Genomic DNA, 98,216 nt, shown 5'->3' with positions numbered 1-98,216 from the left:
CCCCCAGCCCGGACAGCCGACGCCGGCACAGCACGACACGCCCGGCATCCCGCAGCAGGCCCCGGCGGCCGCGCCCCAGGGTGGCTACGGCTTCCCGCAGCCCGGACAGCCGACGCAGCCGGCCCCCGTACAGACGGATACACCCGGCATCCCGCAGCAGCCCCCGGCGGCCGCGCCGCAGGGCGGCTACGGCTTCCCCCAGCCCGGACAGCCGACGCCGAACCCCGCGCCCGTCGCGCAACAGCCCGCCGCACCGGCCCCTGCCGTGCAGCAGCCCCCGGCCCCAGCGCCCCAAGGCGGCTACGGCTTCCCCCAGCCCGGCCAGCCCCCGCAGCCGACGCCGAACCCGGCACCCGCGCAGCAGCCCCCGGCCCCGGCGCCCACTCCCCAGGGTGGCTACGGCTTCCCGCAGCCCGGGCAGCCCGCGCCCAGCAGCCCGCAGGACGGCTACGGCCTCCCTCAGCCGGGCCAGCCGACGCCGAACCCCGCCTCCGCCGCGCAGCAGCCCCCGGCCCCGGCGCCCACCCCGCAGGGCAGCTACGGCTTCCCCCAGCCCGCCCCCAACTCCCCCGCACAGCCCGCACAGCCCGGACAGCCCGCCCCCAACTCCCCTGCACAGCCCGGCGGTTACGGCTTCCCGCAGGGGCAGCCGCAGTCCCCGGCCCCCGCGGCGCAGGACGGTGCTCAAGCCCCCCACATCCCGCAGGCGCCCAACCAGCCTCAGCACCTCCAGCAGCAGCCTCCGCAGCCTCAGGCGCCCCAGCCCCCCATCGACCCCCGCGCCGGGGCCGCCTGGCCTCAGCCCATTCAGCATGATCAGCGGCAGCCGACCAACCCGGGGGCCGCGCCTCTGGGTTACACCGCTGCCGTGGAGCTGTCGTCGGATCGGCTGCTCAACAACAAGAAGCAGAAGGCGAAGAGCGGGCGGCCGGCTGCCGCGCCCTCGCGGTTCAAGATCGGCGGCAAGAAGGAGGAGGCCGAGCGGCAGCGGAAGCTGGAGCTGATCCGCACGCCCGTGCTGTCCTGCTACCGGATCGCGGTCATCAGCCTCAAGGGCGGGGTCGGCAAGACCACGACCACCACGGCCCTCGGCTCGACCCTCGCCACCGAGCGGCAGGACAAGATCCTCGCCATCGACGCCAACCCGGACGCCGGCACGCTGGGCCGCCGGGTGCGCCGCGAGACCGGGGCCACGATCCGTGACCTCGTCCAGGCGATCCCGTACCTCAACTCCTACATGGACATCCGCCGGTTCACGTCCCAGGCGCCCTCCGGTCTGGAGATCATCGCCAACGACGTCGACCCGGCCGTGTCCACGACCTTCAACGACGAGGACTACCGGCGCGCGATCGACGTGCTGGGCAGGCAGTACCCGATCATCCTCACCGACTCCGGTACGGGTCTGCTCTACAGCGCCATGCGCGGCGTACTGGACCTCGCCGACCAGCTCATCATCATCTCGACGCCGTCGGTCGACGGTGCGAGCAGCGCCAGCACGACGCTGGACTGGCTGTCCGCGCACGGGTACGCCGACCTGGTCTCCCGTTCCATCACCGTCATCTCCGGAGTGCGCGAGACCGGCAAGATGATCAAGGTGGAGGACATCGTCAGCCACTTCGAGACGCGGTGCCGGGGCGTTGTCGTCGTGCCGTTCGACGAGCATCTGTCGGCCGGCGCCGAGGTCGACCTCGACATGATGCGCCCGAAGGTGCGGGAGGCGTACTTCCACCTCGCGGCGATGGTCGCCGAGGACTTCGTACGTCACCAGCAGTCCCACGGTCTGTGGACGAGCGACGGCAACCCGCCGCCGGTAGCGGCCCCGCCGATGCCGGGCCAGCCCGTCCCGGGAGGACAGCCCTACCCGGGCCAGCCCATGCCGGGGCAGTACCACCAGGCCCCGCAGGCCCCCCAAGCCCCCCAGCCCGGTCAGCCGTACCCCCAGCCCTACCCCCAGCAGGGCCAGCAGGTCCATCCCGGCCAGCCCCCCGCCCACCCCTACCCGCCCCAGGGCTACCCGCAGGACGGCCAGACCCCGCCTCCGCCGCCCCAGCAGTAGGACGTAAGGCATGACAGAAGGGCGGCCGGTGCCCACAGGCACCGGCCGCCCTTCTACGTCCCATACATACGGCTACCGAGCCGTCGCCTCCGCCGCCTCCAGCAGCTCGCGGCAGCGCTTGACGTCCTCGGCCATCTGCTCCAGCAGCGCCTCGATGGAGTCGAACTTGGCCTGGCCGCGGACGAAGGCCAGGAAGTCGACGGCGACGTGCAGGCCGTAGAGGTCCAGGCCCACCCGGTCGATGGCGTACGCCTCCACCGTGCGCTCGGTGCCGTCGAACGTCGGGTTCGTGCCGACCGAGATCGCGGCCGGCATGATCTCGCCCTGGGCGTGCAGCCAGCCGGCGTAGACGCCGTCGGCGGGGGTCGCGGTGTGCGGGAGGGTCTCGACGTTGGCCGTCGGGAAGCCCAGCTCGCGGCCGCGCTGGGCGCCGCGGACGACCACGCCCTCCACCTGGTGCGGGCGGCCCAGGATCTCGGCGGCGCCCTCGACGTCGCCCTCGCCGACCAGGCGCCGGGTCAGGGTCGAGGAGAAGGGCAGGCCGCCGCCCGCCTCGCCGGACAGGCACAGGTCGACGACCTCGACCTCGAAGTCGTAGGTCTTGCCCTGCTCGGCGAGGTACGCGACATCGCCCGCGGCCCGGTGGCCGAAGCGGAAGTTGGGGCCCTCGACGACGGCCTTGGCGTGCAGCCGGTCGATGAGGACCTTGACGACGAAGTCCGCCGGGGAGAGGTTCGAGAACTCCGTGGTGAACGGGAGCACGAGGACGGCGTCCACGCCCAGCTCCGCGATGAGTTCGGCGCGCCGATGGTGCGGGGCCAGCAGCGGCGGATGGCTGCCGGGCCGCAGGACCTCCCTGGGGTGCGGGTCGAAGGTGACGACCACTGCGGGCAGGCCCAGTTCACGGGCGCGCTCCACGGTGTGCCGGATGATGAGCTGGTGTCCGCGGTGGACACCGTCGTAGGAACCGATGGTGACGACGCTGCGCCCCCAGTCCTGGGGGATGTCCTCCAAGCCACGCCAGCGCTGCACTGTGACCGCTCCTTGTCGAACCTGTGTCCGTCACTACCTTCTGCGCAGGTCTAAGGGTGCCATGCCGCGTGCCTCCGTCCCGCATCGGCATGGAGGCTGTGACGGGTAGCACGTACCGGTGCGGGGTCAGGCGGGGACGCGGGCACCCGCCAGGTTCTCGATCATCCGGCGGGTGCTGGGGCCCACCACGGCCGCCCACTCCTGGGGTGCGTCGGTCAGCCAGCCCGCCACCCGGGCGGCGAAGCCGGGGACATGACGGCCCAGGTCGACGAGGCCACGGTCGAAACGGGTCGCGCCGTCCGGGGTGCGGACGAGGAGCAGCCCGGTGCGGTGGACGAGGTCCCGCAGGCCTTCGCCGCCTCGCTCCGCGGCGGCGTGCAGCACGGCGTCCAGGACGGCGGGATCGTGCTCGTGGTTCAAGAGGAACTCAAGGAGTTCTCGACGCAGTGGACGGGAGTCCGGGGCTCCGGGAGCCGCGAGGACACCGGCGAGCGCGGCCCGCACGTGTTCGGGGCCGCCGTCCAGCAGTCCGGTGACGAGAGGGAAGAGTACGGCCCGTGCGGCGGGGCCCTGGTCCAGCCGCCGGTCGACGTACGCGGCGACGTCCCCGGCGGTCTCCGGGCGCCGCTCCACCGACTCCCGGACCAGCGCGGCCACGCGGCGGGCCAGGGTCGGGGTGGTGACGTCGGCGAGCGTGCGCAGGGCCCGGCCCGCGTCCGGCAGGCGCAGCCGCTCCCGGAAGGCGTCGAGGACCGGCTCGGGGTGCGTGGTCAGGGCGCCGACCAGCGCGCTCGGCGGGAACTGCGGATCGCCGGACGCGAAGTGCCGCAGCGCCTGCGGGAGATGGCGGGCCCGGGTGTGCGGATCGCGAACAAGCAGGGCGAGCGCGCCGCCGTGCAGGGTGCAGTCGGCGGGGCGCGCGAGCAGGGCCAGGGCGGCATAGCGCAGCAGTTCGCGGTCGGCGTCGGTGCGCAGGTGCGGCGCGGCGCGCAGCCCGTAGGCCACCGCCGCCACCCGCCGCGCGGGCCGCTCGTCGTGCGCCCACCGGTCCACGGCCCGGCAGATCGCCGACGGCTCCTCCTCGGCGAGCACGCCGAGCAGTTCGTCGGCCCGCCGGTGCGCACAGCCGACGAGCACCTCGGTGAGATCGTCCAGCGCCCGGTGCCGATGCGTGTGCAACAGCGCCTGAGCGGCCCGCGCCACACTCGCGTGCGGCATCGCGGGCAGCGCCCGGTCGTCGTCGAACCAGCGGGTGAGGTGCGGTTGTACGGCGGTGGCGTCGTCGGCGAGCAGGCGGGCGACGGCGTCGAGGTAACGGGGTCCGGCACCGGAGTCGTGCGGTGGCGCGTCGGCGAGGACGAGCCGGCGCAGCAGATCGAGCCGCTCGCCGTCCGGCACCGGCAGCCCGGTCCAGAAGTCCGGCCCGAACTCCCCCGGCACGGGCCGCTGTCGCTGCCGCCAGGCCACGATCCGGTCGGCGAGCAGGCGCAGCACGTCGGCGTGGGGCGTGGCGTCGGGTACGCGGGTGAGCGCCTCGGCGAGGAGCCGGGCCGCCCACCAGGAGTGCGGGTCGGCGTCGAGCGCCAGCACCAACTCCCTCAGTTTCGCCGAGAGTTGGAGCGGGCCGTGCTGGCGGGCGAGGAGGAGCAGGGCCTCGACGACGGGGCCGATGCGATGGCGGGGCACGGGGAGGGGGTGGGCGTCGATGGTGCGGCGGTGCACCAGGGCGTGCAGGGCCTCGTCCAGGTCGAGGTGCATGCCCTGGATCCAGTCGGCGAGTTCCTCGTGGGCGAAGCGGTAGCCGCCGCCGGCGGGGACGAGGAGGCCCTCGGTGAGGACGGCGGACGCCCAGCCGGTGCCGCCGCCGAGCCGTGCGGGGGCGGGCCCCCAGGGGAACACCGCCTCGAACGACTCCCGGTCCAGCTCACCCTGTCCGGGACCGAGGCTGCGCCGGGCGGCCTCGTGGACCTGGCCGGAGACCTTCGCGGCGAGGCGGCGTACGGCGGTGCCGCGCAGGCCGTTCTCGGCGGCGAGGCGTACCGCGATGCGCAGGCACATCAGGTCCAGGTGGGCGGCGAAGACGTCGTCCCTGTCGACGCGGGCCTCGGGCGCCTCGGGCAGGGCGGCGCGGACCTCGGCGAGGAGGCGCAGGGTGAGGGGGTGACGGGCGTCGCGGGCGGTGAGGGTCCGGTCGGGGATGCCGTAGCGGGCGCGGGCCTGGCGGGCCTCGTCGGGGGTGAGGTCGGTGAGGGGCACGCAGGCCGGGAGCCGGGGGATGGTGTCATCCGCGTCCGCCGGGGCGATGCCGAACAGCATCTCCTCCGGGAACTCCGTTCCCGCCCCCTCCCAGTACTCCTCCCGGCACGCCACCACCAGCCGCGCGCCCGTCTCCCCGAGCCACCGAGCCGTCCCCTCGGTCCACTCGGGCAGGCGGTGGGCCAGGACCGGGGGCATCTCCTCGGGGCCGTCGAGGAGGAGGAGCAGGGGGCGGTCGGCCGTGTGGGCGAGGCGGGCCAGGCGTTCGGGAGTGAGGTCGCCGAGGTCGGCCGGGAGGGCGGACTGCGAGGCGGCGACGATACGGGCGGCCCGGGTGAGCGCCCGGCGCGCCGCGTCGGCGACCGAGGTGTCCCGGTCCTTGAGGTCGGCGCCGCGCAGCCACAGCGTGGGCGCCGGTTCCGCACCCCGGTGGCGGCGCGCGGCGAGCGCCGCGAGTTCCGTCGTACGGCCGCTGCCCGGCGCCCCCACGAGCCCGAGGACGGCGGCGCTGTCGGTTGCGGTGAACGCGGCGAACTGCCCGGCCGTGGACGCCCGTTCCACCGGTTCGACGTCGGCCGCTCCCCCGGCGCCGGCCCGTCCGACGTATCCCGCCAGCGCCCCGGGCGGACCGTCCTGCCCCACCGAAGTGGCCGTCAGCTCCAGCACCCCGGCCAGGTTGAGGTCGGCGCCGTACGCGGGCACGGTGGCGGCGTTCTCGGCGAGCAGGGCGGCGAGCGGGCCGTCCGGGGGCGGGCGCAGCGGTACGGCGAAGCCGACGTCGCGGTGGCCGCTCTGCAGGGCCGTGCCGAGCACGCCGAGCACCGCGCCGGTCTGGGCGTCGAGCACGGGTCCCCCGGCGGCCCCGCCGCCCAGCCGCAACGCGTCCCGGCCCGCGGTGCCGATCGCCAGCTCCAGCACGTCGTCGAGGAGATGGAAGCGGTCCGTGGCCGTGTAGGTCACGGAGGTCGTGTCGAGCACCCGGGCCTCGCGCCAGCAGCCGGTCGCGATCCGGACGTACCGGCCGGTCTCGGTGCGGTCCCGCGCGGTCACCGGCAGCGGCTCCACGCCGAGACCTTCGGTGCGGACGAGGGCCAGGTCCAGGGCGGGCAGCGCGGTCACCGCCTCGGTGCCCACGACGCAGCTGCGCTCCCCGGCGGCGTGCAGGACGAGCCGGGGCAGGCCGTCGACGGCCTCATGGCTGGTGATCACCGTGCCGTGGTGGTCGGCGACGAAACCGAGGCCGCGGGGGCGGCCCGCGAGGTCGTGGATACGGATCAGCGCGTCGTCGGGGGCGTGGCGTCGGCCCGTGAGGTGATCGCGCCCCGGCTCGTCGTCGGCGCCGTTGCGGGGCGAGCGCGCGCCGGTGTCCGGCGGCCGTCGGCCGCCTCCGGTCCGCGGGCCCCGTCCCGCCATGGTCGAACCTCCCCGCCGTACAGCCGTGCCTGTATTCGACGGTAGGCGGGGGGTGATCAGCGGGACAGATCGCGCGGCGAACGCGCCCCCTTCCGCTCCCTCGGTTCACTCCGAGCGCCTGCCCGGACGGGTGAATGAACGGGGATCGCTGGATACACCCTAGGGGTGGGGGGAACCCAGGGGGGCCGTGGAGCGGCGGGCAGCGAACCACCCCGTGCGCGCCGCTCCACGGGCGGGCGAAGGAGTTCAGCCGAAGACGGCCAGGCTCTTCGCCTTGCCCTTGTGCTCCTCGACGAGCGCGAGGAAACGGCCCTCGGGGTCGAAGACGGCCACGGCGCCGGATCCCGCGTACTCGTCGGGCATGTCGAGCCGCACGCCGTTCAGGAGGAGGCGGGCCCGCTTGGCGTCCACGTCCCAGCGCGGGAACGCGGCCGCGGCGGCCTCGGCGATCGGCATCACCGTCAGCTCCTGCTGGAGCTGGTCCAGCGTCTTCGCCGTGTCCAGCTTGTACGGGCCGACGCGGGTGCGGCGCAGCGCCGTGAGGTGGCCGCCGACGCCCAGATCGGCGCCCAGATCGCGGGCGAGCGCCCGGATGTAGGTGCCGGAGGAGCAGACCACCGACACGACCAGGTCGAGTACGGGGGTGCCGTCCTCGGCGACGGCGTCACGGACGTCGTAGACCGTGAAGGAGGAGATCCTGACGGGGCGGGCGGGGATCTCGAAGTCCTCGCCGTCGCGGGCCCGCTTGTACGAGCGCACGCCGTCGATCTTGATGGCGCTGACCTTGGACGGCACCTGCATGATGTCGCCGGTCAGCTTGGCGATCCCGGCGTCGACGGCATCGCGGGTGACCTTCGAGGCATCGACCGACCCCGTGATCTCGCCCTCGGCGTCGTCGGTGACCGTGGTCTGGCCGAGCCGGATGGTGCCCAGGTACTCCTTCTCGGTCAGCGCGAGGTGTCCGAGGAGCTTGGTGGCCTTCTCGACGCCGAGGACGAGCACGCCCGTCGCCATGGGGTCGAGCGTGCCGGCGTGGCCGACGCGGCGGGTCCTGGCGATCCCGCGCATCTTGGCGACCACGTCGTGCGAGGTGAAGCCCGACGGCTTGTCGACGATGACAAGCCCGTCGGGCGTCCGGTGTTTCTGCGTCATTCGGCGGCGTCGTCCTCGTCGTCACCCGGCTTCTTGTACGGGTCGGCCTCACCGGCGTAGGTGGCGCCGGCCGAGACCTCGCGCACCTTCTCGTCGGACTGGCGGGCCTTGTCGAGGAGGTCCTCGATGGTCCGGGCGGTGTCGGGCAGCGCGTCGGCCACGAAGGTGAGCGTCGGCGTGAACTTCACGCCCGCCGCCGCACCGACCGCGCTGCGGAGCACGCCCTTGGCGCTCTCCAGCCCGGCGGCCGCGGCCTTCCGCTCCTCGTCGTCCCCGTAGACCGTGTAGAAGACGGTCGCCTCCCGCAGGTCACCCGTGACCCGGGTGTCCGTGATGGTGACGTGCGAGCCGAGCCGCGGGTCCTTGATCCCGCGCTGCAGCTTCTGGGCCACCACCTCCCGGATGAGGTCCGCCAGCCTTTTCGCCCGCGCGTTGTCGGCCACTGGTCCGTCTCCTTAAGTTCTTGCTTCTTGCATCAGTCTTCGTCGCTGTGGAGCCTGCGTCGAACCGAGAGCAGTTCCACCTCGGGCCGTCCGGCGACCAGCCGCTCGCAGCGGTCCAGTACGTCGGAGAGGTGTCCCGTGTCCCCGGAGACCATCGCGAGCCCGATCTCGGCCCGGCGATGAAGGTCCTGGCTGCCCGTCTCCGCCGCGCTCACCGCGTACTTGCGCTGGAGTTCGGCCACGATCGGACGGACGAGAGAGCGCTTCTCCTTCAGCGAGCGAACGTCACCGAGGAGCAGGTCGAAGGACAGAGTCCCCACATACATGTGTGTATCCGGATGTCCCGCCGGTTCGGGGTACGGGCGCCACGCATCGACGCCGATACGGGAACCGTACACGCAACGGCCGGGGCCGATCGACGGAATAACTTCCGCCGACCGGCCCCGGTCGCGTGTCAGGTCACGCGCGCGGCTTCTCGCGCATCTCGTACGTCGCGATGACGTCGTCGACCTTGATGTCGTTGAAGTTGCCGAGGTTGATACCGCCCTCGAACCCTTCGCGGATCTCGGTGACATCGTCCTTGAAGCGACGCAGACCCTCGATGTTGAGGTTCTCCGCGACCACCTTGCCGTCGCGGATGAGGCGCGCCTTGGTGTTCCGCTTGACCTCGCCGGAGCGGATGAGAACACCCGCGATGTTGCCCAGCTTGGACGACTTGAAGACCTCGCGGATCTCCGCCGTACCGAGCTCGACCTCTTCGTACTCCGGCTTGAGCATGCCCTTGAGGGCCGCCTCGATCTCCTCGATCGCCTGGTAGATGACCGAGTAGTAGCGGACGTCCACGCCCTCGCGCTCGGCCATCTGCGCCGCGCGGCCGGCCGCACGGACGTTGAAGCCGATCACGATGGCGTCCGAGCCCATCGCCAGGTCGATGTCGGACTCCGTGACCGCACCGACGCCGCGGTGCAGGACGCGGATGTCGACCTCTTCGCCGACGTCCAGCTGGAGCAGGGAGGACTCCAGGGCCTCGACGGAACCAGAAGCGTCACCCTTGATGATGAGGTTGAGCTGCTGGACCTCGCCGGCCTTGAGCACCTTGTCCAGGTCCTCAAGCGAGACACGGCGCGTGCGCTTGGCGAAGGCCGCGTTGCGCTCGCGGGCGGCACGCTTCTCGGCGATCTGACGGGCCGTACGGTCCTCGTCGACGACGATGAAGTTGTCGCCGGCGCCCGGGACGTTGGTCAGACCCAGCACCTGGACCGGAGTCGAGGGGCCGGCCTCGGCGACGTTGTTGCCGTTGTCGTCGAGCATGGCGCGGACGCGGCCGTAGGCGTCGCCCACCACCATCGTCTCGCCGACCCGCAGGGTGCCTCGCTGGACGAGCACGGTCGCCACGGCACCACGGCCGCGGTCGAGCCGGGACTCGATCGAGATGCCCTGCGCGTCCTGGTTCGGGTTGGCGCGCAGGTCGAGCGAGGCGTCGGCCGTGAGGATCACGGCCTCCAGCAGGGAGTCGATGTGCAGACCCTGCTTGGCGGAGATGTCGACGAACATCGTGTCGCCGCCGTACTCCTCGGCGACCAGGCCGTACTCGGTCAGCTGACCGCGGACCTTGGTCGGGTCGGCACCCTCGACGTCGATCTTGTTGACCGCGACGACGATCGGGACGTCGGCCGCCTTGGCGTGGTTGAGCGCCTCGACCGTCTGCGGCATGACGCCGTCGTTGGCCGCGACGACCAGGATCGCGATGTCGGTCGACTTCGCACCACGGGCACGCATGGCGGTGAACGCCTCGTGACCCGGGGTGTCGATGAAGGTGATCTTGCGGTCTTCGCCGTTGACCTCGGTCGCGACCTGGTAGGCACCGATGTGCTGGGTGATGCCGCCGGCCTCGCCCGCGATGACGTTCGTCTTGCGGATGGCGTCGAGGAGTCGGGTCTTACCGTGGTCGACGTGACCCATGACGGTCACGACCGGCGGACGGACGACCAGGTCTTCCTCGGTGCCCTCGTCCTCGCCGAACTCCAGGTCGAAGGACTCCAGCAGCTCGCGGTCCTCCTCCTCCGGGCTGACGATCTGAACCGTGTAGTTCATCTCGTCGGCAAGGAGCTGGAGCGTCTCGTCGGAGACGGACTGCGTGGCCGTGACCATCTCGCCGAGGTTCATCATGACCGCGACGAGCGACGCCGGGTTGGCGTTGATCTTCTCCGCGAAGTCGGTGAGGGACGCACCGCGCGACAGGCGAATGGACTCGCCGTTGCCGCGAGGCAGCATCACGCCGCCGACCGACGGGGCCTGCATGGCCTCGTACTCCTGGCGCCTCTGCCGCTTCGACTTGCGACCGCGACGCGCGGGACCGCCGGGACGACCGAAGGCGCCCTGCGTGCCACCACGGCCACCGGGACCACCGGGACGACCGCCGAAGCCGGGACGACCGCCACCACCGGCGCCGGGACCACCCGGACGACCGGCGAAGCCGCCGCCACCGCCACCGGGACCACCGGGACGGCCGGCGAAGCCGCCACCGCCGCCACCCGGACGACCGGCGAAGCCGCCGCCGCCACCCGGACGACCGCCGCCGCCACCGGGACGACCGCCGCCACCGGGACCACGGCCACCGGGGCCGCCACCGGGACGCGGGCCCGCAGCGGGACGCTGCGGCATCATGCCGGGGTTCGGACGGGGACCACCGGGGCCACCGCCGGGACGCGGGCCGCCACCCTGCGGACGGGGCATGCCGCCCGGGGTGGGACGCGCGCCGCCCGGAGCCTGCGGACGGGGACCGCCCGCCGCGCCCTGGGGACGAGGACCGCCCTGGCCCTGACCCTGCGGACGCGGAGCGCCGCCGGGAGCGCCGGGGCCACCCTGGCCGCCGGGACGCGGGGCACCGCCCGGACGGGGCGCCTGCGGGCGCGCCATGCCGGTGGAGCCACCAGAGGTGAACGGGTTGTTGCCCGGACGGGGACCGGCCGGACGGGCACCGGGACGCGGGGCCTGACCACCCGGGCGCGGAGCGCCGGGACGGTCGCCACGGTCACCGCGGCCCTGGCCGGGACCGGCCGGACGAGCGCCCGGACGCGGGGCCTGGCCGGCCGGACGCGGGGCGCCCGGACGCGGGCCGGAGCCCTGGGCGGCAGCCGGCGCGGCGGGAGCCGACGGCGGCGCCGTGAACTCGGGCGTGGTCGGAGCCGGGGACGCCGGGGCGGGCCGCGGCGCGGGCTTCGGGCCCGGGGTGGGACGGGGGCCGGGAGCGGCCGGCGCGGCGGGAGCCGCGGGCTTCTCGGCGGCGGCCGGCTTGGGGGCCGGCGGGCGCGGGGCGGCCGGACGGGCAGCCTGCACCGGAGAGGGGGCTGCCGGCTTCGCCGGGGCAGCCTTGCGGGCGGAGGCGGGCTTGCCGCCACCGCCGCCCTGCTGGAGGGCGTCCGTCAGCTTACGGACAACGGGCGCTTCGATGGTCGAAGACGCCGAACGGACGAATTCACCGAGTTCTTGGAGCTTGGCCATGACGACCTTGCTCTCCACGCCGAACTCCTTGGCGAGTTCGTATACCCGGACCTTAGCCACTTCGCTCCTTTTAGGTCCGGGTTGCGTCCGGACCGTCGCTACTTCATGGGCGTACTCATCGCGTGCTCATCGAGTGCTCATCGCAATCTCGACCTACTTCCAACTCGCGGGGTACCTGGGCCGCACGGAGGTTCCGCACGACCGCGACTTACGGTGTTGCCTGCTCGACGTAGTGGCGCAACGCCTTGGTGTCGAGCGGTCCCGGGGCACGCAGCGCCCGTGGGAACGCCCGACGGCGTACCGCCAGGTCGAGACAGACCAGGGCGGGGTGCACATACGCACCCCGGCCGGGCAGCGTACCGCGATGATCGGGGACGCACTCGTCCTCAATCGCCACGATCCGCAGCAAGTCCTTCTTGGCCGCTCGCTCCCGACACCCCACACAGGTGCGCTCAGGGCATGCGCGGGCTCGCGTCCGGCCAGACACTCTTAAGTCTACCTCCCCGTACCGACCTCACCCCTTTGGGTCAGGAATCGAACGGTTGTTGTCGTGATCTGAGCCACCTGCGGCTCAGATCTATTCCCCGGCCTGCTCCGTGTCCGGGCGGATGTCGATCCGCCAGCCGGTGAGCCGGGCCGCGAGACGGGCATTCTGCCCTTCCTTGCCGATCGCCAGCGACAGCTGGTAGTCCGGCACGGTCACGCGCGCGGAGCGGGCCGCCATGTCCACGACCTCCACCTTGGAGACGCGGGCCGGGGACAGCGCGTTCGCCACCATCTCGGCCGGGTCGTCCGACCAGTCGACGATGTCGATCTTCTCGCCGTTGAGCTCGCCCATGACATTGCGCACACGGCCGCCCATGGGGCCGATGCAGGCGCCCTTGGCGTTCAGGCCGGAGCGGGTGGACCGTACGGCGATCTTCGTGCGGTGGCCGGCCTCGCGGGCGATGGCGGCGATCTCGACGGAACCGTCGGCGATCTCCGGCACCTCCAGGGCGAAGAGCTTCTTCACCAGATTGGGGTGCGTGCGGGAGAGCGTGACGGACGGGCCGCGTACGCCCTTGGCCACCCGTACGACGTAGCTGCGCAGGCGCATGCCGTGCGGGTAGGTCTCGCCCGGGACCTGCTCCTGCACCGGCAGGATGGCCTCCAGCTTGCCGATGTCCACGAGCACGTTCTTCGGGTCGCGGCCCTGCTGGACCACGCCGGTGACGATGTCGCCCTCGCGACCGGCGTACTCGCCGAGCGTCGCGTCGTCCTCGGCGTCGCGCAGCCGCTGCAGGATGACCTGCTTGGCGGTGGTGGCGGCGATACGGCCGAAGCCGGACGGGGTGTCGTCGAACTCGCGGGGCTCCTGGCCCTCGTCGAGGTCCTCGGGGTCCTCCTTCGCCCACACGGTCACATGCCCGGTCTCCCGGTTGAGCTCCACGCGCGCGTGACGGCGGCTTCCCTCGGTGCGGTGGTAGGCGATGAGGAGGGCCGATTCGATCGCCTCGACCAGCAGGTTGAAGGAGATCTCCTTCTCCCGAACCAAGCCCCTCAGGGCACTCATGTCGATGTCCACGGCTACGCCTCCTCCTCTTCCTTCATGTCCTTCTTGTCCTTGCGGTTGAACTCGACCTGGACGCGCGCCTTGGCGATGTCGGCGAAGGCGAGCCTGCGGCTGGTGGCCTTGCGGCCCTTCACGCCGGGGACTTCCAGATCGACGCCGTCCTCGTCCACGGCCAGGATCCTGGCGACGAGGTCCCCGCCCTCGGTGAGCTGGAACTTCACCAGGCGGTCGACGGCGCGTACGTAGTGCCGGTGCTCCTTGAGTTCACGCTCCGCACCGGGGGTTCCCACTTCGAGGGTGTACTCGCCCTCGCCCATCGCGTCCGTCTCGTCGAGCTTCGCCGAGAGCGCGCGGCTCACATCGGCGATCTGGTCCAGGTCCGCACCCATGTCGGAGTCGACGACGACGCTCAGCACCCGCTTGCGTCCGACGGAGTCCACGGCGATCTCTTCGAGATCCAGGCCCTGGGAGGCGACGAGCGGTTCCAGGAGCTCTCGCAGCCTCTCGCTCTGGGTGGTGCTCATCCGGGTGACTCCTCGGCCGCGTGTGCTGTTGTGGGATGGGTCGCGTGTCTGGTCAAAGGGTATCCGGTCCCACGGGGTGTTGCCGTCCATCGGGTAGCGGGCGGGTGCCGGTGAGTGGTCGGGAACGCGTCCACGGGTACCGTGATCACGGGCTTGCCGCCCCTCCCCTTCGTACGAGCATCCGAGGACGTCTGTCGTGCCGTTTCCCCTACCGTCGCGCGTGCCCTCGGGGCCGCGGAGAAGGAGCCTGCTCGTCTCGGTCGCCGGTGGTGCCCTGCTCGTGGGCTGTTCCGGCGGGTCCGACGACTCCGGGGGCACGGGCGGCAGCCCGTCGGCCGCCGACCGGGCACGCGCGCGTGCGGCGCGTGACAGCGCGGACCTGGTGGAGCGGTACGACGCCGTGATCGCCGCGCATCCGGCGCTCGCGGAGCGGCTGGGGCCGCTGCGGGCGGAAACGGTCCGGCACTCGGAGGCGTTCGGGTGGAAGGCAGCGAAGGCGGTCTCGCCGTCCGCGTCGGCGTCGGCGTCCCCCGCGGCCGTGCCCACCGACGAGAAGGACGCCCTCGCCTCGCTCGCCGCCGCCGAGCGCGCCCTCGCGGACCGGCGCACCGCGGCACTGCTCGACCTGCCCGGCGAGCCGGCCCGGCTGCTGGCCTCCGTGGCGGCGGCCGGAGCGGCCCATGTGTTCCTGCTGACGGAGGGTGGCCGATGAGCAAGGCCGAGGACGGGGAGCTGACCGCGCTCCAGGCGGCGCTGGCCGCCGAGCATGCGGCGGTGTACGGCTACGGCGTCGTCGGCGGCCGGATCCGCGAAGGGCGGCGCGGCGAGGCCCGGGGGGCGTACGACGCCCATCGGGCACGACGGGACGCCCTGGTGCGGGAGGTGCGGGACCTGGGCGGGCAGCCGGTGGCCGCGGAGGCCGGGTACGCGCTTCCGTTCGCCGTGCCGGACTCCCCCGCCGCGGTGCTGCTGGCCGCCGAGCTGGAGGACCGGGTGGCCGGGGTCTACTCCGACCTGGTGCGCGCGGCCACGGGCGAGCGGCGGCGTACGGCCGCCGAGGCGCTGCGGGAGGCGGCGGTGCGGGCGGTGCGCTGGCGCGGGGAGAGCGTAGCCTTCCCAGGGCTCGCCGAACGGGCGGGCACCGGCTCGGTGTCGGCGACGCCCACCACGTGACGCGTAGGGGAAAGGAAACACTCGCGTATGGCTTTCGAACCGCCGCAGCGTCTGGTCAGGGCGCTCGGTGAGACGGCACCGGACGCCGGCGGCTGGCTGGAGAAGCTGCCCGAGACGGTGGGGCAGGCCGTCGCGCTACGCGAGTTGACCGTGGAGCGGGTGCAGATGCCGGGCGGGCGCAGCAGCCTGGTCGTGCTGGTGCGCCGGGCGAACGGGACGCCGGCCGTGCTGAAGGTGGCCCCGCCGCGGGCCCGCCCCGAGAGCGAGCGGGCGGCGCTGGCGCACTGGGCCGGACTGGGTGCCGTACATCTGCTCGAAGCCGGGCCGGTGACCGAGGGGGCGCTGTTGTTGGAGCGGCTGCATCCGGATGTGTCGGTGCGGTCGCTGCCCGAGGCGAAGGCGTTGCTGGAGGCCGCGGGGACACTGCGGCGGCTCTGGGTGGAGCCGCCAGCCGGTCATCCCTTCGAGACGGTGGCCGAGCGGACGGGTCGGCAGGCCGAGGCGATGCGGGCGACCGTCGAGGGTCACGCGGAGGCGGGCCCGCTGGTGGCCGCCGCCCTTTCGGCACGCGACGAGCTGCTGGCCGAGCCGCCCGAACACCGGCTGCTGCACGGGACGTTCCGGCAGAGCAAGGTGCTCGCCGGGGAGCGGATGCCGTGGCTGGCCGTGGGGCCCGATCCGGTGGTCGGGGAGTGCGCGTTCGACCTGGCGCGGCTGGTGCGGGACCGGGTGGAGGATCTGATCGCCCAGCCGTCGGGCGCCGCGACGACGCGGCGTCGCGTGAAGCGGCTCGCCGAGTCGCTGGACGTGGACCAGGAGCGGCTGCGGGGCTGGACGCTGTTCCGGGCGGTGGAGTCCGGGGCGAGGGCGCTTCGCGTGGGGCGGTCGAAGGACGCGGAGTTGCTGCTTGAGTTCGCGAGCTGGCTCTGACCGCGTCACGCCGAGGCGGCCTCGTCACATGACGGCTCCGCGTCCCCCTGCCGGGGTGTGCGCAGGGGGACGCGGCGGGTCCGGCCGACGTGCCTCCCGAGCCTGTCTGCCGGAGTCTCGCGGGGTCATCGCCTCGGCCGTCGGGTGCCCTCAGTGGTCGCCGGACCGCAGGGGACGGCCGCGTGGTGGCGTCTCGGGCGGCGCGGGGGGCAGGACACCTTCCAAGGCCAGCAGCCGAATGTGTCTGCGCAGGTGCGTGGCCTGGTCCACCGGCGTGGGAGCGTCCCCGCGTGAGGGCGGGGCGACGGGATCCCTGTACGGCACGTGGGCGAACAGCGGCAGGTCGGCGGAGGCCAGCGGCCAGCACAGCCGCCGTCCCCCCGCCTGAACGCAGAGCACGTGACCGCCGTCCGCGTCGGGAGTGACGGCGGCACTCGCCGGGTGCAGGGCCGCCAGCCAGGCGAGGAGGGAGGCCCGTTCGCGCAGGGCGCGGGTCAGCTCCCGCTCGTAGGAGTCGGCATGCCGCTGCCAGCGATCACGCTCCCGCCGGCAGTCGGCCAGGTCCAGCGCGAGGCGACCGGGTGGGGTGGCGGGCCGTTCGACGGTCCGGCTGCTCGGCCACAGGGCCTTGCGGAGGACGGCGGCTGCCCGGGCGAGGGGCCCTGGGGCCCCGGGGGCGTCGGTTCCTGGCTCGTCGGGCGGGAGTGCCGACGGGGGTGAGGGCATGAAGGGCTCCGGTGATGGTGAGGCAGTCAGTTCGGTTCGCCGCCTGGCCCGGCCGGTCGCCGGGCGGGCACACGGGCGGCCTCCTCGCGGTCGCGCGTGGAACCGGTACGGCGGTAGCGCCCGGCGTCACGGGCGTTGGCGGAGCGGCATGCCTCGCAGACGGGCTCGCCCCGGCGCAGATGCCGCTGGTAGGCCGCCCTGGTTCCGCAGGGGGCGGGCTGCTTCCGTGCCGGTCCGGCCGGGGCGCGGGCCGGCCGTTCCACGGGCGGACGCTCCGTCCTGCGTTCCAGGGCGTGGCGCTGAGCGCCGGTCAGCCCGGCGACGACGCCCTGGCGTCGGCACTTCGGCAGGCCCTTCTCCCGTTGCAGCACGGCGTCCCGGCAGGCGTCGAGCACCGGACAGGCCGCACAGATCGCCACGGCTGTGGTCAGGGCCTGGCTGGAGAACCAGAGGTCCGCGTCCCACTGAGCGCAGGCGGCGTTCGCCTCCCAGGCCCGTGAGCCCTCGTCCGCCCCTCGGTCGGCGCGGGTCCGCGCGCCCGGTCCGCCGAGGCTCATCCGACCGGCCCGGGCGGGCGGGACGCCGGGGCGGGCAGCGGTGCTGGCGCCGGGGGTGGCCCTTCTCCGTCGGCGGTCGCCGTCCGCACCGGTGACAGCGGCCCCACATGGGCGGCCACATTGGCGAGGGAGCATCGCTCGGGCCGGCCGGCCAGGGAGAGCAGGGGCATGCCGTCGTGCGTGCGGCAGCCCTGGAAGTACCAGACGTCCCCGTGCGCGTCGCGCTGCGGCAGCGTCAGGTCGTAGGTGGCGTCGCCGAGCCGGAAGGGTCGCACCGCCGCTACGGCCGCGGCGCCTCGGGGGGCCGCCGTGGCGCCGTGGGCCACCACGGTCACCCGGACTCCCCCGCACTGTCCCTCACCGGTCACCGCGTGGGGTCGGGCACCTTCGCCGATGCGCGTGATGCCGAGGTACGCGCGCCAGCGCGCCCACTGGGCGGGGCCGTCGACGCGCAGCACGACCCGTACCCGGTCGCCGTCGACGCGGACGTCGGACGGGCCCTGGCGCCCGTGCAGCAGCTGCTCGACGGCGCGGGCGAGGGTCCTTGCCCGCGCGCAGGAGGCGTCCCAGGCCAGTGCCTGCCGCTCCAGATCGGTGGCCGCGCGCGGGGCCCGCGTCCAGCCGCCGTCGGGCGTCCGGTGCAGCACCAGCCCGAAGGAGCGCTCGGGGTCGACGAGGAGTCCGGCCGAGTCGAGCGCCTGCGCGACGGCACTGGCCTGTTCCGGACGGACCGACGCGAGTACCGCGCGGATCACGCCGGTGGCGTGCGGAAGGTTGCTGTTCACACGGACACCGCCCCTGCCGCCCAGCGCAGGTTCGACAGGGCGCGGTGGGTCAGGGCCTTGACGGCCCCGACGCTGCGGCCCATCGCCAGGGCGGTCTCCTGCGGCGTCAGTTCGTCCAGGAAGCGCAGTTCCACGCAGTGCCGCTGCGACGCGTTGAGGGTGTGCAGGACGGCGCGGACCACCTCATGCGCCTCGACGGCTTCCAGTTCCCGCAGGGCCGGTGTCTCCGCGGTCCGGCCGGGCCGCTGTAAGTCGTCGGGTTCGGCGACCGAGGTCTCCCATCGGGTCCGGCCCCGGCCGAGCTCGTCGAGGTAGAGGTTCTTGGCGATCGTGATCAGCCAGGCGGCGAAGGCGTTGCCCCGCCAGGCAAAGGTGTCGATGCGCCGCAGGGCGCGCATGAACACCTCCTGGGTCAAATCCTCCGCGAGATGTCCGTTGCGCGTGCGGACGAGGAGATAGCCGTACACGAGTCGGTAATGCTCGTGGTACAGGCCCGCGAACGCCTCCCGGTCGCCGGTGCGGGCCCGGGCGACGAGTTCGGGTTCCGGGCCGTCCGGAACGGTGATGACGTGGTTCGTCAAGGCCACGATCGGTTCTCCCGTCGACGTCGTTCAGCTGCATGCGGGCGACGACACCTCGCCCAATCTTCAATATTCATGTAGATGTAGATTCTCTGGGTGAACGACACCGTCGCACGCCAGGGGCCGCGATCCACATCCGGAGCTATCTACAGTCTTCACGTAGATGCATATAGTGTCAAGGTGCGCACAGGACGTGACCGGAAGTCGACCTCCCATGGGGGCGCACGGTTGCGTCGCACCCGCCGTAACGCCCCCGCACACCCCCGCCGCGCGGCCTCGATCTGCGATCTACTTGCGCTTGTAGATATTGATGGCCGATCCTCGATGCGTGACGAACCAGCAGAGCCGCCCAGGAGACCCGGACCCCGGCAACGATCCCTCGCACCGGGACGAGGACCTGGCGGCACTGCTCGAACGCCTGCTCGCCCGGGCCCCAGGCCGGACCCAGAAGGACCTGGCGGCGGAAGCCGGCATCTCCTATCCCACGCTGAACGCCTGGATGAACCGCACGCGCGGCACCTCGCGCATCGATCCCGAGAAGCTGCGCGCCATGGTCGAGGTGTTCCGCCGCTGGGGCGTACGGACCACACCGAAGGAGTTCTTCGAGGCGGTCGGTCGTCCCGTGCCCGGCCCCAGCGGGGACGAGCGCGAGGCCAGGCTGCTGAAGCTGTACCGGCAATTGCCGGAGTCACGTCAACGGGCGCTGCTCAAGGACGCCGAGGCAATGCTTCAGGTCAGCCGCATCATGTGAGGTCAGCGGCGCAGGCCCGCTCCCGGGGCCGGGACGCCGACGTCCGCCGCGAAGCGACCGGGGCTACCGGTACGACCGGGGAATATGACGAAACACCTCACCCGTCCCACAGCCATCGGTACCATCAATCAGCCGCTGACCTCCCGGAGCGGATCACTCATGCCGTAGTGCGTCCCTGGGGAGACAGTTGTGTGCATCCACATTGCCCTGACAGACGATCTCACGGAGATCGCCGTCTGGGACCCGGACGAGGTCACTATCCGCATCGCCAGAGGTGTCCCGGCACGGGACGTGCTCCGGGAAGTGCGGGACATCCTGATGATCGACCTCGGGGTGGCCGTCTCCCGCGGCGGGCCGTTGCGCTGCTTCTGCGGTATGCGCGTGGAGCTGCCGCACGAACTGCTGCCCTGTTTCCACGCCGCAGAGGCAGGCTGAACCCGCGCCGACGGCAGCGGCATCACGCGACAAGGCCGTTCTTCTCGAAGTGACTCGGCGTCACTTCGAGAAGAACGGCCTCGATGACGGATCCGCGGCTACGCGGTCAGCCGGGCGATGGCCTCCTCGACCGTCAGCTCCTCGCGCTCACCCGTCCGGCGGTCCTTCAGCTCCAGCACGCCCTCGGCGGCGCGGCGGCCGGCCACCAGGATCTGCGGTACGCCGATCAGCTCGGAGTCGGTGAACTTGACGCCCGGGGACACACCGGCGCGGTCGTCGCACAGGACGCGCAGACCGGCGGCGGCCAGCTTCTCGGAGACGTCGAGCGCGAGCTCGGTCTGCAGGGCCTTGCCGGCGGCGACGACGTGGACGTCGGCCGGGGCGACCTCCTTGGGCCAGCACAGGCCCTTGTCGTCGGCGGTCTGCTCGGCGAGGGCCGCGACGGCGCGGGAGACGCCGATGCCGTAGGAGCCCATCGTGACGCGGACCGGCTTGCCCTGCTGGCCGAGGACGTCGAGCTTGAGGGCGTCGGCGTACTTGCGGCCCAGCTGGAAGATGTGGCCGATCTCGATGGCGCGGTCCAGCTTCAGGCCCGTGCCGCACTTCGGGCAGGGGTCGCCCTCCTGGACGACGACGACGTCGACGTACTGGGAGACCTCGAAGTCACGGCCCGCGACGACGTTCTTCGCGTGCATGCCCTCCTTGTTGGCGCCGGTGATCCAGGCGGTGCCGGGAGCCACGCGCGGGTCGGCGAGGTACGTGACCTTCTCGCCCAGGCCCTGCGGGCCGACGTAGCCGCGGACCAGGTCCGGGCGCTCGGCGAAGTCCGCCTCGGTGACCATCTCGACGACCGCCGGGGCGAAGTGCGCCTCGACCTTGTCCATGTCGACCTCGCGGTCGCCGGGGACGCCCACGGCGACGATCTCGCCGTCGACCTTGACGAGGAGGTTCTTCAGCGTGGCGGAGGCCGGGACGCCGAGGGAGGCGGCGAGGGTCTCGATGGTCGGGGTGTCCGGGGTCGGGATCTCTTCGAGCGCGGGGACGCCTTCGGCGTCCACCGCCTTCAGCTCGTAGGTGATCGCCTCGGTGTTCGCCGCGAAGTCGCAGTTCGGGCAGTCGGCGAAGGTGTCCTCGCCGGCGCCGGCCGGGGCGAGGAACTCCTCCGACTTGGAGCCGCCCATCGCGCCCGCGGTCGCGGCGCAGATGCGGTAGTCGAGGCCGAGGCGCTCGAAGACCCGCTGGTAGGCCTGGCGGTGCAGGGCGTAGGACTGGGCCAGGCCCTCGTCCTCCAGGTCGAAGGAGTAGGAGTCCTTCATCAGGAACTCACGGCCGCGCAGGATGCCCGCGCGGGGGCGGGCCTCGTCACGGAACTTGGTCTGGATCTGGTAGAGGATGACCGGCAGGTCCTTGTAGGAGGACGCCTGGTCCTTCACGATCAGCGTGAAGATCTCCTCGTGGGTGGGGCCGAGGAGATAGTCACCGCCCTTGCGGTCCTTGAGCCGGAACAGCTCCGGGCCGTACTCGTCCCAGCGGGCGGTCGCCTCGTACGGCTCCCTCGGCAGCAGGGCGGGGAGCAGCACCTCCTGGGCGCCGATCGCGTCCATCTCCTCGCGGACGATCCGCTCCACGTTGGCGAGGACCTTCTTGCCGAGCGGCAGCCAGGTCCAGATGCCGGCCGCGGTACGGCGGACATAGCCGGCGCGGACGAGGAGCTTGTGGCTGAGGACCTCGGCGTCCGCCGGGTCGTCGCGCAGCGTCTTCGCCATCAACTGGGACATGCGCTGGACCGGTGCGTTCGCCATGGTTCTCGTACTCCTGCTGCGTAAGGGTGATGGCAGGAGGTTAGCCGGGGGGTACGGGGCGGTGGAAATCGGTTAACCGCGGCGGAGGGGCAGCGGGGCGCCCATCACGGCGTACGGCTTCGGTGCGCTGGGGAACAGGACTCGGCGGGCGAGGTCCTGGTAGCCGAGGGAGTGGTAGAGGCCGCGGGCCGGGCTGTCGGTGTCGATCGCGGAGAGGATCGAGCGGGGCTGGCCGGCGCCGTCGGTGATCGTGGTGATCAGGGAGCGGCCGACCCCGCGGTTCTGGTAGGCGGGGTGGACGTGCAGTTCCGTGATGACGAAGGAGTCGTCGAGCCAGAAGTCGTTGCCCTGGGCGCGGAGGTAGGGCTCGACGACGGTGGACCACCAGTGGGCACGGTCGTTGGGCATGCCGTAGACGAATCCCACGAGCCGGTCCGCGACGGTGGCGCCGAAAGCTCTCGCGCCGGGAAGGGTCATGTGGCGCAGGACGATCTGGCGGCGTACGGCGACCTCGTCGGAGCCGAGTCCGAAGGCGACGGCCTGGACGGCTAGGGCCTCGTCTACGTGGGCGGACAGGTCGAGGGGGCCGATGACGAGGTCCATGCCGGGAGAGTACAACCCCCTGCGGCTCAGAAGAGCACACTCATGAAGGCACCGACCTCTTCGAAGCCCACTCTGCGGTACGTCCTTCTCGCCGCGGTGTTGAAATCGTTGACGTACAGGCTGACCACGGGGGCCACGTCCGCGAGGGCGTAGCGCAGGACCGCCGCCATACCGGGGGCGGCGACGCCCTGGCCGCGGTACTCCGGTGCCACCCACACGCCCTGGATCTGGCAGGCCCGGTCCGTCGCGGCGCCGATCTCCGCCTTGAAGACGACCTTGCCGTCGCTGTCGAGGCGGGCGAACGAGCGGCCGGAGCCGACGAGTTCGGCGACCCTCGCCTGGTACAGCAGGCCGCCGTCGCCGGCCATCGGGGAGACGCCGACCTCCTCGGTGAACATCGCCACGCACGCCGGCATGATCGTGTCCATCTCGTCCTTGCGGATGCGGCGGACGTAAGGGTCGGGGGTGACGTCCGCGGGAAGGTGGTCGGTGACCATGAGGGGCTGGTGGGCGCGGACGTCGCGGGCGGGTCCCCAGCTCGGTTCGAGCAGGCGCCACAGCTGGGCGGTGGACTCGGCGGGGCCGACGATGGAGGAACAGCGGCGGCCGGCCCGCCGGGCACGGTCGGCGAAGGCGCGGACGGCTCGGGGGGTGGCGCAGATCGGGACGAGGTTGGCGCCGGCGTAGCAGAGGGAGGTCAGCAGGCCGCCCTCGTACCAGCCCCACATCTCGCCGCCGAGCCGCCACGGGTCCAGGCCGGCGACCTGGACCCGGGAGGTCACGAAGGCGTTCGCGACCGGCTCGCGGTCGAGGACGGCGAGCGCGGCGTCCAGGTCGCTCGGTTCGAGGACCCGGGTTGTGGTCTGCGTCAACACGGGCGGGGCCTCACACGCTCAGGGGGCTGATCTCCGCACTGTACCTGCGGAAGCTGAGCCGCGGCGCCATGTGAAGGTGGCGGGGGTTCAGAGGGCGCCGTGGGCCACCTCACCGTCCCTGGGGGCTGCCGCCCCCAGACCCCCGCTTCGGCCCTGAACGGGCCTCGTCCTCAAAACGCCGGACGGGCTGGATGATGCGGGCCGAGGCCAGAAAAGCCCCCGGAGCGAAGGAAGACCTTCCTCAGCCAGCCACCGACACCGAAGGCTCGCCCGACGTCACGCCGTCCGCCTCCATCTGTTCGGCCAGCTTCATGGCCTCCTCGATGAGGGTCTCGACGATCTTGGACTCGGGGACGGTCTTGATGACCTCGCCCTTGACGAAGATCTGGCCCTTGCCGTTGCCGGAGGCGACGCCGAGGTCGGCCTCGCGGGCCTCGCCGGGGCCGTTGACGACGCAGCCCATGACGGCCACACGGAGGGGGACCTCCATGCCGGTGAGGCCGGCCGTGACTTCCTCGGCCAGCTTGTAGACGTCGACCTGGGCGCGGCCGCAGGACGGGCAGGAGACGATCTCCAGGCCGCGCTGCTTGAGGTTCAGGGACTCCAGGATCTGGATGCCGACCTTGACCTCCTCGGCGGGGGGCGCGGAGAGGGAGACGCGGATCGTGTCGCCGATGCCCTGGGAGAGCAGGGCGCCGAAGGCGACGGCCGACTTGATCGTGCCCTGGAAGGCCGGGCCCGCCTCCGTCACACCGAGGTGGAGCGGGTAGTCGCACTGGGCGGCGAGCTGCCGGTAGGCCTCGACCATCACGACGGGGTCGTTGTGCTTGACGGAGATCTTGATGTCCCGGAAGTCGTGCTCCTCGAAGAGGGACGCCTCCCACAGGGCCGACTCCGCGAGCGCCTCCGGCGTGGCCTTGCCGTACTTCTGGAGCAGGCGCCGGTCGAGGGAGCCCGCGTTGACGCCGATCCGGATCGGGGTGCCGTGGTCCTTCGCGGCGCGCGCGATCTCCTTGACCTTGTCGTCGAACTGCTTGATGTTGCCGGGGTTCACCCGGACCGCCGCGCAGCCCGCCTCGATGGCGGCGAAGACGTACTTCGGCTGGAAGTGGATGTCGGCGATGACGGGGATCTGGGACTTCCTCGCGATCGTCGCCAGCGCGTCCGCGTCGTCCTGCGTCGGGCACGCCACCCGCACGATCTGGCAGCCGGACGCCGTCAGCTCGGCGATCTGCTGGAGCGTGGCGCCGATGTCGGACGTACGCGTGGTCGTCATCGACTGGACCGAGACCGGCGCGTCTCCGCCGACCGCCACGGATCCGACCTGGATCTGCCGGCTCTTCCGGCGCTCGGCGAGCTTGGTCGGAACGGACGGCATGCCGAGAGAAATCGCAGTCATCTGCTGTGCAACCCCAAGTCGTGGATCAAGGTCCGGTCCCGTCAGCAGCGGGCTCCAGGCTTCGAGATTACGGCACAAGCGATCGTCCGAGCACGCCCCCACCTCGAACCCACTCGGCGGGGGGACCCCCACGCCCGCAAACCCACTCAATGGTGGACGGCCGGGAACCCCATGGTCCCCGGCCGCCGTGAACTCCGTATGGCTAGGAGATTCTCACTGGGTTGACGACATCCGCGACCAGTACGAGCAGCGTGAAGCAGATGAAGATCCCGGCCACCACGTAGGCCACCGGCATCAGCTTCGCCACGTCGAACGGGCCCGGGTCCGGGCGGCGCAGCACCTTGGCGATGTTGCGGCGCAGCGACTCCCACAGGGCGCCCGCGATATGGCCGCCGTCGAGCGGCAGCAGCGGGAGCATGTTGAACAGGAACAGGGAGAGGTTGAAGCCCGCAACCAGCATGACCGCCATGGCCAGCTGCTGGGAGGCCGGGATGTCCAGGGTGAAGATCTCGCCGCCCACCCGGGCCGCGCCGACCACGCCCATGGGTGAGTCGGCCTCGCGCTCGCCGTCTCCGAAGGCCGCGTCCCACAGGGCGGGGATCTTGCCGGGCAGGGCGGCGAGGGAGTCGACGGCGTCGCCGACCCGGTCGCCCATCCAGGTCACCGAGTCGCCGAAGTCCTGTTTGACGATGCCGGTGGCGGCGCTGAAGCCGAGGAAGCCGGCGGTGATGTACTCGCCCTGGACGATCTGGCCGCTGGAGTCCTTCTTGGCGACCTGGTTGGTGGCGATCTTCGCGTGCAGGGTGACTTCCTCGCCGCCCCGCTCGACGACGATCGGCACCTCCTTGCCGGGGTTGGCGCGGATGAGGTCGGAGAGCTTGTTCCAGTCGTCGGTGCGTACACCGTCGAAGGAGACGATCTTGTCACCGGCCTTCAGGCCCGCCGCGGCGGCCGGGGAGGCGGGGTCGGACTTCTTGCAGTCGTCGCGGTTCTCGCTCTGCGCGATCACGCACTGGGAGACCGAGCTGACGCTGGTGGTCTGCTGCGAGATGCCGAAGCCCATCAGCACGGTGAGGAACAGGCCGACCGCCAGGACCAGGTTCATGAACGGGCCCGCGAACATCACGATGACCCGCTTCCACGGCTTGCGCGTGTAGAAGAGGCGGGTCTCGTCACCCGGCTTGAGCTCCTCGAACGCGGCCTCGCGGGCGTCCTCGATCATGCCGCGCCAGGGCGAGGTGGAGCGGGCCTCCAGACGGCCGTCGGCACCCGGCGGGAACATGCCGATCATGCGGATGTAGCCGCCGAACGGGACCGCCTTGATGCCGTACTCGGTCTCGCCCTTCTTGCGCGACCAGATGGTCGGGCCGAAGCCGACCATGTACTGGGGCACGCGGATGCCGAAGAGCTTCGCGGTGGACAGGTGCCCCAGCTCGTGCCAGGCGATCGAGAACAGCAGGCCGACGGCGAAGACCACTATGCCGAGGATGAACATCAGGGTCGTCATGCACGGGCCTCCGCCGTCTGTGCCGCCAGTTCCCGGGCCCGGGTGCGTGCCCAGGTCTCCGCTTCGAGGACGTCCGCGACGGTGAGGGAAGTTCCCGTCGCCGGGGTTCCGTGCTCCTCGACCACCCGGGTCACGGTCTCCATGATCCCGTTGAACGGCAGCGCGCCGGCCCGGAAGGCCTCCACGCACTCCTCGTTGGCGGCATTGAACACCGCCGGGGCCGTGCCCGCGAGCTCACCGACGTGCCGGGCAAGGTTCACCGACGGGAACGCGTCGTTGTCCAGCGGGAAGAACTCCCACGTCGAGGCCTTGCTCCAGTCGAAGGCGGGCGCCGCGTCGGGGACGCGCTCGGGCCAGCCCAGGCCGATGGCGATCGGCCCGCGCATGTCGGGGGGCGTCGCCTGCGCGATCGTGGATCCGTCCGTGAACTCGACCATCGAGTGAACATACGACTGGGGGTGCACGACGACCTCAATGCGGTCGAAGGGAATGTCGTAGAGGAGGTGCGCCTCGATGACTTCCAGGCCCTTGTTGACGAGGGTCGCGGAGTTGATCGTGATCACCGGGCCCATGGCCCAGGTGGGGTGGGCGAGGGCGTCCTCGACGGTCACCTGCTCCAGGTCGGCCTTGGTGCGGCCGCGGAAGGGTCCGCCGGACGCCGTGACGACCAGCTTGCGTACGTCGGCTCGCGTGCCGGAGGCCAGCGCCTGGAACAGGGCGGCGTGCTCGGAGTCGACCGGGATGATCTGTCCGGGCTTGGCAAGGGCCTTGACCAGCGGGCCGCCGACGATGAGCGACTCCTTGTTGGCGAGCGCGAGGGTGCGGCCCGCCTCCAGGGCGGCGAGGGTCGGGGCCAGGCCGATGGAGCCCGTGATGCCGTTCAGCACGGTGTGGCAGTCGGCGGCGGCGACCTGGGTGGCCGCCTCCGGGCCGGCGAGGATCTCGGGGAGCGGCTCCCCTGCGCCGTAGAGCGCCTGCAGGGCCTCCCGCAGTGCCGGTACGGCGTCCTCGCGGGCGACCGCGACCGTGCGCACCCGCAGTCGGTGGGCCTGCTCGGCGAGGAGGGGGACCCGGCCGCCGTTGGCGGACAGCGCGGTGACCCGGAAGCGGTCCGGGTTGCGCAGGACGAGGTCGATGGCCTGCGTGCCGATCGACCCGGTGGAACCGAGGATCACCACGTCCTTGGGCCCGTCTCCCGCGACGGGGTCGTACACCAGGTGCGGGTCGGCGAGAGGGGCTGGAGAGTCGCTCATCCCTCCATTGTTGCCGCAACGGGTGTCGGGGAGGACAGGGTGTCCCCCTCATGAGGGCCGAGGGGAACACCCGGTCGGGGGTCGGTCAGCGAATCGGGCGGTGGACGTTCTCGTGTTCGCTCGGGCCGGGGGTCGCGTCGGCGATCCACGGGCCGTCGCCCGAGGGGTCGACGATGCCCTGTTCCAGCCACTCGTAGGTGCCGGACAGGACGCCCTTGACGACCTTGCGGTCGAGGTCGTCGGTGTTGGACCACAGGCGGCCGAAGAGCTCCTCGACGCGCAGCCGGGACTGGCGGCAGAAGGCGTCGGCGAGTTGGTAGGCCTCGCGGCCGTTCTCGCCCCGGCCGCGCAGGTGCTCGGCGCGCACACAGACCGCGCTCATCGCGAACAGTTCCGCGCCGATGTCGACGATCCGGCCGAGGAAGCCCTGCTTGCTCTCCATGCGGCCCTGCCAGCGGGACATGGCGTAGAAGGTGGAGCGGGCGAGCTTGCGGGCGGTGCGCTCGACGTAGCGCAGATGCACGGACAGGTCGACGCCGTTTTTGAACTCGCTGTAGGAGTAGGGCAGTTGGCCTTGTCCTGCGACCAGTTTCGGCAGCCACCGGGCGTAGAAGACGCCGGCGCTCGCGCCCGCCTTCGCCTTGTCCGACAGGGACTTGTCGGGGTCGATGAGGTCACCGGCGACCGAGAGGTGGGCGTCGACGGCCTCGCGGGCGATGAGGAGGTGCATGATCTCCGTGGAGCCCTCGAAGATGCGGTTGATGCGCAGGTCGCGCAGGACCTGCTCGGCGGGGACCGCGCGTTCGCCGCGGGCGCGCAGGGAGTCGGCCGTCTCGAAGCCGCGTCCGCCGCGGATCTGGACGAGTTCGTCGGCCATCAGCCAGGCCATCTCCGAGGCGTACAGCTTGGCGAGGGCGCCTTCGATGCGGATGTCGTTGCGGTCCTCGTCGGCCATCTGCGAGGCCAGGTCCGTCACGGCCTCCAGGGCGAAGGTGGTGGCCGCGATGAAGGAGATCTTCGAGCCGACGGCTTCGTGGTGGGCGACCGGCTTGCCCCACTGCTCGCGCGCGGCCGACCACTCGCGGGCGATCTTCAGGCACCACTTGCCGGCGGCGACGCAGGAGGCGGGCAGCGAGAGCCGACCGGTGTTGAGGGTCGTCAGCGCGATCTTCAGGCCCGCGCCCTCCGGTCCGATGCGGTTGGCTGCCGGGACCCGGACCTGGTGGAAGCGGGTGACGCCGTTCTCGATGCCGCGCAGGCCCATGAAGGCGTTGCGGTTCTCGACGGTGATGCCGGGCGAGTTGGTCTCCACCACGAAGGCGGTGATGCCGCCCTTGTGGTCCTCGGACTTCGGGACGCGGGCCATGACGACGAGCAGGTCGGCGACCACGCCGTTGGTGGTCCACAGCTTCACCCCGTCGAGGACGTACTCGTCCCCGTCCGGTACGGCGGAGGTGGCCAGGCGCGCCGGGTCGGAGCCGACGTCCGGTTCCGTGAGCAGGAACGCGGAGATGTCGGTGCGGGCGCAGCGGGGCAGGAAGCGTTCCTTCTGCTCCGGGGTGCCGAACAGCTTCAGCGGCTGGGGTACGCCGATCGACTGGTGCGCGGAGAGCAGGACGCCGATCGCGGGTGAGGCCGAGCCCGCCAGGGTCAGCGCCTTGTTGTAGTACACCTGGGTGAGGCCGAGGCCGCCGTACTTGGTGTCGATCTTCATGCCGAGGGCGCCGAGGTCCTTGAGGCCGCTGATCACCTCGTCGGGGATCCGGGCCTCGCGCTCGATCAGGCCGCCGTCGACCTTCGTCTCGACGAAGTCGCGGAGTTTGGCGAGGAACTCCTCGCCGCGCTGGGCGGCCTCGTCGGTCGGCATGGGGTGGGGGTGGATGAGGTCGAGGCGGAAGCGGCCGAGGAACAGTTCCTTGGCGAAGCTGGGCTTGCGCCATTCCTGCTGCCGGGCGGCCTCCGCCACCTGGCGTGCCTCACGTTCGGTGACAGTGGGCTTGGTGGGTGGTGCGGACATGAGGCTCACCTCGCCGCGAATAGGGATCTTGAGGACCGTACGTTACTGACCGGTGCTACTCGATCGTATGTACCCGATCCGGGGCGAGGCCACCACCCTGCGTGCGGCCGTTCGGCCGATGTCGACGGAATACGCCTCGGTGTCAAGTCGCCCCGTGCCTGCGGTGTTGCATCAGGGGGCCCTCCGGGGGGACTGTGCGTGTGCGCCACTCGGCGGGCCCCGGTCGTGCGAGGGTTGCCGTAGCGCCCGGGAAATTGGCTGTCGAAGCGCTTCGATTGACTATGGACACCCACCCTTGGTGGAGCTACTGTCGAACCACCCTCACCCGCCCGTATTCGCAGTGCGCACTGTCGAAGCGCTTCACAAAGCTTGGAGAGCTGGATGGTCACCCTCGCCGAGGTCGCCCAGCACGCCGGAGTCTCGGCGAGCACGGTGAGCTATGTCCTCAGCGGCAAGCGGTCCATCTCCGCGACCACCCGGCTGCGGGTCGAGCAGAGCATCCGCGAGCTGGGGTACCACCCGAACGCGGGCGCGCGCGCCCTGGCCAGCAACCGGTCGAACATCATCGCGCTGATGATCCCGCTGCGCACCGACATGTATGTGCCGGTGATGATGGAGATCGCCATCGCGGTGGCCACCACGGCCCGTACGCACGGCTACGACGTGCTGCTACTCACCGGCGAGGAGGGCCCCGACGCGGTGCGCCGGGTCACCGGCAGCGGGCTCGCCGACGCGATGATCCTGATGGACGTCGAACTCGACGACGAGCGGCTGCCGTTGCTGCGCGGCACCGACCAGCCCTCCGTACTGATCGGCCTCCCCGCCGACACCTCCGGGCTGACCTGCGTCGATCTGGACTTCCGGGCGACCGGTGCGCTGTGCGTGGAGCATCTGGCGATGCTCGGGCACCGCGACATCGCTGTCATCGGCGAGGCCCCCGCCGTCTACGAACGCCACACCGGTTTCGCCGAGCGCACCCTCGACGGACTACGCTCCCGCGCCCAGGAGTTGGGCGTACGGCTGCTGCACCGGCCGTGCGAGGGCGGCTACGACGCGATGGCCGTCACGCTCGCCCGCATCCTCGACGAGCGCCCGGGCACCACGGGGTTCGTCGTACAGAACGAGTCGGCGGTCGAACCGCTGCTCGCCCTGCTGCGCCAGCAGGGCCGTGCCGTTCCGGAGGACGTGTCGGTGGTCGCGGTCTGCCCCGACCAGGTCGCCACCCAGGCCTCGGTGCGGCTGACGTCCGTGTCCATCCCCGCGCAGGAGATGGGCCGGCACGCCGTCGAGCATCTCGTCGCCAAGCTGGACGGGCGGGGCAAGGACGAAGTCGTGCTCATCTCCCCTGAGTTGACGGTCCGGGCGAGCTCGGGGCCGGCCGCTTCCTGACCAGTACGTCTCCCGTGCGGCTCCCTCGGGGGCGGCATCACCCTGCCATCGTTCAGGAGTTCGCCTCGTGAATCAGCCTGCCGCAACGCAAGCAGTCAGCCTCGCCCAGTCCTCCCCCACCGTCGGCACGTTCCGCGAGCGGGACGGCGCGCTGGAGTGGAGCGGCCGACAGGAGACCGTGCGCGTCGAGCCTTGGGGGCCGGACGCGGTGCGGGTGCGGGCACGGCTCGGCGGGCCGGTCCTGGAGGGGCTGCCCGGCGCTCTGCTCACCGAGGCTCCGGCCACCTCGTCCACCGTCAAGATCGATGACGGCAGGGGGCAGTTGACCGTCGGCTCGCTCACCGTCGAGATCGGCGCCGAGGGCCTGATCCGCTTTCTGCGCACCTCCGACGGCGCGGAGATCCTCGCCGAGGAGCGCGCCCACTTCTGGTGGCCGGGCTCGCGCCTGTACACGGCCGTCGGCAACGGCCACCACCGCCTTGAGCAGCGCTTCGCCGCCTACGACGACGAGAAGCTCTACGGCCTCGGCCAGCACCAGCACGGCCGGCTGGACCAGAAGGGCCTGGTCCTGGACCTGGTCCAGCGCAACGCCGAGGTCGGCATCCCGGTGCTCACCTCCAGCCGCGGCTACACCCTGCTGTGGAACAACCCGGCGATCGGCCGCGTGGAGCTGGCGCACAACGGCACGCGCTGGGTCGCCGACTCGGCCCGGCAGATCGACTACTGGATCACCGCGGGCGCCCCGGCCGACGCCCAGCGCCGGTACAGCGCGGTGACCGGCCGGACGCCGATGCTGCCCGAGTGGGCGGCCGGGTTCTGGCAGTGCAAGCTGCGCTACCGCACCCAGGACGAACTCCTCGGCGTGGCACGGGAGTACAAGCGCCGGGGCCTGCCCCTGGACGTGATCGTCTGCGACTTCTTCCACTGGACGCACCTGGGCGAGTGGAAGTTCGACCTGAACGAGTGGCCTGACCCGGGGGCGATGGTCCGCGAGCTGGAGGAGCTCGGCGTCAAGCTCGTGGTGAGCGTCTGGCCGTCGGTGTCGCCGCTGTCGGAGAACCATCCGGTGATGGAGCAGCGCGGCTACTTCATCGGCACCCAGTACGGCCCGATGGCGCACGCCGACTGGCCGGACAAGGAGGTGGCCTCCACCGTCCAGGTCGCCTTCTACGACGCCACGAACCCGGACGCCCGGGAGTTCGTGTGGTCGAAGGTTCGCGACAACTACCTGCTGCCGTACGGCATCACGGCCTTCTGGCTGGACGCCTGCGAGCCGGAGCTGAAGCCGGGCTTCCAGGAGAACCTGCGGTACTGGGCGGGCCCCGGCCTGGAGGTGGGCAACCTCTATCCGGCCGAGAACGCCCGCACCTTCTACGAGGGACTGCTCGCGGAGGGCGAGTCCGAGATCGTCTCCCTCAACCGCTCGGCGTGGGCGGGCAGTCAGCGCTACGGCGCCGCCCTGTGGTCCGGTGACATCGGCACCGACTTCCCGACGCTGCGCCGCCAGATCGCGGCCGGCCTCAACACCGCGCTCTCCGGCATCCCTTGGTGGAACACGGACATCGGCGGCTTCCACGGCGGCGACCCGGACGACCCGGCGTACCGGGAGGTGATGGTCCGCTGGTTCCAGTTCGGCGCGCTGTCCCCGCTGATGCGGCTGCACGGCTTCCGCGACCCGGGCATGCCGCTGGGCCCGGAGATGACGGGCGGCCCCAACGAGGTCTGGTCGTACGGCGAGGAGGCCGGCGAGATCCTGGCGCGGTACCTGCGCCTGCGCGAGCGACTGAAGCCCTACGTCCTGGACGTGATGCGCGAGGCGCACGAGGAGGGGCTGCCGGTGATGCGGCCGCTGTTCCTTGAGTTCCCCGAGGACCCGGCGGCCTGGTCGGTCGACGACGCCTATCTCTTCGGCCGGGATCTGCTGGTCGCCCCGGTACTGACGGCGGGCGCCACGGCCCGCACGGCGTATCTCCCGGCGGGCGCGGTCTGGACGGACGCATGGACGGGTGAGACGTACCGGGGCGGTACGGCCGTGACGGTCGACGCCCCGCTGGACCGCATCCCGCTGTTCCTGCGGGACGAGGCGCGGCTGCCCGTGGCGGAGTAGCCGTGCCGTAAGGGCGGCCGGTCCCGTGGGGACGGGACCGGCCGCCAACTTCCGTTACCCGCAAGCAATTTCGACTGCGTTAGGCTCCCTGAGTGTCCTCGTCCTCGATCGCCCTTGCCCTGACCGACCTGCTGCTGCGGCCGGGTTTCCGTTCCCGTCGTACGCCCGACCGGATCTTCGACCGGATCCGCACCGAGGCCTTCGTGACCGGGGAGACGTCGGCGGACCGGGAGTTCGTCGACGGCTTCCGCTCCCTGCTGCGCTGGTGGGCCGGGGCCGAGAACCTCACTCCGACGGGCTGGCAGTCGGCACAGACCCATGTGCGCAGGCATCTCACCAACCGGGCCCGGATCGGCCGGCTGATCGCCGACAACCCCGCCATCGCGGAGGAACCGATCGAGCGGCCGGTGTTCGTGGTGGGCCTGCCGCGCACGGCGACCACGCTCACCCACGGCGTGCTGTCCCTGTCGGACGAGCACCGCAGCCCCCTGCTGTGGGAGCTGCTCTCCCCAGGCCTCGACGTGCCGCCCGGGCAGCTGCGCAAGGCGATGGCGCCCGCACGCCAACTCGTGCGCGGCACCGACCTGTTCGCGCCGGGCTTCCGGGACATCCACCCGCTGGTCGCCGACGGACCCGAGGAGTGCACCTTCGCCCTGCCGCACGCCCTGATGCCGCTGGCGCAGGCGCCCATACCGGCGTACCGGGACTGGCACTACGAGCACGACTTCGTCCCCGACTACCGCCACCTCAAGCGGGTCTACCAGGTCCTGCAGTACGGCCGCCCGCGGCGCCGCTGGGTGCTGAAGTCCCCCATGCACCTGGAGCATCTGCCGGCGCTGCGCACGGTCTTCCCCGACGCCACGATCGTATGGACGCACCGCGACCCGGTCACCGTCATGGCGTCGTTCTGCAGCCTGGTCGAGCACGGCATGGGCCTCAGCGTGCGCCCTCTGGACCTGCACGGCATCGGCGCCACCTGGCTGGAGCTGCTCGGCCGGTCCGCCGAGCGTGGCATCGCCGCACGGGCGGACATCCCGCCGGAGTCCCTGGTGGACGTCCCGTACTCCTGGCTGGGCGCCGACCCGGCCACCGGCGGCGTCCCGAAGCTCTACGCCGCCGTCGGCGCCCGCTGGACCGACGCGGAGGCCGCCCGGCTGCCCGGGGTCGTGGCCCGCCCCAAGGGCTCCCGCCCGCACCGGTACGACCTGTCCCGCTACGGCCTGACCCGCGCCGACGTCGAGACGGCCTTCGCCGGCTACAACGCCCTGCGGGCCGAGGTGGACCGCGCCTGACGGTCCGGCCCCGGCCCCGAGGACGCGTCAGCTGCTGCTGACGGTCAGGTTGTCGGTCCGGAAGTCCAGACCGCCGGACGACGAGGTGATCTCGTAGCCGAACTGCACGTCGCCGATGGTCTCGTTGCTCGACATCCAGCCCTTGGTGCCGGAGATCCAGGTGAGGATCGGCTTGATGTTCACGGTGCCGGAGGTGGAGTCCGAGGTGCGCAGGAAGGAGAACACCTCGTTGGCGCCGTTGTTGCCCTTGTAGACGTTCCAGGTGTGGCCGCCGAGGGTCACGGACCCTTGCGAGGTGCCGAGGGGGCCGACGGCGCCGTTGTAGTTGACCCAGAGCATGATCTCGTAGTCGTAGTCGGTGTCCCAGATGTCGTACGACGTGTTGTACGCGCCGGACGACGGCACGGTGACGCTGTAGTTGCTGGTGAGCGAGCCGATGGAGGCGATCGTCTTGTTGATCACCTTCTTGGCGTTGGGGTAGGACTTGATGCCGCCGGTGTTGGGATGGTTGGCCCAGACTCCCCAGTTGGTGCCGGAGTTGGCCCAGATGCACTGGCTGCCGGCGCCGGAGCCCCAGATGTTGTTGTAGAGCGTGTAGCCGTTCAGGCTGGTGTTGCCCCACTGGTCGCAGGAGCTCCAGACGGCGGCGTGGGCGGGGGCGGAGGCGAGGCCGACGGTGGCGCCCAGCGCGAGGGCCGGGGCCAGCAGGGCCTTGGCGATCCTGCTCGGTGTGCGGGTTGTTGCCATGGCGTCCCTTCCATGGGTGGGGGGAATTGCGGGGGTTACCACATCCCCGGAGTGAGGACGTGGTCTTCTCCGGCGACGAGGTCGAGCGGTCTCGCGCCGGTGGAAGTCCTGAGGTCGATCCGGACGGTGCGCGTGGGGCGTATCACCGCGGTCGCTTCCTCGGGGGTCCAGCTGAGGTCGATCGAGGCCCCGAACCGGGTGCGGACACCGCGGAGTTCGCCGCTCGGACACGTCTTCGGCAGCGCGGGCAGCAGGACCAGCCGGTCGGGGGTGGACTGCACGAGCATCTCGATCAGCACGGCGGGCAGGGCGTGGGCGGCGTCGGCGTTGTAGACGTCGCGGTTCGGGTAGTGCGCGCTCATCAGGGAGGCGTGGAAGAAGTCGCCGTCCAGGACCTGGCCGAGGGCGTGGGCGACGCGGTCGCCGTCGCGCAGGCGGGCCGCGACGAGGGCGTGGTGGAGGTGGCCGTGCGCGGAGTCGTTCTCGGCGCCGCGGAGTTGGAGCGCGCGGTGGGCGGCCCGTGCGAGGTGGGGGGTGTCGTAGGGGTTGATCTCGTCGAGCGGCCAGACGGCGTAGAGGTGGCTGAGGTGGCGGTGGTCGTAGGTGTCCGCCAGGCCGGGCCGGGCCCATTCGGCGAGGGCGCCGTCCTCGTTCATCCGGTGCGGGGGGAGTTTCTCGGCGAGCGCTCTCCAGCGGTCGGCGTGCTCGGGGTGGTACGCGGCGGCCGTGTGCAGCGCGTGCCGGGCCGCGGAGAGGTCCATGGCCGCGTTGACCGCGCCCCAGCTCGCGTTCGCGGGCCGGTTCTCGGGTGAGTAGGAGGGCACGACGACCAGCCGGCCGTCGTCGTCGGTGCGGGTGAGGAAGTCCTCGTAGAACAGGGCCACTTCGGCGAGCGCGGCGGCCGTGCGCGGGTCGTGTGCGCCGCGCGTCTCGTCGTGGTCGACGAGTGGTTTGAGCAGCCAGTCGGCGCCCGCGGTCCACAGGTGCAGCGGGTACTCACGGCTGAAGTGGTACGTGTGCCCGGACTCGCCGTCGGTGTGCGAGGGCGCGACGACACCCCTGGTGCCGAAGATCGCGCGGGCGTTGTCCCGCCAGTCTGGGAGCTGACGGTGGATCAGTCCCGCCAGTGATGCGGTGACTTCGGGGAGGTCGGCGGCTGCCGCGGAGGCGGTCTGGAGGTTGAGGTTGGCGTTGGTGGTGAAGGCGCCCGACCAGGCCGTGTCCCAGTCGCCGGTCCACAGGCCGACGAGGCGGGGCGGGAGAAGGCCGCTGCTGGACAGCAGGTGGTAGCGGCCGGCCGCGAAGAGCCGCTCCGTCAAGGCCGTGCCGCGGGTCCGTTTGAGCAACTCCGAGCCTGGTAGGGCGCGTTCGGCGGGGTCGCCGCCGAGGTCGAGGGTGACACGGTCGTAGGCGGTGCGGTGGAGGGCGGCATGGCGGTCGAGGAGTCCGTCGTAGTCCATGGGCAGGTCGCGCAGGGCACGGCCGGCCTCGATCACGTCGAGTTCGCCGGTGTGCCGTCGGACCCGGGTGAGCAGCAGGACCGACGTGGCGCCCTCGACGCGCACGCCGGGCGGCACGAGGGTCGAGGTGCCGCCGGTGACCACGACGAAGGTCACGCCGGTGTAGGCGCGGTCGCTGTCGGGGTAGCGGGCGCGCAGGGTCAGCAGGGCGCCCTCGGGGGTGAGCACGGCGCCGTGGCCGACGCCGAGGCCTGCGGGGGCGCCGGGGAGGCGGTGGTCGAGGGAGATGTCGAGGGTCGGGCCGGGGGACGTGATCCGCTGGACGATCACGTCGTCGGCGCGGGAGACGAAGACGTGGCTGGTCCAGTCGGCGCACTCGGCGGTGGCCTCGCCGGTGGTGAAGTCGACGGAGCGGCGGTAGGCGTGCGCGTCGCCGGGCGGTCTGCGCAGCCGGATCGCGAACGCCGGGTGGAAGGGCTGTACCCACTGGAGGGGGCGGCCGTCCGTGAAGCTCTCGGCGGCGGTCTTCTCCCCGGCGAGGAGTCGGTCCTGGAGCGCGGGGAGGCCGGCGGCGAGCTGCGGCGGACGGGTGTGCTCGCTTCCGTTCGGGCGGACCAGGGTGTGATGGGTGACAATCACTCGGTCGTCGTTCGGATCGCCGAACACGAGGGCGCCGTGGTGGCCGTTGCCGCTGAGGAAGGCGTCCTCCCAGCGGGTGGCGGGGGTGGGCTCCCAGGTGGTGTGGACGGGGGCTTCGGTCATCGTTTGAGCACCGCCGCTCCGTAGCGGCCGAGGGTGAGCTCGTCCGTGACCGCCGCCCCCGTCAGCAGGTCGCGGTGGGTGCCGGGGACGGCGACGGTGACCGGCTCGCGCCCGTGGTTGAGCACGAACAGCGCCTCGCCGCGGCGGACGGCCTCGACGCCCGCGGGCAGTCCGTCGAGCACGGGCCGCACACCCGCGCCCGCGGCGATCCGGGCCAGCAGCGCGCGCAGGTCGTCCGGCTCGGGGAGCGTGGAGAGGTACCAGGCGCGGCCGGTGCGCAGCACGGCGGGCAGCCCGTCGAGCTCGCCGCCCTTGTAGCGGACGATGTCGTCGACGGTGTCCGCGGCCTCGATCTCCTCGGACCACAGCGTGCCGCGCAGGCCGTCGCACTCGACGCCCTCCCCCGCCTCCAGCGGCCACCACTCGTGCAGGACGCGGATGCCGAACAGCTCGCGCAGCCGCGCGTCCATGCCGCCGGGGCGCACCCGGTCGTCCTCGTCTGCGACGCCGGTGAGGAAGCCGGAGACGAGGGTGCCGCCCTGGCGGACGTACGCGAGGAGGTTCTCGATCGCCGCGTCGGTGAGCGCGTACAACTGCGGTACGACGACCAGCTTGTAGCCGGTCAGATCGTGCTCGGGGTGGGCGAAGTCGGTGGCGAGGTGGGCCTGCCACAGGGCGCGGTGCCAGGCGGTGAGAATCTGCGGATAGTCGACCTCGGTGGACAGACGGCCCTCGTGGGCGCCGGCCCACCAGGAGTGCCAGTCGTGCAGGATCGCGATGTCGTTGCCGGTGTGACTGTTCGTCACCTCGCTGGAGATTTCGGCCAGTTCGGCGCCCAGCCGCTTGATCTCCTGGTACGTGCGCCCCTGCTGCCCCGCGTGGCTGACCATCCCCGAGTGGAACTTCTCCGCGCCCTGCCGGGACTGGCGCCACTGGAAGTAGCAGACGGCGTCCGCACCCCGGGCCACGGCCTGGAGCGACCAGAGGCGGTTGAGGCCGTACGGCTTGGGGTGGTTGACGCCCCGCCAGTTCACCGGCCCGGCCGCCTGCTCCATCAGCATCCACGGCCCGCGCGCCTGGGAGCGGGTCATGTCCTGGACCAGGGCGCCGCTCTGGGCGCCGAGCGGGTCGCGCGGGTCGGGGTAGAGGTCGACGGAGACGACGTCCTCCTCCTCGGCCCAGCGCCAGGCGTCCTGCCCCGCCCACAGCGGCATGAAGTTGGTGGTGACCGGGAGGTGCGGGGTGTGCCGGCGGACGATGTCGCGCTCGGCGGTGTAACACTCCAGGAGCATGTCGGAGGTGAACCGCTTGAAGTCCAGCACCTGGGCGGGGTTCTTCAGGTAGTGGGCGTTGCGGGGCGGCAGGATCTCCGCCCAGTCTCCGTAGCCCTGGCTCCAGAAGGCCGTCCCCCAGGCGGTGTTGAGGGCGTCGAGCGAGCCGTACCTGCGTTGGAGCCAGCCGCGGAAGCGGGCGGCGGCCTCGTCGCCCCAGTCGTAGGTGCAGTACTCGTTGTTGATGTGCCACATGGTGAGGGCCGGGTGGCTGCCGTAGCGGGCGGCGAGGGCCTCGGTGATGGCGGCGGCGTGGCGGCGGTAGGTGGCGCTGGAGTGCGAGAAGTGCTGGCGGCCGCCCCACCACTCGGTGCGGCCGTCCTCGGTGACGGGCAGGGTGTCGGGGTACAGGCGGCCCATCCAGGGCGGGGGCGAGGCGGTGGGGGTGGCGAGGACGACGCCGATGCCGTTGCCGTGCATCAGGTCCATGAGCCGGTCCAGCCAGCCGAACTCCCTTGCCCCCGGGTGTGGTTCGAGCTTCGCCCAGGAGAAGACGCCGAGGGTGACGGAGTTGACCCCGGCGTCCCTCATGAGCCGGACGTCCTCGTGCCAGGTCTCCTCGGGCCACTGCTCGGGGTTGTAGTCGCCGCCGAAGAGGATGCGGCCCTTCGTCGCCGTGCTCAGGTCGGGCATCAGACGGGCTCCCCGTACTGGACGCCGCGGCCGTTGGTGGCCAGGTAGACGCGGCCGTACACGCGCGGGTCGCCGGTGACGGCCCTGCCGGTCCAGCCCCACTGGTGCCGGTCGTCGTTGACGCGCACCCAGGTCTTCCCCTCGTCGTCGGAGCGGTGGACGGCGTTGGAGCCCTCGGTCGCGCCGACCATGTAGATCGCCGGGTAGGAGGCGCCGTTGGCGGCCTTGCCGAAGCCCAGTGTGTGCGAGGCCCGGCAGCTGTCGACCTTGGTGAAGCCGGTGCCACCGTCGGTGGAGCGGTACAGCCCGGACTCCTTGGTGCTGAGCCACAGGTCACCGGAGCGACCGGGCGCGGCGGCCAGCTGGAACTGGCTGTCTCCGGCGGGCAGCCCGGTCGCACGCGCGGTGAAGGAGACGCCGCTGTCGGTGCTGGCGAGCAGCGTTCCCGAGTCGGTGTCGTACGCGTAGAACAGCGCCGGGTCGGCCGGGTCGGCGACCGGCGTGGCGCCCTTCGGAAAGGAAGTGACCTCGGACCAGGTGGCGCCGTTGTCCGTCGAGCGGTAGGCCGGGTACTTCGTGCCGTCCCAGTGCGCGAAGACCCACAGGAGCACACTGCCGTCGGTGTTGGTGGCGATCGGGCCGGGCGCGTCCTTGGCGAGGTCGGGCTGCGCCGCGAAGGGTGCCCAGGTCTTGCCGCCGTCGTTCGAGTAGGAGCCGTTGCCGTGGTCGCCCCAGCCCGTGCGGACGACGTACTCCGGCTTCGCCGCGGCCTGCGCGAGTCCCGTCGCCGACCCGAACACGGGGTTCGTGGCCATGCCGCGCGAGGGAGATGCCGTGAGCGAGTCGTGGTACATCACGCCGATGTCCCCGTTGGCGCTGAGCAGGTGCGCCGTTCCGACCGGCGGCGAGATCAGCCGGACGACGGAGGTCTCCTCCAGACCGCGGATCTGCGGAGCCCAGCGCTTGAGGTCGCGCGTGCCGTAGAGGGTGGCGCCGGTGCCGTAGACGAGGTGCCGTGAGTCGTACGGGTCGAGGGCCAGCGCCTGGATCCACCAGCCGAACTTGGGGGCGTCGTTGCCCCATCTGAGATAGGGGGTCTCGGACACGTCGAAGACGGCGGAGTCCTTGAGGGAGGTCCAGCTGCGGCCGCCGTCGGTGCTGCGGTACACGGTGTCGACGGCCGACCAGCGGTTGTTGGTGGAGACGACGACGGTGCCGGGACGGCGGGCGTCGACGGCGACGCCGCCGTAGCCGAACGTGTCGGCCGAACCGTCTTCGGTCGTCCCGCCCGGCCGCACCGGCGTGACCTCACGCCAACTGCCGTGGCCCAGCTTGTGCACGCTGCCGTCGGACTGCCCGTTGGGGCCGGGCGCGTTCGCGTACGTCACGTACAGCTCGCGGGTCTGCCGGTCGTACGCGGCGCGGATCGGCACCTTCGCGGCGGTGCCGGAGGGCTGCCCGGGGACGGCCTCCCAGGTGGTGCCGTCGGTCGTGCGGAACAGGTTGGGCGAGCTGCCGTCGGAGTCGCCCCAGCCCGCGTACAGGGTGCGGCCGGCGGCGACGAGCAGGGTGACGCCCTGCCCGCTGCCGCTCGGGGTGCCCGGGAAGCCGGTCGTCGCTGCCCAGGTGGCGCCCCGGTCGGTGGACTTGAGGAGCCCGTCGTGTCTGGTCCCCAGCCACAGGGTGTCGCTGTCGCGTGGGTCGACGAGCAGCCGCTCGCCCGCGCCCCGGCCGTCCTCGTTGGCGCCGAGCTTCACGGTCAGGTCGGTGCGGGTCCAGGTGGCGCCCCGGTCGTCGGAGCGCAGGACCGCCCCGTTCCCGGCCCAGGACTGGGTGTACGTGCCGAGGGCCAGGTACAGCCGGTTCGGGTGGGCGGGGTCCACGGCCATCGCCTCGACCCCGAGCAGGTTCCAGTCGTCCCAGCCGAGGTGGTCGGTCAGCGGGGTCCAGCGGGCGGTGCGGTCGTCCCAGCGGTAGGCGCCGCCGATGTCGGTGCGGGCGTAGGCGAGCCCGCGGACGGCTGGGTGGAAGAGGACGCCGGAGATGAATCCGGTGCCGCCCATGGCGGCGTTGCGCCAGCGGTAGGCGGGGGCGGTGGCGGCCTGCGCAGGCCCCTGCGTGAAGGGAAGGGCGGTGACAGCGGCGGCGGCAGCCGCTCCGGCGAGAACGGCACGACGACCAGGATATGACGCGCTCATGACATATACCTCGCTAATCGAGAAAGGGCAGGGGACGTACCCAAGGGGCGCGGGGAACTGCGCGACCAGCCACGACGGACCCTCAGCCGCCGTGGACCGGAAGCACCCCGTTCAGTGGGCGCGGCTGCTACCCCTTCACCGCCCCCGTGAGCATGCCCTTCTTGAAGTGCCGCTGGACGAACGGCGAAAGCACGGCCACCGGAAGCAACGCCATCACCATCACGGCCATCTGCACCGCCAGCCCCGACAACTGCCCCGTCTTGATGGCCTGCCCCATGCCCGTGGGAGCCTCCTGCTTCTGCAGCAGCTGGATCATGACGTTCTGCAGCGGCATCATGTCCTGGTCGTTCAGGTACAGCGAGGCGTTGAACCAGGCGCTCCAGTAGCCGACCGCGTAGAACAGCGTGATCACCGCGATGACGGCCCGGGACAGCGGCAGCACGATCTTCCACAGGATGCGGAAGTCCCCCGCCCCGTCGATCCGCGCGCTGTCGATGAGCTCCTGCGAGATGCCCATGAAGAACCCGCGTAGCACCAGGATGTTGAACACGCTGATCGCGCTCGGCAGGATCAGCGCGAGATAGCTGTCCGTCAGTCCGAGGGTCTGCACCAGCAGATACGTGGGGATGAGACCGGCGCTGAAGAACATGGTCGCCAGCAGGGCCATCAGGATCCAGCGGTGCCCCACCGAGCCGGTGCGCGACAGGCCGTACGCGCAGAGCACGGACACGGTCATCGAGAACGCCGTACCCACCAGCGTGATCAGGATGCTGATGATCGTCGCCCGGGTGACCTGGCCGCCGCTGAGCAGCTCCTGGTAGGCGACGAAGGTGATGTCCTTCGGCACCATCACCAGACCGCCGGCCTCATCGATGGTCTTGCGCGAGGAGAGACTGGTGACGACGACGATCCACAGCGGGAACAGGATCGCGAGGCAGGCGAAGCCGAGGACGAGGCTCTTGCTCGCCAGGCCCGCCTTGGACGGCTGCTCCTCCCACACCGGGCGGGGCGGCGCGGCCCACCGGCTCGGCTTGCGCGCGGGTTTGTCGATCACGGCGGTCACTTCTTGTACACCCCCTGCTCGCCCATGAGATGGGCCACCTTGTTCGCGGCCAGGACGAGGCCGATACTGATGACGCCCTTGACGAGTCCGGCGGCGGCCGCGTAGCCGAAGTCCTGGTTGCGGACGCCGTTCCACCACACGAAGGTGTCGAGGACCTCCGAGGCCCCTGGTCCGACGGCTTCTCGTTGCAAGAGGATCTGTTCGAAGCCGACCGTCAGGGCGTCGCCGACGCGCAGCACCAGCAGCAGCGCGATCACCGGCCGCAGCGCGGGCAGGGTCACGTGCCACATCCGGCGCCAGCGGTTGGCGCCGTCCATCGCGGCGGCCTCGTACAGATCGGGACTGACGGCTGCCAGCGCGGCGAGGAAGACGATGATCCCCCAGCCGGCGTCCTTCCACACGGTCTGCGCGGTGACCAGGAACTTGAAGGTGTTCGGGTCCGTCATGACGTTGAGGCCGTTGTGGCCGTGGTCGCGCAGCAGCTGCGAGAGCAGTCCGGCGCCGCCGAGCAACTGCTGGAAGACCGCGATGACCAGCACCCACGAGAAGAAGTGCGGCAGGTAGAGGACGGCCTGCGCGAACGCCCGGACCCGGGGCCTGAGCACGCTGTTGATGAGCAGCGCGAGCGCGATCGGGATCGGGAAGAACAGCACGAGCTGGAGGAAGAACAGCACCAGGGTGTTCTGGACCGCCTGCCAGAAGGCGGAGTCCTCGAAGATCCGCTGGAAGTTCTCCAGCCCCACCCAGGGGCTGTTCAGCATGGACACGACGCCGTTGTCGCTGATGTAGGGGTCGTAGTCCTGGAAGGCGACCACGTTGCCGAGGATCGGCACGTAGTTGAAGAGCAGGACGAGGGCGACGGCCGGCAGCGTCATCAGGAGCAGGACGCGGTCGCGCCTGAACCTGATCCGCAGACTCAGCTTTGCCGAGGGTGGTTTCTTACGGGGACCGGTGGCGCCGCCGGGTGCCACCGGGGTCTTCTCCGTCGAATCGGCCTCGGCGCTGCTCCGAGGCACCGTGCTGTGCGACACGGCCGTTCTCCTTGCCTCGGTATGGGGTCAGTTGGCCGCGGAACCGTTCTCGTCGAGGATCTGCTTGTACCAGTCGCGCAGCCTGTCGCCGCCCTTGCTCTTCCAGTCGGAGACGGCCTGCTGCATGTCGCTGATCTTCTTGCGGCCGCGGACGATGTCGTCCTCCAGCTGCTCGAAGTCGTTGGAGAGGTTGGTGTAGCGGCTGGGCTCGGTGATCTGCATGCCCCAGAAGGAGGACTTCTTGGTGAAAGCGCCCATCCGCTGCTGCCACTCGACCTGGCCCCTCGTGACCTCCGGATAGTCGGGGTGGGCAAGGGTCGGGGAGGGGCTCGCGACCATGACGTAGGCGTTCACCACGTCGATGTTGCCCTGGTCGGTCTTGCTGGGGACGCCGTCCTTGACGGTGTAGTGGGTCCCCTCCACACCGTAGTTGGTCATCATGTACTCCTTGGTGCCGTACGGCGCCGCGGTGACGTTGGCGACGGCGAGCACGTCGCGGACGACCGACTCGGAGGCGTTCTTGTTGACGAAGGCGAAGATGTTGGCCGGCTGCGTGGCCCACAAGGTGGGCTTGCCGCCGTCGTGGCCCCAGATGTCCATGCCCCAGGCCTTGAAGTCGGGGTTCTGGGCGGCCTGTTCGGCGGTGCGGCCATACCACCCCGAGAGGTCCGCGGGGTAGATCAGGAGCTCACCCTTGGCGAACTTGGGGCCCGGGTCCGGGGCGTTCTTGCCCATCCCGGAGTCGGGGTGGACGACGCCGGCGGCGTACAACTTGCGGGACCACTCCAGCGCTTCGAGGAACTCCTCGGTCTCGACACGGTTGATCAGCTTGCCGTCGACCAGGTTCCAGCCGAGCGGCTTCTCGCCGCCGGAGAGCACGCCGAAGGCGCCGAAGGCGGTCCACTTCATGTCCAAACACGCCCAGCGCTTGGCCTTGGCGTTGGTGATGTCCTTGGCCAGGGCCATGAACTCGTCGCAGGAGGTGGGGATTTCGTACCCCTCCTTGTCGAAGATGTCCTGGCGGTAGAGGGGCACGATGTTGCCGACGTAGGAGGCCGGCATCGGCAGGCCGCGCAGCTTGCCGCCGAAGATGGAGCGCTGCCAGGCGCCGGTCGGAATGGCCGCGAGGTTCGGGTAGTCCTTGACCGCGTCCCCGGAGAGGTAGGGGCCGAGGTCGGCGAACTTGCTGATGATGGCGCTGGGTATCTTGCCGCCCATGTTCCAGCCGGGGACGACCACCACATCGGGTACGTCGCTGGAGGCGAGGACCGCGCCGAGCTTCTGGTCGTAGGTGTTGCCGTCCTGGTTCTGCCACTTGACGTCGACACCGATCAGGTCGTTCATCGCCTTGTAGTAGGCGTTGTCGCCCTTCGGCGGGGAGCCCCAGAACGGGGACATGATGGTGACCTGGCCGCCCTTGCCGAGCTTCTTGGGCACCGAGGTCTTCAGGTCGGCCAGGTCCAGCTTGCTGGTGAAGCCGACCGCGGAGCCGTTCTTGGCCGGGAGGTCCGGCACGACGACGTTGCTGGCGACGTAGGCCGGGAGGATCTTCTTCGCGTCCTTGCCCGACGTGGTGCCGTCGCGCGAGTCGCTGTCCGAACCGCCACAGGCGGAGAGCAGCGGCATCCCTCCCGCCACCGCTGCGGCGGCAACCGCCGAGGAGGCGAGGAAGCTTCTCCTGCTGGGCGCGGAGGAGGCGGAGGAGGCGTTCGGCGTCATTGCGTCAACCCTTCGTGGCGCACCTGGACACCCGGCGGTGGGCCGTCGGCTGCGGTGTCTTAAGTGGAACTGGCTGAGCTGAAGCGATTCTCCGACCAAGGGGAGGAACTCTGATAGTCGAAGCGCTTCGATGTTGCTGTGAGGTTAAGTGAACGTCCGGGGGCGCACAAGGGTGGCTTCCAAGATTCCTCCTAGGCGACAGAGGTGACCTTTTCTCATGCACCACTTGAAGTGTTGGCGCTGGTCCCTTGACACGCGCCCTTACGTCGAATGAGCATCGAAGCGCTTCGAAAGCATCGCACCGATCCATCGCAAGGGATCCTCAACGTGACCGCACCCACGCCGCCCACACCGCCATTCCGCGATCCGCACCTGCCGTTCGCGAAGCGCATCGACGATCTGCTGGCACGGCTTACCCTCGACGAAAAGATCGGGTTCCTGCACCAGTTCGCCCCGGCCGTCGAACGGCTCGGCGTCGCCGCGTTCCGCACCGGCCAGGAGGCCCTGCACGGCGTGGCCTGGATGGGCCCGGCGACGGTCTTCCCACAGGCGGTCGGCCTCGGCGCGACCTGGAACACCGAGCTCGTACGGTGGGTCGGCGAGGCGGTGTCCGCGGAGATCCGCGCGATGCGCGCCCGCGACGACCGTATCGGCCTCAACGTCTGGGCCCCGACGGTCAACCTGCTGCGCCACCCCCTGTGGGGCCGCAACGAGGAGGGCTACTCCGAGGACCCCAAGCTGACCTCGGCGATCGCCACCGCCTACACGCACGGCCTGCGCGGCGACCACCCGACGTACTGGCGCACCGCACCGGTCCTCAAGCACTGGCTGGCCCACAACAACGAGACGGACCGGGACACTTCGTCCTCCTCCGTCCGCCCGCGCGTCCTGCACGAGTACGACCTGCGCGCCTTCCGCGAGACGGTCGAGGCGGGCGCGGTGGCCGGTGTGATGCCGGCCTACAACCTGGTCAACGGCCGCCCCAACCACGTCTCCCCGTACCTGCGCGAGCACCTGCGCGCCTGGACGGACGATGACCTGCTGGTCTGTTCGGACGCGAGCGCGCCGTCCAACCTGGTCGACTCCGAGCACTACTTCGACACCCACGAGGAGGCGACGGCGGCCTCGCTGCTCGCCGGCGTCGACAGCTTCACCGACCACGGCACGGACAGCACGAAGATCGTCGCCCGGATCAAGGGGGCCGTGGAACAGGGCCTGTTGACCGAGGCCGACATCGACACCGCGGTCCGCCACCACCTCTCGGTCCGCTTCCGCCTCGGCGAGTTCGACGGACACGACGAGCCCGGCGCCTTCGACACCCCCGAGCACCGCGCGCTCGCGCAGGAGGCCGCCGAGCAGGCGGTCGTACTGCTGAGGAACGACGGTGTGCTGCCGCTGGCCCCCGACACCCGCATCGCCGTGGTGGGCCTGCTCGCCGACGAGTGCAAGCTCGACTGGTACAGCGGCACCCTCATCCACCGCTCCACCCCACTGGAGGGCCTGTACGAGCGGTTCGGCGCCGAGCGCGTGGAGTTCGCGGAGGGCGTGGACCGTATCCGGCTGAGGACCTCGACGGGCGCGTTCCTGCACGTCCCCGAGGCGGACGCCGACGACAAGGTGCGGGGCGCCGAGGGCGCGCTGGACCCCGCGCTCCTCGCGGGCCGCACGGACCTGCCTCCCCTGACGACCGACCCGGCCGGCACCGAACTCGCGCTCGTCGACTGGGGCGAGGGCCTGCTGACGCTGCGCGCGCCCGACGGCCGCTACCTCTCGGTCGCCGAGGACGGCTGGGTACGCGCCTCCGCGGACCAGCCCGGCGGCTGGGTCGTCCAGGAGACCTTCCGGTTGGAACCCCACGGAAACGGACACCTCCTGCGGCATGTCGGCACCGGTCGCCACGTCTCTGTCGCCGCCGACGGCGTGAAGGTTGCCGAGGCGAACGCGGAAGTCTTCGACCTGGTCGTCGTCGAGCGCGGCGAGGAGGCGGTGGCCCGCGTCGCGGCACAGGCCGACGTGGTGCTGGTGGTCGCGGGCAACGACCCGCACATCAACGGCCGCGAGACCGAGGACCGTACGACCCTGCGCCTGCCCGCCCAGCAGGAGCGGCTGCTGCGGTCCGCCAGCGCCGCCAACCCGAACACGGTGCTGGCACTGGTCTCCGCCTACCCCTACGCCGTCGAGCCCGGCCCCCTGCCGGCGCTGCTGTGGACGGCCCACGGCGGCCAGGCGGCCGGCACCGCACTGGCCCGCGTGCTGGCCGGCGACGTCTCACCGGCGGGCCGGCTGCCGCAGACCTGGTACGCCGAGGACGCCGATCTGCCCGACCTCCTCGACTACGACGTGATCGGCAGCCGCCAGACCTACCTGTACTTCGAGGGCACCCCGCTCTTCCCGTTCGGCCACGGCCTGTCGTACGCGTCGTTCTCCTACGGCGACCTGACCGCGCGAGTGACGAGGGACGCGGTGCACGTCTCCTGCACGGTGACGAACACCGGCGATGTGACGGCCGACGAGGTCGTCCAGCTCTACACGCGCGCCGCGGACCCCTCGGTCCCGCGCCCGCGCCGCGAGCTGGCCGACCACCGGCGGATCACCCTGGAGCCGGGCTCCCGGACCGGGCTGACCTTCGAAGTACCCTTGTCCGCCTTCGAGTTCTGGGACGTGGCCCACGGCCGGTGGCGCCGCGAGCCGGGCCCGTACGACATCCTGGTCGGCGCGTCCAGCGAGGACGTCCGGCTGCGGACGACCGTGCTCCTCGACGGCGACCCGGCCGCACCGCGCCCGGTCCGCGAACGCGGCCTGGACGGCGCCGACTTCGACGAGCAGAGCGGCGTGGAGATCGTCGACCGCACCAAGGCGTCGGGCGACGCGGTGACGGCGGCCGGGGGCCGGTCCGGTGAACTGCTCTACCGCGACTGCGACTTCGGCAACGGCGTCACACAGGTGACGGCGACGGTGGCCGGCGAGGGCGTGGTGGAGGTGTCACTGGACGGGGGTCCGGCACTGGCCGTGCTGACGCTCTCCGGAGCCGGTGGCCCGTACGACTACACCACGGTCGGCGCCGCGGTCGCGGCCGAGGGCGTGCACGACGTCCGCCTCCGACTGCGCGGCCCGCTGCGGCTCGCGCACGTCGGCTTCTCCGGTTGAGGGTCCGGACGAAGCCGGCACAGGGAAGGGGCCCGGCACCGGAAGGCATCGGTGCCGGGCCCTTTCGCGGGACGGCGATCGCGTCGAGAACGACACTACCTGAAAATGGTTCCCATTAGCTAGGGGTTCCTGCGGCAAAGGCCGACGGCCGCAGCCCCCGCACAGTGGGCTGCGGCCGTCCTTCTGACCCGTCCGTGGCAGGTCAGAGCGCGAGGCCGGTGAGGACCAGGACCCGCTCGTAGGTGTAGTCGTCCATCGCGAACTTCACGCCCTCACGGCCCACACCGGACTGCTTGGCGCCGCCGTACGGCATCTGGTCGGCACGGTAGGAAGGCACGTCGCCGATGACGACACCGCCGACCTCCAGGGCCCGGTGGGCGCGGAAGGCGGTCTGCAGGTCGCGCGTGAACACGCCCGCCTGGAGGCCGTACTTGGAGTCGTTGACGGCGGCGAAGGCCTCGGCCTCGCCGTCCACCTTCTGCACGGTGAGGACCGGCCCGAAGACCTCCTCGCAGGCCAGGTTGGTGCCGGCCGGTACGTCGGCGAGGACGGTCGGCGCGTAGGAGGCACCGTCGCGCTTGCCGCCGGTGAGCAGGGCGGCGCCGACCTCGACGGCCTCCTGCACCCACGCCTCGACACGCTTGGCGGCGTCCTCGCTGACCAGCGGGCCGACGTCGGTCGTGGCGTCGCTCGGGTCACCGGTGACCTGGGCCTCGACGGCGGCGACAATGCGCGGCAGCAGCCGGTCGTAGACGGAGGCGTCCGCGATCACGCGCTGCACCGAGATGCAGGACTGGCCGCCCTGGTAGTTGGAGAAGGTGGCGATACGGGTGGCGGCCCAGTCGAGGTCCTCGTCGCTCGCGAAGTCGGCGAGGACGACCGCGGCGCCGTTGCCGCCCAGCTCCAGGGTGCAGTGCTTGCGCGGCACCGACTCCATGATCGCGTAGCCGACCTTCTCGGAGCCGGTGAAGGAGATCACCGGCAGGCGCTCGTCCTGGACGAGGGCGGGCATACGGTCGTTGGACACCGGGAGGATGCTCCACGAACCGGCCGGCAGCTCGGTCTCGGCGAGCAGCTCACCGATGATCAGGCCGGAGAGCGGGGTGGCCGGGGCGGGCTTGAGGATGATCGGCGCGCCGGCGGCGATGGCCGGGGCGATCTTGTGCGCGCACAGGTTGAGCGGGAAGTTGAAGGGCGCGATGCCGAGGACGACGCCCTTCGGGAAACGCCGGGTGAGGGCCAGCCGGCCCTGGCCGCCCAGGTCGGTGTCGAGGCGCTGGGCCTCGCCGCCGTTGAAGCGGCGGGCCTCCTCGGCCGCGAACCGGAACACGGAGACGGCACGGCCGACTTCGCCGCGCGCCCACTTGATCGGCTTGCCGTTCTCCGCGGAGATCAGCTGCGCGATCTCCTCGGTGCGCTCGACGAGACGACGGCTGACGTGGTCCAGGGCGGCGGCGCGGACGTGCGCCGGGGTGGCGGCGAACTCGTCCCGTACGGCGTACGCGGCGGCCACGGCCTCCTCGACCTGGGCGTCGTTCGGCATGCTCACCTTGCCGACGAGCCGGCCGTCCCACGGCGAGGTGACGTCGAAGGTGTCCTCGCCGGTGACCTGGCGGCCGGCGAGCCAGAAGGCGTGGGTGGAAGTCATAGTCGAGTCCCGGCCCTTCCGCGTTGGGGGTGGGTGTTCCTTGGTTCGGGGTCCACGGTAGGGGCGCGGGGGCGCGCGGGCGTTTGTCCGAGTCGTAGTAGTGGGGGGTCAGGGTTTGCCGGAGTGGCGGGGTGGGGTGTTTCTCGCCCCCGCCGCCCCTACCCGTCCCGTCCCCCAGGGGCTCCACCCCTTCGACCCCGCCGGGGGCTGCGCCCCCAGACCCCCGCCTCGGCCCTGAACGGGCCTCGTCCACAAACGCCGGACGGGCCGGGGAACGCCGACCGGCTACTCCGCCGACGTCGCCTTCAGCGCCAGCCACAGCTCCATGCGCACGTCCGGGTCGTCCAGGGAGCGGCCGAGGATTTCCTCCACGCGGCGCATGCGGTACCGGAGCGTGTGCCGGTGTACGCCCAGGTCCGCCGCTGCCGCGTCCCACTGGCCGTGGCGGGAGAGCCAGGCCCGCAGGGAGGCGACCAGGTCGCCCCGGCCGGTCGCGTCGTGCTCGTGCAGGGCGCGGAGCAGGCCGTCCGCGAACGCCCGTACGGCGTCGTCGGCCAGCAGCGGCACCACGGAGCCGGCCGCCAGCTGCTCGTGCTCCACGCACACCCGACCGCGCCGGCGCGCCACCGACAGCGCCTGCTCGGCCTGCTTGTACGCGGCGGCCGCGGCAATCGGCCCGACCGGCGCCGAGAGCCCGACGACCAGTTCGTCGTCCTGCGTCTCCCGCACCGCGGCACCCGCCCGCGCCGCCTCCAGCGCCGTCGCGTACTCAGTGATCGCGGCGACCGCGGCCCCGCAGTCCGCGGCCAGCACCACCAGCCGCTCCCCCTCCGGCACGACGAGCACCGCCTCCCCGGCCCGCGCCGCGGCGGCCTCCACCACCTCGGCGAGCGCGCCGAGCGGATCGCCGTTGGTGTCGGTCGCCGCGGCCAGTGCCGCCGCCGACGGCTTGGCGGTGGACTGCGGACGCTCGGCGGGCTCCACGGCCGCCAGCGCCGCCGACACCGCCACCGACTCGGCGACGATCATCCGGAAGGGCGCGTCCAGGAGACCGCCGTAGAGGTCCCCGGCGACCGCCCGGGCGTGGTCCGGCTCCCCGGCGAGCAGCATCCGCAGCACCGCCGCGCCGATCCGCTGCTCGGCGGCGTGCAGGGACCGCGAGCGTTCCGTGGTCAGGGTGAGCAGGGCGATGGCCGAGTGGACGGCGTAGCGCTCGGCGGTGCCGAGGGCCGCCGCCGTGCCGACCGCGAGCGCGGCGCGCGGCCTGCGACCCGTGCCGAGGCTGTGCAGCTCCACCCGGTCCTCGTTGTCGGGACCGGTCCCGCCCACCACCGAGGAGGCCGGCGCGGGCCGCTCCCGCAGCCGTTCCACATCGGCGGTGAGCCGGGCCGCGCGCCGCCCGGCCCACTCCGGCGCCGTGGCGACGACGGCGCCGGACGCGTCGTAGAGCGCGGCCCAGCCGTCGACCTGTGAGGCGAGCGCGCCGAGCAGCCCCTCGGGCCCGTCCGTCAGCGCCTGTTTGGTCAGCTCGCGCTGGGCGGCGAAGCCTGCCGTCACCGCCCGGTACTGATCGGCCGCGATCGCCGCCGACACCGCCTTGCTGATGGCGAGGAACGGTGTGCGGCGCGGCACCTCCAGCAGCGGCAGCCCCTCGTGCTCGGCCGCCTCGACCAGCGCCGCCGGGATGTCCTCGTAGTTGACGCCGACGGCGAAGCCGAGTCCGACGACGCCCGCGCCGACCAGCCGCTTCACATAGCGGCGCATGGCCTCGGGGTCCTCCGCGTCCAGCTTGAGCGCGGTGATCAGCAGCAGCTCGCCGCCCTCCATGTAGGGGACGGGGTCGGCGAGCTCACTGACGTGCGCCCAGCGGACGGGCACGTCGAGCCGGTCCCCGCCCGCCCGCACGGTGAGCTTGAGCGCGGAGTGGTGGACGAGCGAGGCGAGCGTGGGGGGCATGAGGCCTTCAGGTCTTCTGGTCTTCAGGTCGGTGAAGTCGGCGTGATCCTTGTGATCATTTGGCCGCTACGTATGAACGACCTATGCCGATTCTGCCTCACCGTACGGTCACGAGGTGACCGTTCACTCCCGCAGATCCACCAGCAGCGGCGGCGCGTGCTCGCCCCGCACGTTCGTCAGCGACAGCACCGCGTGCCCGGGCGGCACGGCGTGCGCCAGTTCGGACGCCGACCAGCGCTCCCGCTCGACCTGGCGCACGGTCACCGCGCGCGCGGTCGGCGCCTTGCCGGTGATGACCCGCCGCACCGCGTGCAGCGCCTTGCCGGCCGGGGTCTCCGCGATGATCTGCCGGTCGGTGACGTCCCGCGCCTCGGTCCACTCCTTGCCCCACACCTCGGCGAAGTCCTGCCCGTCCCACGGCGTCAGCCCGGACAGCGCCATCCGGCACCCGGCCGCCCCGAGCAACGGCCCGCGCAGCGGCCTGGGCACGTCGTCCAGGGTGCGCAGGGTCAGCACGGCGCCGGCGTTGCCGGACCGCAGCCGCTGAATGCCACGCACGGCCTCCGGCGTCACCACACCGGTGGCGTCGTCGAGGATCAGACAGGCGAACAGCGACCGGTCCTCGCGCACCGCCACGCTCGCGCTGAACTGGGCGAGCACGAGCCGCGCCAGCATCCGCGAGGCGTCCGCATGCCCGCGCGCGGGCAGGTCGATGCGGACCCGTACGGGGTGGTCGAGGGCCTTGAGGGAGAAGGGCCGCGACTGCCCCGAGGTGTCGAAGAACCCGGCGAACGCCGGCCGGTCGAGCAGCGCCACCCGGTCCGCGAGCACGCCCCCGACATCGCCCGGATGCGCCATCTGCCGCTCCCTGGCGTCCAGTTCGCGCAGCAGCGAATCCTGCCCGGAGCCCTGGAGCGCCGTGCGCAGCTCCCCGAGCGGGCCGGGCGCCCCGTCCAGCAGCTGCCGCAGCTCCGGCACGGACGGGAAGCGGCCGTGTACCGCCCGGAACGGCCCGAGCAACTGCGCCAGCACGGTCGTCGAGCGGCGGCTGTCGCTCCCGGGGTGCGGGTCGACGAGGTCCCCGGCCAGCGCCTCGGCCAGCACGGCCGCGGCCTCGTCCGGGTCGGTGGTCCCGCCGTACAGGTCGAGGTCGTACACGGACTCCGGATTCCCGATGCGTACGACGACGTCGTAGGCGTCGGCCGGGCCGAGCCCCGCGCCCGCCGCGCCCACGACCACCACGGCGGCGCGCCCGGCGAGCGCGTGCAGGCACAGCGACTCGGCGAGCGGCCGGACGACGGTGCCGGACTTGCCGGAACCGGCCGGCCCTACGGCGAGCAGGGAGGTGCCGAGCAGCTCGGGTCCCAGGGCGAGGCCGGTGCCGCGGTAGGCGTACGGGTTGCGGGCGTCGTCGGCCGTGGTGCCGAGGCGCACCTGGCCGGTGACCAGGTCGTGCCGGGAGAGCCGGGCCGGCAGATCGCGTGCGCCGGAGGGGTGCAGACAGGCGGCGGCGCCGTCCCTGAGCACGGCGCCGGTGAAGGTGGACAGGTCGTGCCTGCCACTGCGCACGCTCTGCCAGGCACGGGCGATCCGGGCGTGGTCGACGTCCCGCATGAGCCCGGCCTTCGCCTCACCGGAGAGCCGCTCGGCGGCGTCGACGGCACCGGCGGCGCGCAGCTGCGGCCACTCGGCGGGGTCCTGCTCGGGGGCGGGCGGGCGCTCGGCCACGGGGGCCCGGCGGGTCCAGGCGGACGGGCCGTAGCGGCGCCAGACCTCGCTCCAGCGGCCGATCTTCCCGAACACCGCGAAAATGCCCGCGAACACGAGGCCTGAATAAACCCACGAAAGGGTCCCCAGTGCGCCAGAGCGCCCCATCGTCCAGGAATCGGGAGCCAAGGCGTACCACGGCCACTGCCAGAAGCCACCTAGGTAACCATTCCACAGCAGCGAGCAGAGCAGCCATCCGCACAGGAACGCGATCAGCGCCCCGCTCAACAATTGCCGCGCCGGAATCTCCTCAGGCTCCTCCTCCGGCCTGGGCTTGTGCCCGAACCGCCAAACGCCGGGCAGTGCCTCCGGCCGGGGCGTGCGCAGCCAGGCCAGGAAGGCGGAGCCGTCTGGCAGAGGCGGCATCGAAGGCCTCGGCGGCACAGCGGAGCGTGATCGTGGCACAGGCGTCGCGTGCGTACCCCGCGCGTCCTGCGTCCCGTCGCTGTCCATCGCCCTTGCCCCCTGACCAGCCGTTCCGTCCACCATCAGCGAGCCAATCTAACGCCCCCGCAAGGGGAGTTCACCGTTTGCGGCTCCGGCGCGCGGGACGGACCCGGACACCCGCTATGTCCACCACGGACAACCGGGCACACCGAAAACGCCCACATGGAGCATGCCCACCCCCCTCTCCCCGTCCTAGCCTGCGAGAAAAGAGAAGACAAGCATCCGCAAAACCCCCAGGAGCCCCTCATGACCGACCTTCCGCAGGAGCGCCGCGTCGTCACCGCCATCCCCGGCCCGAAGTCGCAGGAGCTGCAGGCCCGCCGCGTCGCGACGGTGGCGCAGGGCGTGGGTTCCGTGCTGCCGGTGTTCACCGCGCGGGCCGGCGGCGGCATCATCGAGGACGTCGACGGCAACCGCCTGATCGACTTCGGCTCCGGCATCGCCGTGACCAGCGTCGGCGCGTCCGCCGAGGCCGTCGTACGCCGCGCCTCCGCGCAGCTCGCCGACTTCACCCACACCTGTTTCATGGTGACGCCGTACGAGGGTTACGTGGAGGTCGCCGAGGCCCTCGCCGAGCTCACCCCGGGTGACCACGCCAAGAAGTCGGCGCTGTTCAACTCCGGCGCCGAGGCCGTCGAGAACGCCGTCAAGATCGCGCGTGCGTACACCAAGCGCCAGGCCGTCGTCGTGTTCGACCACGGCTACCACGGCCGCACCAACCTGACGATGGCGCTGACGGCGAAGAACATGCCGTACAAGCACGGCTTCGGTCCGTTCGCGCCCGAGGTCTACCGCGTCCCGGTCGCCTACGGCTACCGCTGGCCGACCGGTGCCGAGAACGCCGGCCCCGAGGCCGCCGCCCAGGCCATCGACCAGATCACCAAGCAGGTCGGCGCGGAGAACGTGGCCGCGATCATCATCGAGCCGGTGCTCGGCGAGGGCGGCTTCATCGAGCCGGCCAAGGGCTTCCTGCCGGCGATCGTGAAGTTCGCCAACGACAACGGCATCGTCTTCGTCGCCGACGAGATCCAGTCCGGCTTCTGCCGTACGGGCCAGTGGTTCGCGTGCGAGGACGAGGGCATCGTCCCCGACCTGATCACGACCGCCAAGGGCATCGCGGGCGGTCTGCCGCTCGCCGCCGTCACCGGCCGCGCCGAGATCATGGACGCCGCGCACGCCGGTGGCCTGGGCGGCACCTACGGCGGCAACCCGGTCGCCTGCGCCGGTGCGCTGGGCTCCATCGAGACGATGAAGGAGCTCGACCTCAACGCCAAGGCGAAGAACATCGAGGCGATCATGAAGGCCCGCCTCACCGCCATGGCCGAGAAGTTCGACATCATCGGCGACCTGCGCGGCCGCGGCGCCATGATCGCCATCGAGCTGGTCAAGGACCGCACCACCAAGGAGCCGAACCCGGAGGCCACCGGCGCGCTCGCCAAGGCCTGCCACGCCGAGGGCCTGCTGGTCCTGACCTGTGGCACCTACGGCAACGTGCTGCGCTTCCTGCCGCCGCTGGTGATCGGCGAGGACCTGCTGAACGAGGGCCTCGACATCATCGAGCAGGCCTTCGCCCGCATCTGAGCCGCGTCACATCCGCCCCAGCCCTGACAAGCGCTTTCGTTCCGGGGCTGGGGCCGTGAGCGGCAGAGGGTGTGAAGAAGGTGTGCGGGGTGGCTGTCAGGTCTCGATTCCGACTGTCTTGGGCGCACCCCCTGTCGTAGGTTCTACCCAGATGAGAGATACACCCCGCCCACAGGGGACTGTGGGCGACATCAGGCCGGGGCCTCCCCAGCTTCGACCTGGTCGTGCCCTCGCGCACACATACGGAGCCTCCGGCTCCGGATCTCCTCACCGATCGGACAGTCGCCCGCCCCAAACCCCCCGGGGCGCGCGGCCATCCGATCCGGACGGCCGCCCCGCAACAACCCCCCCTGTTCCGGGGCGGCCGACCTCCCTCCTCTCCCTTCTGGGACTTCTCGGGCTTCCCGCCCTGCTGTTCGCGCTGATCACCTGGCAGGTCGTGGCCGACGGCCCGCTGGTGCGGGTGGACGAACGTCTCAGCCGAGCGCTCGTCCACCCCGACCGCGCCTCCGAACTCCTCGCCGACCTGGGCAATGTCCAGGTCGCGGTGCCCGTGCTCGGCGCGGTGCTCATCCATGTCGCCCGGCGGTCCCGGCGCGCCGGTGCGGACCGCTGGTGGTGGCCTGCCACGGCCGCGGCCCTGCTGATGGCGCTGGTCCCGGCCCTGGTCGTCCCGGTCAAGGAGCTGACCGACCGCCCGGGCACCCCGGTCGTGCCACCGGCCACCGGCTACTTCCCGTCCGGCCACACGGCCACGGCGGCCGTCGCGTACGGCGCCGCCGTCCTGCTCCTGCTGCCCTGGCTCCGCACGGCCTGGACCCGCCGCACGCTCGTCGTCGCCTACGGCCTCGCCGTCCTCGGCGTCTCCTACGGGCTGGTCCGGCGCGGCTATCACTGGCCGCTGGACGTGGTGGCGAGCTGGTGTCTGTCCACCGTGATACTGACCGGTTTCGTCCTGCTGCTCGGCCGATCCGTCAGGACTGAGTGACGGGGCGCATCGCGAGGCCCTCGGTGCCCGCCCAGGCGGTCACCCGCTGGCCGTCGTCCGCCGACAGCACATCGACGGGCATCGGGACGTCGACCGGCTCGTCCGGCTCGCTCTCCCCGCCGGGGCTCCCGAGGCCGAGCGTCATGCGCGTCGCCTCGTAGGTGTCCATCCCACCGCCGCTGACCAGCAGCCCGGCGTATGCCTCGGCGCCCGGAGCGAGGGTGACCGCCTCTGCGGAGTCGGTTCCCTCCAGCACGGGGGCCGGGCCCTGGGCGTCGCCGAGCGTGACCTCGGGGGCGCCTTGGACATCGCACTTCTTGTCGCCGGCATTCGTGACGACGAGGAGGACATGCCGGACGTTCTCGCCTGTCCCGTCGTAGTCCGTCGCGGAGACGGAGAGGTCTTCCATGGTGCAGAGAGGGGTGGTGGAGCTGTCGTCGCCGCCCTCTTCTCCTGTGCTGCCGCTGTCGTCCGGCTCCGTCGGGGCCGTCTCGGCGGACGTCGCCGAACTCGTCGCGCTCGGCCGGTCCGAGGACTTGCCCTCGTCCGCCGTGTCCGACTCGCACGCCGTGGTCGCAAGCAGCGCGGCGGCCGCCGCAGCCCCGAGGACGTAGAACTGCCGGCCTCTGCGGTTGGTGCGGTTCTTGCGGTCCTTGCGAGCAAGCGCGCTCATGATGCCCCCGTGACAGGCCGTGTCCGGCCCGCTGTCGACTGCTGATGACGAGCCGAGTCTGGGGCACGCATCGATCCGAACTTGCGCGTCGTGCGCGTCTGTTACCGCTCAAGTACAAGGAAGCAGCGGTTCCGCCGGTAGATCACGGACCAACGAAACGAACCGCTCGCGGATGGGGGTCCGCGTCGGCCGCACGGGCGGCCGACGAGAGTGCGGTGACGCTCGACCTGATCCTCGGTCCTTGATCCTCGGCCCGGACCGGCTAGCCGTCCTCCTCCGTCGCCAGACCCGCCGCCGCCTCATGCATGGCCAGTTCGAGGAGCGCCGGATCGGTGAGGGTGCCGGAGCCGTCCGGCGGGACCAGCCAGCGGACGCCGCCGGTGGACCTGCCGGGGTAGGGCACCACGATCCAGGTGCCGGCGCCCGCGGTGCGGATGCCGGTGCCGAGCCACCGGGCGGCCGTGCCCGGCGGCACAAAAAAGCCCATGCGCGCGTCGCCGAAGTCGACGAGCACCGGGCCCGGTTGGTCGAGGATGCGGGTGAGCACATCGAGGGTGGGATATCCGAGCTCGCCCGGCAGGATGAGCACGTCCCAGGCCTTGCCGGCGGGCAGCAGCGCGACCCCGAGCGGGTTGCGCTCCCACTCCCAGCGGCAGGCCTCGGGATCCGGAGCCACGGATGCCAGCCATTCGACCGCCGTCTTCGCCCCTGTCATGACGGGGACCTCCTTCTTCCGTCGTGGACGCCTTCTGCGTCACGAGGGAGAGGGAGGTCCCCTGCCGGGCATTACGCGGGTTTGCTTCACTCGTCGGAGTGAAGTGGGTCACAGGTCAGCTGTCGAAGCCCAGACCCAGCCGGTCCATGGTCTTCAGCCACAGGTTGCGCCGCCCGCCGTGCTGGTCGGCGCGGGCCAGCGACCACTTGGTGAGCGCGATGCCGGTCCAGGCGAACGGCTCCGGCGGGAAGGGCAGCGGCTTCTTGCGGACCATTTCGAGCGTGGTGCGCTCGGTCTCCTCCCCCGACAGCAGGTCCAGCATCACGTCCGCGCCGAAGCGCGTGGCGCCGACGCCGAGGCCGGTGTAGCCCGCCGCGTACGCCACCTTCCCGTGGTGCGCGGTGCCGAAGAACGCCGAGAAGCGCGAGCAGGTGTCGATCGCGCCGCCCCAGGCGTGCGTGAAGCGGACGCCCTCCAGCTGCGGGAAGCAGGTGAAGAAGTGGTCGGCGAGCTTGGCGTAGGTCTCCGGGCGGTCGTCGTACTCGGCGCGCACCCGGCCGCCGTAGGGGTAGATGGCGTCGTAGCCGCCCCACAGGATCCGGTTGTCGGCGGAGAGCCGGAAGTAGTGGAACTGGTTGGCGCTGTCGCCGAGGCCCTGCCGGCCCTGCCAGCCGATCTCCTTGAGCTGCTCGTCGGTGAGCGGCTCGGTCATCAGCGCGTAGTCGTAGACGGGGACCGTGTAGGCCCGTACCCGCTTGACCAGGTTCGGGAAGATGTTCGTGCCGAGTGCGACCTGGCGGGCGCGGATCCGGCCGTAGGGGGTGCGTACGGCCATGCCGGCGCCGTACGGCTTCAGGGTGAGGGCGGGGGTGTGCTCGTAGACGCGGACGCCGAGCCCCAGGCACGCCCGCTTCAGGCCCCAGGCGAGCTTGGCGGGGTTGAGCATGGCGACGCCGCGGCGGTCGTGGAGGCCCGCCTGGAATGTCGGTGAGTCGACCTGTTCCCGCACCGCGTCGGCGTCCAGGAACTCCACGCCCTCGGCGAGGCCCTGGCGCTCGATCTCCTCGTACCAGTCGCGCAGTTCCCACGCCTGGTACGTCTCGGTCGCGACGTCGATCTCACCGCTGCGCTCGAAGTCGCAGTCCAGGGAGTAGCGGGCGACCGCCGCCTCGATCTCGTCGAGGTTGCGGGCGCCCAGCTCCTCCAGCTGGTGGATCTCGTCCGGCCAGCGGGCGAGCCCGTTGGCCAGACCGTGGGTGAGGGAGGCGGCGCAGAAGCCGCCGTTGCGGCCCGAGGCGGCCCAGCCCACCTCGCGGCCCTCCAGGAGCACCACATCCCGGCCGGGGTCGCGCTCCTTGGCGAGCAGCGCGGTCCACAGTCCGCTGTACCCGCCGCCGACGACCAGCAGATCGCAGGTCTCGGGGCCGGTGAGCGCGGGCTCGGGGTGGGGCTTTCCGGGGTCGTCCAGCCAGTACGGGACCGGCTGGGCTTCAGACAGTGCCTTTGTCCAACGGCTCATGGCGCTTGGGGCCATGATTTCAACTCCCTACAGAGGGTTTTCGAAAAGGTCTTATGCCTTTTGCTTGTTTCGGCGGTTGCCGACGACCATCGAGGCCAGCACGAACAGTACGGCGACGATGAACATGGCAGTACCGATGACATTGATCTGAACGGGTGTTCCGCGCTGCGCCGAGCCCCAGACGAACATGGGGAACGTGACGGTCGAGCCCGCGTTGAAATTGGTGATGATGAAATCGTCGAAGGAGAGCGCGAAGGCGAGCAGCGCGCCCGCGGCGATTCCGGGTGCCGCGATCGGCAGGGTGACCCTGACGAAGGTCTGGAACGGGCCGGCGTAGAGGTCCTGCGCGGCCTGCTCCAGCCTCGGGTCCATCGACATGACGCGCGCCTTGACGGCCGTCACGACGAAGCTGAGGCAGAACATGATGTGGGCGATGAGGATCGTCCAGAAGCCCAGCTGGACGCCCATGTTGAGGAACAGGGTGAGCAGCGAGGCGGCCATGACGACCTCGGGCATGGCCATCGGCATGAAGATCAGCGAGTTGATCGCGCCGCGCGCCCGGAACCGGTAGCGGACCAGCGCGAAGGCGATCATCGTGCCGAGGGCGGTGGCGCCCAGCGTCGACCAGAAGGCGATCTGGAGGCTGAGGGTCAGCGAGTCGCACAGACCCGAGACACCGCACGGGTCGGTCCAGGCGTCGGTCGAGAAGTTCTGCCACTCGTAGTTGAAGCGCCCCTTCGGATCGTTGAAGGAGAACACCGTGACGACGACGTTCGGCAGCAGCAGGTATCCGAGCGTGCAGAGGCCCGCGATGACGACGAATTTGCGCTTGAGCCAATTGACGAAGGCCATTTAAACCAGATCCTCCGTACCGGACTTGCGGATGTACAGCGACACCATGATCAGGATCGCGAACATCAGGATGAAGGAGAGCGCCGCCGCCGTCGGATAGTCGAGGATCCGCAGGAACTGCGACTGGATGACGTTGCCGATCATTCGGGTGTCGGTGGAGCCGAGCAGATCGGCGTTCACGTAGTCACCGGCGGCCGGGATGAACGTCAGCAGCGTGCCGGAGACGACACCCGGCATCGACAGCGGGAAGGTGACCTTCCGGAAGGTCGTGGACGGCTTCGCGTACAGGTCGTTCGCCGCCTCGTGCAGCCTGGGGTCGATGCGCTCCAGCGAGGTGTACAGCGGCAGGATCATGAACGGCAGGAAGTTGTACGTCAGACCGCAGACCACCGCCAGCGGGGTGGCCAGCACACGGTCGCCGGCGGTCATGCCGAGCCAGCTGGTGACGTCCAGGACGTGCAGCGAGTTCAGCGCGCCGACGACCGGGCCGCCGTCCGCGAGGATCGTCTTCCAGGCCAGGGTGCGGATCAGGAAGCTGGTGAAGAACGGCGCGATCACCAGGATCATGATCAGGTTCCGCCAGCGGCCGGCCCGGAACGCGATCAGGTACGCGAGCGGGTAGCCCAGCAGCAGACACAGGACCGTCGCGGAACCGGCGTACAGCACCGACCGCAGGAACTGCGGGTAGTACTCGGTCAGCGCGTCCCAGTAGGTGGCGAAGTGCCAGGTGACCTCGTAGCCCTGCTCCAGGGAGCCGGTCTGCACCGAGGTCGACGCCTGGTAGACCATCGGCAGCGCGAAGAACACCAGCAGCCAGGCGAGTCCGGGCAGCAGCAGGAGGTACGGCGTCCAGCGGCCCCGCTTGCGCGGGGGCTTCTTCTCGGGGGCGGGCGCCAGAGGCGGCGCCTCGGTGACCGTCGCCATCAGACCGCCTCTTCCTCGGTGCCCGCGTCGATGTCCTGAGCGGCGTCGAGGCCGAAGGTGTGGGCCGGCGACCAGTGCAGGACGACGTCGGCGCCGGGCACCAGGCGGGGGTCACGGTCGACGTTCTGGGCGTAGACCGCGAGCTCGGGGCAGACCGGGCTGTCGATGACGTACTGCGTGGAGACGCCGATGAAGGACGCGTCGGCGATCTTGCCGGTGACGCGGTTGCGGCCGTCCGGGATCTCACCGGCGTCGTCGGCGTGCGTGAGGGAGATCTTCTCCGGGCGTACGCCGACCAGCACCTTGCCGCCGGTCGTGGTGGGCGCGGAACAGCGCGCCTCGGGCAGTACGAGCTTGCCGCCGCCCGCCTTGAGGACGATGTCGCCGCCGGACTTGGCGTCCACCTCGGCCTCGATGAGGTTGGAGGTGCCCAGGAAGTTGGCGACGAACGTCGTCCTCGGGTTCTCGTACAGGTCGGCGGGGGCGCCGAGCTGCTCGACGCGGCCCGCGTTCATCACGGCGACCGTGTCGGCCATCGTCATGGCCTCCTCCTGGTCGTGCGTGACATGCACGAAGGTGATGCCGACCTCGGTCTGGATGCGCTTGAGCTCCAGCTGCATCTGGCGGCGCAGCTTGAGGTCGAGGGCGCCGAGGGGCTCGTCGAGGAGGAGCACCTTGGGGTGGTTGATCAGCGCGCGGGCGACCGCGACGCGCTGCTGCTGGCCGCCGGAGAGCTGGTGCGGCTTCTTGCGCGCCTGCTCGCCGAGCTGGACCAGCTCCAGCATCTCCTCGACCTGCTTCTTCACGCTCTTGATGCCGCGCCGGCGCAGACCGAAGGCGACATTCTCGAAGATGTCGAGGTGCGGGAAGAGGGCGTAGGACTGGAAGACCGTGTTCACGGGCCGTTTGTAGGGCGGCAGATGGGTGACGTCCTGCTCGCCGAGGGAGACCGTGCCCGTGGTGGGCTCCTCAAGTCCCGCGATCATGCGCAGGGTTGTCGTCTTTCCGCAGCCGGAGGCGCCGAGCAGGGCGAAGAAGGAGCCCTGCGGGACGGTCAGGTCCAGCGGGTGTACGGCGGTGAAGCCGTTGTCGTACGTCTTGCTGATGCCCGAGAGACGGACGTCGCCGGTGTTGTCGTTCTTGTTCGTCACGTCGATCACGCCCCAGTCAGCTTCGCGAACTTCTCTTCAAAGGCCGTCTCTTCCTTCGAACTCAGCGAACGGAAGGCGCGGGACTTCGCGGCCATCTCCTTGTCGGGGATGATCAGCGGGTTGTTCGCCGCGTCCTCGTCGATCTCGGCCAGTTCGTCCTTGATCCCGTCGACGGGGGTCACGTAGTTGATGTACGCGGCGAGTTCGGCGGCGGCCTTGGGCTCGTAGTAGTAGTCGATGAGCCGCTCGGCGTTGGTCTTGTGCCGGGCCTTGTTGGGGACCAGCAGGTTGTCGGTCGACGTGATGTATCCGCTGTCCGGGATGATGAAGTCGATGTCCGGGCTGTCCGCCTTGAGCTGTACGACGTCTCCGGCCCAGGCGATACAGGCGGCGAAGTCGCCGCTGGTCAGGTCGGAGGTGTAGTCGTTGCCGGTGAAGCGGCGGATCTGGCCCTTGTCGACGGCCTTCTGGATGCGGGCGATGGCCGCGTCGTAGTCGTCGGCGGTGAAGTTGCCCGGGTCCTTGCCCATGTCGAGCAGCGTCATGCCGATGCTGTCGCGCATCTCCGACAGGAAGCCGACCTTGCCCTTGAGCTTGGGGTTGTCGAGGAGGTCGGAGACCGTCTTGACCTCTTCGCCGTCCAGCGCCTTCTTGTTGTAGGCGATGACGGTCGAAATGCCCTGCCACACATACGAGTAGGCGCGGCCCGGGTCCCAGTCCGGGGTGCGGAACTGGGCGGACAGGTTGGCGTAGGCGTTCGGCAGGTTGGCCGGGTCCAGTTTCTGGACCCAGCCCAGGCGGATCAGGCGGGCCGCCAGCCAGTCGGTGACGCAGATGAGGTCGCGTCCGGTGTCCTGGCCGGCCGCGAGCTGCGGCTTGATCTTGCCGAAGAACTCGACGTTGTCGTTGATGTCCTCGGTGTACTTGACCTTGATGCCGGTCCGCTCGGTGAACGCGTCGAGCGTGGGGTGGTGCTTCTCGCTCTCGTCCACGTCCATGTACTCGGTCCAGTTGGAGAAGCTGATGGTCTTCTCCTTGGCCGAGTGGTCGTCCGCGGACACTCCGCCCTCGGACTTGCCGGCGGCCGGGATACCGCAGGCGCTCAGCGCCCCCAGACCGCCGACCGCGAGCGCGCCGCCGGCGGAGGCGCGCAGCAGGGAACGGCGGGAGAGGGACGCCCTGCCGTTGCGGAAGCTGCGCCGCATGGCGGCCACTTGGGCCGGGGACAGGCGGTCGGGCTCGAACTGCTCCATGCGCTTGGTGCCCTTTCGGGAGGTCGGGCGGCCGCGGGTCAGGCGGCCTGGTTGCTATCGGTCCCCGAAGATCGTGCGGTGCCAGTCCTTCCTGACGACCGCCGTGTTGTCGAACATGACGTGCTTGATCTGCGTGTACTCCTCGAACGAGTACGCGGACATGTCCTTGCCGAAGCCGGACGCCTTGTACCCGCCGTGGGGCATCTCGCTGATGATCGGGATGTGGTCGTTCACCCACACACAGCCCGCCTTGATCTCGCGGGTGGCGCGGTTCGCCCGGTATACGTCGCGGCTCCAGGCGGAGGCGGCGAGACCGTACGGGGTGTCATTGGCGAGGGCGAGGCCCTCGTCGTCGGTGTCGAAGGGCAGGACCACGAGGACCGGCCCGAAGATCTCGGACTGGACGATCTCGCTGTCCTGAGGGGCGTCCGCGACGAGGGTGGGGCGGTAGTACGCCCCCTTGCCGTCGGGGATCTCGCCGCCGGTCACCACGCGCGCGTAGGCACGCGCCCGGTCGACGAACCCGGCGACCCGGTCCCGCTGGACGTGGGAGATGAGCGGGCCGAGGTCGGTGCCCTCGGCGAAGGGGTCGCCGAGCCGGACGGTCTCCATGAGGGCGGCCGTGCGCGCGACGAACTCCTCGTACAGCGGGCGCTGCACGTACGCGCGCGTGGCGGCCGTGCAGTCCTGCCCGGTGTTGATGAGGGCGCCCGCGACCGCGCCGTTGGCGGCGGCCTCCACATCGGCGTCGTCGAAGACGACGAAGGGCGCCTTGCCACCGAGCTCCAGGTGGATCCGCTTGACGGTGGCGGTGGCGATCTCGGCGACGCGCTTGCCGACCGCGGTGGAGCCGGTGAAGGAGGTCATGGCCACGTCCGGGTGGCCGACGAGGTGCTCGCCGGCCTCCCTTCCGGTGCCGGTGACGATGTTGACGACACCGTCCGGGATGCCCGCCTCAGTACAGGCCTCGGCGAACAGCAGCGAGGTGAGCGGGGTGAGCTCGGCGGGCTTGAGCACGATGGTGTTGCCCGCGGCGATCGCCGGGAGGATCTTCCAGGCAGCCATCTGGAGGGGGTAGTTCCAGGGGGCGATGGAGCCGACCACACCGATGGCCTCGCGGCGCACGTACGAGGTGTGGTCGCCGGAGTACTCGCCGGCCGACTGGCCCTGGAGATGACGGGCGGCACCGGCGAAGAACGCGGTGTTGTCGACCGTGCCGGGCACGTCGAACTCTCGGGTCAGCTTCAGCGGCTTGCCGCACTGGAGGGACTCGGCGCGGGCGAACTCCTCGGCGCGGTCCGCGAGCACGGCGGCCAGCTTGTGCAGCGCGTCGGAGCGCTCGCCCGGGGTGGCTCCGGACCAGCCGGGGAAGGCCGCACGGGCGGCGGCCACGGCGGCGTCGACGTCGTCGGTGCCGGCCAGCTCGTAGGTCAGGACCTCCTCGCCGGTGGCCGGGTCGACGACCGCGTGGGTGCGGCCCGAGGTGCCCTTCGTCAGGCGGCCCGCAATGTACTGCGCACCGGCCGCGAAGCGCTCCTCGGCGGGGAATCGTTCCGGGGTGGCATTGCCCGGGTTGTGCATGTCGCTCTCCTCCGCCTTCGCCCCGCTGTCCACGGGGGCGGGTGGCGTAGCTCCAGCTCGATTTGAGTGCCGATCCTGACAGAGCAATGGCACTCCAACAAGTGATTCCGTTGTTGCCTTTTGGTTACGCGACGGAATCTGTCGACCAGGTGTCGAGTCGGCATGGAAAAGGAGGGACGTCCTGTCAGTGGTGCGTGCCACACTCGCATGCATGGCAAAGATCAATTCCCGGGAAGCCCTGGTCAGGGCGGTCCACGCGGGGGCGGGGATCAAGTATCTGCACTTCTGGGGGCACCGGCCGCGGCCCGACGGAAGCATCGGCGCGAGCTGTCTGAGCCAGTGGTGGCCGTCGCCGTTCACGGTGGACGGGGTGGAGTACGCGACGGCCGAGCACTGGATGATGGCCGGCAAGGCCCGGCTGTTCGGCGACGCCGAGGCCGAGCGGCAGGTGCTCGCGGCGGACCATCCGTCGCAGGCGAAGAACGCCGGGCGGCTGGTGCGGGGCTTCGACGAGGGCATATGGGAGCGTGAGCGGTTCGGGATCGTGGTCGAGGGCAGCGTCCACAAGTTCGGCTCCGACGACGCGCTGCGGGCGTTCCTGCTGGGCACGGGCGAGCGTGTGCTGGTGGAGGCCAGCCCCATGGACCGGATCTGGGGCATCGGCCTGGCGGCGAACGACGAGGCCGCGATGGATCCCGAGCGGTGGCGGGGGCCGAATCTGCTGGGGTTCGCGCTGATGGAGGCGCGGGAGAGACTGCGGGCGGCCTAGAAGGCCTGGAAGCCGGGGGTCTCCGCGCTCACGTCGCGATCACGAACGCCACCATCACCAGGCCGAGGACGATGCCCGCGGCTCCGCAGATGGTCCCGGCCAGGGCCTGACCGGGGTTGGTCGCCTCGTTCCGCCGTACCTTCCCGCGGCCGATCAGACCGAAGATCAGCGCCAGCACACCGAGCAGGATGGCCACCGGCCACAGACAGAAGACGGCGGCCGAGATGATCCCGAGCACCAGCGCGGTCGTCCCCATCCCATTGCTCGGCGGCGGCTGCATACCGGGCCAGGCGTAGCCGCCGTAGCCCGCCTGGGGTGGATAGCCGTAGCCCATCTGGGGCGGGTAGCCGTAGCCACCGGGGTAGCCGTAGGGGACCTGGCCGGGGCCGTCGGGGGCGATGGGGGGCGGGGGGACGGGCTCGCCCTGGGTGTAGGGGGCGGGCGGGGCGAAGGGGTCGGCGGGCCCGCCCGGTCCGGCCCACGGCTGGGCCGGACCCGGCATCGACGTGACCGTCTGCTGGTCGTGCACCGACGGGGCCGGCCAGGACTGCGGGGCGTTCGAGGCGAGGGTGGTGCCGGGGCCGTCGGAGGCCTGCGCAGGAGGGGCCCAGGGGCTCGGTGCGGCGGCCGTACTGTCGGTGGCGTCCTGCGCGCCCGACCCGCTCCGCTTGGTGAGATCGACCTCGAACCCGTTCCCCGGTGTATCCGGCGTCTGAGCGTCGTCGGACATGCGCGGGACCCCCTCTGTCGTACGTTCCGTCATGCTACGGCCCGGCCCCGGACGCCGCGTCCCCGGCCTACGATGATCCCCGAGTCATCGATCAGCCGATCACCCGCGTCCCGCCGCAGCCGGCGCGGACGCCGTTCCCGGGGAGGAACCTTGACCGACCTGACCGCCGCCACAGGCAACCTGCACGCCTTCATCGCCGGACTGCCCAAGGCCGAACTGCATGTGCACCACGTCGGCTCCGCCTCCCCCCGCATCGTGTCGGAACTGGCCGCCCGCCACCCCGACTCCAAGGTTCCCACCGACCCCGAGGCCCTGGCCGACTACTTCACCTTCACGGACTTCGCCCACTTCATCGACGTGTACCTGTCCGTCGTGGATCTGATCCGCACACCGGAGGACGTACGGCTGCTGACGTACGAGGTGGCCCGGGACCTGAACCGCCAGCAGGTGCGGTACGCCGAACTGACCGTCACCCCCTTCTCCTCCACCCGCCGCGGCATCGACGAGCGCGGCTTCATGGACGCGATCGAGGACGCCCGCAAGGCGGCGGAGGCCGACTTCGGGACCGTACTGCGCTGGTGCTTCGACATCCCCGGCGAGGCGGGTCTGGAGTCCGCCGAGGAGACCGTGCGGCTCGCCACCGACGACAAGCTGCGCCCGGAGGGGCTGGTGTCGTTCGGTCTCGGCGGTCCCGAGATCGGCGTACCGCGGCCGCAGTTCAAGCCCTACTTCGACCGGGCGATCGCCGCCGGCCTGCACTCGGTGCCGCACGCCGGTGAGACCACCGGCCCGGAGACGGTCTGGGACGCGCTGACGTATCTGCGCGCCGAGCGCATCGGGCACGGCACCAGCTCCGCCCAGGACCCGAAGCTCCTCACGCACCTCGCCGAGCACCGCATCCCGCTGGAGGTGTGCCCAACCTCCAACATCGCCACGCGCGCGGTGCGCACCCTCGACGAGCACCCGATCAAGGAGTTCGTGCGGGCCGGGGTCCTGGTCACCATCAACTCCGACGACCCGCCGATGTTCGGCACCGACCTGAACAACGAGTACGCGGTCGCCGCCCGCCTGCTGGAACTCGACGAGCGCGGCCTCGCGCAGCTGGCGCACAACGCGGTCGACGCGGCCTTCCTCGACGAGCCCGCCAAGGCCCGGATCAAGGCCGAGATCGACACGTACACCACGGCCTGGCTGGCCCGATGACCACCACGGTCACGGCCGTCGCCCACCGCGGCGACCCCTACCGCTTCCGCGAGAACACCCTCGACTCGCTGCGCTCCGCGCTCCGCCGGGGCGCCGACGCCGTCGAGGTCGATGTGCGCGTCACCCGGGACGGCGTGCCCGTCCTGCTGCACGACGAGACGCTCAAGCGGCTGTGGGAACTGGACCGCCCGCTGCGCGCACTGTCGGCGGACGAACTGCGCGGCCACACGGCGGGCGGGGTGCCGACGCTGGCCGAGGCACTGTCCGCGACCGACGGACACCGGGTGATGATCGACCTGCCCGGCGAACCGGACCGGCGCACGGTGCGCGGGATCGTGGACGTCGTGCGCGAGTGCGGGGCGGAGGACCGCGTGTACTACTGCGCGGCCGCCCCCGCCATGCTCGCCGTGCGCGCAGCCGACCCGGCCGCCGAGATCGCGCTGACCTGGACGACGCTGGCGCCCCCGCGGCCCGCGCTGCTGGAGGCGGTGCGGCCGCGCTGGCTCAACTACCGTTTCGGGTTGGTCGACCGGGCCCTCGCCGAGCGGGTCCACCGGGGCGGGCACCTGCTGTCGGCCTGGACCCCCGACACACGTCGCTCGATGCGCCGCCTCATCGGCCTGGGCGTCGACTCGATCACCACCAACCGGGTCGACGCGCTGCACGCGCTCACACACGCGAACGCTGCGCCACCGTCGCCGGATCGGCGGGGGTGGCGCGCGTGACGTACTGCGGTACGGGCGCGGTGTCGTCGCCGGTGTCGCGGACCAGGCCGTAGCGGATCACACCCTGCTCGGGGCCCTGGAGGACGTCGTTGTGCACGGCGTCCCAGTCCGTCGGCATGACGGTCAGGCCGTAGGAGGCGCCGCGCTCGTTCTGGTGGAGGGTGACGGTCCCGTCGAGGTAGAAGTACTCGTTCTGCCACATCTGCTGGGTGCCCTCGGGCAGCACGGTCCAGCCGATGTCGGGGCCGCCCATACCGGTGACGTAGCCGCGGTCGGAGCCGTCCCCGACAACGTCGTCCATACGGCGCCCGCCGCCCGACGCGACATGGAACAGCTTGCCCCGCAGACCGGTCCACGTCGGCATGGCCAGGCCGCCGGACCGGTCGTGCGGGGCGATCTGCCAGCGCACCAGCACATAGCCCTGCCCGCTGAGCGTCAGGCTCTCGCCACGGTGCTGCATGACCGCCTTGGCGCCCCAGGTGCTGGTGAGGCCGGTCGCGGGACGGCGGGGCAGGGCGGCAGGCCCGGTGTCCGGGTCCGGTGCCCGGTCCACGGCGTCGACGACGGTGCCGTAGAGCTCGGTCTTCGAGGGGGACGGTGTGGGGGCGGGGCTGGCGGTGGGCGTGGGGGTGGGTGACGGCGAGGGGGGTCGGTAGGTGCTGGCTGCGCGCGGGGGTGGCGGGTCGTCGGACGGCTGGGTGACGACGTAGGCGCCGCCCGCGACGAGGGTCGCACCGGCCGTGACGGCGACGACGGGCTGGGTGAGCGCGCCCAGCACCTTGGCGGACCAGCCGACGGAGGCCGCCGCGGCGGCCGTCTTGCCGCCGAGGGCCAGCGACAGCGTGAAGCCGACCGGCAGCGGGACGAGCGCGAGTCCGACGAGGAGCCGCTCCGCCGGTACGACGGACTCGTGGGCGTCGCCGCAGTAGCCGCAGCCCCTGATGTGCCGGGCCAGCCGCTTGCGCCAGACCGAGTCGGGGCGGCCGTTCCAGCGGGCGGTCAGTTCGCGCAGGTCGGGGCAGGCGCCGTCCAGCGCTCGCACGATGCCGCGCGCGGTCTCCAGCCGTTCCTTCACCCGCTGCACGCGCACCGCGGCATGCTGTCGGCTGATCCCGGCCGCCGCGGCCAGCTCACGCCTGCTCAGCTCGCCCGCGACCTCCAGCCACCACAGCGACAGCAGCTGCCGGTCCTCGTCGTCGAGCCAGGGCACCGCCTCGGCGACCTCCCGCCGCTGGCCCTCAAGTCCGAGGCGCAGCACGGTGAGTTCGGCGAAGTCCTGCTGCGCGGCCGACTCGTCGAGCGGCGCGGCGGGCTGCCTGCGGCGCGCCCGGTCCCGTATCTGCCGCATGGCGATCGCGACCAGCCAGGACCGGAAACTGTCCGGATCACGCAGCGAACCGAGGTTGTCCACGGCCCGCAGCATGGTCTCCTGCACGACGTCGTCGACGTCGGCGTGCCCGTTCAGCGCCCGTCCGACGACGTTGTAGACCAGCGGAAGCCAGCCCTCGACCAGCTCCTCCAGCGCACGCCGGTCGCCGGCCTGCGCGGCCGCGATGGTGTCGCGCCAGTGGCTGCCGTGCACATCCGTCCCTTCCCGTGTCTTCCCTCGCAGTAAGCACTTTCTCAGCCGTGGCTGTGGGGACGGCCACGAGGGGGTTCACAGCTGGGAGACGGACCGGCGGCCTCCGCGATAACAGTTTTTCGGACCCGTAGGTGCGATCCCCGACAACACCCTTATCCGGTACGGGAGTTGCTCAGGGTTCTCCCAGGGGCGACCGCCCTCCTCGCCGACGATCCGACGCGTGCGCAGCACCCGGAGGATGATCACTGACACCCCACCGACCCTGGAGCAGCCGATGCGCGTCCGCGCCGTTGCCCTGTCCGCCTCCCTCGCCCTGGCGCTCGCCGCCGGCCCGCTTGCCGTACCTGCCCTCGCGGCGACCCCGGTCCACGCGCCCAGCACCACCGCACCGGACGCCGGCGCACTGCGCGCCGCGATCGCCGGGCTCCCGGACGCCGACGCGACGGCCGCCCTCGTCCGGGTCGGCGGCACCGGCGGCAGCTGGCGCGGCAGCTCGGGCGTGCACGATCTGAACAGCGGCCGGGCGGCGGATCCGCACGCACGGTTCCGGGCCGGCTCGACGACGAAGGTGGTGACGGCGGCGGTCGTGCTCCAGCTCGCGGCGGACGGCCGCGTCGGCCTGGACACGCCCGTGCAGCACTATCTGCCGGGCCTGCTGAGCGCGGAGTTCGACCCGATCACCGTACGGCAGCTGCTGAACCACACGAGCGGCATCCAGCCGGGCGACGGCTTCGACGACCCGTACGCACACCGCTTCGACACGCTGCCCCCGGCCCAGGTCGTGGCGTCGGCGGTCGCGAAGGGACCGGAATTCGACCCGGGCAGCAAGCAGCACTACCTGAACATCAACTACACGGTCCTCGGCATGCTCATCGAGAAGGTGACGGGACACTCGTACGCCTCCGAGGCCACCCGGCGCGTCCTGCGCCCCGCCGGGATGCGGCACACGTACTTCCCCGGCACCGACCCCCGGATCCGTGGCCCGCACAACCACGGCTACCAGACGATGGTCCGGCCGGACGGAACCACGACGCTCGTCGACGTCACCGAGTGGAACCAGGCGGACCGCTGGGCGGCCGGCGACATGATCTCGACGACCCAGGACCTGGAGCGGCTGATCACGGCGCTGTTCCGGGGACGGATCGTGCCGGGACCGCAGCTGGAGGAGATGTTCACGGTCCCGGCGGGCATCGACGGGGCGACCTACAGCGCCGGATTCCAGCGCTGGGAGCACGAGGGCAGGGTCTACTGGGTCAAGTCCGGGGCCCGCTACGGCTACAGCTCCGCCGTAGCCGCGACGCGCGACCTGAGCCGTACGCTCGTCTACTCGGTCAACGACAACGACGCCAAGGACGAGGCGGGCAATCCGGTCATCGAGCGGATCGTGCGGGCCGCGCTCAAGTAGCGAGCGCGGGTACGGGAGCCGGGGTCAGCGCCTCCAGCCTCTTGATCTTCCGGCGCACGACGTACAGCGGAATCACCCCGAACACCCCGAACGACATGTCGATCACACTCCACCAGAACGGGATCCCGCGGACCGGTCCGCAGATCAGCGCGAGCGGGATGATCCCGGCGCAGGCGATCATCCCGAACTCGACGACCCAGATGTTGCGGACGGGGTCGCGGTAGGGACCGTAGAAGGCGACGGCGATGACGAGGTGGGCGAAGGCGAGCCAGTCGGTGCCGTAGAGGAGGAAGGGGTAGTCGGCGTCGGCGGTGTCGAGGCCCTGCCGGACGCGCACGATCCAGTCCATCAGGGCGTCCGGCGTGGGGAGGTGCCGCAACAGCTCCTCGGTCCAGCGCAGTTCGTGGACGAGCGGGAAGGCCGTGGCGCCGCTGAGCACCAGGCAGACGACGAAGAGGACCAACCAGGCGCGGATGCCCTTGAGAAGGGCGGCTCTGTCGCTCATGACGGCAGCGTACGCCTGTAATTGAACATGTTCAAAACCTTGTGAGGGCACTGAGCCAACGACACCCTGTCGATCACCGGGTGCCGGGCAGGGCGACCTCCACGGCCAGCCCGCCCTCCGGCCGGGTCCGGGCCAGCACCCGCCCGTCGTGCGCCGCGACGACCGCGGCGACGATGGACAGCCCGAGGCCATGGCCGTCCCGCTTCCGCAGCCGTTCCGCCCCCAGCCGTCTGAAGGGCTGGAAGAGTCCGGCCGCCTGGTCGGCCGGTATCAGCGGCCCGCTGTTCTCGATCCGCAGCCCGGGCCGCCCCTGCGCGTCCAGGCCGGTCCACACCCGGACCCAGCTCCCTTCCGGGAGGTTGTGCCGTACGGCGTTGTCGGCGAGGTTGACCACCAGCCGTTCGAGCAACTGAGGGTCGCCGAGCACGGGCGCCGGGTCGAGACGCGCCTCCACACGCGGGCCGGAGCACGGCAGATGTTCCCGGACGACGGCCGCGAGATCGACGTACTCCCGCCGCTCCAGACCGCGTTGGCTGCGGGCCAGGGTGAGCAGCGCGTCGATCAGCCGCTCCTGCTCCTGCCCCGCCGCCCGCACCCGGAGCAGCGCGGAGCGCAGGCTGTCGGCGGAGGCGTCGGAGTCGGCGAGCGTCACATCGGCGATCGCCTGCTGGAGGGTGAGCGGGGTGCGCAACTCGTGCGAGGCGTTCGCGACGAACCGCTTCTGCGCCTCGAACGCGGCCTCCAGCCGGGCGAGTACGGCATCGAAGGTGTCCGCCATCGCCTTCAGCTCGTCGTCCGGGCCGCTCACCGCGAGCCGTTCGTGAAGGTTGTCGGCGGAGATACGGCGGGCGGCCGCGGTCATGGTGCGCACGGGAGCCAGCACCCGTCCGGCCATCAGCCAGCCCAGCGCCACCGAGGCCACCGTCATCACGGCGAGCGCGAGGGCCGACTCGACGAGCAGTTGGTGCAGCTGCTCCTCGCGCAGCACCGACAGCCGTTCCTCGACGTAGGAGGCGATCGTCGGCGCGTCCGGCTCCTCGACCTGGTGTGTCAGCCTGGGCGGCGCGCCCGCGGTGAGCGTCGGCTCGCTGCCCGCCACGAGGAGATAGGTGACGGCCAGCAGCACCGCCCCGGCGACCGCGAACAGCGCGCTGTACAGCAGGGTGAGCCGCCACCGGATGCTGCGCGGGCCCCGCAAGCGCCGGGCCGGGGCGTTCCTCACAGCCGGTACCCCGCCCGCTCGACCGTCTCGATCAGCGGCGGCTCCCCGAGCTTGCGGCGCAGTCGGCTCACGGTGACCTTCACGGTCTGGCTGAAGGGGTCGGCCGCCTCGTCCCAGGCGCGTTCGAGGAGTTCCTCGGCGGAGACCACTCCGCCGCGCGCGGCCATCAGAAGCTCCAGCACTGCGAACTCCTTGGGGCTGAGGGCGAGTCCGTGCCCGGAGCGGGTCACGGTGCGCCGCGCCGGGTCGAGCCGCAGCTCCCCGCGGACCAGGACCGGCGGCAGCGCGGGCTGCGCGCGCCGCGCCAACGCCCTGATCCGGGCCACGAGTTCGGTGAACGCGAACGGCTTGGACAGGTAGTCGTCGGCGCCGAGGCCGAGGCCCGCGACCCGGTCGGCCACGGTGCCGGCCGCCGTCAGCATCAGCACCCGCGCCCTGCTGCCCGCGGCGGTCAGCGTCCGGCACACCTGGTCGCCGTGCAGGCCGGGCAGATCGCGGTCGAGGACGACGACGTCGTAGCCGTTGACCTGGGCGCGTTCCAGTGCCGTGGTGCCGTCGAAGGCGAGGTCGACCGCCATTCCCTCCCGGCGCAGGCCCGAGGCCACGGTCTCGGCGAGTTCTTCGTGGTCCTCGACCACCAGCACACGCATGCGGCCAGTGTGGCGGGCGGCCGGTTACAGGGCGATAAGGGCCGCCGTTCCCGTGCCGTAACCGTGCGGGCTGTTGCGTGGATGCCGTCAACAGCCGCACTGCAACAGGAGGAACACATGCCCGCACCGGCGACCAGGCCCCGGCGGCTCGTTCTCGCCGCCCTGGCCACGATCACGGCCGTCACGCTCGGCACGGTCACCGCATCGGCGGCGACGGCCACGGACACGTCCGGCTCCACCGGCGAACCGCCCCGCAAGGGCCCCGGTCTCGCGGTGGACTACCGGCCGACCGACGGCGCGCCGGACGACGTCAACGAGGCGAACGACGACTTCGCCGCGTGCATGCGCGGCGCAGGACAGACGGTCTTCCCCGACTTCCACGCGGAGAAGGACGAGGACGGCGCGATCCGCCTGCAGGTGAGGATGGTGGCCGCCAAGGGCGAGGACCCGGCGGACCTGTTCGGCAAGGACCACCGCAAGGCGATCAAGAAGTGCGCCCCGATCCTGGAGGAGGCGGGCATCACCCTTCCGTCGGCCCCGAAGGACCTGCCGAAGCCGCCCGCGCACCCCGGCAAGGACGAACTGCCCGAGCTGCGCGAGCACGGCGAGCACGAGGACGGCCGGCCGTCCCTGACCAGCAGCGTCTGAGAGCACGACTGAGGGGGGCCGGGAACCGGCCCCCCTCAGCGGAGCGTCACACGTCCAGCGACGTCATCACGTGCTTGATCCGCGTGTAGTCCTCGAACCCGTACCCCGACAGGTCCTTGCCGTACCCGGACTTCTTGAACCCGCCGTGCGGCATCTCCGCGACCAGCGGAATGTGCGTGTTGATCCACACGCACCCGAAGTCCAGCTTCTTGGACATCCGCATCGCACGGCCGTGGTCCTTGGTCCACACGGACGAGGCCAGCGCGTACTCCACGCCGTTGGCCCACTGCACGGCCTGGTCCTCGTCCGAGAAGGACTGGACGGTGATGACCGGCCCGAAGACCTCGTTCTGGATGATCTCGTCGTCCTGCTTCAGACCCGAGACGACGGTCGGCGCGTAGAAGTAGCCCTTCTCGCCGACCCGGTGGCCACCGGCCTCGACCTTGGCGTGCGCGGGCAGCCGCTCGATGAATCCGGAGACCTGCTTGAGCTGGTTCGGGTTGTTCAGCGGCCCGTACAGCACGTCCTCGTCGTCCGGCTGGCCCGTCTTCGTGTCGGCCGCCGCCTTGGCGAGCGCCGACACGAACTCGTCGTGGATGGAGGCCTGGACGAGCACGCGCGTGGCGGCCGTACAGTCCTGCCCGGCGTTGAAGAAGCCCGCCACGGAGATGTCCTCGACGGCCTTGGCGATGTCGGTGTCCTCGAACACGACGACCGGCGCCTTGCCGCCCAGCTCCAGGTGGACCCGCTTGACGTCCTTGGACGCGGACTCGGCGACCGACATGCCGGCCCGGACCGAACCGGTGATGGAGGCCATCGCCGGGGTCGGGTGCTCGACCATCAGCCGGCCGGTGTCACGGTCGCCGCAGATGACGTTGAAGACGCCCTTGGGCAGGATCGAGCCGATGATGTCGGCGATCAGGACGGTGGAGGCCGGGGTGGTGTCCGACGGCTTCAGCACGACCGTGTTGCCGGCCGCGATCGCCGGGGCGAACTTCCATACGGCCATCATCATCGGGTAGTTCCACGGCGCGACCTGCGCGCAGACGCCGACCGGCTCACGGCGGATGATCGACGTCATCCCGTCCATGTACTCGCCGGCCGAGCGGCCCTCCAGCATCCGCGCCGCACCCGCGAAGAAGCGGATCTGGTCGACCATCGGCGGGATCTCCTCCGACCGGGTGAGCCCGGTCGGCTTGCCGGTGTTCTCCACCTCGGCCGCGATCAGTTCCTCGGCGCGCTCCTCGAACGCGTCCGCGATCTTCAGGAGGGCCTTCTGGCGCTCGGCGGGAGTGGTGTCGCGCCAGGCGGGGAAGGCCTGGGCGGCGGCCTCCATGGCGGCGTCGACGTCCGCCGACCCCGACAGTGGCGCGGTCGCGTACGCCTCTCCCGTCGCGGGGTTGACCACCTCGGTGGTCCGTCCGTCGGCGGCGTCCCGGAACTCACCGTCGATGTAGTTGCGCAGACGACGCAGCTCGGTGCTCACTGCCGGCCTCCTGTGTCAGGTCGAACTGTCCAATCACTGAGACACCCACCCTAGTCGGCGACCTGACGTTTTCAACAGCCCTACCACCACCAGATCTGCGAAATCCGCAAGTCTCGGCTACGTAAACAACGAATTTCATCGCTACGGCCTTGCAAAACTGTCGAGACGCGTGCACAGTGAACTCGTGGCCAGTCGAAGCGCAGACCCCAGGGACTCCCGCGAGTCCCCCCGCGAATCCAGGAACGGCAGCTCGCCGCACCTGGACGCCGTCTCCCTCGCCATCATCGAACAGCTCCAGGAGGACGGCCGCCGGCCGTACGCAGCCATCGGCAAGGCCGTGGGCCTCTCCGAGGCGGCCGTGCGCCAGCGCGTCCAGAAGCTGCTCGACCAGGGCGTGATGCAGATCGTCGCCGTCACCGACCCGCTCACCGTGGGTTTCCGGCGCCAGGCGATGGTCGGCATCCATGTCGAGGGCGACGTGGAGTCCGTGGCCGACGCACTGACCGGCATGTCCGAATGCGAGTACGTGGTGATGACCGCAGGCTCCTTCGACCTGATGGTGGAGATCGTCTGCGAGGACGACGACCACCTGCTGGAAGTCATCAACCGCCGCATCCGAGCCATCCCCGGGGTGCGCTCCACCGAGAGCTTCGTCTACCTGAAGCTCAAGAAGCAGACCTACATGTGGGGAACCCGATAGCCGTGAGGACCCGATAACCGTGAGCACCAAGGACCTCAGCCAGACCGCGTACGACCACCTGTGGATGCACTTCACCCGCATGTCCTCGTACGAGAAGTCCCCCGTCCCCACCATCGTGCGGGGCGAGGGCACCTACATCTACGACGACAAGGGCAGGCGCTACCTCGACGGTCTCGCGGGCCTGTTCGTGGTCCAGGCCGGCCACGGCCGCACGGAACTCGCCGAGACCGCCTTCAAGCAGGCGCAGGAGCTGGCCTTCTTCCCGGTGTGGTCCTACGCCCACCCCAAGGCTGTCGAGCTCGCCGAGCGGCTCGCGAACGAGGCGCCCGGCGACCTGAACAAGGTCTTCTTCACCACCGGTGGCGGCGAGGCGGTCGAGACCGCCTGGAAGCTCGCCAAGCAGTACTTCAAGCTCACCGGCAAGCCCACCAAGTACAAGGTCATCTCCCGCGCGGTCGCCTACCACGGCACCCCGCAGGGCGCCCTGTCCATCACGGGTCTGCCGGGCCTGAAGGCCCCCTTCGAGCCGCTGGTCCCGGGTGCGCACAAGGTCCCGAACACCAACATCTACCGCGCCCCGCTCTTCGGCGACGACCCGGAGGCCTTCGGCCGCTGGGCCGCCGACCAGATCGAGCAGCAGATCCTCTTCGAGGGCCCGGACACCGTCGCGGCCGTGTTCCTTGAGCCGGTCCAGAACGCGGGCGGCTGCTTCCCGCCCCCGCCCGGCTACTTCCAGCGGGTGCGCGAGATCTGCGACAAGTACGACGTCCTGCTGGTCTCGGACGAGGTCATCTGCGCCTTCGGCCGCCTCGGCACGACCTTCGCCTGCGACAAGTTCGGCTACGTCCCGGACATGATCACCTGCGCCAAGGGCATGACCTCGGGCTACTCCCCGATCGGCGCCTGCATCGTCTCCGACCGCCTGGCCGAGCCGTTCTACAAGGGCGACAACACCTTCCTGCACGGCTACACCTTCGGCGGCCACCCGGTCTCCGCGGCCGTCGGCCTCGCCAACCTCGACCTGTTCGAGCGCGAGAACCTCAACCAGCACGTCCTCGACAACGAGGGCGCCTTCCGCGCCACGCTGGAGAAGCTGCACGACCTGCCGATCGTCGGCGACGTCCGCGGCAACGGCTTCTTCTACGGCATCGAGCTGGTGAAGGACAAGGCGACGAAGGAGTCCTTCAACGACGAGGAGACCGAGCGCGTCCTGTACGGCTTCCTGTCGAAGGCGCTCTTCGACAACGGCCTGTACTGCCGTGCCGACGACCGTGGCGACCCGGTCATCCAGCTGGCCCCGCCGCTGATCTCGAACCAGGAGACGTTCGACGAGATCGAGCAGATCCTGCGCGCGACGCTGACGGAGGCGTGGACGAAGCTGTAACCTCCGGCGGTTTCACGCCCCCGGCCCCCAGCGGTTCCGCGGCCCGGGTGCACCCATGCGAGTGAGAAGGGTGCACCCGGGCCGCGTGCTGTCCGGCGTTTCTGCCCCGGATCCTTAGCGTGCCTGGTAACCGATCGGCCCTGCTGTCGTTCCCCCGCACGGGGGATGGCAAGGCAAACGGACCAGAACGAGGTGTACGCGCATGGAGGCCCCGCCCGACAACGATGTGCTCTGGGCCCGTGCCCTGCACTTCACCCACCACGACGGCTCGCCGGGGCTCGGCGGCGTCTCGCTCGGCGTGCGGGAGGGCGAGATCCTCGCCGTCAGCGGCCCGCGCGGCAGCGGCAAGACGACGCTGCTCAGCTGCCTGTCGGGGTTGGTCCCCGCCCAGCGCGGCGAGGTCTGGTTCAACAGCGTGCCGGTGCACACCATGGGCCCGATCACCCGTGAGCGACTGCGCCGCGACCGCTTCGGCTGGATCGACCCGGAACCCACGCTGGTCCCGGAGCTGAACGTCTGGGAGAACGCCGCCCTCCCCCTGATGCTGCGCGGCACGGGCCGCCGCCGCGCCAAGACGGCCGCCCTGGAGTGGCTGGACCGCCTCGACATCGGCGACGGCGCCCGCCGTCGCCCGCGGGAACTGACCCAGGCGCAGCGCCAGCGCGTCTGCATCGCCCGCGCCCTGGCCACCGCCCCGACCGTCCTGTTCGCCGACGAGCCGACGGCGCCGCTGCACCGCGCCGACCGGGCCCATGTCCTGCGCACGCTCACCACGGCCGCCCGCTCGCACGGCATCACGGTCGTCCTGGCGACGCACGACGCGGAGACCGCCGCCCTCGCCGACCGCACGGTCTCCCTGCTGGACGGCCGCCGGGTGAACACGGTCCATCTGCCCCCGGTCACCGAGGCGGAAGGCCGGGCCGCGTGCTCGCTCTCCGTCTGACCCGCCGCGCCCGTCCCGCCGTACAGCTGCGCCGCCTCCTGGTCGCGGCGGCGTCGGCGGGCACGGGGTTCCTGCTGCTGTGCACCCTCGGCCACGCCCTCACCCACCCGGACTCCCCCGGCTCCTCGTTCCTCCGGCTGACCTGGTGCGCGGCGCCGCTCGCCGCCACGGTGTACTTCGCGGTCGCGGTGGCCCGCACCGACCCCGGCACCCGGCCCCGCCCGGGCCTCGCGGCGATCGGCCTGGGCCCGGTGCGCCTGATGGCGATCTCGGCGACGACGACCGCCCTCGCCACCCTCCTCGGCTCGATGCTGGCCCTGCTCTTCTTCCTCCACCTGCGCGGAGACCTGACGGGCATGCCCTTCGACGGCGCGGCAGCGGACTTCCTCGCCGCGGCCGAGCCGCTGCCACTCCCGGCGGCCCTGACCCTGCTGTCCCTGACACCGGCAGCGGCGTCCGTGGCGGTGGCCGTGGTGCTCCGCCCACAGGAGAAGAGGCCGACCACGCCCCAAGGCCCCAGGGGCTTCGGCCGCTTCGGCGCGTACGGCAGATCGGGCGCACGGGAGACGTTCGGGACGTACGGCAGATTCGGCGCCCGTCGGCGTAACGCCGCCCCGTCTGTGGGCAGTCGTGCCGCTGGGGCGGCCCCGCTGCCACAGAGAGGCGGCACCCCGCAAGCACGGGCGAGCGAACCCACCCCCACGCCGGCCCCCACCCCGGACACCCCACCACCGACGGCCACCCCACCCGGCCTCCCCTGGGGCACAGCCGTCCTCGCCGCAGGCCTGGCCGTCGAGGCGTACGCCGGCACGGCCGCCAACCCCACGGCCCCCATGCCCACCGGCCTCCCCTCAGGCCCCACCGCCGTGCTCGTCGGCTGGGCCCTCACCGCAATCGGCCTCGCCCTCGCCGGCCCCGGCCTCACCCACCTCTGCGGCCGTCTCCTGCAGTCCCTCCACCCCGGCGCCCTCCGCCTCCTCGCCGGCCGCGTCCTCATGGAGGAGGCCACCCGCATCGGCCGCCCCCTGGGCGTCGTCTGCGCCGTCGCCTCCGCCGCGTACGCCATGGCCGCCGTACACGACCCGACCGGCACCGCCCCCGTCTTCGGCCCCCTGACCACCCTCGGCGCGACGGTCGTCACCGGCTGCACCGTGGCCACCTTGCTGACCGCCGCCGTAGAGGCCCGGCAGGCCCGCGCCGACACCACCGCGGCGCTGCTCCGGCTCGGCGCCCCGGCCACGATGCTGCGCAGTGCCGCCGCCCTGCGGGCCGGTGCCCTCCTGGCGGTCTTCGGCCCGCTCACCGTGATCGTCGCCGAACTCGCGGCCCTCCCCCTGGCCCGCTGAGAAATCCGCTCGAAAAAAATCACGGAACCGCGATGAGTTCGCCAGGGCGCCCCGGTCTACCCCACCGAAAGCACCGACCAGCCGCCTCGATGGGAGAAACCCCCCATGTACCAGCAGATGATCTTCGTGAACCTGCCCGTGACCGACCTCGACGCGTCGAAGAAGTTCTTCACGGAGCTGGGCTACTCGATCAACCCCCAGTTCAGCGACGAGAACGCGGCCTCCGTCGTGATCAGCGAGACCATCGTGGCGATGCTGCTCACCAAGCCGTTCTACGCGACGTTCACCGACAAGGAGATCGCGGACGCCACGAAGACCAGCGAGGTGCTGATCTGTCTGAGCGCCGAGAGCCGCGACAAGGTCGACGAGCTGGTGGAGAAGGCCGTCGCCGCCGGCGGCACCGCCTCGGCCAAGATCCAGGACATGGACTTCATGTACGGCCGTGCCTTCGACGACATCGACGGCCACACCTGGGAGGTCGTATGGATGGACCCGGCCGCGGTCGCGGGCTGAACCGCCCTGTCTAGCATGGGCGGGTGCAGACGATGCCCGCCCATGCGGCCCACCACAACGACCGCGAGATCGAGACGCTGGAGGAATTCGACGCGACCGTCGCCGCGCGCGGCACGCTCGCCGGATTCCGTGTCCAGGCCGTCGACCTGACGGACCGTACCCGCGAACTGCTCGGCACGGACACCACGGGCGCCGTCTTCCTCGGCTGCCCGATGCGCGAGGACGCGGCCGCGAAGATCCGTGCGGACGGCGCCGTCATCTTCCCGCCGATCCCGGGCCTGCCCTTCGACCCCTACCGCGGTCTGGTCTACTCGCCCGACGAGCTCTTCGCCGCCCTGTCGGACGGCGGCTACGAGGCCACGCCCGACGCCCGCGCGTATGCCTGGTTCCAGCGGACCAAGGCGGACGGGGACATACTCGCCTCCATGCTGCGCGCGATCCACGACGACTCCGTCTCGGACGCGCTCGACGAACTCCTGTCCGGCGCCCGGGTGGTGGGTGTCATGGGCGGCCACGCGATGGGGCGCGGCACCGAGGAGTACGCCGGAGCCGCCCGCCTCGGCCGCGAGCTGGCCCACGCCGGCTTCACGGTCGCCACCGGCGGCGGCCCTGGCGCCATGGAGGCGGCCAACCTCGGCGCGTACGCCGCCCCGTACGACGACGCCATGCTCACCGAGTCGCTCGAACTCCTCGCCACGGCACCGAAGTTCACCCCGTCGATCACCGCCTGGGCCACGGCGGCCTTCGAGGTCCGCACCCGCTGGCCCAAGGGCGGCCCCTCGATCGGCATCCCGACCTGGTTCTACGGCCATGAGCCGCCGAACCCGTTCGCCGCGCACATCGCCAAGTACTTCGCCAACGCCACCCGCGAGGACGGTCTGTTGGCCCGCTCCAACGCGGGCGTCGTCTTCCTGCCGGGCGCCGCCGGGACCGTACAGGAGATCTTCGACAACGCGACGCCGAACTACTACGAGTCGCGGGGCGAGCCCACGCCCATGGTCCTGGTGAACCGGGCGCACTGGACGGAGAAGCTGCCGGCCTGGTCCCTGTTGCAGTCGCTTGCGCGGGAGCGGTCGATGGAGTCCCGTATCGCCCTGGTCGACCGGATCGAGGAGGCTCCGGAGGCCTTGAAACGTCTCGGCGGTTAATAAGAGGGCAAAGCCAATGTCCTTGGCCTGCATATGCGTTGACACTGCTTACGCGGCGCTTATAAACCTGTGAGCCTCCTGGGAGCGATGGTGCTCGCGCGCCGTCGCTCCCGCCAACCCCCCGCATTTGCGCAACATGTGAAGGACCAACGTGGCAGTCCTGGCAGCTTTGCCCATATCCCGCCGTACCGTCGCACGTTCCGTGCGCGCCCTCGGCGTTGCCTCCGCCTCGGCCGCGCTCGCGCTCGGTGTCGCCGGCAACGCGGTCGCCTGCAATATCAACGAGTTCTCCGCCGAAGCCAAGTGCGACGGCGACAACGGTGTCATCACCGTGACCGACGTGGACCCGACCGGAGTCCCGGCCGTCGTGACCGTCTACCTCCAGAACAACGGCGCCGACCTGAAGAAGATCGGCGAGCAGACGGTCAAGGGCTCGCGCGAGGGCGTCACCATCACCTTCGCCGAGAACTGGAAGCCGAACGCCGAGTACCGCATCCACGTCAAGGCCGGGAACCAGGTCGACGAGGACATCAAGCCAAACCTGACCACCCCGTCCACGGCCTGCAAGAAGGAGGAGACGCCGCCCGCTTCGGACACCCCGACGCCGACGCCCTCGGCCTCCACCCCGGCCGAGGAGACCCCGTCCCCGACCCCGACGCCGTCGGAGAACGAGAGCACCACCCCGGCGGACACCCCGAGCAACGCCCCGTCGGCCGCGGCCGGTGACTCCAACCTCGCCGAGACCGGCGCGAACTCCAACACCGGCCTGATCGCCGGCATCGCGGTCGCCCTGGTCGCCGTCGGCGGCGGCGCCGTCTTCTTCGGCCTGCGCCGACGCGGGGCGAACAGCAACCGCTGACGCTCCCGGCGCGGGCCGCCCTCGGGTTGCCCGCGCCCCGAAGGGGCGCGGGGAACTGCGCGACCAGCCACGACGAAGTCGCAACCAGCCACCGACCTATCGCGGCGCTCCCAGCGGAACGCCGAGCACTACGACGTCGGCCGCCTCGAACTCCACCCCCACCTCGTCCCCCACCCCCGGCGCCTCCCGCAACGCACACGCCGCCTCCAGCCGAGGCGCGTCCTCGGGTTGCAGGTGCACGGCGACATGGGTGCCCTTGAAGGTCCGCGCGGCCACCGTGCACCGCAGCCCCGCCTCCACGTCCACCAACCGCACCCCGGCAGGCCGGACGAGCAGCGTGCACGCGCCCTGCGGAGCGTCGTCCGGCACCGGCAGCTTGCCCCACGGCGTGTCCGCGGCCTGCCCGGCGACCGTCGCCGGCACCACGTTGTCGAAGCCGAGGAAGCGGGCCACGAACTCGTCCGCAGGCCGCTGCCACACCTCAAGAGGCGTACCGGACTGGGCGATCCGCCCGTCCCGCATCACCACGACCCGGTCGGCGAGCGCGAAGGCCTCGCCCTGGTCGTGCGTCACGGCCAGCACGGTCGTCCCCAACTCGCTGAACAGTTCCCGCAGTTCGACCACCAGCCGCTCCCGCAGCGAGCGGTCGAGCTGCCCGAGCGGCTCGTCGAGCATGAGCAGCCGCGGCCGGGGTGCCAGGGCCCGGGCCAGCGCCACCCGCTGCTGCTCCCCGCCCGAGAGCGCGGCCACGGCCCGCCGGCCGGCCTCCGGCAGCCCGACGAGGTCGAGCAACTCCGTTACGCGGTCGGCCCGTTGCCCCTTGGTCGCCCCACGCATCCGCAGCCCGAACGCGACGTTCCCGGCCACGTCCCGCTGCGGGAACAGCTGGTGGTCCTGGAACATCAGCCCGACCCCGCGCCGATGCGCGGGCACGCCGGCCTGGTCCCGCCCGTCGAGCGACACCCGCCCGGCATCGAGCGGCTGCAACCCCGCCACCGCCCGCAGCAGCGTCGACTTGCCGCTGCCGCTGGGCCCGAGCACGCACACCACCTCGTGCTCGGCGACCGACAGATCGACGCTGTCCAGTACGGCCCGCCCGCCGAACCGCACGGTCGCGCCCTCAAGACTCAGCAGCATCAGAACTCCCCCGTCCGGTCCGCGCCCCGCAGCCGCTCCAGCATCAGCAGGGCCACCGCGCACACCACCATCAGCACCGTCGAAAGGGCCATCGCCTGGCCGTAGTTGAGCTGCCCGGCCCGCCCCAGCAGCTTGGCCACGGCGACCGGCAGCGTCGGGTTGTCGGGCCGCGCGATGAACACCGTCGCCCCGAACTCCCCCAGCGACACCGCAAAGGCGAACCCGGCCGAGATCAGCAGCGCACGCCGCACCATCGGCAGGTCCACCTCCCGCCACACCCGCCACGGCGACGCCCCGAGCACGGCCGCCGCCTCCCGCAGCCGATGATCCACGGCCCGCAGCACGGGCAGCATGGTCCGTACGACGAACGGGACGCCGACCAGCGCCTGCGCGAGCGGCACCAGGATCCACGAGGACCGCAGATCCAGCGGCGGCTCGTCGAGGGAGATCAGGAAGCCGAACCCGACCGTCACGGCGGACACCCCGAGCGGCAACATCAACAGCGCGTCGAACCCGCGCACGAACCGGCCCGCGTCCCGCCGGGTCAGCGCGGCCGCGGCCAGTCCGCCGATCAGCACGGCGATGAGGGTGGCGACGGCGGCGTACTCCAGCGAGTTGCCGATCGCGTCGATCGGCGGGACCAGGAAGACACCGCTGTCGGAGGAGGTCAGCGCCCGGTAGTAGCCGAAGTCGGGGGCGTCGAGGGACCGCTGCACCAGCACGGCCAGCGGCAGCAGAAGCAGGACGACGACACTGGCGAGGACCCCGGCCAGCAGCGCCCACTGCCCGGCCCCGCGCGGCCGGCGCGCGGTCTGCGAGGCGTCCACCAGCCGCAGCGCGGTCTCCCGCCGCCGGACGGTCCAGGCGTGCAGCGCGAGGATCGCGCCGACGGCCGCGAACTGGACGATCGTGAGGACGGCGGCCGTGGACAGGTCGAAGATCTCGGAGGTCTGCCGGTAGATCTCCACTTCGAGGGTGGAGAAGGTCGGGCCACCGAGGATCTGCACCACACCGAAGGAGGTGAAGGTGAACAGGAAGACCATCAGGGTGGCGGCGGCCACGGCCGGGCCGAGGGCCGGCAGGGTGATCTGCCGCCAGGCCCCGAAGCGGGACGCGCCGAGCACCCGCGCGGCCTCCTCCTGCCGCGGGTCGAGCTGCGCCCACAGGCCGCCGACGGTCCGCACGACGACCGCGTAGTTGAAGAAGACATGCGCCAGCAGGATCGCCCACACCGTGGTGTCCAGCCGTACGCCCCACAGCTCGTCCAGCAGTCCGCCCCGGCCGACCAGCGCCAGGAAGGCCGTACCGACGACGACCGTGGGCAGCACGAACGGGACCGTCACCACGGCCCGCAGGACCTGCTTGCCGGGGAACTCGAAGCGGGCGAAGACATAGGCGCCGGGCAGCGCGACCAGCAGGGTCAGCGCGGTGGAGGCGAGCGCCTGCCAGGTGGTGAACCACAGGACGTGCCGGATGTCGGACTGGCCGAGCACGTCCGTGATCCGCCCGAGCTGCCAGGCCCCGTCGACCTTGAGGCCGCGGGCGACGATCGCGGCGACGGGGTAGGCGAAGAAGACGCCGAAGAACGCGACGGGCAGGGCCATCAGGCCGAGCCGCGCCGCGTACGTCCGACGGGGAACCGCTACTTCAGTACGAGCGAGGTCCACGACTTGACCCACTGGTCACGGTTGGCGGCGATCTTGTCGGGCGCCATGGTCTGCGGATCCTCGGCCGCGGGACCGTACTCGCTGAACTCGGCAGGCACGCTCGCCCCCTCGACCACGGGGTAGACGAACATGTTCAGCGGCATGTCCTCCTGGAACTTCTTGCTGATCAGGAAGTCGATCAGCGCCTTGCCGCCCTCGCTGTTCCCGGCGTTGCTCAGCAGGCCCGCGAACTCGACCTGCCGGAAGCAGGTGCCCTCCGCGACCCCGGTCGGCGCGGTCGTCGGCTTCGGGTCGCCGTAGATGACCTCGGCGGGCGGCGAGGAGGCGTACGACACGACGAGCGGCCGGTCGGCCTTGGCGGCCTTGCCGCCGGCGGAGCCGGAGAACTCCTCGTTGTAGGCCTGCTCCCAGCCGTCGACCACCTTGACGCCGTTGGCCTTGAGCTTCTTCCAGTAGTCCTGCCAGCCCCCATCCCCGTACTGCGCGGCGGTGCCGAGCAGGAAGCCGAGGCCGGGCGAGGAGGTGGAGGCGTTCTCGGTGACGAGGAGGTCCTTGTACGCGGGCTTGACCAGGTCGTCGAGGGTCGACGGCGGGGTCAGGTCGTGCTCCTCGAAGTACTGCTTGTCGTAGTTGACGCAGATGTCGCCGTAGTCGACGGGCGTGACCCGGTGCTCGTCCCGGTCGAGCTGGTACTGCTCGTCGACCTGGTCGAGGCCCTTCGCCTCGTACGACTGGAAGAGCCCGTTGTCGAGCGCGCGGGACAGCAGGGTGTTGTCGACGCCGAAGAAGACGTCGCCCTGCGGGTTGTCCTTGGTCAGGATGGCCTTGTTGACGGCCTGGCCGGCGTCGCCGTCCTCCAGAACCCTGACCTGGTAACCGGAGCTCTTCTCGAACGCGGCGAGGACGTCCTTGGAAACGGCCCACGAGTCGTGGCTGACGAGCGTGACCGTCTTGGACCCGCCGGAGCTCTGCTCGTCATCGGACGACGACCCGCACGCGGACAGCGTGACGAGCCCCAGCCCGACGGCCAGAGCCGTGGCCTTCTTGGTGATGCTCACTGATTCCTCCTGGAGTGACCAGGAAGAGACGCGGCCCTGCCCGGAATCCCTCCGGGCAGGGCGCAACAGCTAGAGTGACGACCGATCTCCCTACCCAGAATGACCTGGGCCAGGTTCAGAGGGTCTGCGGCCTGTGCCGCACTCTCAGCGCTGTGGCGCTCCCCTGTCGGAATATGAAGATGTACGTACGCCGATCAGACTACCGCTCGGTGGCCGCGAGCTGACCACACGCCCCGTCGATCTCCTGCCCACGGGTGTCCCGGATGGTGACCGGCACCCCGTGCGCCGCGATGGCCTCGACGAACGCCTTCTCGTCCTCGGGCCGTGACGCGGTCCACTTGGAGCCCGGAGTCGGGTTCAGCGGAATCAGGTTCACATGGACCGGCTTGCCCCTGAGCAGCCGCCCGAGCCGGTCGCCCCGCCACGCCTGGTCGTTGATGTCGCGGATGAGCGCGTACTCGATGGACAGCCGGCGCCCCGACTTCTCGACGTACTCGAACCCGGCGTCCAGGACCTCGCGCACCTTCCAGCGCGTGTTCACGGGGACGAGGGTGTCGCGCAGCTCGTCGTCGGGCGCGTGCAGCGAGATCGCGAGCCGGCACTTGAAGCCTTCGTCGGCGAACCGGTGGATGGCCGGGACGAGACCGACGGTGGAGACGGTGATACCGCGCTGCGAAAGCCCCAGCCCGTCCGGCTCGGGATCGGTGAGCCGGCGGATGGCGCCCACGACCCGGTTGTAGTTGGCGAGCGGCTCGCCCATCCCCATGAAGACGATGTTGCTCAGCCGCGCCGGCCCACCGGGCACGTCGCCGTCCCGCAGCGCCCGCATGCCGTCCACGATCTGGTGGACGATCTCGGCGGTGGACAGATTCCGGTCGAGACCGGCCTGTCCGGTGGCGCAGAACGGGCAGTTCATCCCGCACCCCGCCTGGGAGCTGATGCACATGGTCACCCGGTCCGGGTACCGCATCAGCACCGACTCGACGAGCGTCCCGTCGAACAGCCGCCACAGCGTCTTGCGGGTGTCGCCCTGGTCGGTCGACAGATGCCGTACGACCGTCATCAGCTCCGGGAACAGCTCCTCGCGCAGCTTGGCGCGCGACCCGGCCGGGATGTCGGTCCACTGGTCCGGGTCGTGCGCGTACCGCGCGAAGTAGTGCTGCGAGAGCTGCTTGGCACGAAACGGCTTCTCCCCGACCGCCGCGACGGCGTCCTTACGCTCGGCAGGCGTGAGATCGGCAAGGTGCCGCGGCGGCTTCTTGGCTCCGCGGGGGGCGACGAATGTGAGTTCTCCGGGCTTAGGCATGGCCATACCAGTGTCGCAGATCGTTGGGTGTGGCCAGTCCCGCCCGATTACGCGGTCATCTGCTCCAGCCGCTCCTTCAGCAGTTGCTCGTCCCGGGGCAGCTCCTTGCGGACCTGGGGACGGACGACGAGGGGCACCAGGGCCTTGCCGAGGCCGTGGCCCTCGAAGTCGATCTCTATCGTCACGCGGGAGCGGCGCCCGTCGTCGAGCGGCTCGATCCGGCCGTGGGTGCGCGGCCTGACGGGACCTTCGACGCCGTGCAGATCCCAGCTGTACGGAGGCTCCATCGCGTCGAACTCCACGGTCATCGGAATCTCGCGGTTGCCGATGCGGCGGATGACCTTGACCCGGGAGCCGGGATGGACGGGGCCCTCTTCGAGCGGCTCCGCCTTGACGGCGCTCAGCTGCCATTCCGGCAGGTGGGACGGGTCGGTGATGTAGGCGTAGACGTCTTCGGGAGTGCGGTCGACGTCGATCGATTCTCGGATGGCGGACATGGGTGAACCCCCTTTGAGGGTGTACACCCAAATCGTCCCACCGCCCCGACCGCACCGCCATGGACAGAAGCCCCCGGCCCGTAACGAGCAGGGGGCTTCGAGAGCCGCGGGGCCGGGGCCCGTCGTCGGCCGGCCCCTCAGCTGGACCCGACGAACCAGACCAGCAACAGCCACACCACAGGAGCCGTGGGCAGCAGCGAGTCCAGCCGGTCCATGATCCCGCCGTGCCCCGGGAGCAGCGTGCCCATGTCCTTGATGCCGAGGTCACGCTTGATCATCGACTCGCCGAGGTCGCCCAGCGTGGCGCTCGCCGCGACCGCGAGGCCCAGCAGGAGCCCCTGCCACCAGGTGCCGTCGTCGATCAGGAACTGCATGCACAGCGCGCCCGCGACCATGGCGAACGACACCGCCCCCAGCAGCCCCTCGCGGGTCTTGCCGGGGCTGATGCGCGGGGCGAGCTTGTGCTTGCCGAAGCGCCAGCCGATGGCGTACGCGCCCGTGTCGCTGACCACGGTCAGCAGCAGGAACGTCAGGACGCGGGCCGGACCGTCGTCGGCGGTCAGCATCATCGCGACGAACGTCGCCAGGAAGGGGACGTAGAACGCCGCGAAGACACCCGCCGTGACGTCCTTGAGATAGCCCTCCGGCGGTTCCGTCATCCGCCAGACCAGCACGGCCAGCGCGGTCAGCGCCATTGCCACCCAGGCGCCCTCGGCGCCCCGGACGTATCCGGCGACGACCATCGCCGCGCCGCCGACCGCGAGCGGGACGAGCGGCGCCCTGATGCCCTTGCGCTCCTGGAGGCGGGAGGTCAGCTCCCACAGTCCGACCACGACGGCGACGGCGATCACGCCGACGAACACGGCCTTGACGACGAACAGCGATACGACGATCACCGCGCCGAGACCGACGCCGACACCTATGGCCGCGCCCAGGTCGCGCCCCGCGCTCTTCTTCTGCGGCTGGGGCGCCGGCTGCGGGGCGTCGGGCATGGGCTCCGGATTCTCAGGTACGGCCCGGTAGGGCTGCGCCTGCGGCGTCTCGTCGCGGAACAAGGGGCCGCTCAGCCGAGCGGCCCCCCGGTCGTCATCCTGGTCGTCGCCGTATCGAGGTACAGCGGGTCCGTCGGGCACGATGGGCATGGGGCGAGTCTGCTGCGCCTCAGGCGCATCGTACGTGGGACCCGCCGGGGCAGCCCCCTGGACAGGCCCCTGGTCGGACGGCCCCCAGTACCCGGCTTGTGGCGGCGCCCCCCAGGAAGAGTCGTTCATCAGACCTCAAGAAGCTCCGCTTCCTTGTGCTTCAGGAGCTCGTCCACCTGGGCGACGTACTTGTGCGTCGCGTCGTCGAGCTCCTTCTCCGCACGACGGCCCTCGTCCTCGCCGACCTCGCCGTCCTTGACGAGCTTGTCGATGCCGTCCTTGGCCTTGCGGCGGACCGAGCGGATGGACACGCGCGCGTCCTCCGCCTTGCCCTTGGCGACCTTGATGTAGTCGCGGCGGCGCTCCTCGGTGAGCTCCGGGAACACCACACGGATGATGTTGCCGTCGTTGCTCGGGTTGACGCCCAGGTCGGAGTCGCGGATCGCCTGCTCGATGTTGCGCAGCGCGCTCTTGTCGAACGGGGTCACCACCGCCATGCGCGGCTCCGGCACGGAGAACGAAGCCAGCTGGTTGATCGGCGTCGGCGCACCGTAGTAGTCGGCCACGATCTTGTTGAACATCGCCGGGTGCGCACGGCCGGTGCGGATCGCGGCGAAGTCCTCCTTGGCGACCACGACGGCCTTCTCCATCTTCTCCTCGGCTTCGAGGAGGGTCTCTTCGATCACCACTTGCTCCTGCGTGTCTTGAGTAGGCCCGGCTGCGGTTCCTTGGTGGGGCGGCGGCCGGCTGCGTCGCGTCTTCTTCCTGCACGGTTCCCGACCGGCAGGACATTGTCCATCCCCCGGTCAGGGTCATCAGCCGTGGCTGACTTGGTCACCCACAAGCGTGCCGATCTTCTCACCCTTGACGGCGCGCGCGATATTGCCCTCGGCCAGGAGCTCGAACACCAGGATCGGGAGCTTGTTGTCGCGGCACAGGGTGATCGCAGTGGCGTCGGCGACCTTCAGATCGCGCGTGATGACCTCGCCGTAACCGAGGGAGTCGAACTTCACCGCGTCCGGGTTGGCCTTCGGGTCGGAGTCGTAGACCCCGTCCACGCCGTTCTTGCCCATGAGCAGCGCCTCGGCGTCGATCTCCAGGGCGCGCTGGGCGGCGGTGGTGTCGGTGGAGAAGTACGGCATGCCCATACCGGCGCCGAAGATGACCACGCGGCCCTTCTCCAGGTGGCGCACGGCGCGCAGCGGGATGTACGGCTCGGCGACCTGGCCCATGGTGATGGCGGTCTGCACGCGGCTGTCGATGCCCTCCTTCTCCAGGAAGTCCTGGAGGGCGAGGCAGTTCATCACGGTGCCGAGCATGCCCATGTAGTCGGAGCGGGCGCGGTCCATGCCGCGCTGCTGGAGCTCGGCGCCGCGGAAGAAGTTGCCGCCGCCGATGACGACCGCGATCTGCGCGCCGTCGCGCACGACGGCCGCGATCTCGCGGGCGATCTTGTGCACCACGTCGGGGTCCACGCCCAGGCCCCCACCGCCGGAGAAAGCCTCTCCGGACAGCTTCAGCAGATACCGGCCGCGTACTTTGCCGTCGTCGCTCTTCTGGGTGGTCATCGGATTCTCCTCGTGGTGCACATACGAAGAAGGCCACTGCCGATGGGAATCGATTCGCATCCCATGCGCGGCAATGGCCTCCTCGTCAGATCTGCTGTCGTCCGCCACGCGCGTGCGTGGCGGCGTACCGGACGACTGCTGACGACCCTATCGGGCCCGCGCGTCGCTCGCGGTACGGACTCAGATGCCGACCTTGATACGCGTGAAGCGCTTCAGGGTGACACCGGCCTCGTCCAGAACCTTCTGGACCGACTTCTTGTTGTCGAGCGCGTACGGCTGACCGAGCAGCGTGGCGTCCTTGAAGAAGCCGTTGAGGCGACCCTCGACGATCTTCGGCAGGGCGGCCTCGGGCTTGCCCTCGGCGCGGGTGGTCTCCTCGGCGACGCGGCGCTCGGACTCGACGACCTCGGCCGGCACGTCCTCCTTGGAGAGGTACTTCGGCGCGAAGGCGGCGATGTGCTGGGCAACGCCCTTGGCCAGCTCGGCGTCGGCCTTGTCCAGCTCGACCAGGACACCGATCTGCGGGGGCAGGTCGGGCATGGTGCGGTGCATGTAGGCGAAGACGAAACCGTCGGCGAACTGCGCGAAGCGGTCCAGGACGATCTTCTCGCCGAGGTTGGCGTTGGCCTCGTCGACGAACGCCTGGACGGTCTTGCCGGCCTCGATCTCGGAGGCGAGCAGGGCCTCCAGGTCGGCCGGGGAGGTCGCGGCGACGTGCTGGGCGATCTGGTTGGCGGCGGCCTGGAACTTCTCGCCCTTGGCGACGAAGTCCGTCTCGCACTTCAGCTCGACCAGGACACCGGAGGTGTTGTCGTCGGCGATGAGGGAGACCACGGCGCCGTTCTCGGCGGAGCGGCCCTCGCGCTTGGCGACACCCTTCTGGCCCTTGATGCGCAGCGCCTCGACGGCCTTGTCGACGTTGCCGTCGGCCTCGTCCAGGGCCTTCTTGCAGTCCATCATGCCGGCGCCCGTGAGCTCACGGAGCTTCTTGACGTCGGCGGCGGTGTAGTTCGCCATGATTCCTGGAATCTCTCTCGAAGTCTGAAGATCTACGGGCCAAACGGCGGGGGCTGGTCGGCCCCCGCCGTCAAAGACCCGAAGGGGTGAGGGGTCAGGCCTGCTCGGCCTCGGCGGCCGGGGCCTCAGCGGCCGGGGCCTCGGCAGCAGCCTCAGCCGGGGCCTCGGCGGGGGCCTCGGCGGCAGCCGGAGCCTCCTCGGTCTTCTTCTCGCCCTCAAGCAGGTCGCGCTCCCACTCGGCAAGCGGCTCGCCCGCGGCCTTCTCGCCCTTGCCCTCGGTGGCCACACCGCTGCGGGCGATGAGGCCCTCGGCGACGGCGTCGGCGATCACACGGGTGAGCAGGGTGACGGAGCGGATCGCGTCGTCGTTGCCCGGGATCTTGTAGTCGACCTCGTCGGGGTCACAGTTGGTGTCGAGGATGGCGACGACCGGGATGTTGAGCTTGCGGGCCTCGCCGACCGCGATGTGCTCCTTCTTGGTGTCCACGATCCAGACGGCGCTGGGCACCTTCTGCATCTCGCGGATACCACCGAGGGTCTTCTCCAGCTTGGCCTTCTCGCGCGAGAGCACGAGAAGCTCCTTCTTGGTCAGACCGGAAGCGGCGACGTCCTCGAAGTCGATCTGCTCAAGCTCCTTGAGGCGCTGCAGACGCTTGTAGACGGTGGAGAAGTTGGTGAGCATGCCGCCCAGCCAGCGCTGGTTGACGTAGGGCATGCCGACGCGGGTGGCCTGCTCGGCGATGGCCTCCTGCGCCTGCTTCTTCGTGCCGACGAACATGACCGTGCCGCCGTGGGCGACGGTCTCCTTGACGAACTCGTAGGCGCGGTCGATGTACGACAGCGACTGGAGCAGGTCGATGATGTAGATGCCGTTGCGCTCGGTGAAGATGAAGCGCTTCATCTTCGGGTTCCAGCGACGGGTCTGGTGACCGAAGTGGACGCCGCTCTCCAGCAGCTCCCGCATCGTGACGACGGCCATGGCCGTTCTCCTTGAGTTTCTCGGTTGTGCCGCGGAAGCCGGACGGCTCCCGCGCCTGACGCCCGCGTGCGCCGTGCCGCAAAGGACCGAGGAGCGCTGACAACAGGTCGTTTTGTCGACCCGATGTCGGGGCGTGCGAAGTCGACCCGGTGACCCGGATCGCCAGAAGAAGTGTACGGGACCCGCGAGGCAGCGGGTGACGCGGCTGTCCACAACCAGGCGGTGGTCCACAGATCCCGGCCGTGATCTCCGCCGGTGGGCGAGCCTTCCGGCATGCGAGCGCAACGATGGATGAGCGCGGTGGCCACGGTGGTGTCGGCACTGCTGCTGACGATGACGGGCGGTGGGACGCCCCTGACCACGGTGGGCGCCGAGACGCCCGTGCCTGCCGTGGCCCGCGCCTGGCCGGTCGGCACACGCCCCGCCGTGCTGCGCGGCTGGGAACCCCCGCCTACGCCCTACGCCCGCGGCCACCGCGGGGTGGACCTGGCGGCCGCACCCGGCACTCCGGTACGGGCGGTGGCGGCGGGCCGGGTCTCCTTCGCGGGGCGCGTGGCGGGACGGGGCGTGGTCTCGGTGGAACTGACCGCCACGGGCACACCACCCCTACGGACTACGTACGAGCCGCTGCACCCCTCGGTGCGCAAGGGCGACGAGGTGGCGGCGGGCGAGGTGGTGGGGACGGTGGAACAAGCGGGACCGCACTGCGCGACGGGTTGCGTGCACTGGGGCCTGCTGAGCGGCAGGACGTATCTGAACCCGCTGTCGCTGCTGCCGCCGTGGCTCCTGCACGGGGGCAGATCGAGACTGCTCCCGGTACTGGGCGTACCACTCCCGTGAGCCACAACGCCCGCCCCGGCAGACGGTGCAGCCGTCGACCCTGCGGGCGGTCGTGCCGCTGGGGCAGCCCCGCTGCCACGGAGAGCCGGCGCCCCGCCGGCGCCGGGCTGCGCGACCCACCCCCGGTCGGCACCAACCCGCGGCACCCCGTCAGCACCGGGTCGCGCGAGCCACCCCCGCCGGACTCAGCCGCGAACCCCCCGCAACGCCATGGAAACCGCGGCGTCCGTGATCGCCGAGGGATCCTCCGCAGCCCCCAGCTCGATCCGCCGCACGGCCGCGTCCACCACGCCCTGGAGCAGCATCGCCGCCAGCCGGGGCTCGGCGTGCCCCATGTCCCCGAGAGCCTCGACGATCATCGCGACGAGCCCGCCGTGTGCCGCCCGGATCTTCTCCCGGGCCCCCGCGTCCAGCTCGCTCGCGGAGATGGCGACCACGGCCCGGTGTCGCCGGTCACCGACCAGCGCCAGCTGCCGGCGCACATACGCCTCGACCTTGGCCTCCGGCTCCTGAGCCGCGGCCATTGCCGCCTCGACCTCAGCCGCCCAGACGGGGAAGTCGACCGCGCACAGCTCCTCGACCACGGCGGCCCGCGACCGGAAGTATTCGTAGACGGACGACCTGGCAAGCCCCGTCCGCTCGGCGAGGGCCGGGAAGGTCAACGCCTCCGTCCCGCCCTCGGACAACAGGGAACGAGCCGCGTCCAGCAGGGCGGCTCGCTGCATCGACCGGTGCTCGGCCACGGAGGCCGCTCGAATCCTTGGCACGTCAACCACTCTACGGACGTGCCACCCCCAGCGGGAGTGACTCGGGTCAAGCAGGCACGATTCGTCGAGGTCAGAGCAGCGAACACGGGGTCGGTCAACGGCCGAAACTCGCCAGCTTCGCGCGCAGCTGGAGCACCGACTTGGTGTGGATCTGACTGACCCGGCTCTCGGTCACGCCGAGCACATTGCCGATCTCGGCGAGCGTGAGGCCCTCGTAGTAGTACAGCGTGACGACGGTCTTCTCCCGCTCGGGCAGGGTGTTGATGGCCCGTGCCAGGAACCGCCGCAGCTCCCGGTCCTCGGCCACCTCCACCGGATTGTCCGCGGCCGTGTCCTCCAGCGTGTCCATGAGGCTGAGCCGGTCGCCGCCCTCGCCCCCGACGTGCAGCAGCTCCTCCAGCGCCACCACGTTGGCCAGCGACAACTGGCTGAAGACCGCGTGGAGTTCGTCCACCGCGATGCCCATCTCGGCGGCCACCTCGCCCTCCGACGGCGTCCGTCTCAGCCGCGCCTCCAGCGTGGCGTACGCCCGCTCCACGTTCCGCGCCTTCTGCCGCACCGAGCGCGGAATCCAGTCGAGGGCCCGCAGCTCGTCGATCATCGCGCCCCGGATCCGCGTGATCGCGTACGTCTCGAACTTGATCTCCCGGTCGATGTCGAACTTCTCGATCGCGTCGATGAGCCCGAAGACCCCGGAGGACACGAAGTCGGCCTGCTCCACATTGGGCGGGAGCCCGACGCTCACCCGCCCCGCCACGTACTTCACCAGCGGCGAGTAGTGCAGGATCAGCTGCTCGCGCAGCCGCTCGTCCCCCGTCGCCTTGTACGACCGCCACAGCTCGTCGAGCGTCGAGGGAGCGGGCGGCCGCACGCTGCCACCGTCGCGGGCGGCTGGGGGGATGGCCGCCCGGTCGGACCCGGAGGTGTGCTGGGGCATTCGTCGCCTTGTGCCGTTCTGCCGTGAAGTGGGGCTGCCTGGGTGAGCTGTCGGTCTGATGGGGATCTGGTGTCGAGTTGCCGGTCTGCGCCGGAATCCTCGTGAGCGTAGCGTGACTGGAGTGTCGCGGTGTGCGAAGGGCAAGGCGTGAAGTGTGCGCAGATACGTTCCGCTAGGACCCCCCACGGACCTGCCGGTCGCTCTGCGTGATCGGTCACTGACGTCAACTGCGGGGATTTCCAAGGGCTTCGGGGTTCCCTCGGACGGCCGAACACGCTCGGTCAACATCGGCCTCCCTCGCCACGGACCGAGATCAACGCCTGGCGTGTCAACTTCCAGCCATCGCCGTGTCGTTCGACGTAACCAAGTGATCGGAGTTCGTACAGTCTGGCGATGGCGTCGTCCTGCGTCGTCTGCGCGCCGCGGGCGATCTCGTCCACCGGCGCCGCGCGGGCGCCGGGCAGCGCGGCGAGAACACCGCGGGCGGCGGGTTCCAGCAGGTCGCGCGGCAGCACGGGCCCGCGCCGGTCCGGGGCGAGCTCTCCCATGTCCCCCACCAGCTCCACGACTTCCGCGGCATCGGTGACCAGCGCCGCGTCCCCGCGCAGCAGTTCGTGCACACCGGCGGACAGAGCGCTGGTGGCCGGTCCCGGCACGCCCATCGTGTGGCGCCCCAGCCGCTGCGCCGCGCGTGCCGTGACCAGCGAGCCACTGCGATGCGCCGCCTCGACGACGACGGTGCCCCTGGTGAGCGCGGCGATGACCCGGTTGCGCACGATGAAACGGCTCGGCGTCGGATGGTCGCCGGGCGGCAACTCGCCTACGACGAGCCCCTGTTCCGCGATCCTGCCGATCAACTGGGCGTGCCCGCGCGGATAGGGCCGGTCGATGCCGCAGGCGAGTACGGCGACGGTGGCACCGCCTGCGCCGAGCGCACCTCTGTGGGCGGCGCCGTCGACGCCGTAGGCCCCGCCGGAGACGACCACCCAGCCGCGTTCGGCGAGTCCGGCGGCGAGGGTGGCGGCCATGTGCGCGCCGTACTCGGTGCAGGCGCGGGCGCCCACGACGGCGACGGATCGCAGCGCCCACATCCGCAGGCTGGGCCGCCCCCGTACCCACAGGCCCAGAGGGCGGGCGTCGCCGAGGTCGTCGAGCTGGCCCGGCCACTCGGCGTCTCCGGGGCACACGAAGCGCATGCCCGCGTCCCCGGCCAGGGCGAGGTCCCGCTCGGGCTCGGCCCGCTCGGCCCGGGCCAGCAGCCCGGCCCACCGCTTGTCGCTGATGCCGGCGGGCCGCGCCCCTCTCCCGCGCAGCCGCCGCACCACCTCCGCGACCCCCCACTCCCGCACCCACCGCCCGCCGACCTCGTCGCCGGGCTCGACGACCCGCCCGAGGAACACCCGGCCGACCCGCTCGCCGTCCGCTTCGCCGCCGCCGGTCACGTCAGCGCCCCGATGGCCATGGGGACGCCCCGCGGGACCCCGGTGCGCAGTTGCAGGGCCAGGGCGACGTCGCTGGCGTCGGGTCGGTCGTGGCCGACGAGGTCGGCGACGGTCCAGGCGACGCGCAGGACGCGGTCGAGGCCGCGGGCGGTCAGCACACCCCGTTCGAGGTTGCGCTCGGCCTCCTCCATCGCGCCGGGAGCCGACTGCCACCGGCTGCGCAGCTCCCGTCCCGGCACCTCGCTGTTGGTCCGCCACGGGGTCCCCGCCATCCGGGCCGCCGCCCGCTCCCTGGCCGCCCGCACCCGGTCGGCGACCGTCGCCGTGGACTCGCCCCGGGCCCCGCGCTCGGTGAGCTCGGCGCGGGTGACCCGGTCCACCCCCACCCGCAGGTCGACCCGGTCGAGCAGCGGCCCGGACAGCCGGGCCTGGTAGCGGCGGATCGTGGCGGGCGGGCACTCGCAGAAGTCGTCGGTACGGGAGAAGCGGCCGCAGGGACAGGGATTGGCCGCGAGCTTATGAGGGTCGTTCATCCTGTCCGTTGTCCGCTCTAGGCGTCAGCCCCACTCACCCGCAGCCCGCACACGAACATCCCGCGCCGACGGCCGACGCGGGATGTTCTCTCTTCCTCTGTCACTCTGCGCAACCACGGTCACAGTGGGCCCGGCGACCCTGCCAGCCTCAGTCACGGCAGTTGTAGATCTGGTCATGGCTGATCTTGGAGGACGTGTCGGTGCTGGTGGCAGGCTCGCGCGACAGCTTGATGGTGTCGGCGCCAGGT

The 98,216-nt window shown here is 71.2% G+C and carries 81 protein-coding genes, 2 pseudogenes and 1 riboswitch; of the genes and pseudogenes, 25 read left to right on the top strand and 58 right to left on the bottom strand.

All coding sequences use genetic code 11. The features are described 5' to 3' along the window. A partial coding sequence (locus tag AB0Q90_RS39750) for an AAA family ATPase (RefSeq protein WP_363165996.1) occupies positions 1-2,056 on the top strand: 2,056 nt, incomplete at its 5' end. A 72-nt stretch (positions 2,057-2,128) separates the two neighbouring features. Here the strand turns inward: AB0Q90_RS39750 and AB0Q90_RS39745 are convergent. From AB0Q90_RS39745 to rimP, 9 genes are all read right to left on the bottom strand, one after another. Then, positions 2,129-3,088 carry a bifunctional riboflavin kinase/FAD synthetase gene (locus tag AB0Q90_RS39745; protein ID WP_363166011.1) on the bottom strand — a complete coding sequence of 320 codons (960 nt, stop codon included), beginning with the start codon at positions 3,086-3,088 and terminating at the stop codon, positions 2,129-2,131. A gap of 126 nt (positions 3,089-3,214) precedes the next feature. Next, positions 3,215-6,757 (bottom strand): trypsin-like peptidase domain-containing protein, encoded by a 3,543-nt coding sequence (locus tag AB0Q90_RS39740; protein ID WP_363166012.1) that lies wholly within the window; start codon positions 6,755-6,757, stop codon positions 3,215-3,217. A gap of 246 nt (positions 6,758-7,003) precedes the next feature. Continuing rightward, a complete protein-coding gene (truB, locus tag AB0Q90_RS39735) occupies positions 7,004-7,909 on the bottom strand; it encodes a tRNA pseudouridine(55) synthase TruB (protein ID WP_363166013.1) in 906 nt (301 codons plus the stop codon). Beyond that, positions 7,906-8,352, bottom strand: coding sequence for a 30S ribosome-binding factor RbfA (gene rbfA, locus AB0Q90_RS39730; protein WP_186287346.1), 447 nt, complete (start codon positions 8,350-8,352; stop codon positions 7,906-7,908). Before rbfA ends, truB begins: the two co-directional genes overlap by 4 nt. 32 nt (positions 8,353-8,384) lie before the next feature. Continuing rightward, a complete protein-coding gene (locus AB0Q90_RS39725; RefSeq protein ID WP_363166014.1) occupies positions 8,385-8,678 on the bottom strand; it encodes a DUF503 domain-containing protein in 294 nt (97 codons plus the stop codon). Between the two features lie 133 nt (positions 8,679-8,811). Beyond that, a complete protein-coding gene (gene infB, locus AB0Q90_RS39720; RefSeq protein ID WP_365734365.1) occupies positions 8,812-11,916 on the bottom strand; it encodes a translation initiation factor IF-2 in 3,105 nt (1,034 codons plus the stop codon). Between the two features lie 148 nt (positions 11,917-12,064). Next, positions 12,065-12,343: a YlxR family protein gene (locus tag AB0Q90_RS39715; RefSeq protein WP_363165205.1), complete on the bottom strand. Its 279-nt coding sequence runs from the start codon at positions 12,341-12,343 to the stop codon at positions 12,065-12,067. A 90-nt stretch (positions 12,344-12,433) separates the two neighbouring features. After that, positions 12,434-13,420: a transcription termination factor NusA gene (nusA, locus tag AB0Q90_RS39710; protein WP_363165206.1), complete on the bottom strand. Its 987-nt coding sequence runs from the start codon at positions 13,418-13,420 to the stop codon at positions 12,434-12,436. Positions 13,421-13,422: 2 nt separating this feature from the next. Then, positions 13,423-13,932, bottom strand: a complete 510-nt coding sequence (rimP, locus tag AB0Q90_RS39705) for a ribosome maturation factor RimP (protein WP_363165207.1) — start codon at positions 13,930-13,932, stop codon at positions 13,423-13,425. 196 nt (positions 13,933-14,128) lie between these two features. Here rimP and AB0Q90_RS39700 point away from each other — a divergent pair, with 196 nt between their 5' ends. From AB0Q90_RS39700 to AB0Q90_RS39690, 3 genes are read left to right on the top strand one after another with little or no spacing between them, the layout of a single operon-like run. Then, positions 14,129-14,644 (top strand): hypothetical protein, encoded by a 516-nt coding sequence (locus AB0Q90_RS39700; RefSeq protein ID WP_363165208.1) that lies wholly within the window; start codon positions 14,129-14,131, stop codon positions 14,642-14,644. After that, positions 14,641-15,105: a ferritin-like domain-containing protein gene (locus AB0Q90_RS39695; RefSeq protein ID WP_363165209.1), complete on the top strand. Its 465-nt coding sequence runs from the start codon at positions 14,641-14,643 to the stop codon at positions 15,103-15,105. The genes AB0Q90_RS39700 and AB0Q90_RS39695 overlap by 4 nt, the downstream gene beginning before the upstream one ends. Positions 15,106-15,132: 27 nt before the next feature. Next, positions 15,133-16,035, top strand: coding sequence for an aminoglycoside phosphotransferase family protein (locus AB0Q90_RS39690; RefSeq protein ID WP_363165210.1), 903 nt, complete (start codon positions 15,133-15,135; stop codon positions 16,033-16,035). Positions 16,036-16,185: 150 nt separating this feature from the next. Here AB0Q90_RS39690 and AB0Q90_RS39685 read toward each other — a convergent pair whose 3' ends face one another. From AB0Q90_RS39685 to AB0Q90_RS39670, 4 genes are read right to left on the bottom strand one after another with little or no spacing between them, the layout of a single operon-like run. Then, positions 16,186-16,761 (bottom strand): hypothetical protein, encoded by a 576-nt coding sequence (locus tag AB0Q90_RS39685; protein WP_363165211.1) that lies wholly within the window; start codon positions 16,759-16,761, stop codon positions 16,186-16,188. Positions 16,762-16,787: 26 nt separating this feature from the next. Next, entirely contained in the window at positions 16,788-17,318 is a 531-nt protein-coding gene (locus tag AB0Q90_RS39680) for a WhiB family transcriptional regulator (protein WP_363165212.1), read from the bottom strand. Beyond that, complete coding sequence (locus AB0Q90_RS39675) at positions 17,315-18,103, bottom strand: BN159_2729 family protein (protein WP_363165213.1); 789 nt, start codon at positions 18,101-18,103, stop codon at positions 17,315-17,317. The genes AB0Q90_RS39680 and AB0Q90_RS39675 overlap by 4 nt, the downstream gene beginning before the upstream one ends. After that, positions 18,100-18,690 (bottom strand): sigma-70 family RNA polymerase sigma factor, encoded by a 591-nt coding sequence (locus tag AB0Q90_RS39670; protein ID WP_363165214.1) that lies wholly within the window; start codon positions 18,688-18,690, stop codon positions 18,100-18,102. The genes AB0Q90_RS39675 and AB0Q90_RS39670 overlap by 4 nt, the downstream gene beginning before the upstream one ends. 322 nt (positions 18,691-19,012) lie before the next feature. Between AB0Q90_RS39670 and AB0Q90_RS39665 the strand changes: the two genes are divergently transcribed. Both AB0Q90_RS39665 and AB0Q90_RS39660 read left to right on the top strand, forming a co-directional pair. Next, a complete protein-coding gene (locus tag AB0Q90_RS39665; RefSeq protein WP_363165215.1) occupies positions 19,013-19,435 on the top strand; it encodes a helix-turn-helix domain-containing protein in 423 nt (140 codons plus the stop codon). 189 nt (positions 19,436-19,624) lie between these two features. Beyond that, on the top strand, positions 19,625-19,870 hold the full coding sequence (locus AB0Q90_RS39660; protein WP_363165216.1) for a hypothetical protein: 246 nt from the start codon (positions 19,625-19,627) through the stop codon (positions 19,868-19,870). Between the two features lie 98 nt (positions 19,871-19,968). Here AB0Q90_RS39660 and AB0Q90_RS39655 read toward each other — a convergent pair whose 3' ends face one another. The 7 genes from AB0Q90_RS39655 to AB0Q90_RS39625 form a co-directional block, all read right to left on the bottom strand. Next, the gene (locus tag AB0Q90_RS39655; protein WP_363165217.1) at positions 19,969-21,672 is read right to left on the bottom strand and encodes a proline--tRNA ligase; all 1,704 of its coding nucleotides are present in this window, start codon (positions 21,670-21,672) and stop codon (positions 19,969-19,971) included. A gap of 72 nt (positions 21,673-21,744) precedes the next feature. Continuing rightward, on the bottom strand, positions 21,745-22,275 hold the full coding sequence (locus AB0Q90_RS39650) for a GNAT family N-acetyltransferase (RefSeq protein WP_363165218.1): 531 nt from the start codon (positions 22,273-22,275) through the stop codon (positions 21,745-21,747). A 26-nt stretch (positions 22,276-22,301) separates the two neighbouring features. Beyond that, entirely contained in the window at positions 22,302-23,150 is an 849-nt protein-coding gene (locus AB0Q90_RS39645) for a GNAT family N-acetyltransferase (RefSeq protein WP_363165219.1), read from the bottom strand. Between the two features lie 241 nt (positions 23,151-23,391). After that, positions 23,392-24,549 (bottom strand): flavodoxin-dependent (E)-4-hydroxy-3-methylbut-2-enyl-diphosphate synthase, encoded by a 1,158-nt coding sequence (ispG, locus tag AB0Q90_RS39640; RefSeq protein WP_363165220.1) that lies wholly within the window; start codon positions 24,547-24,549, stop codon positions 23,392-23,394. Positions 24,550-24,751: 202 nt separating this feature from the next. Further along, positions 24,752-26,044, bottom strand: coding sequence for a site-2 protease family protein (locus AB0Q90_RS39635; protein ID WP_363165276.1), 1,293 nt, complete (start codon positions 26,042-26,044; stop codon positions 24,752-24,754). Positions 26,045-26,052: 8 nt separating this feature from the next. Then, the gene (gene dxr / locus AB0Q90_RS39630) at positions 26,053-27,309 is read right to left on the bottom strand and encodes a 1-deoxy-D-xylulose-5-phosphate reductoisomerase (RefSeq protein WP_363165221.1); all 1,257 of its coding nucleotides are present in this window, start codon (positions 27,307-27,309) and stop codon (positions 26,053-26,055) included. Positions 27,310-27,394: 85 nt separating this feature from the next. Further along, positions 27,395-29,326, bottom strand: coding sequence for an acyl-CoA dehydrogenase family protein (locus AB0Q90_RS39625; RefSeq protein ID WP_363165222.1), 1,932 nt, complete (start codon positions 29,324-29,326; stop codon positions 27,395-27,397). A gap of 381 nt (positions 29,327-29,707) precedes the next feature. On the opposite strand from AB0Q90_RS39625, the gene AB0Q90_RS39620 reads away from it, so the two are divergent. The 3 genes from AB0Q90_RS39620 to AB0Q90_RS39610 all read left to right on the top strand — a co-directional run bounded on the left by AB0Q90_RS39620 (position 29,708) and on the right by AB0Q90_RS39610 (position 34,114). Beyond that, positions 29,708-30,715, top strand: a complete 1,008-nt coding sequence (locus tag AB0Q90_RS39620) for a LacI family DNA-binding transcriptional regulator (protein ID WP_363165223.1) — start codon at positions 29,708-29,710, stop codon at positions 30,713-30,715. A gap of 67 nt (positions 30,716-30,782) precedes the next feature. Beyond that, positions 30,783-32,822: a glycoside hydrolase family 31 protein gene (locus AB0Q90_RS39615; RefSeq protein ID WP_363165224.1), complete on the top strand. Its 2,040-nt coding sequence runs from the start codon at positions 30,783-30,785 to the stop codon at positions 32,820-32,822. 92 nt (positions 32,823-32,914) lie between these two features. Further along, positions 32,915-34,114, top strand: coding sequence for a sulfotransferase (locus AB0Q90_RS39610; RefSeq protein WP_363165225.1), 1,200 nt, complete (start codon positions 32,915-32,917; stop codon positions 34,112-34,114). Between the two features lie 27 nt (positions 34,115-34,141). Here AB0Q90_RS39610 and AB0Q90_RS39605 read toward each other — a convergent pair whose 3' ends face one another. The 7 genes from AB0Q90_RS39605 to AB0Q90_RS39575 all read right to left on the bottom strand — a co-directional run bounded on the left by AB0Q90_RS39605 (position 34,142) and on the right by AB0Q90_RS39575 (position 45,058). Continuing rightward, positions 34,142-34,861 carry a hypothetical protein gene (locus tag AB0Q90_RS39605; RefSeq protein ID WP_363165226.1) on the bottom strand — a complete coding sequence of 240 codons (720 nt, stop codon included), beginning with the start codon at positions 34,859-34,861 and terminating at the stop codon, positions 34,142-34,144. Between the two features lie 35 nt (positions 34,862-34,896). Further along, positions 34,897-37,083, bottom strand: a complete 2,187-nt coding sequence (locus AB0Q90_RS39600; protein WP_363165227.1) for a glycoside hydrolase N-terminal domain-containing protein — start codon at positions 37,081-37,083, stop codon at positions 34,897-34,899. Continuing rightward, positions 37,080-39,047, bottom strand: coding sequence for a beta-galactosidase (locus AB0Q90_RS39595; protein WP_363165228.1), 1,968 nt, complete (start codon positions 39,045-39,047; stop codon positions 37,080-37,082). The genes AB0Q90_RS39600 and AB0Q90_RS39595 overlap by 4 nt, the downstream gene beginning before the upstream one ends. Beyond that, positions 39,047-41,245 (bottom strand): sialidase family protein, encoded by a 2,199-nt coding sequence (locus AB0Q90_RS39590; RefSeq protein ID WP_363165229.1) that lies wholly within the window; start codon positions 41,243-41,245, stop codon positions 39,047-39,049. Before AB0Q90_RS39590 ends, AB0Q90_RS39595 begins: the two co-directional genes overlap by 1 nt. Positions 41,246-41,372: 127 nt before the next feature. After that, positions 41,373-42,308, bottom strand: a complete 936-nt coding sequence (locus tag AB0Q90_RS39585) for a carbohydrate ABC transporter permease (RefSeq protein ID WP_363165230.1) — start codon at positions 42,306-42,308, stop codon at positions 41,373-41,375. After that, on the bottom strand, positions 42,305-43,339 hold the full coding sequence (locus AB0Q90_RS39580; RefSeq protein WP_363165231.1) for an ABC transporter permease subunit: 1,035 nt from the start codon (positions 43,337-43,339) through the stop codon (positions 42,305-42,307). The genes AB0Q90_RS39585 and AB0Q90_RS39580 overlap by 4 nt, the downstream gene beginning before the upstream one ends. Positions 43,340-43,366: 27 nt before the next feature. Next, positions 43,367-45,058, bottom strand: coding sequence for an extracellular solute-binding protein (locus tag AB0Q90_RS39575; protein ID WP_363165232.1), 1,692 nt, complete (start codon positions 45,056-45,058; stop codon positions 43,367-43,369). A 327-nt stretch (positions 45,059-45,385) separates the two neighbouring features. Between AB0Q90_RS39575 and AB0Q90_RS39570 the strand changes: the two genes are divergently transcribed. Then, a complete protein-coding gene (locus AB0Q90_RS39570) occupies positions 45,386-48,205 on the top strand; it encodes a glycoside hydrolase family 3 C-terminal domain-containing protein (protein WP_363165233.1) in 2,820 nt (939 codons plus the stop codon). A gap of 202 nt (positions 48,206-48,407) precedes the next feature. Here AB0Q90_RS39570 and AB0Q90_RS39565 read toward each other — a convergent pair whose 3' ends face one another. From AB0Q90_RS39565 to AB0Q90_RS39555, 3 genes are all read right to left on the bottom strand, one after another. Continuing rightward, positions 48,408-49,853, bottom strand: coding sequence for an aldehyde dehydrogenase family protein (locus tag AB0Q90_RS39565; protein WP_363165234.1), 1,446 nt, complete (start codon positions 49,851-49,853; stop codon positions 48,408-48,410). Positions 49,854-50,138: 285 nt separating this feature from the next. Further along, positions 50,139-51,809 (bottom strand): PucR family transcriptional regulator, encoded by a 1,671-nt coding sequence (locus AB0Q90_RS39560; protein ID WP_363165235.1) that lies wholly within the window; start codon positions 51,807-51,809, stop codon positions 50,139-50,141. Between the two features lie 123 nt (positions 51,810-51,932). Beyond that, complete coding sequence (locus AB0Q90_RS39555; protein ID WP_363165236.1) at positions 51,933-54,029, bottom strand: ATP-binding protein; 2,097 nt, start codon at positions 54,027-54,029, stop codon at positions 51,933-51,935. Between the two features lie 240 nt (positions 54,030-54,269). Between AB0Q90_RS39555 and gabT the strand changes: the two genes are divergently transcribed. Both gabT and AB0Q90_RS39545 read left to right on the top strand, forming a co-directional pair. Further along, positions 54,270-55,604: a 4-aminobutyrate--2-oxoglutarate transaminase gene (gene gabT, locus AB0Q90_RS39550; RefSeq protein WP_363165237.1), complete on the top strand. Its 1,335-nt coding sequence runs from the start codon at positions 54,270-54,272 to the stop codon at positions 55,602-55,604. Between the two features lie 181 nt (positions 55,605-55,785). Continuing rightward, positions 55,786-56,592 carry a phosphatase PAP2 family protein gene (locus AB0Q90_RS39545; RefSeq protein WP_363165277.1) on the top strand — a complete coding sequence of 269 codons (807 nt, stop codon included), beginning with the start codon at positions 55,786-55,788 and terminating at the stop codon, positions 56,590-56,592. Here AB0Q90_RS39545 and AB0Q90_RS39540 read toward each other — a convergent pair. From AB0Q90_RS39540 to AB0Q90_RS39505, 8 genes are all read right to left on the bottom strand, one after another. Next, the gene (locus tag AB0Q90_RS39540) at positions 56,579-57,265 is read right to left on the bottom strand and encodes a DUF4232 domain-containing protein (protein ID WP_363165239.1); all 687 of its coding nucleotides are present in this window, start codon (positions 57,263-57,265) and stop codon (positions 56,579-56,581) included. The two genes, AB0Q90_RS39545 and AB0Q90_RS39540, sit on opposite strands and share 14 nt — an antisense overlap. Before the next feature lie 262 nt (positions 57,266-57,527). Further along, positions 57,528-57,980, bottom strand: coding sequence for a hypothetical protein (locus tag AB0Q90_RS39535; RefSeq protein ID WP_363165240.1), 453 nt, complete (start codon positions 57,978-57,980; stop codon positions 57,528-57,530). A 115-nt stretch (positions 57,981-58,095) separates the two neighbouring features. After that, positions 58,096-59,514 carry an FAD-dependent oxidoreductase gene (locus tag AB0Q90_RS39530; RefSeq protein ID WP_363165241.1) on the bottom strand — a complete coding sequence of 473 codons (1,419 nt, stop codon included), beginning with the start codon at positions 59,512-59,514 and terminating at the stop codon, positions 58,096-58,098. 36 nt (positions 59,515-59,550) lie between these two features. Beyond that, on the bottom strand, positions 59,551-60,351 hold the full coding sequence (locus AB0Q90_RS39525; RefSeq protein WP_363165242.1) for an ABC transporter permease: 801 nt from the start codon (positions 60,349-60,351) through the stop codon (positions 59,551-59,553). Then, on the bottom strand, positions 60,352-61,275 hold the full coding sequence (locus tag AB0Q90_RS39520) for an ABC transporter permease (protein WP_363165243.1): 924 nt from the start codon (positions 61,273-61,275) through the stop codon (positions 60,352-60,354). Beyond that, positions 61,275-62,435: an ABC transporter ATP-binding protein gene (locus tag AB0Q90_RS39515; RefSeq protein WP_363165244.1), complete on the bottom strand. Its 1,161-nt coding sequence runs from the start codon at positions 62,433-62,435 to the stop codon at positions 61,275-61,277. The genes AB0Q90_RS39520 and AB0Q90_RS39515 overlap by 1 nt, the downstream gene beginning before the upstream one ends. Then, positions 62,432-63,679, bottom strand: a complete 1,248-nt coding sequence (locus AB0Q90_RS39510) for a spermidine/putrescine ABC transporter substrate-binding protein (protein ID WP_363165245.1) — start codon at positions 63,677-63,679, stop codon at positions 62,432-62,434. The genes AB0Q90_RS39515 and AB0Q90_RS39510 overlap by 4 nt, the downstream gene beginning before the upstream one ends. Positions 63,680-63,733: 54 nt before the next feature. Then, positions 63,734-65,260 carry a gamma-aminobutyraldehyde dehydrogenase gene (locus AB0Q90_RS39505; protein ID WP_363165246.1) on the bottom strand — a complete coding sequence of 509 codons (1,527 nt, stop codon included), beginning with the start codon at positions 65,258-65,260 and terminating at the stop codon, positions 63,734-63,736. Positions 65,261-65,471: 211 nt separating this feature from the next. Between AB0Q90_RS39505 and AB0Q90_RS39500 the strand changes: the two genes are divergently transcribed. Next, positions 65,472-66,029: an NADAR family protein gene (locus AB0Q90_RS39500; protein ID WP_363165247.1), complete on the top strand. Its 558-nt coding sequence runs from the start codon at positions 65,472-65,474 to the stop codon at positions 66,027-66,029. Between the two features lie 28 nt (positions 66,030-66,057). Here AB0Q90_RS39500 and AB0Q90_RS39495 read toward each other — a convergent pair whose 3' ends face one another. After that, entirely contained in the window at positions 66,058-66,759 is a 702-nt protein-coding gene (locus tag AB0Q90_RS39495; protein WP_363165248.1) for a DUF4190 domain-containing protein, read from the bottom strand. A 14-nt stretch (positions 66,760-66,773) separates the two neighbouring features. Here AB0Q90_RS39495 and AB0Q90_RS39490 point away from each other — a divergent pair. Continuing rightward, positions 66,774-67,962 (top strand): annotated as a pseudogene (locus AB0Q90_RS39490) (adenosine deaminase). Then, the gene (locus AB0Q90_RS39485) at positions 67,959-68,687 is read left to right on the top strand and encodes a glycerophosphodiester phosphodiesterase (RefSeq protein ID WP_363165249.1); all 729 of its coding nucleotides are present in this window, start codon (positions 67,959-67,961) and stop codon (positions 68,685-68,687) included. The pseudogene AB0Q90_RS39490 and the gene AB0Q90_RS39485 overlap by 4 nt, the downstream one beginning before the upstream one ends. Here the strand turns inward: AB0Q90_RS39485 and AB0Q90_RS39480 are convergent. Then, positions 68,632-70,269 carry a sigma-70 family RNA polymerase sigma factor gene (locus AB0Q90_RS39480; RefSeq protein ID WP_363165250.1) on the bottom strand — a complete coding sequence of 546 codons (1,638 nt, stop codon included), beginning with the start codon at positions 70,267-70,269 and terminating at the stop codon, positions 68,632-68,634. The two genes, AB0Q90_RS39485 and AB0Q90_RS39480, sit on opposite strands and share 56 nt — an antisense overlap. Before the next feature lie 274 nt (positions 70,270-70,543). Here AB0Q90_RS39480 and AB0Q90_RS39475 point away from each other — a divergent pair, with 274 nt between their 5' ends. Then, entirely contained in the window at positions 70,544-71,674 is a 1,131-nt protein-coding gene (locus AB0Q90_RS39475) for a serine hydrolase domain-containing protein (RefSeq protein ID WP_363165278.1), read from the top strand. On the opposite strand, the gene AB0Q90_RS39470 is transcribed toward AB0Q90_RS39475, so the two are convergent. From AB0Q90_RS39470 to AB0Q90_RS39460, 3 genes are all read right to left on the bottom strand, one after another. Further along, positions 71,667-72,179: a hypothetical protein gene (locus AB0Q90_RS39470; protein ID WP_363165251.1), complete on the bottom strand. Its 513-nt coding sequence runs from the start codon at positions 72,177-72,179 to the stop codon at positions 71,667-71,669. The genes AB0Q90_RS39475 and AB0Q90_RS39470 overlap by 8 nt on opposite strands. Before the next feature lie 73 nt (positions 72,180-72,252). Continuing rightward, the gene (locus AB0Q90_RS39465; RefSeq protein ID WP_363165252.1) at positions 72,253-73,401 is read right to left on the bottom strand and encodes an ATP-binding protein; all 1,149 of its coding nucleotides are present in this window, start codon (positions 73,399-73,401) and stop codon (positions 72,253-72,255) included. Continuing rightward, on the bottom strand, positions 73,398-74,051 hold the full coding sequence (locus AB0Q90_RS39460) for a response regulator transcription factor (RefSeq protein WP_363165253.1): 654 nt from the start codon (positions 74,049-74,051) through the stop codon (positions 73,398-73,400). Before AB0Q90_RS39460 ends, AB0Q90_RS39465 begins: the two co-directional genes overlap by 4 nt. Positions 74,052-74,168: 117 nt before the next feature. Between AB0Q90_RS39460 and AB0Q90_RS39455 the strand changes: the two genes are divergently transcribed. Continuing rightward, entirely contained in the window at positions 74,169-74,699 is a 531-nt protein-coding gene (locus AB0Q90_RS39455; protein WP_363165254.1) for a hypothetical protein, read from the top strand. Positions 74,700-74,745: 46 nt separating this feature from the next. Here the strand turns inward: AB0Q90_RS39455 and AB0Q90_RS39450 are convergent, their stop codons facing one another. Continuing rightward, the gene (locus AB0Q90_RS39450) at positions 74,746-76,185 is read right to left on the bottom strand and encodes a gamma-aminobutyraldehyde dehydrogenase (RefSeq protein WP_363165255.1); all 1,440 of its coding nucleotides are present in this window, start codon (positions 76,183-76,185) and stop codon (positions 74,746-74,748) included. 169 nt (positions 76,186-76,354) lie between these two features. Between AB0Q90_RS39450 and AB0Q90_RS39445 the strand changes: the two genes are divergently transcribed. The 7 genes from AB0Q90_RS39445 to AB0Q90_RS39415 all read left to right on the top strand — a co-directional run bounded on the left by AB0Q90_RS39445 (position 76,355) and on the right by AB0Q90_RS39415 (position 83,078). Continuing rightward, the gene (locus tag AB0Q90_RS39445; RefSeq protein ID WP_363165256.1) at positions 76,355-76,885 is read left to right on the top strand and encodes an Lrp/AsnC family transcriptional regulator; all 531 of its coding nucleotides are present in this window, start codon (positions 76,355-76,357) and stop codon (positions 76,883-76,885) included. Between the two features lie 19 nt (positions 76,886-76,904). Next, a complete protein-coding gene (locus AB0Q90_RS39440; RefSeq protein WP_363165257.1) occupies positions 76,905-78,269 on the top strand; it encodes an aspartate aminotransferase family protein in 1,365 nt (454 codons plus the stop codon). A 202-nt stretch (positions 78,270-78,471) separates the two neighbouring features. Further along, positions 78,472-79,212 (top strand): ATP-binding cassette domain-containing protein, encoded by a 741-nt coding sequence (locus tag AB0Q90_RS39435; RefSeq protein WP_363165258.1) that lies wholly within the window; start codon positions 78,472-78,474, stop codon positions 79,210-79,212. Next, entirely contained in the window at positions 79,194-80,558 is a 1,365-nt protein-coding gene (locus AB0Q90_RS39430; RefSeq protein ID WP_363165259.1) for a hypothetical protein, read from the top strand. Before AB0Q90_RS39435 ends, AB0Q90_RS39430 begins: the two co-directional genes overlap by 19 nt. 105 nt (positions 80,559-80,663) lie before the next feature. After that, entirely contained in the window at positions 80,664-81,071 is a 408-nt protein-coding gene (locus AB0Q90_RS39425; RefSeq protein WP_363165260.1) for a VOC family protein, read from the top strand. Between the two features lie 23 nt (positions 81,072-81,094). Continuing rightward, positions 81,095-82,219 carry an LOG family protein gene (locus tag AB0Q90_RS39420; protein ID WP_363165261.1) on the top strand — a complete coding sequence of 375 codons (1,125 nt, stop codon included), beginning with the start codon at positions 81,095-81,097 and terminating at the stop codon, positions 82,217-82,219. 202 nt (positions 82,220-82,421) lie between these two features. Next, the gene (locus AB0Q90_RS39415) at positions 82,422-83,078 is read left to right on the top strand and encodes an LAETG motif-containing sortase-dependent surface protein (RefSeq protein ID WP_363165262.1); all 657 of its coding nucleotides are present in this window, start codon (positions 82,422-82,424) and stop codon (positions 83,076-83,078) included. Positions 83,079-83,174: 96 nt separating this feature from the next. On the opposite strand, the gene AB0Q90_RS39410 is transcribed toward AB0Q90_RS39415, so the two are convergent. The 10 genes from AB0Q90_RS39410 to rpsB form a co-directional block, all read right to left on the bottom strand. Further along, complete coding sequence (locus AB0Q90_RS39410) at positions 83,175-84,215, bottom strand: ABC transporter ATP-binding protein (RefSeq protein WP_363165263.1); 1,041 nt, start codon at positions 84,213-84,215, stop codon at positions 83,175-83,177. Continuing rightward, the gene (locus AB0Q90_RS39405) at positions 84,215-85,819 is read right to left on the bottom strand and encodes an iron ABC transporter permease (protein ID WP_363165264.1); all 1,605 of its coding nucleotides are present in this window, start codon (positions 85,817-85,819) and stop codon (positions 84,215-84,217) included. The genes AB0Q90_RS39410 and AB0Q90_RS39405 overlap by 1 nt, the downstream gene beginning before the upstream one ends. A gap of 38 nt (positions 85,820-85,857) precedes the next feature. Then, positions 85,858-86,940, bottom strand: a complete 1,083-nt coding sequence (locus AB0Q90_RS39400) for a thiamine ABC transporter substrate-binding protein (protein ID WP_363165265.1) — start codon at positions 86,938-86,940, stop codon at positions 85,858-85,860. 69 nt (positions 86,941-87,009) lie between these two features. Next, a riboswitch (TPP riboswitch) is annotated at positions 87,010-87,115 on the bottom strand. 24 nt (positions 87,116-87,139) lie between these two features. Further along, positions 87,140-88,246, bottom strand: a complete 1,107-nt coding sequence (gene rlmN / locus AB0Q90_RS39395) for a 23S rRNA (adenine(2503)-C(2))-methyltransferase RlmN (RefSeq protein ID WP_363165266.1) — start codon at positions 88,244-88,246, stop codon at positions 87,140-87,142. A 47-nt stretch (positions 88,247-88,293) separates the two neighbouring features. Then, entirely contained in the window at positions 88,294-88,743 is a 450-nt protein-coding gene (locus AB0Q90_RS39390; RefSeq protein ID WP_363165267.1) for an SRPBCC family protein, read from the bottom strand. A 137-nt stretch (positions 88,744-88,880) separates the two neighbouring features. Further along, positions 88,881-90,014 carry a phosphatidate cytidylyltransferase gene (locus AB0Q90_RS39385; RefSeq protein WP_363165269.1) on the bottom strand — a complete coding sequence of 378 codons (1,134 nt, stop codon included), beginning with the start codon at positions 90,012-90,014 and terminating at the stop codon, positions 88,881-88,883. Then, positions 90,014-90,571, bottom strand: a complete 558-nt coding sequence (frr, locus tag AB0Q90_RS39380) for a ribosome recycling factor (protein ID WP_363165270.1) — start codon at positions 90,569-90,571, stop codon at positions 90,014-90,016. The genes AB0Q90_RS39385 and frr overlap by 1 nt, the downstream gene beginning before the upstream one ends. A 129-nt stretch (positions 90,572-90,700) precedes the next feature. Continuing rightward, positions 90,701-91,453 carry a UMP kinase gene (pyrH, locus tag AB0Q90_RS39375; protein ID WP_363165271.1) on the bottom strand — a complete coding sequence of 251 codons (753 nt, stop codon included), beginning with the start codon at positions 91,451-91,453 and terminating at the stop codon, positions 90,701-90,703. A 180-nt stretch (positions 91,454-91,633) separates the two neighbouring features. Next, the gene (gene tsf / locus AB0Q90_RS39370; RefSeq protein ID WP_363165272.1) at positions 91,634-92,470 is read right to left on the bottom strand and encodes a translation elongation factor Ts; all 837 of its coding nucleotides are present in this window, start codon (positions 92,468-92,470) and stop codon (positions 91,634-91,636) included. Between the two features lie 94 nt (positions 92,471-92,564). After that, on the bottom strand, positions 92,565-93,449 hold the full coding sequence (rpsB, locus tag AB0Q90_RS39365) for a 30S ribosomal protein S2 (protein WP_363165273.1): 885 nt from the start codon (positions 93,447-93,449) through the stop codon (positions 92,565-92,567). Positions 93,450-93,782: 333 nt separating this feature from the next. Between rpsB and AB0Q90_RS39360 the strand changes: the two genes are divergently transcribed. Further along, positions 93,783-94,289 carry a M23 family metallopeptidase gene (locus AB0Q90_RS39360; RefSeq protein WP_363165279.1) on the top strand — a complete coding sequence of 169 codons (507 nt, stop codon included), beginning with the start codon at positions 93,783-93,785 and terminating at the stop codon, positions 94,287-94,289. 185 nt (positions 94,290-94,474) lie between these two features. On the opposite strand, the gene AB0Q90_RS39355 is transcribed toward AB0Q90_RS39360, so the two are convergent. The 4 genes and pseudogenes from AB0Q90_RS39355 to AB0Q90_RS39340 form a co-directional block, all read right to left on the bottom strand. Next, positions 94,475-95,032 carry a helix-turn-helix domain-containing protein gene (locus AB0Q90_RS39355; protein ID WP_363165280.1) on the bottom strand — a complete coding sequence of 186 codons (558 nt, stop codon included), beginning with the start codon at positions 95,030-95,032 and terminating at the stop codon, positions 94,475-94,477. A gap of 118 nt (positions 95,033-95,150) precedes the next feature. Then, complete coding sequence (whiG, locus tag AB0Q90_RS39350) at positions 95,151-95,993, bottom strand: RNA polymerase sigma factor WhiG (protein ID WP_363165274.1); 843 nt, start codon at positions 95,991-95,993, stop codon at positions 95,151-95,153. A 281-nt stretch (positions 95,994-96,274) separates the two neighbouring features. Then, positions 96,275-97,435, bottom strand: a complete 1,161-nt coding sequence (dprA, locus tag AB0Q90_RS39345) for a DNA-processing protein DprA (protein WP_363165275.1) — start codon at positions 97,433-97,435, stop codon at positions 96,275-96,277. After that, a pseudogene (locus tag AB0Q90_RS39340) lies at positions 97,432-97,950 on the bottom strand (ATP-binding protein); the annotation flags it as partial. The gene dprA and the pseudogene AB0Q90_RS39340, both read right to left, overlap by 4 nt. Positions 97,951-98,216: the final 266 nt, after the last annotated feature.

The organism is Streptomyces sp. NPDC079141, from assembly GCF_040686775.1.
Classification (GTDB): Bacteria; Actinomycetota; Actinomycetes; order Streptomycetales; family Streptomycetaceae; genus Streptomyces.
Note: the sequence above shows the minus strand (reverse complement) of the source record. Positions and strands in the feature narration are given on the sequence as shown.

Coding starts and splice junctions, on each gene's coding strand:
- AB0Q90_RS39740 (WP_363166012.1), bottom strand. CDS start 6,757: ATGGCGGGACGGGGCCCGCGGACCGGAGGCGGCCGACGGCCGCCGGAC.
- truB (WP_363166013.1), bottom strand. CDS start 7,909: ATGACGCAGAAACACCGGACGCCCGACGGGCTTGTCATCGTCGACAAG.
- AB0Q90_RS39725 (WP_363166014.1), bottom strand. CDS start 8,678: ATGTATGTGGGGACTCTGTCCTTCGACCTGCTCCTCGGTGACGTTCGC.
- rimP (WP_363165207.1), bottom strand. CDS start 13,932: ATGAGCACCACCCAGAGCGAGAGGCTGCGAGAGCTCCTGGAACCGCTC.
- AB0Q90_RS39695 (WP_363165209.1), top strand. CDS start 14,641: ATGAGCAAGGCCGAGGACGGGGAGCTGACCGCGCTCCAGGCGGCGCTG.
- AB0Q90_RS39690 (WP_363165210.1), top strand. CDS start 15,133: ATGGCTTTCGAACCGCCGCAGCGTCTGGTCAGGGCGCTCGGTGAGACG.
- AB0Q90_RS39685 (WP_363165211.1), bottom strand. CDS start 16,761: ATGCCCTCACCCCCGTCGGCACTCCCGCCCGACGAGCCAGGAACCGAC.
- AB0Q90_RS39680 (WP_363165212.1), bottom strand. CDS start 17,318: ATGAGCCTCGGCGGACCGGGCGCGCGGACCCGCGCCGACCGAGGGGCG.
- AB0Q90_RS39655 (WP_363165217.1), bottom strand. CDS start 21,672: ATGGCGAACGCACCGGTCCAGCGCATGTCCCAGTTGATGGCGAAGACG.
- AB0Q90_RS39650 (WP_363165218.1), bottom strand. CDS start 22,275: ATGGACCTCGTCATCGGCCCCCTCGACCTGTCCGCCCACGTAGACGAG.
- ispG (WP_363165220.1), bottom strand. CDS start 24,549: ATGACTGCGATTTCTCTCGGCATGCCGTCCGTTCCGACCAAGCTCGCC.
- AB0Q90_RS39635 (WP_363165276.1), bottom strand. CDS start 26,044: ATGTTCATCCTCGGCATAGTGGTCTTCGCCGTCGGCCTGCTGTTCTCG.
- dxr (WP_363165221.1), bottom strand. CDS start 27,309: ATGAGCGACTCTCCAGCCCCTCTCGCCGACCCGCACCTGGTGTACGAC.
- AB0Q90_RS39625 (WP_363165222.1), bottom strand. CDS start 29,326: ATGTCCGCACCACCCACCAAGCCCACTGTCACCGAACGTGAGGCACGC.
- AB0Q90_RS39620 (WP_363165223.1), top strand. CDS start 29,708: ATGGTCACCCTCGCCGAGGTCGCCCAGCACGCCGGAGTCTCGGCGAGC.
- AB0Q90_RS39605 (WP_363165226.1), bottom strand. CDS start 34,861: ATGGCAACAACCCGCACACCGAGCAGGATCGCCAAGGCCCTGCTGGCC.
- AB0Q90_RS39600 (WP_363165227.1), bottom strand. CDS start 37,083: ATGACCGAAGCCCCCGTCCACACCACCTGGGAGCCCACCCCCGCCACC.
- AB0Q90_RS39595 (WP_363165228.1), bottom strand. CDS start 39,047: ATGCCCGACCTGAGCACGGCGACGAAGGGCCGCATCCTCTTCGGCGGC.
- AB0Q90_RS39590 (WP_363165229.1), bottom strand. CDS start 41,245: ATGAGCGCGTCATATCCTGGTCGTCGTGCCGTTCTCGCCGGAGCGGCT.
- AB0Q90_RS39575 (WP_363165232.1), bottom strand. CDS start 45,058: ATGACGCCGAACGCCTCCTCCGCCTCCTCCGCGCCCAGCAGGAGAAGC.
- AB0Q90_RS39565 (WP_363165234.1), bottom strand. CDS start 49,853: ATGACTTCCACCCACGCCTTCTGGCTCGCCGGCCGCCAGGTCACCGGC.
- AB0Q90_RS39560 (WP_363165235.1), bottom strand. CDS start 51,809: ATGCCCCCCACGCTCGCCTCGCTCGTCCACCACTCCGCGCTCAAGCTC.
- AB0Q90_RS39555 (WP_363165236.1), bottom strand. CDS start 54,029: ATGGACAGCGACGGGACGCAGGACGCGCGGGGTACGCACGCGACGCCT.
- gabT (WP_363165237.1), top strand. CDS start 54,270: ATGACCGACCTTCCGCAGGAGCGCCGCGTCGTCACCGCCATCCCCGGC.
- AB0Q90_RS39540 (WP_363165239.1), bottom strand. CDS start 57,265: ATGAGCGCGCTTGCTCGCAAGGACCGCAAGAACCGCACCAACCGCAGA.
- AB0Q90_RS39535 (WP_363165240.1), bottom strand. CDS start 57,980: ATGACAGGGGCGAAGACGGCGGTCGAATGGCTGGCATCCGTGGCTCCG.
- AB0Q90_RS39530 (WP_363165241.1), bottom strand. CDS start 59,514: ATGGCCCCAAGCGCCATGAGCCGTTGGACAAAGGCACTGTCTGAAGCC.
- AB0Q90_RS39525 (WP_363165242.1), bottom strand. CDS start 60,351: ATGGCCTTCGTCAATTGGCTCAAGCGCAAATTCGTCGTCATCGCGGGC.
- AB0Q90_RS39520 (WP_363165243.1), bottom strand. CDS start 61,275: ATGGCGACGGTCACCGAGGCGCCGCCTCTGGCGCCCGCCCCCGAGAAG.
- AB0Q90_RS39510 (WP_363165245.1), bottom strand. CDS start 63,679: ATGGAGCAGTTCGAGCCCGACCGCCTGTCCCCGGCCCAAGTGGCCGCC.
- AB0Q90_RS39505 (WP_363165246.1), bottom strand. CDS start 65,260: ATGCACAACCCGGGCAATGCCACCCCGGAACGATTCCCCGCCGAGGAG.
- AB0Q90_RS39500 (WP_363165247.1), top strand. CDS start 65,472: ATGGCAAAGATCAATTCCCGGGAAGCCCTGGTCAGGGCGGTCCACGCG.
- AB0Q90_RS39495 (WP_363165248.1), bottom strand. CDS start 66,759: ATGTCCGACGACGCTCAGACGCCGGATACACCGGGGAACGGGTTCGAG.
- AB0Q90_RS39485 (WP_363165249.1), top strand. CDS start 67,959: ATGACCACCACGGTCACGGCCGTCGCCCACCGCGGCGACCCCTACCGC.
- AB0Q90_RS39475 (WP_363165278.1), top strand. CDS start 70,544: ATGCGCGTCCGCGCCGTTGCCCTGTCCGCCTCCCTCGCCCTGGCGCTC.
- AB0Q90_RS39470 (WP_363165251.1), bottom strand. CDS start 72,179: ATGAGCGACAGAGCCGCCCTTCTCAAGGGCATCCGCGCCTGGTTGGTC.
- AB0Q90_RS39460 (WP_363165253.1), bottom strand. CDS start 74,051: ATGCGTGTGCTGGTGGTCGAGGACCACGAAGAACTCGCCGAGACCGTG.
- AB0Q90_RS39455 (WP_363165254.1), top strand. CDS start 74,169: ATGCCCGCACCGGCGACCAGGCCCCGGCGGCTCGTTCTCGCCGCCCTG.
- AB0Q90_RS39435 (WP_363165258.1), top strand. CDS start 78,472: ATGGAGGCCCCGCCCGACAACGATGTGCTCTGGGCCCGTGCCCTGCAC.
- AB0Q90_RS39425 (WP_363165260.1), top strand. CDS start 80,664: ATGTACCAGCAGATGATCTTCGTGAACCTGCCCGTGACCGACCTCGAC.
- AB0Q90_RS39410 (WP_363165263.1), bottom strand. CDS start 84,215: ATGCTGCTGAGTCTTGAGGGCGCGACCGTGCGGTTCGGCGGGCGGGCC.
- AB0Q90_RS39405 (WP_363165264.1), bottom strand. CDS start 85,819: ATGGCCCTGCCCGTCGCGTTCTTCGGCGTCTTCTTCGCCTACCCCGTC.
- rlmN (WP_363165266.1), bottom strand. CDS start 88,246: ATGCCTAAGCCCGGAGAACTCACATTCGTCGCCCCCCGCGGAGCCAAG.
- AB0Q90_RS39390 (WP_363165267.1), bottom strand. CDS start 88,743: ATGTCCGCCATCCGAGAATCGATCGACGTCGACCGCACTCCCGAAGAC.
- AB0Q90_RS39385 (WP_363165269.1), bottom strand. CDS start 90,014: ATGAACGACTCTTCCTGGGGGGCGCCGCCACAAGCCGGGTACTGGGGG.
- pyrH (WP_363165271.1), bottom strand. CDS start 91,453: ATGACCACCCAGAAGAGCGACGACGGCAAAGTACGCGGCCGGTATCTG.
- tsf (WP_363165272.1), bottom strand. CDS start 92,470: ATGGCGAACTACACCGCCGCCGACGTCAAGAAGCTCCGTGAGCTCACG.
- rpsB (WP_363165273.1), bottom strand. CDS start 93,449: ATGGCCGTCGTCACGATGCGGGAGCTGCTGGAGAGCGGCGTCCACTTC.
- AB0Q90_RS39360 (WP_363165279.1), top strand. CDS start 93,783: ATGACGGGCGGTGGGACGCCCCTGACCACGGTGGGCGCCGAGACGCCC.
- whiG (WP_363165274.1), bottom strand. CDS start 95,993: ATGCCCCAGCACACCTCCGGGTCCGACCGGGCGGCCATCCCCCCAGCC.